Annotated in this window: 86 protein-coding genes and 1 tRNA gene (2 of these 87 cut by a window edge); 45 read left to right on the top strand and 42 right to left on the bottom strand. The window is 49.6% G+C overall.

The features are described from left to right. The 3 genes from glgB to GmarT_RS11380 all read left to right on the top strand — a co-directional run. Positions 1 to 185, top strand: the 3' portion of a protein-coding gene (glgB, locus tag GmarT_RS11390; RefSeq protein WP_081459563.1) for a 1,4-alpha-glucan branching protein GlgB. Its footprint begins 1,816 nt before the window's first position; only the last 185 of its 2,001 coding nucleotides appear in the window; the start codon falls outside the window, past its left edge; it ends in the stop codon at positions 183 to 185. Between the two features lie 581 nt (positions 186 to 766). Next, positions 767 to 2,062: a DUF1444 family protein gene (locus tag GmarT_RS11385; protein WP_157158974.1), complete on the top strand. Its 1,296-nt coding sequence runs from the start codon at positions 767 to 769 to the stop codon at positions 2,060 to 2,062. Between the two features lie 127 nt (positions 2,063 to 2,189). Continuing rightward, positions 2,190 to 3,017 (top strand): MBL fold metallo-hydrolase, encoded by an 828-nt coding sequence (locus tag GmarT_RS11380; protein ID WP_002647920.1) that lies wholly within the window; start codon positions 2,190 to 2,192, stop codon positions 3,015 to 3,017. Positions 3,018 to 3,044: 27 nt separating this feature from the next. Here the strand turns inward: GmarT_RS11380 and GmarT_RS11375 are convergent, their stop codons facing one another. Together GmarT_RS11375 and GmarT_RS11370 are read right to left on the bottom strand one after the other, a co-directional pair. Continuing rightward, positions 3,045 to 4,394: a LysM peptidoglycan-binding domain-containing protein gene (locus GmarT_RS11375; RefSeq protein ID WP_002647921.1), complete on the bottom strand. Its 1,350-nt coding sequence runs from the start codon at positions 4,392 to 4,394 to the stop codon at positions 3,045 to 3,047. A gap of 273 nt (positions 4,395 to 4,667) precedes the next feature. Further along, the gene (locus GmarT_RS11370) at positions 4,668 to 6,611 is read right to left on the bottom strand and encodes an ExeA family protein (protein ID WP_002647922.1); all 1,944 of its coding nucleotides are present in this window, start codon (positions 6,609 to 6,611) and stop codon (positions 4,668 to 4,670) included. A 625-nt stretch (positions 6,612 to 7,236) separates the two neighbouring features. On the opposite strand from GmarT_RS11370, the gene GmarT_RS11365 reads away from it, so the two are divergent. The 4 genes from GmarT_RS11365 to GmarT_RS11350 all read left to right on the top strand — a co-directional run bounded on the left by GmarT_RS11365 (position 7,237) and on the right by GmarT_RS11350 (position 12,661). Continuing rightward, on the top strand, positions 7,237 to 8,202 hold the full coding sequence (locus GmarT_RS11365; protein ID WP_002647925.1) for a PhoH family protein: 966 nt from the start codon (positions 7,237 to 7,239) through the stop codon (positions 8,200 to 8,202). Positions 8,203 to 8,345: 143 nt separating this feature from the next. Continuing rightward, complete coding sequence (locus GmarT_RS11360) at positions 8,346 to 10,721, top strand: HD family phosphohydrolase (RefSeq protein WP_002647926.1); 2,376 nt, start codon at positions 8,346 to 8,348, stop codon at positions 10,719 to 10,721. Between the two features lie 18 nt (positions 10,722 to 10,739). After that, positions 10,740 to 11,237, top strand: coding sequence for an rRNA maturation RNase YbeY (gene ybeY, locus GmarT_RS11355; RefSeq protein WP_002647927.1), 498 nt, complete (start codon positions 10,740 to 10,742; stop codon positions 11,235 to 11,237). Positions 11,238 to 11,350: 113 nt separating this feature from the next. Further along, on the top strand, positions 11,351 to 12,661 hold the full coding sequence (locus tag GmarT_RS11350; protein WP_002647929.1) for a transporter associated domain-containing protein: 1,311 nt from the start codon (positions 11,351 to 11,353) through the stop codon (positions 12,659 to 12,661). Positions 12,662 to 12,679: 18 nt separating this feature from the next. On the opposite strand, the gene dusB is transcribed toward GmarT_RS11350, so the two are convergent. After that, positions 12,680 to 13,765, bottom strand: a complete 1,086-nt coding sequence (gene dusB, locus GmarT_RS11345; protein ID WP_187782358.1) for a tRNA dihydrouridine synthase DusB — start codon at positions 13,763 to 13,765, stop codon at positions 12,680 to 12,682. A 339-nt stretch (positions 13,766 to 14,104) separates the two neighbouring features. Here dusB and GmarT_RS11340 point away from each other — a divergent pair, with 339 nt between their 5' ends. From GmarT_RS11340 to xerC, 3 genes are all read left to right on the top strand, one after another. Next, entirely contained in the window at positions 14,105 to 15,298 is a 1,194-nt protein-coding gene (locus GmarT_RS11340) for a hypothetical protein (protein ID WP_149302708.1), read from the top strand. Between the two features lie 105 nt (positions 15,299 to 15,403). Continuing rightward, positions 15,404 to 15,634, top strand: coding sequence for a hypothetical protein (locus GmarT_RS11335; RefSeq protein WP_149302705.1), 231 nt, complete (start codon positions 15,404 to 15,406; stop codon positions 15,632 to 15,634). A gap of 69 nt (positions 15,635 to 15,703) precedes the next feature. Continuing rightward, positions 15,704 to 16,645, top strand: coding sequence for a tyrosine recombinase XerC (xerC, locus tag GmarT_RS11330; RefSeq protein WP_002647933.1), 942 nt, complete (start codon positions 15,704 to 15,706; stop codon positions 16,643 to 16,645). Positions 16,646 to 16,667: 22 nt separating this feature from the next. Here xerC and GmarT_RS11325 read toward each other — a convergent pair whose 3' ends face one another. Together GmarT_RS11325 and GmarT_RS11320 are read right to left on the bottom strand one after the other, a co-directional pair. Next, positions 16,668 to 17,591, bottom strand: coding sequence for a Gfo/Idh/MocA family oxidoreductase (locus GmarT_RS11325; RefSeq protein ID WP_002647934.1), 924 nt, complete (start codon positions 17,589 to 17,591; stop codon positions 16,668 to 16,670). Positions 17,592 to 18,026: 435 nt separating this feature from the next. Beyond that, a complete protein-coding gene (locus GmarT_RS11320) occupies positions 18,027 to 19,133 on the bottom strand; it encodes a calcium/sodium antiporter (protein ID WP_002647935.1) in 1,107 nt (368 codons plus the stop codon). A 232-nt stretch (positions 19,134 to 19,365) separates the two neighbouring features. Here GmarT_RS11320 and GmarT_RS11315 point away from each other — a divergent pair, with 232 nt between their 5' ends. Beyond that, a complete protein-coding gene (locus tag GmarT_RS11315; protein WP_002647936.1) occupies positions 19,366 to 20,640 on the top strand; it encodes an ornithine cyclodeaminase, nickel-pincer nucleotide-dependent in 1,275 nt (424 codons plus the stop codon). A gap of 101 nt (positions 20,641 to 20,741) precedes the next feature. Then, the gene (locus GmarT_RS11310) at positions 20,742 to 21,104 is read left to right on the top strand and encodes a cupin domain-containing protein (RefSeq protein ID WP_044239212.1); all 363 of its coding nucleotides are present in this window, start codon (positions 20,742 to 20,744) and stop codon (positions 21,102 to 21,104) included. A gap of 14 nt (positions 21,105 to 21,118) precedes the next feature. Here the strand turns inward: GmarT_RS11310 and GmarT_RS11305 are convergent, their stop codons facing one another. The 3 genes from GmarT_RS11305 to GmarT_RS11295 all read right to left on the bottom strand — a co-directional run bounded on the left by GmarT_RS11305 (position 21,119) and on the right by GmarT_RS11295 (position 26,494). Beyond that, positions 21,119 to 21,859 (bottom strand): Swt1 family HEPN domain-containing protein, encoded by a 741-nt coding sequence (locus GmarT_RS11305; protein ID WP_002647938.1) that lies wholly within the window; start codon positions 21,857 to 21,859, stop codon positions 21,119 to 21,121. Between the two features lie 213 nt (positions 21,860 to 22,072). After that, complete coding sequence (locus GmarT_RS11300; protein ID WP_002647939.1) at positions 22,073 to 23,536, bottom strand: DUF1501 domain-containing protein; 1,464 nt, start codon at positions 23,534 to 23,536, stop codon at positions 22,073 to 22,075. 42 nt (positions 23,537 to 23,578) lie between these two features. Beyond that, entirely contained in the window at positions 23,579 to 26,494 is a 2,916-nt protein-coding gene (locus tag GmarT_RS11295) for a PSD1 and planctomycete cytochrome C domain-containing protein (RefSeq protein ID WP_002647940.1), read from the bottom strand. Positions 26,495 to 26,919: 425 nt separating this feature from the next. On the opposite strand from GmarT_RS11295, the gene GmarT_RS11290 reads away from it, so the two are divergent. From GmarT_RS11290 to GmarT_RS11270, 5 genes are all read left to right on the top strand, one after another. Continuing rightward, positions 26,920 to 27,264, top strand: a complete 345-nt coding sequence (locus GmarT_RS11290; RefSeq protein WP_002647941.1) for a 4a-hydroxytetrahydrobiopterin dehydratase — start codon at positions 26,920 to 26,922, stop codon at positions 27,262 to 27,264. Between the two features lie 68 nt (positions 27,265 to 27,332). Further along, positions 27,333 to 28,745, top strand: coding sequence for a DUF6513 domain-containing protein (locus tag GmarT_RS11285; RefSeq protein WP_002647942.1), 1,413 nt, complete (start codon positions 27,333 to 27,335; stop codon positions 28,743 to 28,745). A gap of 96 nt (positions 28,746 to 28,841) precedes the next feature. Then, positions 28,842 to 30,326 (top strand): aminodeoxychorismate synthase component I, encoded by a 1,485-nt coding sequence (pabB, locus tag GmarT_RS11280; RefSeq protein WP_002647943.1) that lies wholly within the window; start codon positions 28,842 to 28,844, stop codon positions 30,324 to 30,326. Between the two features lie 23 nt (positions 30,327 to 30,349). After that, entirely contained in the window at positions 30,350 to 30,952 is a 603-nt protein-coding gene (locus tag GmarT_RS11275) for an anthranilate synthase component II (protein WP_002647944.1), read from the top strand. A 336-nt stretch (positions 30,953 to 31,288) separates the two neighbouring features. After that, on the top strand, positions 31,289 to 32,242 hold the full coding sequence (locus tag GmarT_RS11270; protein ID WP_002647945.1) for a thioredoxin family protein: 954 nt from the start codon (positions 31,289 to 31,291) through the stop codon (positions 32,240 to 32,242). A gap of 9 nt (positions 32,243 to 32,251) precedes the next feature. On the opposite strand, the gene GmarT_RS11265 is transcribed toward GmarT_RS11270, so the two are convergent. Continuing rightward, entirely contained in the window at positions 32,252 to 36,700 is a 4,449-nt protein-coding gene (locus GmarT_RS11265) for an amidohydrolase family protein (RefSeq protein ID WP_002647946.1), read from the bottom strand. 157 nt (positions 36,701 to 36,857) lie between these two features. Further along, positions 36,858 to 38,351: a sulfatase gene (locus GmarT_RS11260; RefSeq protein WP_002647947.1), complete on the bottom strand. Its 1,494-nt coding sequence runs from the start codon at positions 38,349 to 38,351 to the stop codon at positions 36,858 to 36,860. A 280-nt stretch (positions 38,352 to 38,631) separates the two neighbouring features. On the opposite strand from GmarT_RS11260, the gene GmarT_RS11255 reads away from it, so the two are divergent. The 10 genes from GmarT_RS11255 (at position 38,632) to GmarT_RS11210 (ending at position 58,366) form a co-directional block, all read left to right on the top strand. Then, the gene (locus GmarT_RS11255) at positions 38,632 to 45,237 is read left to right on the top strand and encodes a ThuA domain-containing protein (protein WP_002647948.1); all 6,606 of its coding nucleotides are present in this window, start codon (positions 38,632 to 38,634) and stop codon (positions 45,235 to 45,237) included. Between the two features lie 41 nt (positions 45,238 to 45,278). Beyond that, entirely contained in the window at positions 45,279 to 46,127 is an 849-nt protein-coding gene (locus GmarT_RS11250; protein ID WP_002647949.1) for a M48 family metalloprotease, read from the top strand. Between the two features lie 1,146 nt (positions 46,128 to 47,273). After that, positions 47,274 to 48,905, top strand: a complete 1,632-nt coding sequence (gene rho, locus GmarT_RS11245) for a transcription termination factor Rho (protein WP_002647950.1) — start codon at positions 47,274 to 47,276, stop codon at positions 48,903 to 48,905. Positions 48,906 to 49,068: 163 nt separating this feature from the next. Further along, entirely contained in the window at positions 49,069 to 49,854 is a 786-nt protein-coding gene (locus GmarT_RS11240) for a TVP38/TMEM64 family protein (protein ID WP_002647951.1), read from the top strand. Positions 49,855 to 49,886: 32 nt separating this feature from the next. Further along, on the top strand, positions 49,887 to 51,410 hold the full coding sequence (locus GmarT_RS11235) for a mercuric reductase (RefSeq protein WP_002647952.1): 1,524 nt from the start codon (positions 49,887 to 49,889) through the stop codon (positions 51,408 to 51,410). Positions 51,411 to 51,590: 180 nt separating this feature from the next. Beyond that, positions 51,591 to 53,087: a DUF3604 domain-containing protein gene (locus GmarT_RS11230; protein WP_002647953.1), complete on the top strand. Its 1,497-nt coding sequence runs from the start codon at positions 51,591 to 51,593 to the stop codon at positions 53,085 to 53,087. A gap of 177 nt (positions 53,088 to 53,264) precedes the next feature. Next, positions 53,265 to 54,773: an FAD-binding oxidoreductase gene (locus tag GmarT_RS11225; protein WP_002647954.1), complete on the top strand. Its 1,509-nt coding sequence runs from the start codon at positions 53,265 to 53,267 to the stop codon at positions 54,771 to 54,773. Between the two features lie 71 nt (positions 54,774 to 54,844). Beyond that, positions 54,845 to 56,095, top strand: a complete 1,251-nt coding sequence (locus GmarT_RS11220) for an FAD-binding oxidoreductase (protein WP_002647955.1) — start codon at positions 54,845 to 54,847, stop codon at positions 56,093 to 56,095. A 56-nt stretch (positions 56,096 to 56,151) separates the two neighbouring features. Next, positions 56,152 to 57,513, top strand: a complete 1,362-nt coding sequence (locus GmarT_RS11215) for a (Fe-S)-binding protein (protein WP_002647956.1) — start codon at positions 56,152 to 56,154, stop codon at positions 57,511 to 57,513. A gap of 181 nt (positions 57,514 to 57,694) precedes the next feature. Continuing rightward, positions 57,695 to 58,366, top strand: coding sequence for an HAD family hydrolase (locus tag GmarT_RS11210; RefSeq protein WP_002647957.1), 672 nt, complete (start codon positions 57,695 to 57,697; stop codon positions 58,364 to 58,366). Between the two features lie 53 nt (positions 58,367 to 58,419). On the opposite strand, the gene sixA is transcribed toward GmarT_RS11210, so the two are convergent. Continuing rightward, on the bottom strand, positions 58,420 to 58,911 hold the full coding sequence (gene sixA / locus GmarT_RS11205) for a phosphohistidine phosphatase SixA (RefSeq protein ID WP_002647958.1): 492 nt from the start codon (positions 58,909 to 58,911) through the stop codon (positions 58,420 to 58,422). A gap of 23 nt (positions 58,912 to 58,934) precedes the next feature. Next, positions 58,935 to 60,074, bottom strand: coding sequence for a dienelactone hydrolase family protein (locus GmarT_RS11200; protein ID WP_044239193.1), 1,140 nt, complete (start codon positions 60,072 to 60,074; stop codon positions 58,935 to 58,937). 130 nt (positions 60,075 to 60,204) lie between these two features. Between GmarT_RS11200 and GmarT_RS11195 the strand changes: the two genes are divergently transcribed. Continuing rightward, positions 60,205 to 61,863: a transglutaminase-like domain-containing protein gene (locus GmarT_RS11195; protein WP_002647960.1), complete on the top strand. Its 1,659-nt coding sequence runs from the start codon at positions 60,205 to 60,207 to the stop codon at positions 61,861 to 61,863. A gap of 18 nt (positions 61,864 to 61,881) precedes the next feature. Here the strand turns inward: GmarT_RS11195 and GmarT_RS11190 are convergent, their stop codons facing one another. Beyond that, positions 61,882 to 62,796 carry a cytochrome c gene (locus tag GmarT_RS11190; protein WP_002647961.1) on the bottom strand — a complete coding sequence of 305 codons (915 nt, stop codon included), beginning with the start codon at positions 62,794 to 62,796 and terminating at the stop codon, positions 61,882 to 61,884. Between the two features lie 139 nt (positions 62,797 to 62,935). Between GmarT_RS11190 and GmarT_RS11185 the strand changes: the two genes are divergently transcribed. Further along, on the top strand, positions 62,936 to 63,268 hold the full coding sequence (locus GmarT_RS11185) for a TfoX/Sxy family protein (RefSeq protein WP_044239195.1): 333 nt from the start codon (positions 62,936 to 62,938) through the stop codon (positions 63,266 to 63,268). Positions 63,269 to 63,286: 18 nt separating this feature from the next. Here the strand turns inward: GmarT_RS11185 and GmarT_RS11180 are convergent, their stop codons facing one another. The 6 genes from GmarT_RS11180 to GmarT_RS11155 form a co-directional block, all read right to left on the bottom strand. Beyond that, positions 63,287 to 63,688: a hypothetical protein gene (locus GmarT_RS11180; protein ID WP_002647963.1), complete on the bottom strand. Its 402-nt coding sequence runs from the start codon at positions 63,686 to 63,688 to the stop codon at positions 63,287 to 63,289. Between the two features lie 189 nt (positions 63,689 to 63,877). Continuing rightward, a complete protein-coding gene (locus GmarT_RS11175) occupies positions 63,878 to 64,957 on the bottom strand; it encodes a lactonase family protein (RefSeq protein ID WP_002647964.1) in 1,080 nt (359 codons plus the stop codon). A gap of 79 nt (positions 64,958 to 65,036) precedes the next feature. Then, positions 65,037 to 65,789: a hypothetical protein gene (locus GmarT_RS11170; protein WP_002647965.1), complete on the bottom strand. Its 753-nt coding sequence runs from the start codon at positions 65,787 to 65,789 to the stop codon at positions 65,037 to 65,039. 27 nt (positions 65,790 to 65,816) lie between these two features. Continuing rightward, positions 65,817 to 66,338 carry an RNA polymerase sigma factor gene (locus GmarT_RS11165; protein WP_002647966.1) on the bottom strand — a complete coding sequence of 174 codons (522 nt, stop codon included), beginning with the start codon at positions 66,336 to 66,338 and terminating at the stop codon, positions 65,817 to 65,819. Between the two features lie 156 nt (positions 66,339 to 66,494). Then, positions 66,495 to 67,607: an o-succinylbenzoate synthase gene (gene menC, locus GmarT_RS11160; protein ID WP_002647967.1), complete on the bottom strand. Its 1,113-nt coding sequence runs from the start codon at positions 67,605 to 67,607 to the stop codon at positions 66,495 to 66,497. Between the two features lie 67 nt (positions 67,608 to 67,674). Next, a complete protein-coding gene (locus tag GmarT_RS11155; protein WP_002647968.1) occupies positions 67,675 to 69,690 on the bottom strand; it encodes an Hsp70 family protein in 2,016 nt (671 codons plus the stop codon). A gap of 172 nt (positions 69,691 to 69,862) precedes the next feature. Here GmarT_RS11155 and GmarT_RS11150 point away from each other — a divergent pair, with 172 nt between their 5' ends. The 9 genes from GmarT_RS11150 (at position 69,863) to GmarT_RS11115 (ending at position 80,230) form a co-directional block, all read left to right on the top strand. Further along, on the top strand, positions 69,863 to 71,080 hold the full coding sequence (locus GmarT_RS11150; protein WP_002647970.1) for a hypothetical protein: 1,218 nt from the start codon (positions 69,863 to 69,865) through the stop codon (positions 71,078 to 71,080). Between the two features lie 444 nt (positions 71,081 to 71,524). Beyond that, the gene (locus GmarT_RS11145) at positions 71,525 to 72,811 is read left to right on the top strand and encodes a diphosphate--fructose-6-phosphate 1-phosphotransferase (protein WP_230682337.1); all 1,287 of its coding nucleotides are present in this window, start codon (positions 71,525 to 71,527) and stop codon (positions 72,809 to 72,811) included. A 98-nt stretch (positions 72,812 to 72,909) separates the two neighbouring features. Then, a complete protein-coding gene (locus GmarT_RS11140) occupies positions 72,910 to 73,794 on the top strand; it encodes an HAD family hydrolase (protein WP_002649594.1) in 885 nt (294 codons plus the stop codon). Between the two features lie 86 nt (positions 73,795 to 73,880). Beyond that, positions 73,881 to 75,317 (top strand): decarboxylating NADP(+)-dependent phosphogluconate dehydrogenase, encoded by a 1,437-nt coding sequence (gnd, locus tag GmarT_RS11135; protein ID WP_002649595.1) that lies wholly within the window; start codon positions 73,881 to 73,883, stop codon positions 75,315 to 75,317. A 207-nt stretch (positions 75,318 to 75,524) separates the two neighbouring features. Beyond that, positions 75,525 to 76,259 (top strand): MBL fold metallo-hydrolase, encoded by a 735-nt coding sequence (locus GmarT_RS11130; protein ID WP_002649596.1) that lies wholly within the window; start codon positions 75,525 to 75,527, stop codon positions 76,257 to 76,259. 54 nt (positions 76,260 to 76,313) lie between these two features. Continuing rightward, positions 76,314 to 77,300: a methyltransferase domain-containing protein gene (locus GmarT_RS11125; RefSeq protein ID WP_002649597.1), complete on the top strand. Its 987-nt coding sequence runs from the start codon at positions 76,314 to 76,316 to the stop codon at positions 77,298 to 77,300. Positions 77,301 to 77,561: 261 nt separating this feature from the next. Then, the gene (locus GmarT_RS30220; protein WP_002649598.1) at positions 77,562 to 77,693 is read left to right on the top strand and encodes a hypothetical protein; all 132 of its coding nucleotides are present in this window, start codon (positions 77,562 to 77,564) and stop codon (positions 77,691 to 77,693) included. Continuing rightward, complete coding sequence (locus tag GmarT_RS11120) at positions 77,690 to 78,649, top strand: ferredoxin--NADP reductase (RefSeq protein ID WP_002649599.1); 960 nt, start codon at positions 77,690 to 77,692, stop codon at positions 78,647 to 78,649. The genes GmarT_RS30220 and GmarT_RS11120 overlap by 4 nt, the downstream gene beginning before the upstream one ends. 579 nt (positions 78,650 to 79,228) lie before the next feature. Then, complete coding sequence (locus GmarT_RS11115; protein WP_002649600.1) at positions 79,229 to 80,230, top strand: aldo/keto reductase; 1,002 nt, start codon at positions 79,229 to 79,231, stop codon at positions 80,228 to 80,230. Between the two features lie 5 nt (positions 80,231 to 80,235). Here the strand turns inward: GmarT_RS11115 and GmarT_RS11110 are convergent, their stop codons facing one another. Beyond that, positions 80,236 to 80,712, bottom strand: a complete 477-nt coding sequence (locus GmarT_RS11110) for a tRNA (cytidine(34)-2'-O)-methyltransferase (protein ID WP_002649601.1) — start codon at positions 80,710 to 80,712, stop codon at positions 80,236 to 80,238. A gap of 257 nt (positions 80,713 to 80,969) precedes the next feature. Here GmarT_RS11110 and GmarT_RS11105 point away from each other — a divergent pair, with 257 nt between their 5' ends. Further along, entirely contained in the window at positions 80,970 to 84,518 is a 3,549-nt protein-coding gene (locus GmarT_RS11105) for an isoleucine--tRNA ligase (protein ID WP_002649602.1), read from the top strand. A gap of 58 nt (positions 84,519 to 84,576) precedes the next feature. Here the strand turns inward: GmarT_RS11105 and GmarT_RS11100 are convergent, their stop codons facing one another. From GmarT_RS11100 to GmarT_RS11090, 3 genes are all read right to left on the bottom strand, one after another. After that, positions 84,577 to 86,490, bottom strand: coding sequence for a sulfatase-like hydrolase/transferase (locus GmarT_RS11100; RefSeq protein ID WP_002649603.1), 1,914 nt, complete (start codon positions 86,488 to 86,490; stop codon positions 84,577 to 84,579). Between the two features lie 114 nt (positions 86,491 to 86,604). Continuing rightward, a complete protein-coding gene (locus GmarT_RS11095; RefSeq protein ID WP_157159009.1) occupies positions 86,605 to 88,167 on the bottom strand; it encodes a PQQ-binding-like beta-propeller repeat protein in 1,563 nt (520 codons plus the stop codon). Between the two features lie 186 nt (positions 88,168 to 88,353). Next, positions 88,354 to 89,388, bottom strand: coding sequence for an endonuclease/exonuclease/phosphatase family protein (locus GmarT_RS11090; protein WP_002649605.1), 1,035 nt, complete (start codon positions 89,386 to 89,388; stop codon positions 88,354 to 88,356). A gap of 167 nt (positions 89,389 to 89,555) precedes the next feature. On the opposite strand from GmarT_RS11090, the gene GmarT_RS11085 reads away from it, so the two are divergent. After that, a complete protein-coding gene (locus tag GmarT_RS11085) occupies positions 89,556 to 90,020 on the top strand; it encodes a RidA family protein (protein ID WP_002649606.1) in 465 nt (154 codons plus the stop codon). A 65-nt stretch (positions 90,021 to 90,085) separates the two neighbouring features. After that, positions 90,086 to 91,477: a PQQ-binding-like beta-propeller repeat protein gene (locus tag GmarT_RS11080; RefSeq protein WP_157159010.1), complete on the top strand. Its 1,392-nt coding sequence runs from the start codon at positions 90,086 to 90,088 to the stop codon at positions 91,475 to 91,477. A 54-nt stretch (positions 91,478 to 91,531) separates the two neighbouring features. On the opposite strand, the gene GmarT_RS11075 is transcribed toward GmarT_RS11080, so the two are convergent. From GmarT_RS11075 to GmarT_RS11055, 5 genes are all read right to left on the bottom strand, one after another. Next, positions 91,532 to 92,131, bottom strand: a complete 600-nt coding sequence (locus GmarT_RS11075; protein WP_149302703.1) for a hypothetical protein — start codon at positions 92,129 to 92,131, stop codon at positions 91,532 to 91,534. Positions 92,132 to 92,339: 208 nt separating this feature from the next. Next, on the bottom strand, positions 92,340 to 92,528 hold the full coding sequence (locus GmarT_RS11070; RefSeq protein ID WP_149302701.1) for a Flp family type IVb pilin: 189 nt from the start codon (positions 92,526 to 92,528) through the stop codon (positions 92,340 to 92,342). A 307-nt stretch (positions 92,529 to 92,835) separates the two neighbouring features. Beyond that, complete coding sequence (locus GmarT_RS11065; RefSeq protein ID WP_149302699.1) at positions 92,836 to 93,201, bottom strand: STAS domain-containing protein; 366 nt, start codon at positions 93,199 to 93,201, stop codon at positions 92,836 to 92,838. Between the two features lie 240 nt (positions 93,202 to 93,441). Further along, on the bottom strand, positions 93,442 to 94,587 hold the full coding sequence (locus tag GmarT_RS11060) for a S1C family serine protease (protein ID WP_002649813.1): 1,146 nt from the start codon (positions 94,585 to 94,587) through the stop codon (positions 93,442 to 93,444). Between the two features lie 148 nt (positions 94,588 to 94,735). Continuing rightward, positions 94,736 to 95,551, bottom strand: a complete 816-nt coding sequence (locus GmarT_RS11055; protein ID WP_002649814.1) for a hypothetical protein — start codon at positions 95,549 to 95,551, stop codon at positions 94,736 to 94,738. Positions 95,552 to 96,021: 470 nt separating this feature from the next. Here GmarT_RS11055 and GmarT_RS11050 point away from each other — a divergent pair. After that, positions 96,022 to 96,095: transfer RNA gene (locus tag GmarT_RS11050), tRNA-Cys, on the top strand. Positions 96,096 to 96,162: 67 nt separating this feature from the next. Here the strand turns inward: GmarT_RS11050 and GmarT_RS11045 are convergent. Next, positions 96,163 to 97,521: a hypothetical protein gene (locus tag GmarT_RS11045; protein WP_149302696.1), complete on the bottom strand. Its 1,359-nt coding sequence runs from the start codon at positions 97,519 to 97,521 to the stop codon at positions 96,163 to 96,165. 641 nt (positions 97,522 to 98,162) lie between these two features. Between GmarT_RS11045 and GmarT_RS11040 the strand changes: the two genes are divergently transcribed. After that, positions 98,163 to 99,596: a sigma 54-interacting transcriptional regulator gene (locus GmarT_RS11040; protein WP_081459606.1), complete on the top strand. Its 1,434-nt coding sequence runs from the start codon at positions 98,163 to 98,165 to the stop codon at positions 99,594 to 99,596. Positions 99,597 to 99,674: 78 nt separating this feature from the next. Here GmarT_RS11040 and GmarT_RS11035 read toward each other — a convergent pair whose 3' ends face one another. The 10 genes from GmarT_RS11035 to GmarT_RS10990 form a co-directional block, all read right to left on the bottom strand. Next, a complete protein-coding gene (locus tag GmarT_RS11035) occupies positions 99,675 to 100,679 on the bottom strand; it encodes a type II secretion system F family protein (RefSeq protein WP_002648835.1) in 1,005 nt (334 codons plus the stop codon). Between the two features lie 70 nt (positions 100,680 to 100,749). Further along, positions 100,750 to 101,682, bottom strand: a complete 933-nt coding sequence (locus GmarT_RS11030) for a type II secretion system F family protein (RefSeq protein ID WP_002648836.1) — start codon at positions 101,680 to 101,682, stop codon at positions 100,750 to 100,752. A gap of 73 nt (positions 101,683 to 101,755) precedes the next feature. Beyond that, positions 101,756 to 103,090 (bottom strand): TadA family conjugal transfer-associated ATPase, encoded by a 1,335-nt coding sequence (locus GmarT_RS11025; RefSeq protein WP_002648837.1) that lies wholly within the window; start codon positions 103,088 to 103,090, stop codon positions 101,756 to 101,758. A gap of 206 nt (positions 103,091 to 103,296) precedes the next feature. Continuing rightward, positions 103,297 to 104,295: a Flp pilus assembly protein CpaB gene (cpaB, locus tag GmarT_RS11020; protein WP_149302693.1), complete on the bottom strand. Its 999-nt coding sequence runs from the start codon at positions 104,293 to 104,295 to the stop codon at positions 103,297 to 103,299. 126 nt (positions 104,296 to 104,421) lie between these two features. Next, positions 104,422 to 104,715: a hypothetical protein gene (locus GmarT_RS11015; RefSeq protein ID WP_063825453.1), complete on the bottom strand. Its 294-nt coding sequence runs from the start codon at positions 104,713 to 104,715 to the stop codon at positions 104,422 to 104,424. A 157-nt stretch (positions 104,716 to 104,872) separates the two neighbouring features. Continuing rightward, a complete protein-coding gene (locus GmarT_RS11010; protein ID WP_044239939.1) occupies positions 104,873 to 105,199 on the bottom strand; it encodes a hypothetical protein in 327 nt (108 codons plus the stop codon). Between the two features lie 160 nt (positions 105,200 to 105,359). Next, positions 105,360 to 105,683 carry a Flp family type IVb pilin gene (locus GmarT_RS11005; protein WP_002648841.1) on the bottom strand — a complete coding sequence of 108 codons (324 nt, stop codon included), beginning with the start codon at positions 105,681 to 105,683 and terminating at the stop codon, positions 105,360 to 105,362. A gap of 430 nt (positions 105,684 to 106,113) precedes the next feature. Next, on the bottom strand, positions 106,114 to 107,316 hold the full coding sequence (locus GmarT_RS11000; RefSeq protein ID WP_002648842.1) for a hypothetical protein: 1,203 nt from the start codon (positions 107,314 to 107,316) through the stop codon (positions 106,114 to 106,116). Then, the gene (locus GmarT_RS10995) at positions 107,313 to 109,049 is read right to left on the bottom strand and encodes a hypothetical protein (protein ID WP_002648843.1); all 1,737 of its coding nucleotides are present in this window, start codon (positions 109,047 to 109,049) and stop codon (positions 107,313 to 107,315) included. The genes GmarT_RS11000 and GmarT_RS10995 overlap by 4 nt, the downstream gene beginning before the upstream one ends. A gap of 240 nt (positions 109,050 to 109,289) precedes the next feature. Next, a complete protein-coding gene (locus GmarT_RS10990; protein ID WP_149302690.1) occupies positions 109,290 to 109,895 on the bottom strand; it encodes an HAD family hydrolase in 606 nt (201 codons plus the stop codon). Positions 109,896 to 110,205: 310 nt separating this feature from the next. Here GmarT_RS10990 and GmarT_RS10985 point away from each other — a divergent pair, with 310 nt between their 5' ends. Further along, on the top strand, positions 110,206 to 110,703 hold the full coding sequence (locus GmarT_RS10985; protein ID WP_002648846.1) for an ACT domain-containing protein: 498 nt from the start codon (positions 110,206 to 110,208) through the stop codon (positions 110,701 to 110,703). Between the two features lie 13 nt (positions 110,704 to 110,716). Here the strand turns inward: GmarT_RS10985 and GmarT_RS10980 are convergent, their stop codons facing one another. Continuing rightward, positions 110,717 to 111,751 (bottom strand): Gfo/Idh/MocA family protein, encoded by a 1,035-nt coding sequence (locus tag GmarT_RS10980; protein ID WP_002648847.1) that lies wholly within the window; start codon positions 111,749 to 111,751, stop codon positions 110,717 to 110,719. 173 nt (positions 111,752 to 111,924) lie between these two features. Here GmarT_RS10980 and GmarT_RS10975 point away from each other — a divergent pair, with 173 nt between their 5' ends. Then, positions 111,925 to 112,911, top strand: coding sequence for a zinc-dependent alcohol dehydrogenase (locus GmarT_RS10975; protein WP_044239942.1), 987 nt, complete (start codon positions 111,925 to 111,927; stop codon positions 112,909 to 112,911). A 107-nt stretch (positions 112,912 to 113,018) separates the two neighbouring features. On the opposite strand, the gene GmarT_RS10970 is transcribed toward GmarT_RS10975, so the two are convergent. Continuing rightward, positions 113,019 to 114,506, bottom strand: a complete 1,488-nt coding sequence (locus tag GmarT_RS10970) for a DUF1501 domain-containing protein (protein ID WP_002648849.1) — start codon at positions 114,504 to 114,506, stop codon at positions 113,019 to 113,021. Positions 114,507 to 114,565: 59 nt separating this feature from the next. Continuing rightward, a protein-coding gene (locus tag GmarT_RS10965; RefSeq protein WP_052301282.1) for a PSD1 and planctomycete cytochrome C domain-containing protein crosses the window boundary here: on the bottom strand, positions 114,566 to 115,343 show its 3' portion. The gene runs 1,646 nt beyond the window's last position; the window shows 778 of its 2,424 coding nt (coding positions 1,647–2,424); its start codon lies off the right edge, out of view — the gene reads right to left on this strand; it ends in the stop codon at positions 114,566 to 114,568.

The following is a 115,343-nucleotide window of genomic DNA, read 5'->3' as shown; positions in this document are numbered from 1 at the left end:
ATCACGAAATCATCAACAGTGATGCCAAAATTTACGGTGGATCCAATATGGGGAATGCCGGGGGAGTTTATAGTGAGAAAATCAGCAGCCATGGCATGGACCACAGCATCACGCTCAATCTGCCACCACTGGGCTTATTGATCATGAAGCCGGTAGCTACTGCAAAAAAACCAGCTGAAAAGTAGCGTGATCATTGGAGATCAAAGGGGATAATTCTTACCAGAAAAGACTGGTAAACGGAGAGGAACCTCTATATGATGGTTTTTTCAGTCGTATCTTGACACGACTGAAAAAAAAGGACGCCGCTGAGTGTATAGGCGCTCGCCCAAACAGTCCCGACAAGGGAAAGTTCGGCTATACTCCCCAGCAGCGTATCCTTTGGTGAAGTTCAAGTCAGACAGTAGAAGTTGCTCTTTTCTCTGTCTGTAATTATCTCTTAAGCAAACGTCGTACCAGCTGACACATCATCTCAGACAGATTTCCATAAGCCTTTCATTAAATACAACTTATGGCATCAAATTAATATCTGAATAATCCAGCGACGTTTCATTTTCTCCGAAAATGCCCTCCAGAAGGGCATTTCGCTGCTTAGATTAACAGCAGCATGGCCCAAAGAATCAGCCCCATTTTCCGATAGTCATCATTTCAAAAATCGTCTACCATAAAAGACACAGTGAGACACCGTTGAAATAACCCCAGGCCGCAATATTCTTTGTCGCCGGTTATTCTGGAATCAGAAACATTTCTTGTGCTGATGGTGATTTTTTTGTCGGACTTTCATCTCGAACAATGGGCGCAATACACCGGTCCCGCCAACTGGTATTCTCTCGCATTTCCTTCCGATTGGATTAAGGATGATCAGGATGGAGTACTTCAACTCAGCCCACCCGGTGGGAACGCCACGTTAACAATCAGTTGCCACTGGAAATCGGTCCTCCCTCACACACAGTCCGGAGCAGGCCTTGATGTCGATTTCGATCAGCTTTTTGTCAGACATCGGAATATTAGCAAACGACCGCCGCTGGCGATTGAACATGAATCAGTGGCCTATTCCGGTGAAGCCATCATTAAGAAGAATTCATCCTGGTGGAAGTCGTTGCTGACACAGTCTGCCTTTTTTCAGAAAAACTGGCATCACTGGAATCTCTGGCTGATCCGCGAACGCTCCATTCAAATGGTCGTCACGTTTTTTTACGAACCCCAGGATCATGAAGAACTGTTTGATACCGTGCAGAGAATTCTGCATTCGGTTGAATTGAATTTAAATCCGGCAAATCCTCCCGAACTGTTTGCCCACGATGTCCTGCAACTGGCCCGGAAAAAATTTCCCTTGATTTCTTCGCAGATTATTCCCGGCTTTCGCATCAAATTTGGTGAATCGGAACTGAATCTGAACAATTTTTACCGGTCATACCTGAGCGCTCCAGAAGACTACGAACAGAATATTGTCTCCGCACTGGCAACCGTACTGCAAATCAATGAATGGGGGGATGAACAGACAGAACCGGAACTGATCGACATTCAGGACCGCATCATGCCGATCCTGATCTCGCAGGAATCATGGAAAACTCATTTCCCGAACTTTGTCGGCGAGAACTGGATCGCAAACCTGGCCATTCTCTACGTGGTGGATGAATCCCGGGCTTACTGGTATATTCATGAAAAGCTGCTGCATAAGTGGCAGATCAGCCAGGAAGTCTTGCACGAAATCGCGCTGGCCAATCTGGATCATTATTTTCTACAGAACGAAATTGAGCTGATCTGCATGTCGCGGGAAGAGGGCCCTAATATGATTATTCAGAACAAGGCAGACGCGTATAATGCAAGCCAGGTCCTGAGTCCCTCATTTTACCGGCAGGCTCGTAAGTTTCTGGGAAGCGAATTTCTGGCAGGTGTCCCTAATCGTGATTTTTTACTGGCACTGAGTCTGAGTGAATCGCAGGTCATCGAAAAAATTCAGCATAATATCGCCAACGATTATCTGAATATGGACCATCCACTCACCGATCAGTTACTGGTAGTCACAGCAGACGGGGTCAGCGAATATTGTGGCGTGAGCTGAACTCGATTCCACAGCAAAACGTATCCCCATACCCATGCATCGGTACCATTCCAGCCACCAATAATTTAAACTGGGTCCCAGCTTGACCAGATCAGAGTGAACCCCGCGCAAGAGCGATTTAAGTATAATGCAACAGGAATCGAATTTATTTTCTCAGAAACCAGGTGAGTTCATCACGCTGGGCACTGGGACCAGCGTGGGGATCCCCATTGTTGGCTGTGATTGTGAAGTCTGTCAGTCACCTGACCCCAAAAATCAGCGAGGGCGCACTTCTGTTTATATCGGTGCCCCGGAAGGGGGCTTTCTGATCGACACTCCACCGGAGCTCAGGTTGCAACTGCTGCGAGAACATATTCCCTGGGTGCACGCCGTATTATATACCCACAGCCACGCCGATCATATTTTCGGTCTCGATGATGTGCGCATCAGCGGATACCGGCTGGAAAAGTCCATCGAGCTCTATTGCGAAGAAGCCGTGGAAGAACAGATCCGGGGTTCCTTCAACTATGCATTCGAGGAACCGACACACAATCGACATCATATGTCGCGCCCTCATCTTGATTTCAAAACGATCTCACTGGAACCGTTTGATCTGTTGGGACTCAGAATCCAGCCGATTCGACTGATGCATGGTACTCTGCCGATCCTTGGATACCGGATCAACAACATTGCATTCTGTACTGATGTCAGTGAAATACCCGAGGAGAGCTGGCAGTACCTGGAAGGACTGGATTACCTGATTCTTGATGCGCTGCGGATTAAACCACACCCCACGCATTTTTGCCTGGAACAGAGCCTGGAAGTGGTCGAACGGGTCAAACCCAAACGGACTTACTTTACACACATCTCGCACTCGCTGGAACACGAAGAAACAAATGCGAATCTGCCCGATCATGTCGAACTCGCATACGACGGCCTGTCATTACCACTCCACGGACTGGCTGCAGAACATTAGACCTGGTGCCATACCTAACACCACCGCTTACGGCAGCTGCAGCTTCATTCCCGGACGGATATAATTGGCGTTCTTCAGAAGATCCCGGTTCTGCTGATAAATTTTGAAGGCAACAGAACGTTTACCGTAGATTTCCAGTGCAATGGATTCGAGGGTGTCGCCAGGCTGAATCGTATAGGTTTTCGGCTGTGCCGTCTGACTGGCTGGCTCAGTCTGCTCACCGAACAGATCATCAACGATCTGATCCACGTTCTCTGGTTGAACCTGGGACAGGGAACGGCCCGAACCCGAAGTCGCTCCATTATTATGAGTAAAGGGAGAGCGGGGTACGGGAATAAATTTTCGATAGTTATCCGGGACCTTTTTTATTCCTGCTGGAAGTTTCTCAGTTTGAACGGACTCTTCCAACTCCTGAATCATCTCTTGCTGATCCAGTTGACCCATTGTTTTTTTCGAGGGAGCGGTGGAAAGCGACTCTATCAATCCTTCGAACTGAACTGTTGAAGAAGCAGCATCTGATTTCAGAGTCGGCTGAGACACCATTTGCCCCATCGTCCGCTTGCCGGTCATCACCGGAGATTCCACATTCGTCTGTCGATTAGCAGACTGAGGTGCTGTTTCCGGAGCGCGGTAGACAGGAATCCTCAGCTTCATTCCCTCACGGATGTCGTTAGGACTACGAAGCTGGTCACGGTTCAGATTGAATATCTCACGGTATTTGCGACTGGTCCCCAGGTAGCGAATCGAAATTTCAGAGAGTGTTTCTCCTGCCTTGACCGTATGAATCCGGATTTGAGGAGCCGGCGTTGGTGCAGGGCGGGCAGGTTCCGGTCTCTGTTGTGACGGATTCACTTCCCACGCGTTATTATGTTCCGGCTTGATATTCTCGATACCGGTAATCGGCTTTGGTGTTGAATTTTGTGATATGGGCTTTGCCTCGGGTTGAGGCGGATTCGGTTCAAATACCGAATCGGAAGGCTCCGGGCTCGAAAACTGCTCTTGAGGCAGATCGACATCCTTCAGAAATTCAGGAATCGGCCCCCAGCGCTCCGCTTTGGAAGCAGTACCGTTCTGTCCGGCAGGAGTCGTATGCGAAATGGTCGGGACGGCAACCTGGGAGTTTCCGGAGGGCTCGCTATTGTCTGTCAGCGATGTAAAAGCCTGATCATTTCCCAGTTGGGTTTCAATAGTTTTTTTTGACTGTGTATCCAGATAGGGAGTGCGATCCTTATCGGCAATCTGCTCGTTGAGGTAATGCGGGTCGTTCAGCTCGGGGATTTGAACCGTTGTATTGCGATCCTGCCTCAAACAGAATGCCGCTACAAAACCAATCACCAGCAATGCCAGTGCTAAACCTACTTTTTTATCTTGATGCATTTGAACCTCGCCTCGAATGTTACGCTGTGTATTAAGCGTATCGGGCGAAATTCTTTAAAAGAAAAACCGATTTTTTCAAGATCGGCTCAGCGCAGCAAGATCAACTTAACAGGATCACACTTGAGTCGATCATGCAGAAAATATGGCGAACGGTCGAAACAGACTCACCAGTTGATAGGCTTGTAACGGTTATATCAACTGGCGAACACGCAACTGTTATCACATTCCGGGAGCCGCATCCTGCAGGCTGCAGACCGTCTCGAATCAAGCATATCAGCTCGTCTTCTGTTTACTTCGCAGACGGCTGAACAGATTCTTATATCGTCCCAGTGCCGGACCTTTCAGGTGGGCAGTTGCTGAAGACCGGTTGTGTGTAGCGGTCTGAGAATCGATGCGGACTGAGTTGCCTGATGGCAGATCGAACTGTTCACTGGAGAAAGCAGGGCTTTCCGGCTCGGAGTATCCAGGTTCTTCATATTCAGGCTGAACGGCATCATAAATCTCAAGTTCTTCTTCAGACACTTCGATAGACGTCGTTTCGGAATAGTTTCGAATATCATTCAGAGCGTTGAACAACCCTTTCCGGCTCTCCGCACAGACTTCATAGACTTGAGCGGCCAGCAGGTCTTCAAACGAACCGTCTCCTCCTGAGATTTCCCGCGAGAGTTCTTCCAGTACATCGGAACTCAGATGGTTCAGCTCTGCATTATCAAAATCAAACGCCGGCACATCTGGAATTTCCGCTGCATCCATATCAAATATTTCTGCAAATTCGGTTAAGGCAGCAGCAGTGGACTCTTCTGTCGATATGAATTCTTCCTGGTCGACCTGCTGCGGTTTCGACACAGATTGAAACTGAGGAGGTCGCAGTTGCAGAGTCTGATTGTTTTTTCTGCGTGGTTCTGGCGGTAGAGTCGCAGGGTCAATGCCGGCATCAATGGCGGCATAGCGATCAATGATCTCAGTGAAACCGGCATTCAGTTCTGGAGATGTAACTGTTTCCCTGATTTCCCGCGGAGGAACAGCCGCCTGAATCTGTTCAGGTTCTACAGGCTCACTCTCTACCGGGGCAGGTGTTTCACGCTGGTTCTGTAATTCCGGTACTGCTTCCCGGATCTCTTCTCTTTCTGATTCGCTGCCGATTTCGATCGCCTCAATCCCTTCTCCAAAGGAGAATAAATCAGCGGAATCCCAGCTGGAGTCTTCTGAAACGGACACTGAATCCTCTTCTAAATTTTCCACCAGTTGATTCAGCTGATCTTCCAGATCAGAATCAATCTCGTACCCTGCTTCATATGCCTCCAGGGTCGAGTCTGCCTGTGCTGGTTTTGAGCCGGAACCGGTCTGGCTTTTACGTAACTCATCCAGTGGAGAGGCGGCAGGCAGTGGATCATTCCAGTGTAACGGCAGTTGTTGCAGATCGGTAAAGGCTTCCCGGGCAATCGGCTCATTGACAACAGCAGAGTCCTGTAAATAGGCCAGCATCAGGCTGTGATCGCAGATCTGGTTCAGACAGCGCGGCAGACCATCACTGACATGCGTAATAAATTTGATGGCTTCGTCTGTAAAACAGGACCGTTTGTCTGTGGAAACACGCTGAATTCGATAGGCGATGTAAGCCTCTGACTCCTGGCGTGTCATCCGGTCCAGATAAACCTGGCAGCCGATCCGCTGATTCAGAGAGGACAGGGCAGGTTGAATCAATGTTTCTTCCAGAGAAGTCTGCCCGCATAGCAGTAACTGCAGCGCCGGTTTGCCATCGAAGGCAATATCAGACAGGACACGTAATTCTTCCAGAAACGAAACACTGAGAAGATGTGCTTCGTCGACGAGTACCAGTAGAGGCTGACCATGGTTTAAAAAGGAGGAACGGACTTCCGCCGTCAAAGCCAGTCTCAATTCCTGTTCGCTGACTTTCTCATAACAGTCGGTCAGGTTGTACAGCAGGGTCTGCAATAGTGCCCTGACTGTCGGAAAATTGCAGTGTTCTACAAACTGAATCTGAAACTGATCTTCCAGCCGTGCAACCAACTGCCGACAGACAGCCGTCTTTCCCGTGCCGGCATCACCGGTCAATATTGTGATCCCATTCAGACTTGAAATCGTTACCAGTAATTCTTCCAGAACGTGCTGGTGTTCTGCTGCCTCAAAATAACAGGCAGGTGAAGGTGAAACGGTGAAGGGTCGATCCGTGAACCCAAAATTTGTTTCGTACATTTCCAAAAACCTTTTCACGTATTATTGCATCAGTTCCCGCGGGAGACTGGATGTTTTGATTCTGAACGGAGGAACAGAACAGACAGCGCATCTCTCATCGTGATTGATCTCGCTCTGTATGAACAATTCATCGAACAGGTTATGGTCTCTTCTTGAGTATTACCAATACAATCGACAGTATCTGATCAGGGTCTCTCAAGCGCATTACCCAAACCATAGATCTTGACATTCAAGTGCCGCTCAGAATACGAAACATTGCCGGTTGTCCAAACTGGGTAACCTGCAAAAAAACCAAAAGAACGGGAAGCCTGAGATTCACTGAATTGAAGCGTTCCGGGTAAAATCCGGGGCATTTTGAAGAATTTCCGCATCACACAACTCTTTTCTTTTTCTTTATTTACGAAAATCCCGCAGTTTAGAAGCAACTCTCTCCTTTCTCTTACCGGATTGCTGGAGTAGACTTTATGTCTTAGCAACAACAGACCAAATCTGTCGGCTGATTTCAGTCTCGGTTTTATTGTATTTTTCATAGATTTCAGTGTAGCGAAATACAAATTGACCTGTCATTATTTTCAAGCTCTGAAATGTATTCCTTAGGCCCCAGGAGGCGCACGTAGAAATTCTGATGTCAGAAGCCACTCTTTCCTTTTCTGATCCTGATCAGATTCCCATATTACTGGGCACACATGACTGTCATATACGACTCATTCAGGATGCACTGGGTGTAGACGTGGTTCATCGAGGCGATGAACTGCGAATTATCGGCGATGATGCCCAGATTCAGAAGTCACTCCGTATTTTCTCTGAATTGAGAGCAATCGTTGAAAGCACGAAACAACTGAAGAGTGAGCAGGTGCAAACCGCGCTCTCCAACGGTAATTCCTCTGGAAAACAGTCCAAGCAGGCTCCCGTCGCCACGCCATCCTCGATTGACCTCTTCGAGAAAACCAAAAAAGTACATCCCAGAACACCAGGTCAGTCAGACTACATCAAGAACATTGCCGAGCACGATCTTGTATTTTGTACAGGCCCTGCAGGCTGTGGGAAAACGTTTCTGGCGGTCGCCATGGCCATCAATGCACTGCGGACGGAACAGGTCCGTAAGATTGTACTCGTGCGTCCTGCCGTTGAAGCGGGTGAAAAGCTCGGCTTTCTGCCGGGAGACATGCTGGCAAAGGTGAACCCGTTTTTGCGTCCACTGCTCGATGCACTCGGCAGCCTGCTCGATTACGATCAGGTCACTCGATACATGGAAAATGATATCGTCGAGGTCGTCCCTCTGGCATTCATGCGTGGGCGAACTCTGGACAACACATTCATTATTATGGATGAAGCACAGAACTCGACGGTCACCCAGATGAAAATGTTCCTGACCCGGATGGGCATGGGTTCAAAAATTGTGGTCACTGGAGATATTTCGCAAATCGACTTACCACCTGACGTTTCCTGCGGCATGACAGATGCCATCAATCGTCTGCGAAACATTAAAGGCGTGGGAGTCACTCAATTAAAAAACGAAGATATTGTAAGACACAGACTGGTCGGAGAAATCGTGAAGGCCTACCAGAACGAAGACACTCTCGTACACTAGACCGTATCACATTTAACCATAGCGTCTCTCAAGCGATTCGACTCGGTCCAAACGTTCCTGGAGACGCTAAAAGAAAACTGGACACAGTCTGATTCTCATCCGCTTACCCTCGTTATTCATCCAGATCATCTCAGGTTAATTTCATGGCTTTTTTTGGCTCAAAGAAATCCCGAACTGCACTTGCTGCCAGTTTGCGCGATTCTTCCAAATTGAGTTCGAGATTGCGCGAATTACTGAGTAACCGGGGGACGCTCTCACGCTTGAGTGTCTGCCTGTTGACGATTCTGATTCTGATGGTGGCAGTAGAAAGCTGGAAAGCCCCGTTCCCCTATCGACTGGGCATGTTTTCCGAGCATGGGATTGTGGCCAATTCCACGTTCAAAGTCTCCAATCCGATTGAAACAGACCGGCAACGGACCCAGAAAGAGACAGAAGTTCCCTATTACTTCAAAAATCAGCCGGACCTGATCGACAAGTTGCCAGGATTGCTGAAGGAAGATCTGGTTAGGATTGCCAATGCCAAATCGCTGGATGAGCTGAATGCTGACACCCGGGCGGAACTGGGGCTCACTCCGTCCCGCCGACTGGAACAGTTTGTAGGCCAGTTTCCAGAAGAACCAGAACAGACCTTTGCCGAACTGAAATCGCTGGTCAGCAGCCCCGATTCCAATGATACTAAAAAAATTGAAGACCTGATCAATGACTTTACTAAACTGATTACAGATCTGGCTACTTATGGAATTGTGAACGAAAATGATCTGATCCAAAACCAGATCAGAGTTGGTGATGAGATTGCCATTATCAACGAAAGCTCTGATAAAGATGATAAAAAAGATGGTAAAAAAAGTGACCATAGCAAAGTTACCACAGTCACCAAAGTCGCCACTTTTGATATTCGTCTGCCTGATCAACTCTCAGCAAGCGGGGGCGTCGGCCGACTGTTCGATAACAAGGCCTTCCAACGCCTGGCCCCGCTGAAGGCAGTGCTTACGCACTGGATTTATTTCCAGGCGCCCACCACTCTGACTTACGATGCCCAGCGAACGCTCAAGGAACGGACCCAGGCAAGAAATCAGGTGGAAGAAATTTTTGACACCTTCCAGCGTGGCACGATTCTGGTGGAGCCGGGTCAGTTAATCGACGACAATCAACTTGCTTTACTGCGTGCGGAATACGAAGCCAGGGAAAAAGCCGTACCGACATATGAGCGGGTCATTCGCGTGACCATCATCTTTCTCATGCTGGTCGTCCTGGCGGTCCTGAATGGATATCATCTGCTGCGGAATAAAAAAGCGGTCGCCCGAACAGTCAGTCGGTTAAGTATCTATCTCAGCGTGATCATTCTGACCATTTTCCTGGCTCGTCTGCTTTCCTATGACCCCTGGCGCGCGGAAGTGCTGCCGCTGGTTGTGACGGTCATGGTGTTTGCGATTGTCTACGACCAGATGATGGCCATCCTGACCGCCTTGTCTTTGTCACTGGTGATTTGCCTGTCGACAGGTGCCGCACTGGGACATTTCGTCGTGCTGATGAGTGTCTCTGCCGTCGCGGTGACATCCCTGGGCAACGTCTCTTCCCGATCCACGCTGATCAAACTCGGCTTCGGGATGGGACTGACTTACTTCCTGGTCTACTGGGGGATCAACCTGATCAACAGTCAGGAACTCTCAAACGGTTTCTTTGATCAGCAGATCGTCTGGGAAAGTCTTCAAGGGGCAGGGTGGTGCCTGGCTGCTGGATATCTGGTCGCGGGCAGTCTGCCTTTTATTGAATCTCTATTCGGAGTGGTTACCGACATCAGTCTTCTGGAAATGAGCAATGTCTCACATCCGCTGCTGCAGGAACTGGTGCGTCGTGCTCCGGGGACCTATAACCATTCCATTTCTGTGGCCACAATCGGAGAAGCCGCTGCCGACAAAATTGGCGCCAACGGACTGCTGGTACGCGTTGCCGCCTATTATCATGATATCGGAAAAATGCTGAAGCCTCAGTACTTCATTGAAAATATGGCACAAGGCAGTGGGAGTCTGCACGACAACCTCGCTCCGGCGATGAGTACCCTGATTATCATCGGCCATGTCAAAGATGGCGTGGATCTGGCCCGTCAGCACAACCTGCCTCAGCCGATTATCGATTTTATTGAACAGCATCACGGGACTACGCTGGTGGAATATTTCTTCCGCGAAGCAGAAAAGCAGGCGGATCTCAGCCCGGATCACAAAACCGATGCCGAAGAGTCTTCTTTCCGGTATCCCGGTCCCAAACCGCAGACCCGGGAAGCGGGAGTGATGATGCTTTCCGACGCGGTCGAAAGTGCCAGCCGCACACTGAGTGATCCGACGCCCAAACGTATCAAATCTCTGGTACACTCTCTTGTGATGAAACGACTGCTTGACGGGCAGTTTAATGAATGCTCACTCACTTTGAGTGAAATCAATGTTGTGGAAGAATCGCTGGTAAAATCCCTGATCGGTATTTACCACGGACGTATTAAATACCCGGAAGAGCGCTCCGCTTAATCCCCGATTGAAAACGGAATGAATACAATAGACCAGTTTCAGATCGAGATTCAAAACTCACAAACGCACCTTGCCATCGACGAAACACAGCTGAAAACAGCGATCAGTTTTCTGCTGCAGTCCGAACAGGTAAACCAGGCGGAAATCAGCCTGGCAATCGTCGACAATCCCACCATTCGCCAGTTGAATCAGCAATACCTGGAACATGATTACGATACTGATGTTCTGAGTTTTCTGCTGGACTGCGATACCGCAATGGATACGAACCAGGTGGAATTTCGTGGGGCAGGCAGGCAGATTGAAGGTGAAGTCATTGTCTCCGCGGAAATGGCGGTTGCGATGTCTGCAGAATACCAATGGCCCGCGGAACAGGAACTTCTGCTGTATGTGATCCACGGGTTGCTGCATTTATGCGGTTATGATGACCTTACGGAAGAAGAACTGCATATCATGCGGCAACGTGAGCAACAGATCTTCGATCACTGGCAGATCTCAATCCCCAGACGCGAAGAGTAAAAACAGATGATTGAGAATGACACCTGGAATAATTACCAGTATAACTATAACGCGATTCTGTCTGTGAATCAGAATCAGTTTCGAAACATCTTATCTGAACGTTTACAAGACATATGATCCCGCTGACTCTTTCTGTTCTGTTACTCCTGACTCTGACAGCCGCCCTGTCAGGATTTTCATTGCGCGATTTCTCTCGAAGTCGCCTGGAAACACTGTGTAACGAAGCTGAGGTCCCCGATCGATTCAGCGAAATATTACGCTCTCACCCCACCATGTTGCTGGCCGCCGACCTGTTCTGGCTGACGGGCGTGATTCTGATCTCGATTATTTTCACTCATAAATATCTGGAAGTCCCGCGAAACTTCAGTACTCCCGCAGTTACCATACAGTTTTCCATTCAGATCCTGTTGATCCTGCTCACGGGGATTCTGCTGTTGATGGTCATTCCCTGGACAATCTCGCGGATTGCCGGAGAACGCTTCCTGCAGCTGTTCTGGCCTGTCATTAAACTGCTGCCGGTCTTCCTGAGCCCCGTGATCTGGCTCTGTTGGAAAATTGATGAGTTCTCCCATCGACTGGCTGGCAAAGAAGACAACAAAAACGGTCGGGAAGCCAATATCAGTGAAGAGATTCTGTCTGTCGTGGAAGAAGGGGCCCGCGGAGGGATCCTCGAATCGGAAGCCGGTAAAATGATCCAGCGCGTGATGGAACTTCAGGATGAAGATGTCGGCGCCATCATGACCCAGCGTATGGATATGGAATACATCTCTGTGAATGCAACGCTGGATGAAGCCCTGCTGAAGTTCATCGATGTCGGTCACTCCCGTATTCCCGTCATTGGTGAATCCACAGATGACATCGTGGGAATCCTCTATGCGCGGGAACTGCTCAAGCATTTCTCGAAAGAGAATCAGAATTCCGAATCTCCCGAAGAGTTAACCATCCAGAAACTGATGTTTTCTCCTTTTTATATTCCCGAAACCACGGGGATCGACTCACTGCTGGAGACCATGCAGAAAGAGCATGTCCACATGGCGATTGTGATTGATGAATACGGAGGGGTCGCCGGACTGGTCACAATGGAAGACGTGCTGGAAGAAATTGTCGGCGACATTGTCGATGAATTCGACGAAGAAGAAGAACAGATGATTTTTGAAACCGGCCAAAATACACTTGAAGTCGATGCCCGGGTACACATTGATGACCTGAATGAGCAATACAATTACAATCTGCCGGAAGGTAAAGATTTCGACACGATAGGCGGTTTTGTAATTACCCAGATCGGGAAAGTCCCTCAACCTGGTGAAACACTGACTTGGCAGCAGTTAAGAATCGAAGTGCTTGAGTCCGACGAACGCAGAATCAATAAGCTCCGCATTGAACTGGACACTTCACTGGTGGAAGAGTACGACACGGACAACTGATAAGGGTCCGATTGCTGCTTACCAGCGTTCCACCGGTCCGCCGGGCACGGGAATATGCATCTCCGGCAGAACACCGCTGCGAGAACCGACTGCAGGCCCCTCTGCGGCGATTTTTCGCACCGCCTGACCAAACTCATCCAGATTTGATGCCAGTTGAAATTCATGTCGCATCGCGGGTTTCACGCGCATCGACTTCAAATACCAGTGTCCCATTTTCCGGAACATGGAAATAGCCCGTTTCTCAGTGGTCATCTCCAGCAGGTAACGAAACTGTCGCAGCAGCAGTTCCAGGCGATCATCAAAATTCCCGGGTGGATCATATGTCCCGGTCTGCTCCCACTGTACCAGTTGTCGAAAAATCCACGGATTCGCCAGCGCACCACGGCCGATCGAAACCCCCGCGCATCCAGTTGTTTTCAACATGAAGTCGGCTTCAGCAACATTCGTGACATCGCCATTCCCGATCACCGGTATCGAATCGACGGCTTCCACCACACGGCGAATCCCATCGTGATTCACAACACCCCGAAATCCCTGTTCCCGGGTCCGGCCATGAATGGCGACCGCGACCACACCCACTTTTTCAAATTCGCGAGAGAAAAACGGGGCAGACAGCTCACTGTCATCCCAGCCCAGTCGCATCTTCACCGACACCGGGATCTTGACTGCTTCGACCACCGTTTGCACCAGTGAAACTGTATCGCTCGGCCGACACATCATGCTGGCCCCGGCGCCCCCTTTCACAATCCGATTCACCGGACAGCCCATGTTGATATCAATCGAATGGACGCCGCGCGACTCAAGTAACTGCGCCGCATCCTTCATCTGCTGAGGTTCGCTTCCGAAAATCTGGACAGCAAACGGGGAATCTTCAGGGCAGGTCTGGGTGAGCTGGAGTGTTTTCTCACTCCCTTCCAGCAGTCCCCGCGCATTCACCAGATCAGTCGTCGCCAGCCCGACGCCTCCCAGTTCGCGCACAATTCGCCGAAATGGTAAATTCGTATACCCCGCCAGCGGAGACAGCAGATAGCGTGATTCCAGCTGCAGTGCACCGTAACAAACAGGCGGACGGTGATCGGGCTTCGGCGGACAAGCTGGTTTCATCGATTCATTCATCAAATTATGAAGAGGGCTGCAAATCATTAACTCAACGCATTTTATCAGTCAAGCCAGAGTCTGCAAATGCCCCCTTTGAGATTCTCTCAGGTTCTAGCACGCATCACAGTTAACCATGGCATCAGTCGATCTCTTTGACTCGCTCCAAATGGTTTTGGAAACGCTACAGCAAAACGGGACACAGCCTAACCAGCTGAAAACAGGGAATTTACTGTAAAAGTAAATATAGGGGATCTACTTAAACATTTCTTATTGAAGTTACTCTACCGGTTATGCCGATAACGTTGATATCGATTATTTCTATCTTCATCCCACGGGAACTTTCTGGTGCTGACACGCATATTATTAATGCTGATCTGCTTTGGCAGCCTGTCTGGGTGTGTAATTATGCACACTTCGGTCACCAATCCCAATCCCAGACTTAAAACTGTGGCCCTGGTCCCATTTTTTAATCTGAGTCAGGAACCGGATGTCGACGGCCGCCGCTTTGCGCTCGCCTATTACTCAGAACTCCAGAAAGTACCAGGATTTCAGGTATTACCTCTGGGAGTCGCTGAAGTCGCGATGGTGGAAAATCAACTGCAGATGAACAATCCGGATGATGTGCTGAAACTGGCCAAAATTCTGAACGTGGATGCGGTTGTCATCGGTGCAATTACAGATTACTCACCCTATTATCCGCCCCGCATTGGGATGCAGGTCTCCTGGTATTCTCCCCATTCTCAGGAGTTCATCCCGGGAATGCCTCTCATGGTAGAAGAGCGGCACGCAGAAACATCAATGTGGAACAAGATGTTCAAAATGGATCGCGTCGCAGCCCGGGAAATGAGACAGGAAGAGCATCAACTGAATAAAGAACTCAGGCATGCTGGTCATATTGAGAAAAAAGAAATCCGAAAAGCAGAAAAAGAGCTCCATAAAACGGGTATGATGGACTGCCCTGAAGGCTGTCCAGTTGATCTCTCTGAACCACCTGCCGGTGTGAATACGGTGATCCGAGGCCAGTCAACGGATTCGCTTGACTCCTGGCCTTACACACAGAATCAAACCGGAATCATTCAAGCTGCTGCACAAGCCAATCAGGGTTCACAGTCCCTCAACGCCCCACTGCACGCTCCTTTGCCTGCTGATTCACAAACAAAAGTCGGGGCAGGGCAGGAAACTCTCGCTGCTCCGAAACCGAAACTCTCCGTTTCTCCCCTCCCGCCTCAAAATAATACTTCGGTTGTGAAGCAGTTAGAAGACTACTGTCCTCCCACTCAGGTCGGAACGTATGATCCCCGCCAGCCTTTCATGTCGTATACACGTCTCTTCGATGGTGCGGACGCGGCTCTGGTAGCACACTTACGTGATTATCTCGAAGTCAGTGGAGACCGCCGCAGTGGTGGCTGGGAAGCCTATCTGCACCGGAGTGAGGACTTTATACGGTTTACATCACATTTAATGATTCTAGAGATGTTAACACTGCACGGCGGACAAGCTGAGCGTCAGATCATCTTCAAAGTAAGAAAATATCGATAATCCCACCGCTCAGAAGCCGATATTTACTATTGCGGTTTTATGAGCACTCCCAACCTATCCAGTCTTAGATTCCAGTGCTCTGACGATAAACAAAGGACTGCTACAGTGAAACAACAAATGAATGTCGTTGCGTTAGTTAAAGATTCCGAACGTTATGTGTTTCTCTACGATGATGCAAGTTCTTCACAGATGCTGCAGACACTCGGGCAATATGCGGCTGACACAGACTTGAGTTTTACCTGGTATGACGCGGCTGTCATGAGCCAGAAAGTTCGTAAACTTCGGCGGGAAGCAGAACTCGAGGAACAATCAGGTCGCCTGCGTAAAACGGCCTGATGCGAACACGGTAAAATCTCCTTACGTGAATTCGCTCCACTATGACCACCAGACGATTTTGAATGTAACATGATCTCTTCGCAAGCAGTCAGGTCGATCGACCTTCATGATGCGATTGACCACTTTCTGCGATATCTGCAAATCGAAAGAAATTCTTCAGACCTGACTTTGAAGTCTTACGCGGAAGATCTGGAAAGCCTGGTGGAATATCTCACTGAATACGAAGGAGCGTTACTCCCTCCCGATCAGATCGGAATCAGTGAACTCAGACGGTACGTTGCGTATCTGCATGAATGCCAGTACGAAAAAACGACAATTGCCAGGCGTCTGGCCTGCCTCCGCAGTTTTTTCCGCTACTGCTGCCGGGAAGGGTACTCGAAAACCAATCCCGCCAAACCGCTTCGCACGCCGCGGACGGGTAGAAAATTACCTCATTTTTTAACCACCGATCAGATTGGAACGTTACTCGAAGCACCGCCGGCCAATCAGAAAATGGGTCTGCGCGACCGGGCGATTCTGGAAACGCTCTATTCTGCCGGACTGCGTGTTTCTGAACTGGTGGCATTAAACGTGAGTGACTGGGACCAGGATGCCAACATCATTCGCGTCCTGGGTAAAGGGCGGAAAGAACGCATCGCACCCATTGGTAGTTTCGCCGCCAAAGCTTTAACACACTGGCTGGAAGAGCGCGAAGCCAAACCGGGCGCTCATCCCGATTCCGATGCCCTGTTTCTCAATCGTCTGAAAACCAGGCTAACTTCGCGAAGTGTCGGACGGATGCTGGAAAAGTATCTCCTGCAGACCGGACTGGACAAAAAAACCAGCCCTCACACCTTGAGACACACTTTTGCCACACATCTGCTGGATGGCGGAGCAGATTTACGCAGCGTGCAGGAACTTCTGGGGCATAAGAGCCTGACGACCACTCAGATTTATACGCATGTCAGTACCAAGCGTCTGCTTGAAACCTATGAAAAAGCACACCCACACGCGCAACGCTCGAAAAAATAAGTCGGATTGATCAGTCTGAACATTATTTCGCTGCGGTAAAATCAAGCGGTTTTCCCGCCTCCAGACTGGCACGCGAAAGTCGTACCAGTTGAATCGCCTGGCAGACGTCTCTAATGTTCGCGACAGGGATAATTCCGCCTACGGCTCGGCGGCAGAAATGATCTAACATCACTTCCAGTTCCCGTCGATCACTTTTTAACGACTCTGTAATAGACTGTGAAGCATTCTCCCAGTGGATTTCATCCGGGGAATGAAATTCAGCCTGCCCATTGCGACACTGGATCAGATGCCGGGGAAAAAGCGGTTCCATCTCGCGTTGATGGGTTTTAATTTTGATCAAGGCAACCCGCTCCACTGCGGTCACCGGATCTGGTAGAAATTCAATTTTTATCTGCCGATAATCTTCAGAGCGATCGCTCGAATCGGACTGTAGAGTTGTCTCCACGCGAACCGGCCTGGTGCGCATCACATAACAGCACCAGTCCATTAATCCGACTAGAAAATCGGTCTCATTTTTCTGACCGGGAACTTCCACCTGCTGATCATCGGCAGGGCAGCAGGTTTCCAGCTGAATCGAAACTGGATTTCCCAGCTGTGTGACGACCAGTTCAAACAGACGGCTGGTTGCCTGGCAGTAACGTCGGCTGAACTCGGGCATCAGAGTTACCAGCTGTTCGGTGGCCCGGGCGTGAATCATTTCCAGCAGTTCCAGGTCTTCCCCCAGGCTGCCGGCAATGTAGACCGGGCGGTGCTGCTGGCTGAGAATGGTCAACGGGTAATGATTCATCCAGTCGGAATGTAACAGTAAAAATGCATCCAGCGGATATCGAGTCGCCAGGCAGCCGATTCCTGAAACGACTGCCGCATCCCATTGTGCAGCGACCTGTTCTGCACGACTGCGAACCGGATCGTAGACTGCCTTGATCTGGATACGCTGATCCATCATTCGCAAAGCAGGTTCATAGCGCTGTTCCCAATATGGGCCTAGCCCTATAATTCCAATTCTGACCATATCGGGAACATTACTGATTCTGGGAAAAACTGATAAACGAGAACATCCAGTGAGCTCAAGAGGATGACCTGATCGGTCTATAGTGAACTCTCCAAAAGAAACAAAGCTAAGCAAGACATCATATTCTTATTTTGGTTTGTGAATCAAGCCTATACTCAATAGAAGCCAAAAGACCAGTGGTCCGTCAATCCGGAATTGACAGCGGATCAAGATCTGGCAGCCCAACGAGTATGCGGTCAATTTCAGCAAACATGCATTTCCACGCCGGAAAAGCCGCGAGAGTGCATCATATTTGAGCATCACGTCTGCCGATCGATTCTATTCGGCACCGATGATTTTGCAGACGCTACAGTTAAAATGGGACACAGTCTAGCTGCTGGCGAAGCAGAATGTTGCCAGCAGTAGATACCCGACATAAATCGCAAGCAGTACAGCCCCACTGGCAGTAGAGATCCGCTTTTTCCTCCACGCCAGCCCCAGCATTGCCACAATCAGCAGAATCACAACAGGACCATCCAGGATGACGGTCTGCCGCTGAATGGGTAAGGGGTGAATCAGGGCACAAATCGCGATAACCATATTGATATTCAGTACGTTGGCCCCGATGATATTCCCGGTTCCCAGGGCACCGTGACCTTTGATAATCGACAGAACGGAAATTGTATATTCAGGCAGCGAAGTACCAATGGCCAGAATTGTCAGACCAATCAATAACTCAGAAACCTCAAAATACCGGGCTACCACTACGGCGTTCGTGACCAGCAGTCGGCTTCCCAGCACTACCAGACAGGCACCACAAAAAAACATCAATGCGAGCTTGAAAAAATAAGCGATCTGGTTTTCAATCAGGGGCGGTAATTCCTGTTCTTCACCGAAATCATGACGTGAAGCCATCGCTACTCTCAGCGAAAACAGGATATAAGCAGCCAGAACACATAACAAAATCACTGCCTGCCAGCGCGCAATCGCAAATTCAGCTGGTGCACCCGTCTGTGTGACCGCACCACCTGTTGAGAACAGGCTGAAGACCCAGACGAGAACTCCGGAAAACAGCATAAAAAAGCCAGGCCCTACAATGGTGAGCCGTGAAACCGGGATTCCGCTCTCGGTTTTTCTTTTTCGGGAGAGATAACCTTTCAATAAGGCACAGGAACCAATGATCAGACCGATGTTACACAAACAGGATCCCAACGCGTTCCCCACTGCCAGATCACCTTTGCCTGCCAGAGTACCCGTGACCGACACCATCAGCTCCGGAAACGTGGTCGACATACTGACGATCGTTGCCCCGATAATCACTGGGGGAATTCGTGTCAGCCTGGCGATCTCAACAGAGCTGTCCGTAAACAGATCCCCTCCTTTGGTAATACTGAGCATTCCCAGCAGAATTAATAAACTGCAATAGAGAATTGACGCAGGCGCATCCAGTCCAATAAAGATTCGCAAAAATTCGAGCGGCTCCGCAGCCAGATACATAAAGGGCAAACTCCTGCTCCTGTACGGTTTTCGGGATTTATGATTCGATCTGTCTGCAAAATAGTAAAAAGTCAGCTGGGAATATGATAGTCATGACTCAAAACAATATTTTGTCTGTATGTTTTTAATCCGGAAAACGTAAAATAGAAGAAAACAATCAAAGACTACTGGCAGAAATGCGTCGCTTCGCATTAAATTTTTTATCGAAAACACCTGGCAGGGATGAGCACTCATGGACAATCGATCTACCCATTCTCCTCAAGAACAACCCGGGGAATCCGCCCGATTCAGTGAAGAGATTGAACTACAGGGTCACATTATCGACAGCCTGCTGCTGCCAAAGATTCTGGATGAGATTACCGTACTGGGCGGAGACTTTGCCATTGATGATATTTCCATCGGTCAACTGCGGACAGACAGCAGTCGGGCGCAGATTAAAGTCTCGGCACCGGATGATGCCACTCTGCAGAAAATCCTGACACAAATCGCCCAGCACGGCGCCGTTCCCATCGAGCAGCATGACTGTATTCTGGAACCAGCTGACATGAATGGTGCCTTTCCGGAAGGGTTTTACTGCAGTACCAATCAGAAGACGGAAATCCGTATCGCGGAAGAGTGGATTCCCGTTGAGTTACAGGAAATGGATTGCGGCGTCGTCGTCAGTCCGGACAGAAAGTCGGCCCACTGCCTGCCGATGGCGGATGTCAAACAGGGAGAACTCGTGGTGATTGGAAATCGAGGTACACGGGTTCTGCCCACAGAGAGAAGTACACCGGAGGTTTCCGGATTCTCATTCATGAACAGCACAGTCTCCAGCGAAAAACCCAAAGGGGTAACCGTGAGAGAAATTGCCTCTGAAATGCGGAGGGCACGAAAGGGAAATGGTAAAATTCTGGTAGTCGCCGGCCCCGCTGTCGTGCATACCGGAAGCAGAGATCACTTCAGCCAGCTGATTCGGGAAGGCTATGTGAATCTGCTGTTCGCCGGTAACGCGCTCGCCACTCACGATATAGAGGAATCCTTTTATGGCACAAGCCTGGGCATTTCCATGGAACACGGCGGTTCCAGTGAAGAAGGACACGAGCATCACCTGCGTTCCATCAACCGCATTCGCCGCCTGGGCAGCATCCAGAATGCCGTCGATCAGAAAGTACTGAATTCCGGTATTATGTATGAGTGCATTAAGAATCAGGTTCCCTTCCTGCTGGCCGGCAGTATCCGCGATGATGGACCGCTGCCGGATGTCATCACGGATACCATTGAGGCACAGCACCAGATGCGTGAACTGGTACAGGACGTCTCGTTCTGCCTGATGATCGCTACCACACTGCATTCCATTGCGGTAGGGAATCTGCTGCCGGCCAGCGTGAAAGTCGTCTGTGTTGACATTAACCCGGCCACCGTCACCAAACTGGCCGATCGTGGCACATTTCAGACCGTCGGACTCGTCACTGATGTCGAGCCGTTCCTGCGTGTTCTGCTGCACGAAATCAATAAAACAGAATGAACGTTTTGCTTTCCCTGACAACCCGTTATAATCAGGGAAAGTTACTGAAGCGACGAAAGAGTTCAGACAGCAAATCAAAGATCTCGACTGGAATATTCGAAATGACAGAATCGACCCAGAAAAAATATCATCTTGCCGATTTCGCAGAGATCCCGGGCACAGCCTGTCCCTGTGGTACTGCGCGGCGGGCTTTTGCTGACGTCGCTGAATTTCCCGGCACTTTGCACGTCACCGAAATCTCAGAAGATGCAGAACTGCATTATCACAAAAAACTGACGGAAACTTATTACTTTCTCGAATGTGGCAGTGATGCGCAGATGCAGTTGGACGATGAAATTATTCCCGTCCATGCGGGGATGGCCATTGTGATTCCCCCCGGAGTACGGCACCGTGCTCTCGGATCAATGAAAATCATCAATATCGTCTTCCCCAAATTCGATCCGGCAGACGAGTGGGTTGACTGAAGCAGCTTTCAATCTCACACTGCCTGATTCGGCGGGAGATTTTCACTGCAGTACGGACAGTTTTCGCCGTAAATAATCTTCCCGCAATTGGTACATTCGTGGGCACCATACGCGGGACGATCTGGGGTCACCCACCGCTGGTAAGCCAGGAACGCAAAGACCGCTGCGACGAAGACTGCAAACAGGATGGCCAGGCCGCCGGTCCCATAAGAAAAGAAAATTCCCAGATCGATGGCAATACCACAGACCAGAAAGATGAAGGCATCACGTTTCCGTTCACGACGATGGTCTTCAGAATCAACGACGATCTGCTCCTGATATTGCATGATTTGATGCAGCAGCTGATCCCGTTCCCGCTGTAGTTGCCGGGCCTCCTGAGTCGCTCCCGTCGCCTGCAACAGTCGGGCCGCCGTATCCAGGATCCGCAAAGTATCATCGGTGCTGATCTGACTTTGATGTGCCCAGCGGTTCCGATATTCTCGCAACTCCCCAACAAAACTTCGCTCCAGGGGAGACAGACGGTTGCGGAAAACACTATTCCAGTGATCCCACAAAATCAGCAGAGTTGAGTGGGCATCCCACCTGATGGCATCGCCCTCAGGTTGAGAGGTCAGTGGAGAATTACGAAAGCTTTCTTTAGCCCGGTCAATCCAGTCGTCCTTGTAGACGGCTTTCATTTCCTCTTCAATAATGGGATAGAGCCCGACCCCTAGTAAATCCAGAGTTCGTTTGATGCGTTCATTATCTCCAGCCACTCATTTCCCCCACAAGATGCTACTGGCTCAGAATGACGAGATAAAGGATGCGCCCCCAATCCCCCCCCATTCTGGATTGCATGAACAATCATTCCCTGATTTCAGGAGAAGGTCAAGGACCGATATACCATAAACCATGCAAAGCAGGGGATTTATTTGTTCATGAACAAATAGCAGCGATTGTATTGACCATGATTCCGTTCACTTTTTGCATCAGGCAATCAGATCTTCAACGACTTTGCCGTGAACATCAGTTAAACGGAAGTCGCGGCCTGAGAAACGATAAGTCAACTGCTCATGGTCGAAGCCCAGTAATTTGAGCACGGTCGCGTGCAGATCATGGACGTGAACCTTATTTTCCACCGCGGCAAATCCAAATTCATCGGTGGCACCATAAGCCTGTCCGCCTTTGACCCCACCACCAGCCAGCCAGACTGTAAAACCATGATTATTATGATCGCGGCCATTCATTTTGCCGGCATTCGCACCGGGAGTCGGTAATTCCACGACAGGCGTGCGTCCAAATTCACCACCGCACATCACAATCGTGTCCTGCAGCAGACCTCGTTGCTTGAGATCCTTCAGCAGAGCAGCAATGCCCTGCGAACAATCCCTCGCTAATCGGCGATGGTTCTTTTCGATTTCATCATGATTATCCCAGGGTTGCCCAGCGCCGTGCCAGAGTTGTACATAGCGAACTCCCCGCTCAACCAGTCTGCGGGCAATCATCATCTGTCGTGCATGCACACCCTGGCCATACATTTCGTGAATGTGTTTCGGTTCATTATTTACATCAAATACATCCGACGCCTGCATCTGCATCCGGTACGCCAGTTCAAATGACTGAATCCGCGATTCCAGCGCAGATTCCTGAGACCGCACCGACTGATGACGGCGGTTCAATGCCTGCAGAAGATCCAGCTGACGACGCTGTTCGGGTAAAGCCTGCTGTTTGTTTTTGATATTTGAAATCAGCTTTTCGATATCCGTGTGTTTCGTGTCTATATGAGTTCCCTGATAGGCTCCAGGCAGAAAGGCAGAACGCCAGTTGGCCGATTCCGTAATCGGATATCCACCCGGACACATCACTACGAACCCGGGAAGATTCTGATTCTCCGTTCCCAGACCATAGGTCACCCACGCTCCCATACTCGGACGTGGCTGAATCAGGTCACCACAGTTCATCATCATCAACGAAGGTTCGTGATTTGGCACGTTGGTATACATGGAGCGGACAAACGCAATGTCATCCACGCATTCTCCCAGTTCAGAAAACAGTTCGCTGACTTCCAGACCACTTTCGCCATACTTCTTAAACTTGAAGGGTGAGGGCAGGGAGGCACCTGTTTTACGTTCTGTCCGCAGGTTTTCCATCGGTAATTTTTTGCCGGCATATTTTGCCAGAGCAGGCTTGGGATCAAAAGTATCAACCTGTGAGGCTCCCCCATTCAGAAAGATATGGATCACATGCTTGGCTTTACCTGGAAAGTGTGCCATCTTCGGCGCCATCGGCGAGGTCGGACTGCCTGCTGAGGCACCCGCCGCCTGATTCAACATCCCTTCAGAAGCCATCAGGGAAGCCAGTCCGAGAGACCCCAGACCGGTCCCGCAACGCTGCAGCATCTGCCGCCGGGTAACGATGGGATCACAATTAAAATGTGGAATTTGATCAGCCATAATAACAGGCTCCTGCGATATTAAAATATTGGTCTTTTATAATCAGTCAACAAACATGAATTCGTTGGAAGTGCACAGCACCTGAGCGTACTTCTCCCAACCGGTCATGCGGATTGGCGTTTCAATCTGGTCATGGTGATGCGCGAGGAACTGCTTACCCAGCTCCAGTTCTTCCGCAGCAGGATTTCTTAACAAGACCCGCTGATACAACTTCGTGACGGCTGCCTCCACGCCCTGGTCTTTCGCTACTTTTTCCAGATCCAGATCTTTTACCAGGAAGCGTGACTGTTCAATTAACAGGGGGCTGTTCATGGCAAACAGTGCCTGCTGAGGCACGGTGGTGTAAGGCCGCTGTGCCGTACTGGATTCGACATTCGCAAAGTCGAATGTCCGGAAAACGTTGGGCAGATTATTACGATCCACAAAACTGTAAACGGTCCGTTTTGGTTCGGTCGGCATCTGATCAATCAGGAAGCCTCTGCCTTCGGTTTCATCGCTCAGTTGTCCCGAAACTGCCAACAGGGAATCACGCATTGCCTCAAAGTCGAGTCGCGTGGGAGATCGTTTCCAGAGCAGGCGGTTATCGGAATCAATCAGGCGTGCCTGTTGACTTTCCTGCGTTCCCTGCTGATACGTCGCAGACAACATGATAATTTTATGCAGCGATTTTACCGACCAGCCTTCTTCCATAAAGCGGGAAGCCAGATAGTCCAGCAACTCCGGGTGGGAAGGCGGATCGCTGCGGACACCAAAATCACTGGGAGTTTTTACGAGCCCATCGCCAAAATGATGCAGCCAGACTCGATTGACGAATACCCGTGCGGTCAGGGGATTCTCTTTCGATGCGATGGCCTCTGCCAGTTCCAGGCGACCACTTCCTTTTTCAAACGGTTTGCGGTCTTCGCCGGCCAGAATCCGGAAGAACTGTCGCGGTGCCTGATCTCCCCGACGGCCCGGATTTCCTCTCAAATGTACATGAGAAGTAACCGGTTTATCTTTATCCAGCATCACCATCGCCCGCGGCGGTGCGCCCGGTGATGTTACATCCAGCGTTTCCAGTTGCTTCTCCAACTGGCGAATTTTATTCCGCTGCGCCCGATTAAACATTGACGCTGCCACTTCATCCTTACTGGCAGCAGGACAATCCGTATCATACAGAATCTGCCGCAATTCTTCTGCCGCTGGATCTTCCAGTTTTTCAGGATGAGGTTTTTTCGCTTTCTCTGCTTCTGCCAGTTCTTTCAACCACGCCTGCTCGACTTCTTTGAACGCAGTTCCATAAGCTCGGCAGACATCATAAATGTTTTCCGGTGGATTGTTCTTCAATGCGTGCACAACCAGACGGTTCACTCGTTTGTCGGCCTGTGTTTCTGCCTCCAGCAGTGACAGTTTCTGAACGATCTCCGCTGCACGCGCAGGAAATTCGTCGGGCTTCACTTTCAAAGCGGCAAACTGGTTCCACGGGGCGAGCACTGCCCGCTGTGATTTGGCATTCCGCGCCAGATAAGAACGCCAGAGATCGACGTACCGTCGATGAGGCGCTTCCTTGCCTGCATACTCAGGCTTCAGGTCGCCTGCTGCCAGTTTCTGTTTTTCAGCCACTGCCTGCAGCACATCACCTACGCTCAATCGAGCGGTCGCCCTGAACTTCTCTGCTTCGACATGAATATAATCATCGACGTTCTTTTGTCGTTTGGCCCGCTCGGTCTGATATTCTTTGTAGGCCTTTTCTGATTTCGGTTTCCCGATCAGAGGCAGATCTTTCTCTTCCGGTTCATAACTGCTGATGAACACGCTATACAGCCCGTAATAATCTTTGGTGGGAACAGGATCAAACTTATGGTCGTGGCAGCGGGCACATGATGCCGTCAATCCCAAGAGGCCGCGGGAAACGAGGTCAATCCGGTCGTCGGTAATATCATGAATATTTCCCCGATAACGACGTCCCACGGTCAGGAAGCCCAGCGCTGCCAGCGAACGGTCATCGCCTTTGCGGTCGAGCTGATCAGCCGCCAGCTGTTCTCGAATGAACTGGTCATAGGGGAGATCTTCATTAAACGCACGAATTACATAATCGCGATACGTGTAGGAATAAGGGTAGCGACGTTCCGAGGTAAACACATAACCTTTGGTATCCGCATAGCGGGCTACATCCAGCCAGTGCCGACCCCAGCGTTCTCCATAATGGGGAGAAGCCAGCAGACGATCAATCAGCTTTTCGTAAGCATCCGGTGATTGATCATTCACGAATGCTTCCACTTCCTGATAAGTGGGAGGCAGGCCGATCAGATCGACGGTCGCGCGACGAATCAGTTTGCGGCGATCAACGGCAGGTGACAGACTCAGGCCTTTCTCTTCAAGACGTTTGATGACGAACGGATCAACCGGCGATGAGACCCGCTGCGAATCTTTTACTTCAGGCAGTTGTGGTTTCGTCACAGGCTGAAATGACCAGTGGCTTTCTGCCAGCGTTTCATAATCATAAGCGCCATTGGTGGGAGCCAGCTTGGCATCCTTCTCAGAAAACGGCCAGGGCGTGCCCATTTTCACCCAACGCGTCAATGCCGCGATTTCATTGTCCGGCATTTTTTTCTCAGGAGGCATCTGACTGTCATCGTCATGGTACTGGATGACCTGAATAATACGACTCTTGAGAGGATCTCCCGGTACAACCGCTGCGCCGGAATCACTGCCTTTCATCATCCAGGCGTGAGTGTCGAGACGCAGGCTCGCTTCCTGTTTTTTAGCACCATGACAGGCATGACAGCGTTTCACCAGAACCGGACGAATTTCTTTTTCGAAAAACTCAATCTGCTCGGCAGGAATTTTTTTATTATTGGCAGCAACGCTCAAACCGGGTGCTGACAACGCAGAAAAAACAAAAACGGTTAACCAGCAGATGCCTGATGCCAAGCCAGATTTTGATGATGGATGAAACAGAATCCAAGGCCGCTTCATTTTCAACTCTTTCTCAGTGAAACCGTGGTGGGAAAATAAGGGAGGGAGGGAGATTACCTGATGGCGAGCCAGTCAACTCCTCTGTCTGTTATTCTACTCTGCCAGAGACGCAAAGTGTAGCCTGCTTTTTGCACTTAAACCTTTTGAAGCATAGGTTTAGTTCGATTCATTTTCATCTGTATTCTTAACATTGTTGTGAAAATCCCGCCCGGTGCCCCATTTAAAACAGAGCCAAAATGCAGTACAGTAGCAATCAAGCTGTCCTGTTTACCGGGATAACTGCCTGTACTGACTGAGCTTGCCATAAAAAAGGAAGCTCGGCTACTGCATCAGTCTCTGGAAACAGGTTAATAATAATATCGGCTGAATCTCAAACTGGTTTGACCGAATCATCATCCGACAGGATTAGAAAAACAGGGGGAATCATGAGTGAAGATCAAGCTCTCACTGAGGCCGAAATCCAGGAATTCCTGAACACTTACTCCAACTGGGAACTCCGCGATGGCTGGATTCGCAGAAAATATGGCACTCCCGGCTGGGCGCATACTTTGATGCTGGTCAACACAATCGGATATCTGGCAGAAGCAGGAAATCATCATCCAGACCTGAGTGTTGGCTATGCAGCGGTCACAGTGAAACTGCAGACACACAAAGTGCACGCCATCACAGGGAAAGACATCAGCCTCGCGAAAAAAATTGAAGAAACGGTACTCTGGCAACCGGAAGCAGATTCCGCGCTGGACGGATATCCTAAAAAATGGGTCCACTGATTGAAATCAAATCCATCGATTTTGATTGACCAGAGATAACAGGATGCAGCTTTGAAGAAAGATCAACGATGAAACAGGAACGCATCCTGTTCGTAACCGGCAGGCTGGCTGAATTTTCATTACGTGGCGTCTTAGACAAACTGGCCCCTCGGGTCGGCTTTGAGTTTGAGGTCGTCGTTTTGAATGTCCAGGTCGCCGCCCTGATGCATGTCCCACTGATCCAGCGCAGGCTTACCATTCCTGCAGGGATCGACTGGGTCATGTTGCCCGGACTCTGCAAAGGAGATCTGCAGACGCTCACCGATCATTTCGGCGTTCCCTTCAAACGAGGTCCCAAAGATCATTTTGACCTGCCCGAATATTTCGGACAGGCAGATCGTCCCCCTAAAGATCTCTCCCGGTTTGACATCGAAATTCTGGCAGAAATCAATCATGCTCCTTTTCTGACCGACGAAGAAATACTGCGCCAGGCAGACCATTATCGCGATAATGGTGCAGACCTGATCGACGTCGGCTGTGTTCCCGGAGAAAGCTGGGCTCGCACGGGAGAAATTGTCAAGAAACTGGTCGCGGCAGGCCATCGGATTTCGATCGACAGTTTTGAACGCACCGAAGTAGAAGCAGCGGTCGCAAACGGAGCAGAACTCATTCTGAGCTGTAACCACACCAACCTGGACTGGGTTTCCAGACTGGGCGTCGAAGTCGTCGCCATCCCCGATGTCCCCAGCGATTTTGAGTCGCTGCACACGATCGTGGATCAACTCACAAAACAGAACACGCCCTTTCGCATCGACCCGATCCTCGAACCGATCGGTTATGGCTTTGCAGCATCTCTGGAACGCTTCTATCGAGCCCGCAAAGAATTTCCGGATGTGAAAATCATGATGGGTATCGGCAATCTGACCGAACTGACAGAAGTGGATACTGCCGGCATGAACGTGCTGCTGGCTGCGTTTTGCCAGGAATTGAAAATTCATAGCGTTCTCGCAACCGAAGTCATTAACTGGGCCCGCAGTGCGATCGCCGAATTCGATCACGCCCGGCGTCTGGTCAAGTATGCCATCGATAATCAGACACTCCCGAAGCACGTCGATTACCAACTGGTCATGCTGCGCGATCCGAAGCTCAAAGAACTCGGCTCAGAAGCATTGGAGAACCTGGCAGCTCAGATCCGGGACCCGAACTATCGGATTTTTGCAGAAGAAAATGCTTTACACATCATGAACCGGGATGGCTACTGGAAAGGCACCGATCCGTTTGAACTCTTTGATCAGTTCCAGGCAGCCCATCCGAAAGATCTGGATGCATCGCATGCCTTTTATCTGGGCTACGAAATGTGTAAAGCAATGACGGCATTAACCTTGGGAAAACAATATCAGCAGGATCAGCCCTTAAACTGGGGCTTCTTAACGCAGGCGGAACTCAGCGCACTGGACCGCCGCCGCGAGCAGGGTGAAGACACGCAATGTGGACCTCGCTGATGATTCCTTCTCGATTCGGGTCCTGTTATACTGTGGGCCTGGTGGCCCTTGTTTGTCGGTTGCTCACAGCGTGTTTTTATTCAATATAGATGCATCATGTCTGGAAAATTATCTCAGGATCTGTCTCAAGAGCAGGGGAGCCCCATCGCGGACCAGCTCCCGCTTGTGGAAGAACTGATCCCCTGTCCGGACCTGGAACAACTGCTGCTCGAGTTCGCCGGCGAGGACAACCTGCTGGTTCTGGACAGTGCCCGCCAGTCCTCCTCGCAGGGCCACTTTTCGTACTTAATGTGCAATCCTCTCACGCGGACTCAAATTCAGACCGCTGAACTGGGAACAGATCCCTTTGCGCTGATGCGCGAAGTACAGGCACGTCATCACGTCGAATCGGTTCCGGGACTGCCCCCTTTTCAGGGTGGGTTCGCCGGGTTACTCTCCTACGAACTGGGGCGCTGCTGGGAGGATTTTCCCCGCGCACCACAAGATGAATTTCAGCTCCCCGATTTCGCCGTCGGCTTTTACGACTGGGTCGTCGCCTGGGATCATCACCAGCATCGCGCCTGGCTGATCGTCCAGGGATTTGACGAGAGTCTGAATTCACAGAGCTACGAACGAGCGACCCAACGCTGTCAGTCTGTCAAAGCACGCATTGATTCAGTCCTCTTTGATCGTAGCAGCAGGATCGATCCGCTGCCGCAGTGGAATACGGAGCCTCCACTGCCTCGGGAAGCGATTTCTTCTGCATTTCCGCTGGAAGGTTATCCTCATATCTTCAGCAATTTCAGTAAACAGCAGTTTCAGGATCATGTCGCACGTATAATCGAATACATTAACGCAGGTGATATTTTTCAGGCCAACTTTTCGCATCGACTTCTCAGTCAAACTACCACTCATCCTGCAGAACTGTATTTGAATTTACGTTCGAAGAATCCCGCTCCTTTTGCCGGTTATTTTGGCTGGGAGGACTGGGCAGTCCTCAGCGCTTCCCCTGAACGTTTTCTGAATGTCTCTGGGAACGAAGTGGAAACGCGCCCCATCAAGGGGACCCGACGCCGAAAGTATGTTCCCGAAGCCGACCTGCTCACGCGTGATGAACTGCGGGAAAGCGAAAAGGACCAGGCCGAAAATGTGATGATCGTCGATCTGCTCCGCAATGACCTGTCGCGCGTCTGCCTGCCCGGGAGCATCCGAGTGCCCCACCTCTGCTCAGTGGAAACATACGAAACAGTACAACACCTGGTATCAGAAGTTCGTGGACAACTCAAACCCGATCAAACAGTCTGGGATCTGCTCGCTGCCTCTTTTCCCGGTGGTTCCATTACGGGGGCTCCCAAGGTGCGTTCAATGGAAATCATCGCCGAACTCGAGCCCACGGTCCGAGGCCCATATTGTGGCTGTCTGTTTTATGCTGGCCTCAATGGAGAATTCGACAGCAACATTCTGATTCGGACCTTCACCGTGCGGAAGGGCTGGATTCAGTTCCCGGTGGGAGGCGGTATTATCGCTCAAAGTCAGCCTCGACTGGAATACGAAGAAACCCTGCATAAGGCGGCGGGGATGATTGCCGCACTTCACAATTAAATGACTGCTACAGAATTAATTTGATGATCCTGATTATTGATAACTATGACAGCTTCGTGTTTAACCTGGCACGCTATTTTGAAGAGCTCGGTCAGGAAACACAGGTCATCCGCAATGATCAGATCACCCTCGCACAGGCAACGGAACTGAAACCGTCTGCCCTGGTTCTCTCACCGGGCCCCTGTACTCCAGAAGAAGCAGGCCTCAGCCAGGAACTGGTCCGTCACTTTACCGGACAGATCCCGATCCTTGGCGTCTGCCTCGGGCATCAATCGATCGCCGCCAGTCTGGGGGGAAAAATTATCAGAGCACCACAACCCGTACACGGCCAGACGTCTCTGATCTATCATCATAATTCACGCCTGTTATCCAGTCTGCCTGACCCGTTCCCGGCCACGCGCTATCACTCGCTGATCATCGATGAAGCAACCCTGCCAGCCGAACTGCAGATTACGGCACGCACAGCAGAAGGCATACCGATGGCCATCGAACACCAGAGTGCTCCGTTATTCGGTGTACAGTTCCACCCGGAATCAATTCTCACCAAATGCGGACTGGAGTTGCTGGAAAAGTTTCTCACCTATATTCCGGACACGACACCTCAAACCCAGGACACAATCCACTGAGCTTTCCCGTGACGGTTAGTTAAGCTGGTTTAAGTTTGCTTTTTGACACTCCACGAAATCCGTTACGACCCTGCCTTTTTTTCGATTCCTCACAGCACGTCCTGAATCGAGTGTAATACTTCACAACAACCTCCCCTCAGCCAACCGATAAAAACGAAGATATCAGAGTATTGATGACTCTGCTGTCGTTTTTACTGAACGTGAGTTCGTTCATGCATCGAGAGCGAATCACATTTAACCATCGCGTCTCTCAACCTGTTAAACTCGGCCCAAACGGCCCTGGAGACGCTACAGTAAAACTGGACACAGTCTGGAAGATTTGCGGGGACATTATTCATGCGATTCACCAACGAAAACGTGAAACACCAATTTGTATCAATCGTAACAGTTGCGTTCACTCTGTTTACGATATCGATCAGCTCTTCGTTCGCCGGTGAATGGCTGCATGACTTTCAGGCTGCGCAAAAACTCGCACAAGATAAAGATGTTCCGCTGCTCGTACATTTCCATGCATCCTGGTGTGCCCCCTGTAAACAGATGGAACAGACGGTTCTAAGTACGCAGACCCTTAAGAACATTCTCGGTAAACGCATTATCGGTGTCAAAATCGACAGTGATCAGTATCCGCAACTGGTCGATCGTTTCAACGTAAAATCGCTTCCCAGTGATATCCTGCTGACTCCCACTGGAACCATCATCACACGTGCAGGCGGAATGCAGCAGAAACACACCTACTTAAGTTTCCTCGGGCGCGGTGCTTCCCGGTATGAAAACGACCGCAGAGTCTACCTGGCTCGAAAAAGTAAACAGGAACTGATGGCGCGAAAGCAGCAGGAAAGTGAATCGGTTGAAGAAGAATCGATTGAGATAGAAGTGCAGGAGGAAGTCGAAGAAAAAACTTACGTCGCAACAGATCCTGCCAGAATCGGCCTGGAAGGCTACAGTCCCATCGCTTTGACCCGGGACCGCAAATGGACGAAAGGCAAAGAAGAATTCAGCTGGCCGTACCAGGGCATTACCTATCTGCTCTCCAGCCGTACCGAACTTGAAATCTTCAAGATTGACCCAGGACGTTATGCCCCGCAATTACTGGGCTGCGACCCTGTGATTCTGAATAAGCAGGACCGCGCCATTCCCGGCGATACAAAATACGGGGCCTACTACGATCACAACCTGTATCTGTTTGTGGACGTGGAATCCCGTGAAGAATTCAAAAAGAATCCAGACCGCTTCAGTCGTACAATGCATGTCTTGAAAATCGAAGAGGTCGAAGGCAGCGTCGTCCGCTAAACGGAGCTGCTATTTAGTATTTGCAGGTTTCTTAGCCGGTTCCACTTTCTGAGTTTCCAGGGGAATCGGTACAGGCTGTTTATCGCCCTGCGATTCTCTCAACTTCTGCAGACGACCACGGTACCGTTCATACAGTCGCGTCTGTTTACTTTCCGGTGGCAGCAACTTACCACCGACACAGACCGCTTTGATATGTGAAGTATGTTGCAGTGGCGAACCGTCGGCAATGATCAGATTCGCCAGTTTACCCGCGGTCAGAGACCCGACCTGATTGTCAATCCCCAGAATTTCTGCTGCAGAGAGTGTTACAGATCGCAAAGCAGCCTGCTCAGGCAGTCCGTAAGCCACTGCCATCGCGGCTTCAAACGGTGTGTTCCGTGAATTCCAGGCACTGTGAGAACGAATACAAAATGGAACTCCTGCATCATACAGGTGCCCCGGATTCGCATAGGGTGCGTCGAAAGGATCGTAGTCGTCCTGTGGCTTCTGCATCACAGGACCGACGATTACCGAAACCTTCCGCTGCTTCAATTCCTCTGCCAGTTTCCAGGCATCCGCACCACCAGTAATCACAATCCGCAGCTTTTCTTCTGCCGCAAACAGCAGGGCGCCGGCAATCGCTTCGCGCGAATTTGCCTCAATAAAGACCGGCTTCTGTTGTTGCAGATAAGGAATCAACGCTTCATACCGGGGATCAGTGACCGGCTCCCGTGTCCCTTTTTCTTTTGTCTGCTGCTTCAGCTTCTGATACAGGCGTGCCTGCCGGATAAAGTCCTTCAGTTCCGACTGACGTTCCTCTTTCGTACTCCAGTCAATCTGCAGGCCGGCTTCCAGTTCCATCACCATTTCAGGAGCAGTCCAGCCCGCTGTCTGCACCAGGGATGCCTGACCGGAGATCAGACCGGACTGTGGACTGACCAGGACCGTCGTGATCCCCCCCGCACGAGCCACGGGAAACAGCTCGGAATCGGGATTAATCGCAACGCCCGTCCGCAAATCGGGCTGCAGATCACCACTTTCCGCATAGTCTCGTGTTTCGCGGACCTTGTCGATTTCTGTTAATCCTAATGTGGAACCGGAATCAATCATCCCCGGATAAATATGGAGTCCTGCAGCATCAATCACCGTCATCCCTGCGGGCAGTGATTTTGCAGGCCCTGCATAAGTAATCTTCTTATCTTTGACGATGACAGTCCCCTGGGCAATATCACCCCGATCAATCGGGTGCAGCGTCGCGCCGGTAATCGCATACTCAGTCAATTCCTCCGCCGGCAAATCCAGTTTTGCATCGGTCTGTGCAGCAATCGATACTTGAGGTGCCTTGGAACGCCGCTCTGCCGACTCGGTCATTGCTGTCGGCTGCTGACGGCGATCAAAATAGACTTCTCCCTCGATGATGGTCATCTCACACCGCGAATAGGCATTCAGAGGATGACCACTGAAAACGGCGAAGTCACCATCTTTACCGATTTCGATCGAACCGATCTGCTGATCGAGTCCCAATTCCCTGGCAGGATTGATCGTGATGGTGCGCAGTGCTTCGTTGAATGACATGTTTCCGTAGCGGACTGTCTTGGCGGCTTCCAGATAGAGGTGACGGATCAGTTCCCAGTCATCACTTTTGATGACTGTATTAATACCTGCTTCATTCAACAGAGCCGCGTTATAGGGAACGGCATCGAAGGCCTCAATTTTATAAGCCCACCAGTCCGAAAATGTACTGCAGCTGGCACCGTGGGCCAGAATCTCGGGAGCGATCTTATAGCCTTCCAGAACATGTTGCAGCGACCAGACACGAATGCCCATATTGGACGCCACCCGCAACAGCATCAGAATTTCATCCGCGCGATAGCAGTGCGAATGGATAAACTTTTCATGGTTTACAATGTCTGCCAGTGCTTCCAGCCTCAGGTCCCGTCGAGGAGGCAGCCGTTTGATGTCCGGTTCATTTTTCTGTAACTTTTCATACTCCTGCCACTGTCGGCGGTAATCGATGGCTTCCAGAAACGCACGTTGCAGCGTCGCTTCAACCCCCATGCGGGTATTGGGAAAACGCGAGGTGCGATATTTGACATTTTCCCCCAACGCAAATTTCACCCCTTGAGGAGCATCGTGCAGAATATGCTCCCGGGCTGACTTGCCGTGTTTGAGCTTCACAACCGCATCCTGACCGCCAATCACATTTGCCGAACCATGAAACAACCGCGCGGCAGTCACGCCCCCCGCTAAAGCGCGATACTCAGACGGGTCTGCGGTATTCACGACATCACGAACGCGGACTTCAGGGACAATCGACTGCGAATACTCATTGATCCCATCTGTGATCATGATATGACTGTGGGTGTCAATGATGCCCGGCATCACATACTGTCCGGTGACATCAATGACGGTTGTCTGCTCAGGTACTTTCAGATCGCTTCCAATGGCAACAATCTTACCTTTTTTGACCAGCACCGAGGTCTGCGGCATTGTTTCTCCGGTGACAGTGATCACCGTTCCATTTTCCAGCAGTAGATTCCCCCCCGTATTTACCGCCTGGCTGATACGATCGGCCTTGAGTTCCGTATTAAACTGATGCAGGTTGGGGCGGTCTACGTTTTTGAAAACCGGTTTTTCTGCCACCAGGACTTCGCTGTCAGAATCGGCCAGCAGATCTTCACCGTCGTCCATTCCCTCCAGCGAGAGCTGGATCGGATTCTCAACGACCGGTTCCATCGTCTTCACTTTTCGAACCGCCGACCACTGCGTTTCTGTCCCAAAGGCCGACTTCAGTTTTCCGGAAAGCGATTCCGGCTTCAACTCTTTCCCCAGTTCGCCTTTAAACTGCAATTCAATCGAATGTTCGCCGGCACCAATGGCCACGGTGAATTCAAACTGTGACTTTTCAATCTTACCAGAAGTGACTTTGCCGTCCCCCTTTTCACTGGAAAACGTACCTCGCAAGACCGTCTTATCCTGCGCGAGCTGCAGTTGACCAATCACTTTACCTTGAGCTGACTGGATTTCGACACCCCACTGGCCGGCTAAATCGACGATAGCAGGTTCAGGCTTCTCTTTAGCCCCGGATTCAGGTTTGTCTTCTTTGTCTTCTTTCTTTTTCTCTTCGAAATCCAGCTTGAGGCCATCTACAAACAGGTAGCGTACTTTCGTTTCACTCTTTTCCCAGGAACCGGACATCACCGTCAGATGCGCCAGCTTGCCTGCGTCAATCGTCCCCAGACGTGATTCCATGCCGAGCAGAGTCGCTGCATCCTGCGTCAGAAAACGTAAAGCCTGATCTGCTGACAGGCCCTCTTTCACTGCGACTCGCAATTGTGGCAGAACGTCTTCGACATGTTTTTTCATCGATTCCGAAGAGACAGCAACCGGTAAACCGCTTTCTGCCAACTGACTGAGTCCCTGAATCTGCTCTTTCCAGAGACGGAGTTTTTCCTGCTGGACACGAACGGGATCAGAAAATTTAGTCGTCAGTTTTTTCTCATCCTCTGGTTCTTTTACTTTCGGTTTCTCGGGAATGTTCAGCCGGATAATCAAGCCGCTCGATTCATTTTTCAGGCGATCCAGACACAGGTAGGCTTCTTCGCCACCATAGATCACCGGTTTCAGATGGAACTCCGCACAGAAATCGAGTGTCCGTAAAATCTCATCCCGCGAGTCAGCCGTAAACACGGGAGTTTTTTTGCCATGCAGAACATCCTTCAACTCTGCATAAGCAGGATCACTCGGCGGGCGTTTAATGAACGCACTCTGCTCCTGATACAGATCCCAGTGTTGCTCGTAGTGCTGTGTGTCTAATAAGGTCTGCCGTAAATGGGCAAGGGCGCCCATCAGAGTGGTGGGATAAACATCGCCACGGGGTGCATACAGACGAAAGGTACTCATGGTCGATTTAACCAGAGTCGCTTCCCGTACAGGCAACTCACTGGTGGAGAGCAGTGTCCCCTGGCCACTGGCGATCTTTCCCTGGGGAAGCAGATGCACGGCTGTGAACCCGGCCTTCTGGTATTTTTCGAAACTGTTCTTTTTGCGAACGACGGCTTCATTCGCCAGAAATTCCGGACTGAGATAATTTCGATTATCGGGGCGCGTCGCCGCCAGGGCATAGCGCCCAAAATCGACTTTGCGCTCACTCGGCTGGGGGGCCTTGATATCCTTATTGAGCAGTTCGCTGGAAGCGGCATCAATGAAACCCGGGTAAATCACTAATCCCGTGCAGTCGATCACGTCTGCATCCGCAGGAATTTTCAGATCCATTCCCACATTTTCTATCAGCCCCTCGCGGATCAAAATCGTCGCATTCTCCAAAGTTTTATCCGGCTGGGTGACCACCCGGGCGCCCGTCAAAGCGAAGACGGTTGGCTCAAAGCCCACATTGCGTACAGCTTGCGCCTCAGCAAGCCGGGGCAGAGTCTGCAGCGAGAAAACAGACAACAGACAGAAAATACGTAGATAAGACATGGCTGTACCAGATCAGTTTCATGAAAACAGGTAGGACAAAATGACTGCGGGGTTTCACTTTAACAGTCGCGCCGACGGTTGAGAATAGGGATTTAGCCAGGAAATCGATTTCCCGCTAATTGCCCCGGACTGTAAATGAACCTGAAAAGGAGCCTGTTCATTTCGACGTTTTTTTGATCATTGTTTTTTTCCGGCTCTGATCGTATTCGCTGGTATCCCAGACAGGACCTTCCTTCTGAACAGCCGCGTACTTCTGCACCAGCTTTTTCTTCAATGTGTCCAGTCGTTTCTGTTCCTGCCAGGCCAGATTATGTTGCTCGCTGATGTCGTCTTTCAAGTTATATAGTTCGAACTTTGTCAGCTTCGCGTTCTTGATAATCTCCTGTGAAACGGAATTGACGTTTCCTCCCAGAGGGATGATGCCTTCCGGGCCACTCCAGTGCGCGACAACTTTCCAGTCCCCCTCGCGCATCGCTACACGTGGCGTACTGTATGCACGATAGTAATTCCAGAACAGAGGCGTTGTTCTCTCAATCTTATTCCCGGCAAAGAGGGGTAGCAGACTGGCACCATCCAGGGGGCGCTGATCAGGCACTGCGACGCCTGCGATTTCACAGAAGGTCGGCAGCAGGTCTACACTGCAGACGGGTGTCGCAATCTCCTGGCCCGCCTTGATTTTTCCCGGCCAGCGGACAATGCCCGGCACACGAATTCCCCCTTCGTAGATATGCAGTTTCATGCCACGCAGCACACCCGGAGATCCCCAGGAGCGTCTTGAGCCTTTCCCATAGCGATTCAATGTTTCGGGCCCATTGTCAGATGTGAAGAACACCAGTGTATTGTCGGCGACCTTCAGTTCATCCAGTTTTATCAACAGTTTTCCGACGGCACGGTCCATATTTGCGACATTCGCGAAGTACTGTGCCTGATCTTCATACAGACTCTTGTCGAGATATGTTTCCACCAGTGCAGGGGGAGAAGCCACCCGCTCGTGCGGTTCGTGAAAACAGACATGCAGAAAAAAGGGTTTCTCTTTCTCGCGCCAGTCACTCAACCAGCGAATTCCTTCATCGGCGACGATCTGGCAGGAAAACCCTTCGATCTCACCCAGTGGCTTTCCGTTCCGCACAAAATTATTGGGATTCTCATGCGTGGGCAGGGCGTTGTTCTGGGTGCTGAACCAGTGACGAAAACCATGATCGCCCGGTTGCGGCTGTTCTTTGGAATTGAACATGCCATTGCAATGCCACTTCCCCACATGCGCGGTGTCATAGCCCGCCTGCTGCAGCAGTTGCGCTACGGTGACTTCATCCCGCTTGAGATGCATCGGATGACCTTCGGGAATCCAGTCATACACGCCCAGACGATTCGGAGTCCGTCCCGTCAGCAAACCAGCCCGCGACGGAGAACAGACAGGAGCACTGGCATAACAGTCCGTCAGCCGCATCCCCTCGGAGGCCAGTTGGTCCAGATGAGGTGTTTTGATCACGGGGTGACCATAACAGGCCAGATCACCATAACCCAGATCGTCACAGAGAATTATCACGATATTCGGTTTGGCAGCCTGTTGTTTTTCGACAGCCTGCAATTCAGGCAAACCAAGTAACAGGACTGTTGCCAACAGCAGGGCAAGCGCACTTTTGAGATACATGTCAACTTCCAGATGAATGGTGAGGATTTATAAGATGGCAGTCGGTCGGTACAATTTCTCCATCATGAACGATGCAGAGACACGTCGCAATTGTTAATCCACCGATTGTAGCAGCCAGTCGGGAAATGAATCCAACCTGAACGAATTGGATTTTTTCTAATCTGCTGGAAGTAATTTCCCATCCGCATCGGTAAAATAAAAGCTTGAGTCATCGATTCATCCAAACAGGCTCAAAATTGAAGATCCTCATCCCCCTGAATGATTAAGTTCCAGAGGTACCATGATTCTACGATATTTAATTGGACTCCTGTTCTTACTCTGCCTACCGGCGCTGTCGATTCTGTCTGCAGAGCTTCCCCAAAAGAAAAGCAGTGACCGACATAAGATTGTTCTGATCGCAGGCCCCAAAAGCCATGGGCCCGTGGGAAACGGAATTCATGATTATCCCTGGTCGGTCAAACTGCTCAAGGTCATGCTCGACAATTCCAATATTCGAGACAAAGTTCAGGTCGAATATCATCTGGAAGGCTGGCCGGAAAATCCGGAGACGCTGAATGACGCCGACACGATTATGGTTATCTCGGATGGCCGAGACGGCGAGAAATTTACAGAAGCGCCTCACTTTGCCAGTGCAGCACATCTGAAACAGATCCAGCAGCAGATTGACCGGGGCTGTGGTTTCCTGACATTTCATTTCTCCACATTCGCCCCCGATCAGTATGCGAAACAGATTCAGAACTGGTCTGGCGGTTATTTTGACTGGGAAGAGAACGGAAAACGGAAATGGTATTCGGCGATTAAAACACTCAATGCGCCCGTGATGCTTCCCCATCCCGAGCATCCGATCTGCCGGGGCGTCGAACCGTTTGAGCTTCGCGAGGAGTTTTATTACAACATTCGCTTCCAGCCTGCAGATCAACGGCTGACTACATTATTGGAAGTCTCTGAACTCAAAGGACGCCCTGAAAACGGAAACATTGTCGCCTGGGCCAAAGAACGCAGCCAGGGGGGGCGCGGCTTTGGGACAACCTGCGGACATTATTATGACAACTGGCAAAATGCGGCCTTTCGAAAATTCATTCTCAATGCCATTGCCTGGACTGCAGGCATTCACGTTCCCCAATCCGGCGTAGAAGCCCGCTATTACACGCATCAGGAAATCACTACTGCTCTGGCCGGCATGCAGGGAACTGAACCCGCGTTAGTCGACACACAGCCCATTCGCGTTCTCATGTTCGCCGGCAATGAAGCACACGCCTGGCATAACTGGAAAAAAACCACCCCAGTCATTAAGCAACAGCTGGAACGAGATCCGCGCATCAAAGTGGATATCACGAATGACATCGAAGATCTGTCGAAAAAGAATTTGCAGAACTATCAGGTCATCGTGCAGAACTATACCAACTGGCATGATAAAACCCCATTAAGTAAAACCTCGCGCAACGCATTTATGAATTATCTGCAACAGGGCGGGGGGCTGATCTTAATCCATTTCGCCAATGGTGCCTTTCATTTCTCCCTACCCCAGGCAGGAGCGTCCGACTGGCCCGAGTATCGTAAGATTGTCCGGCGAGTCTGGAATCACCATGGCAAGGGGGAGCAGAAAAGCGGACACGACGCCTTCGGAAACTTCACCGTAAAGATTACCGACGACACGCATCCCCTTACACGGAACCTGGATGATTTTCCGGTGACCGATGAACTCTACTTTCGTCAGGATGGCACAGAACCGGTTGAGCCTCTGATTACTGCCAGATCCAGAGTAACAAAAAACAATGAACCGCTGGCCTGGACCTACCACTACGGGAAAGGACGCATTTTTCAGACGCTGCTCGGGCACAGCGAAAAAACCTACGACTCCTTTCCCCCCACTGAAATCCTGCGCCGCGCCACCGCCTGGGCCGCCCAGCGCCCCATTCACGAAATGGAAGCTCCACCAGCGCCAAAGAGAAAGCCCGCGCAACAAAACACACTCGTTCCGGGAAAATGGGGAAAGGCCCTCAATGCAAATGCAGGATCTGTTCTAACCAAAACACCTGCCGGGTTTTTAGACCACCGCCCATTGACAGCAGAAGGCTGGGTTAAACTACACAGTCAATCAGCTTTCAACATCCTGCTCGCCTGTGACCCCAAGAGCGCGGCTGCACATTGGGAGATGTACTCTTATGCCGGCAGCGGTTTTTTCAGCGTGTATCTGCCCGGACAGGGGGGAGAATTCAAGACGGGCATCAATATCTGTGACGACGAATGGCATTATGTCGCCATGATTCTGGAAGACTCGCGTTTGCGTCTGTATGTCGACGGCAAACAGGCGCTCGATTCGAAACTCCCGAAACGAAAATCGACTGAACCAGCACAGCGAAACATCGCTTTCGGACGGCTCGTCGAAAACAGGCTTGGTTGTGATGGCCTGCTGGATGATTTTCGTATTTCAAAAGGGACACGCGATTTTACAATCGTTCCCACAGCGCCCTTGAAACAGGATGACAATACTCTGTTCCTGCTCTCATTTGACTTGCCTGATAAAATAAAAATCTCGGATCGATCTGAACCAGGGAAATCAGTTCGCGTTGAAACAGCTACTACTGAAAAAGCACGCGATCACTGGGGCAAAGATGCGGTCGGGTTCGATCAGCCGGTTGAAGAAACCAGTGATAATCGCTGGCAGCAAACGGAGATGGGCACCTGGCTGGCCTGTACCGTGCCTTTACCAACTGGTCCCGTTAAAAAAGGGCTCTCGATCCGTGTCGGTAATAACCAGGCAGCCACAATCTGCTATGACACCGCTCACGGCAAAGTGAGGGGCATCTGGTCTAACGGATTTCTCAAACCTTCCCCGGAACGCTTTGGTCTGATCCGCGCACCATCACCGGTCGGACAGATTCATTTTTCGACAGCAGAGGGGCCTGGCTGGGAACAACCCTGTCAGTTCGTTGGTTCTCATGTGAATCGAAATCGGGTCACCCTGGAATACCGTATTGGAGAAACAACAGTATTTGAAACGCCCTGGTATGAGACTTCTCCAGAAAAGTCATATTTTACACGTGCCTTTGAAATCGGCCCTGGACAGGAAGAACTTAATCTAAACGTTGCTGCCGCCAGCGAGGTGCAATCTGTAGAAAATCATCCCCATCGAATGATCATGACGAAGCAGAACCGTCCGGTTATGATCGGCTGCGTCGGCGGAGAAGAAATCCATTCCCACATCAGCCCGAACAAAGAGCAGGGGGTCGCCAGTTTTGTGATCCCTCCCCGCAAAACTACACAGCGATTTCTCATCTATTACCAGATCAGTCCGGACGGCAATCCAGACACGGCCTACAACGCTCCCAATCTCTCAATACCAGACACACTGCAGACCCAACTGATCCCGGGACCACCTCGCTGGACCGAAACAATCACAACCGAAGGAGTCCTCAGCCAGCTGAATGCTCCTTATGTAGTCGACACGCTCACCATTCCGCATAAGAACCCGTACCACGCGCTCTTCTTCATAAGTGGTCATGACTTCCTGGAAAATGGAGACATGGCGGTTTCAACCGTGCACGGCGATGTCTGGCTGGTCAGCGGCGTTGATGCTGATTTAACCGAATTGAAGTGGAAGCGTTTTGCTACCGGACTGTTTCAGCCATTAGGATTGAAAGTGGTGAATAACAAGATTCATGTACTGGGCCGCGATCAGATCACGATCCTGCACGATCAGAATCTGGATGGCGAAGCGGACTTCTATGAATGCTTCAACAACCAGATCCCGACATCAGTCGGTGGCCATGATTATGTGACCTGTCTCGAAACCGATTCTTTCGGGAACTTTTTTTTCATGCATGCGCAGCAGGGTGTCATGCAAATCAGCCGGAATGGCAAACGATTGAATCAAATCGCATCCGGCTTTCGCAACCCCAATGGCATGGGAATGGGCCCTGGCAATATTATCACCGCATCCCCCCAGGAAGGGAACTGGACTCCCGCCTCCAACGTCACAGAAGTAAAACAGGGAGGCTACTACGGCTTTGGTGGTCCACAGATCACGCCGGACAGACCGTTGGGATATGATCCCCCGTTATGCTGGATCCCCCGACTGCAGGATAACTCCAGCGGCGGACAGGTCTGGGTCACCAGTCCGGACTGGGGCCCGCTGGAAGGTCAGCTGCTGCACCTGTCTTACGGTCAAAGTAAATTGCTGCTGACACTGCGGGAAGTCATCGCCGGACAATCGCAGGGGGGCACGCTCACGTTACCCCTGGAGTTTGAATCAGGAATCATGCGGGGGCGGTTCAGACCCGAAGATGGGCAGCTTTACGTCAGTGGTTTAAGAGGCTGGGTCACGAATGCGGTCCGCGACGGTTGCCTGCAACGTGTGCGCTACACTGGAAAACCGGTTCACCTGCCTGTCGCCGTCAAAACCATGCAGAACGGAATTGCTTTGACGTTTACGAACCCATTGGATCGTCAAAGAGCTGAGAACCCCGATAATTACGCCATTGAACAATGGAATTATCTCTGGTCACAAAACTACGGTTCACCAGAATATCGTGTCTCCGCTCCCCAGACCGAAGGTCGTGATGAAGTTGAAGTCATCTCTGCCACGTTGCTGCCTGATCAGCGCACGGTCTTCCTCGAATTGCCGCGTGTGATTCCTGTGATGCAGATGGGAATCACCTGGCAGTTGAACAGTCAGTCTGGCGAATTATTAAAACAGACCTACTATCATACGATCAATTCGGTTTCTTCGCGCAAAATGGAGGACTCGATTCTGGCACGTCGTCAGAAAAATGAGCTGCTCTCGCCAACTCAGGTGCAACAGCTGAAACCGGGAATTCTCTGGCGTTTCAAACAGAATCTGTCAGCCGGTTCCCTCGTGACTGATGCGCGCAGCAGTCGTCTGCTGGCATTATCTGTCGGTCCTGCAGAACCAGTTACCCCCTTTCTGAAGCCAGGTCGTTTTTCCGCTTCTGCAGAAGGCTATCTGCGCGTCCCCATTGCAGGTGATTACGAGCTGAGCCTGGAAGGTTCGGGAACTGCCCGCTTAAAAGTGAATCAAAAACAGATCATTCAGGTCACAGACTCTGACTTCAAACAGTCTGAGCCTGTGACCGTTCATTTGAAAAAAGGGTACAACCAGTTACAGTTAGACTACCAGAGCCAGCCTGATGGACGGGCCCGATTACGGTTGCTCTGGAAAGGCGAGGATTTTGCGGCCGAACCGATTCCACCTCAACTCTTGAGCCACACAGGGAATGACAGTCAACTGCTGGAACGACAGCAGGTCCGCTACGGACGTGAACTGCTCGCAGAGTTTAAATGCATCGCCTGCCATACACTGCCAGGCGAAGACACCTCATTTACACTCGCCCGACTGCAGGCCGACCAGTTCCTTTCAGAGAGTGCCGCGATGCCCGAATTATCACGAACTGCACCAGATTTGAAGAATATCGGAACGCGCGTGACGAAACGCTGGTTATTTCACTGGTTGTTGAATCCACAAAATTTACGGTCACATTCCAGGATGCCCGCGTTACTGGGAGACCCTGCTGAGAAGCAGACCATCCAGAAAGCAGCCGATTTAACTGCCTGGTTTGTGTCTCAGGCCCGGAAACCTGATTCAGATAACAGCAAAACACCAGACTTCAGTTCGGAAGACAACTCCGGAAAGTTTCTAACCGCTGGGACGAAGTCCTACGAAGTACTGGGCTGTATCAACTGCCATCACTTTTCAGTTGCCGAGGAACCAGATGAATATCAACGGCACTCACTCGCATTCATCAAACGTAAATTCACCGCTTCTCAACTGATACGCTTCCTGAAATCACCACACGAACACCACCGTTGGAGTCGCATGCCTGATTTCAAATTATCAACTGAGGAAGCAGTCGGACTCGCAGTGTATCTGATCGAGAATTCCAAAGGGAAAATCCAGAATGCCATGATCCCACCTGCCGGTTCCGCCAACCGGGGTAAGACGTTGTATGAAACGCTGGGATGTGTTCAATGTCATAGTTCACTTCAGGAATCACAACTGTCTGCAACGGGACTCCAGCCAGTTCCCATCAAAGCACAATCACTTTCCGCAGGATGCCTTGCCGAAACAGAAAAGAGGCCTGCTTCTGTTCCCGACTTCACATTTCATCCGGAACAATACGCTGCTATCCAGGCGGTCTTAAAAACGGGATCAGACTCCCTGTTCCGGCGGAGCGATTCGGAAACTGCTGAGCGATGGTTCCACCAGTTGAGTTGTTCCGCCTGTCACACCCGAGATTCCACATCCAGTCCTCGTGCAATTATCGTTGTCGAAGAAGGAGAGTCGGGATTACCTCCGGAACCTTTGCCAAGCCTGACATGGGCGGGTGAAAAACTGAAACCTCACTGGTCAGAAACTTTTATAGGTGGACAGCTTTCCTGGCGTCCCCGGCCCTGGTTGAAATCCCGGATGCCCGCCTTTCCCGCACATGCGGCGCTGCTGGCACGAGGAATGGCGGCCGAGCATGGAAAGTCCATCCACTCAACAAATGAGTCTTCAAAAACCGAACTTTCTCAGTCAGAAACACAAATTCAACTGGGCCATCAACTGACTTCGAAAACCGCTCTCGACTGTCGGCAGTGTCATGGTGTTGGAGACAACTTGCCAACCGGTGATGATAAAACAAAAATCGCACCTGGGATAAATTTCGTACACATCCGGGAACGGCTCGATGATGACTACTATCGGCGGTTTGTCCTCAATCCACCACGATTTGATATATCCACCAAAATGCCTCGTCTTTCCGCGAACGGAAAAACAACTAAAATTACCAACATACTGGATGGGAATGCGGATCTACAGTTCCAGGCCATCTGGCGTTACATTCAGAGTCTGGATGAACAACCTCGCTCCTTCAGAAACAACTGAGACGGCTGTTCTGATCGAAAAATTTCAGGATAATTAAAAAGATGACACGGTATATCAGAACCTCTCATGGTTCACGGAATTCCTCGTTTAAGATGCGGCTCATCATCGCTGTTGGCATCGCACTGTTCAGTTACGTTTCGTACCTGATGAAGTCCGATGTCAATGAAGTCACCGGGGAGAATCAGCGGGTTGCTTTAACAGAACAGCAGGAAATCGCGCTGGGGCTGCAGGCGTTGCCCGCCATTCTGCAACAGCATCAGGGAGAACCCCCCGATCAACAGGCCCAGGCGTATGTTGATCGTGTCGGACGACGGCTGCTTGACAGTTTCAATGCCGCGCTGGCAAAAGAGGGGCGACACAACCCTTATCGGTTCAATTTCCACCTGCTGAAAGACAATCAGGTCGTTAACGCGTTTGCCTTGCCCGGCGGGCAGATCTTCATCACGGCTGCCTTGTACAATCAACTCGAGACAGAAGGACAACTCGCTGGCGTACTGGGACATGAAATTGGACACGTCCTGTCTCGGCATGGTGCTCAACAGATGGCAAAACAGGAACTCACACAAGGTCTGGCCGGCGCGGCCGGTGTGGCCGGCGGAGATGTCAGCAGCGCCCGCCTGGCGGCGATGATTGGCTCAATGGTGAATATGAAATATGGTAGAAAGGATGAACTCGAGTCGGATCGCTGGGGTATCAAACTGATGGTCATGGCAGGCTACGATCCTCACGCCATGATCGCAGTCATGGATATTCTGAAACGCTCTGCCGGTCCCGGCAGGCAGCCTGAAATCTTCAGCACGCACCCCGATCCCGGAAACCGTATCGAACGCATCCAGTATTTCATACAGCAAGCGTATCCATCAGGGCTCCCGCCTGATCTCGAACCCTGAAAATTGAATGAATTGAATACGGGAAACTGATGAAATTCCGGAAATTTCATGTTTATTGACAAGTCATTAAAGTGCTCCTGAACAAAACATCCGATAGAAACAAGATAGTGAATTGACTTTGCTCAGGGATAAGTTAAGATATCGGTAGAACGAGCTGGCGATACGATTAGTATTGACGCTATGAGATAGTTTTGATAAACACTACTGATAAAGACATCTCAGGAAAGCCGTTTTTCAATGAGGATCTCCCCCGCTTTTTGAGATCAATAACCCACCAATCAGAATAAAAAATTACTGATTACCCATTTGGCTTTTTATGTATGTGAGTCGTTTCCGGCGGGGCCTTGGTCTTCATCGGCGCCACCCTCGATTAAATTGGGGCGGTCGCCTGTTTCTTGAAAGTAATTGCTCTTTCATGTTCGCGCTGAGAGATATTGACGTATCTGAACCAGTTGCAAAACTACCAGACCAGTTCACTGGCTAAATAACATTATCCTCTGAAGGTTATCTGTCTTCTGTTTTGATGAAATGACATCAGAAGGCCCCCGAAATCTTTTCGTCGTTTTGTCGCCTTTATTCGATGACAACGGAGTGAATCCTGATTCCGGGTCGAGTTAGTAAAACATTTAAAAGTTCCTTATTAGCAACCATTTATCGGTTGACGGAACCTGATTGAAACGATTGAATTCTAGTAACAGTTTTTGACCACAATATTTTTTGCCTGAAAGGATATCGGCAAGACGATCACCCTGTAAGAGGCATTCGTCAACAAGTTTGTCAAAGCATTCTGTTCTCAATGCCTGGGCCAAATCCTTTTTACTGTTTAAAAAAGCGATTGTCCTAAGAGTTGGAATATTCAGGCCAAGATGGTCGAGTCCGCAGACGGGCGAGTTATTCCACTGTGTGAGTCTTTCTTCAAGAGATCAGGATTTCGCCAGTATCATTAGCTGGCTTTGATCTGATTTCCGCTGGATGAAGAGTCGACACGTTCAGAAGTATGCCAGCTGCATTCAAGTATCATTGCAGGCTCTCTGCTGATAATGATTCTGTCTTGAAGCATTTGTCTGTCACTTCATGAGCCGTTCATGCTGTAGTTGTGTCTCTAATTATTTCGTAACTATTTTTATAATCATTTGGTGTTTCTGTATGGCCGCTAAAAGTTCTGAAACTTCAGACAAACCCAAACCTGCACGTCGAAAAACGACAAAACCGCGAAAAAAAGTTGAACGCGCGACGGAAGACACTTTAGAAAAAAGTGAGACCGACGCCCTGCAGGATGAGTACCGCCGCAAGGCCGAAGAAAACCTTGAAATGTTCGAAAACACTCAATCCCACCAGAGCGATGCAGAACCTGAAAGAGAACCCGCAAGCATGTCAGATACCTCTTCTGAATCCACAGGCGATAACAACTCAAACCGCTCAGACGGTGATCAGTCATCCGACAAATCCGGAGGCAACCGTCGTCGGAGGAGACGCAGAAGAAAATCAGACGGTACTACCAGCCAGGGACCTGGACGACAGGGTGGCCAAAATCAGAATGCAGGCAACCGGGGACGTGCCAACTCCAACAACCGTGGCGGAAATCGATCGCGATCCGGCGGCAATGCGGGAGGCAACAGAACACAAAACCGCAGACCTCGCTCCAATACTCCTGTCGACGAAAATATTTCAGGAACCATTGAAGGGGTACTCGAGCTACATCCCAAAGCTTACGGCTTTATCAGAGACCCTAAATCCAACTACAAGGCCCAGGATTCCGACGCTTTCGTTTCCAGTTCTCTGATCGAAAAACACAATCTTCGTGAAGGAATTCTGATTCGCGGCGAAGTAGGGCCTGGTACTCGTGGCCAGGGTCCTCGACTCAAATCGATCGAAACGATTGATGGCCGTACTGTCGAAGAATACATGCAAATCAAATCGTTCGATGAGCTGACTCCTATCAACCCGTTTGAACAGATCAAACTGGAAACAGGCCCCATGCCGATCACAATGCGCATCATGGATATGCTCACTCCGATCGGCAAAGGACAACGTGCACTGGTAGTGGCTCCTCCTCGAACCGGTAAAACAATGCTGCTGCAGGATATCGCAGAAGCAGTCAGTACCAATCACCCCGAAATCCGCCTGATGGTGCTGCTGATCGACGAGCGTCCCGAAGAAGTAACGGAAATGCAACGTTCTATCAAAGGCGAAGTCATTTCTTCTTCAATGGACCGGGATGTCGAAAGTCACGTCCGCACCAGTCAGTTGATTTTTGAACGTGGTAAGCGACTGGCGGAAGCAGGCGAAGACGCCTTCATTCTGCTGGACAGTATCACCCGTACCGCACGTGCCTTTAACAAATGGGTCGGAAACACCGGACGTACCATGAGTGGTGGTCTGGATGTGAAAGCCATGGATATTCCCAAAAAGATGTTCGGAACCGCCCGTCGATTTGATGAAGGTGGATCCCTGACGGTACTGGGAACCGCTTTGATCGATACGGGCAGCCGCATGGATGAAGTGATCTTTCAGGAATTCAAAGGAACCGGCAACATGGAAATGGTTCTCAGTCGGGAACTGTCCGACCGCCGTATCTTTCCTGCCATTGATATCACGCTCTCCGGAACACGTCGTGAGGAAAAAATCCTGGCCCCCGAAGTACTGGAAGGTGTCACGATGCTCCGTCGCAGTCTGATTTCCCTGAACCCGGTCGAAGCCATGGAACAACTCAGCAGTACCCTCAAGAAATTCCCGAGCAATAAAGAATTTCTGGAAAAGATCCGCGCCATCCTCTAGGTCGAATCATTTAACCATTGCGTCTCCCCAAATATTATACGCGGCTCAAATAGCCTTGGAGACGTTACAGTAACACTGGACATAGCCTAAGTCCGCTGGAGTCTGGACACAGCAAGACAGCAATTCGCTCAACTGCAGGATCCCTTAGAACAGGATATCACTGGTGGACCGTGCCGATTCTGATTCGCAGTCACACGATAATGAATCCAGTGAATCGCAGACTCTTCAGCCTGCGGCCAAACCCGGTCAGAAACGAACTGCGATATACCTGCGTGTCATACTATTGATTGCCCTGGCAGGGATTGCTGGCATGGTTTATTTCCAGTACCGTGATCTCCTGACACTGAAATATCTGGCCACGCAGGAAGATCGCTGGCAGGATTTTGCCGCAAAATACCCGGTCTCAATTTACCTGGTTGCCTTTTTGATCTATACCGGAATCACCGGCCTCTCCCTGCCTGGTGCAGTCCCATTAACCTTATCTTATGGCTGGTTTTTCGGATTCTGGAAAGGCCTGCTGCTCGTCAGCTTTGCATCCACGGCCGGCGCAACCCTGGCATTCTTAACCAGTCGCTATCTGTTTCGCGCGGCAATTCAAAATCGCTACAGCGATCGCTTTACCAGTTTTAATCAACAGTTTGAAAAAGAAGGGGCCTTCTATCTCTTTACGCTCAGACTGGTTGTCGCGGTTCCGTTTTTTCTCATCAACCTGTTAATGGGCCTCACGACGATTCGTGTCTGGACATTCTGGTGGGTCAGTCAACTGGGGATGCTTGCCGGGACCGCCGTTTATGTCTACGCTGGCACGAGTGTTCCCACCTTGCAGGAACTGTCCAGCCAGGGAGCCCGCGGGATTTTGTCCCCCCAGCTGATTATTGCCTTTATTCTACTGGGAACGTTTCCTCTACTTGTGAAGAAATCAGTGAATCGACTGCGGAAACAGACTTGAACCGAGTTCTACAAGAATCGTAAGAGATCAGCATGACCGAATCGCTTCAGATTGATCCCCCCGATGAATTTAATCAACAGCTGGTGAAACAGGTCCACCCCCCGGACTGGATCAACCCTGAACCGGATGGCAGATACAATCTGGTTGTGATCGGCGCGGGAACAGCTGGCCTGGTTACTGCAGCAGGTGCAGCAGGGCTCGGGGCAAAAGTGGCATTGATCGAGCGGCACCTGATGGGGGGCGATTGCCTGAATACAGGCTGTGTGCCTTCAAAGGCCATCATACGATCTTCCCGGGCAATGCATGCGGTCATGCAGGCAAACGAACTGGGAGTTCTTAGCGATCGCAAATCAGTGGCAATCAACTTTCCACAGGTTATGGAACGCATGCGTAAACTGCGGGCCGACATCAGCAAACACGATTCTGCACAACGGTTCAAAGACCTGGGAGTGGATGTTTTTATCGGCGAGGCCAGCTTTCTCAACCAGTCAATCATTCAAGTTGATCAACGTCAGCTTGATTTCAAAAAAGCAGTAATCGCCACAGGTGCCCGGGCGGCTGTCCCCGAGATCGAAGGACTTAAAGAAACCGGCTTCCTTACCAATGAAACCATCTTTTCATTAACAGCACTGCCTCCCAGGCTGGCCGTATTGGGAGCAGGCCCCATCGGTTGCGAATTAGCACAAACATTCGCCCGCTTCGGTTCGGAAGTCACTCTGATTCAATCTAAACCCCAGATTCTGCCCCGGGAAGACCGTGACGCGGCGCAAATCATTCAGAGGCAACTGGAACAGGATGGCGTCAAGATCCTTCTCAATGCAACCACCACTCAAGTGTCTCGAACCGAAACCGGTAAGAAGATTCAAATCGACACTCAAGGAAAAGTGACGGACTTCATCGCCGATGAAATACTGATCTCTACCGGACGTGCCCCCAACGTCCAGGGTTTAAACCTGGAACAGGCAGGCGTGAAATACGATGAACGAAATGGCATAGTCGTCAATGATTTTCTGCAGACTACCAATCACGACATTTATGCTGCCGGTGATATCTGTTCTCGTTATCAGTTTACACATACTGCAGATTTTCAGGCTCGTATTGTCATTGGAAACGCGCTGTTCAAAGGGAGAAGTAAATCCAGCCAGTTGCAGATCCCCTGGTGTACGTACACAGATCCAGAAATTGCACACGTCGGATTGTATCCACATGAGGCGGCTGCAAAGAACATTCGTATCCAGACTTTCATCCAGGAATTGAAAGACGTCGATCGCGCCATTCTGGATGCCGAAACAAATGGCTTTGTAAAAGTTCATGTCAAACAGGGAACCGATAAAATTCTGGGGGCCACCATTGTCGCCAGCCATGCAGGTGACCTGATTTCTGAAATTTCGGTCGCCATGAAATCAGGTATGGGGTTAAAACAACTGGCCAGTGTCATTCATCCCTACCCTACGCAGGCAGATGCCATCCGAAAAATCGGCGATCAATACAATCGCACCAGGCTCAGTCCATTGATCAAAAGTATTTTCAATAAATGGCTCACCTGGAGCCGCTGACATGAATTGATGAACTGAATGTAACACGAACTTCCGTTTTTCACTTTGGAATGAGTAGAATTTCTTGCATTCCTGCCGCACAATGCTGCAGAGGAATTTGAAGTCCGCTCAGATAGAGCGAACAGGAGCAAGCCAGCATATTCGCACAGAAAACATCTATTTCAGAACTGGCAGAGTCCAATGACAACCGACTATCAGAATTTCTTCGGCGATTTACATAATCACAATCAAGTAGGTTATGCACTCGGGTCACTCGACCGCTCTTTTGAAATCGCGCGAAATCATCTTGATTTCTATGCTTTTACCCCTCATTCCTACTGGCCTGATGTCGTCGATTACGATGGTAAAATCACGCACAAATGGAAAAATGGATTTCATATCGCCCGCGCCCGCTGGCCGGAAGTCGTACAACTGGCGAAAGACTTCGATTCACCGGGAGAGTTTGTCACGATCCTGGGTTACGAACGACATGGTACCGAAGAAGGGGACTACCACATTCTCTTTCCGGACCTTCAGGGAGACTACGAACTCATCGACGACCTTGCAGAACTTCAGGCATTCGCGAGACAGCGGGGCTGCCTGATGATTCCCCATCATCCTGCCAATCGCCTGGGCCATCGTGGATTTGATGCCACCAAATTGGCATCCGATGTTTCACCTGTCCTGGAAATCCATTCCGAATGGGGGTGTGCCGAACATGACCGGGCTCCTTTTCCCTATAAAAGACACACGGAAGGGGGACGCTGGACGAAACACACGCTTCAATATTATCTGAACCAGGGCTATCGTCTCGGAGTGGTTGCGAGCACGGACGATCATCTGGGATACCCGGGCGGTTACCGCGAAGGCCTGGCTGCCATCAAAGCATCCGAACTGACCCGCGATGCCTTATTCGACGGATTGCGTAATCGCCGTACTTACGCGGTCTCCGGTGATCGCATCGAACTGGACTTCTATCTCAATAATCAGATGATGGGGCAGGAACTCCCTTTTACTGATGAACGTGAACTGAAGGTAAAGGTGCAGGGCTGGGATGAAATTGATCGTGTGGAAGTTTTGAAAAATGGACGTGTGATTCATCGTGACTTTCCTGTTGATAAATCTAATGGAGCCCATCCCTGGGACAAACCGGTGGTTCTGCGTTTCGAATATGGCTGGGGTCCCTGGCCGGCTTTAGGCTGGGGAGGCACGGCTGACTGGAATTTCAATGTCGATATCGACGGTGGCGAGATCCAGCAGATTCAGACCTGTTTTACCACCGGACCACTGGATGAATTCCGCCGTGATCGCATTTTGGAACAGACACCTCAGCAGTTGAAAGTCCAGTCGTTCACCGCTCTCAAACAGCAGGTTGATGACTGGTCCCAGAAAGCCATCGTCATGCGGATTCAGGGAGATGCCGACACCCGGATATCGGTTTCCTGTCAGCAGCCCAGTGAATGTCAGCTGACACAAAAGTTTTCAGACCTGGCGGTCAGCAATGAAATGTTATTTACCCGACCGTTTCCCTGGGAATCGGCTATGCTGCATCGGCTTGTATTTCATAATCAGTGGAATACAGAATTTACATTCATCGATCAGAGTGATGGCAACCAGGATGACTGGTACTATGTCCGCGTCATTCAGTCCAATGGCGAGATGGCCTGGTCCAGCCCCATCTGGGTCAATCAGAAATGACTTTTTCTGCATAATCGGCGAATTTCGTTTTTTCTGACTCGAATACAGCATTTAAACCTCTCGAATTGAATGAAGCAGCAGGCAGAGAATTGATTCCTGAGCTGACTTTGATTTAAAATAGATCTATTAAATATCTTAACTATTCCCTTTCAACCTTTTTGAAAGCTACCCCCGACAATGGTTGACGACACCAGCCAGACCATCAACCTGTCAGCTCCTGTTTTAGAAAAGCTGGAGGCAGGAAGCCGACCGTTCTCCATTCTGATTCAAAAATTAGCCGGAATCGTAGGAAAAACCGGCATCCTGTATAATGCGGATGAACTGCTCGTTTACGAATGTGACGGATACATCGTCGATAAATCCGCGCCGGATATTGTCGTCTTCCCCACCACGACCGAACAGGTTTCAGCAACAGTCAAACTCTGCAACGAATTCAATGTTCCCTTCCTGGCCCGCGGTGCCGGAACCAGTCTCTCGGGCGGTTGTCTGCCCATAGGGGGCGGCGTCATGATCGTATTGACCCGCATGAAACAAATTCTGGAACTGAACCTCAGAGATCGATACGCGATTGTAGAACCAGGCATGGTCAACCTGCACCTGACGAATGCCCTGAAAGGGACCGGTTATCATTACGCTCCCGATCCTTCCAGTCAGGGTTCTTGTACGATTGGCGGAAATATTGCCACCAACTCCGGTGGCCCGCATACGCTGAAGTACGGAGTGACAACCAACCATGTGCTGGGACTGGAAGCGGTCCTGCCTGATGGCACCATTGTGGAACTGGGTGGCCCCACCGCGGAGGTTCCCGGTTATGACCTGCATGGCGTCTATGTCGGCAACGAAGGTACCTTCGGCATCTGTACCAAGGCCATCGTCCGCCTGACACGTGATCCGGAAGCCCATCGCACGATGCTGGCTGTCTTTCAGACGATCGGTGACGCCACCCGTGCGATCTCCGAAATTATTGCAGAAGGGATTATTCCCTCCGCCCTGGAAATGATGGATCACGGGATTATCCAGGCAGTGGAAGAAGCATTTCACTTTGGTTTTCCACTGGATGCAGGCGCAGTGTTACTGATAGAAGTCGATGGGCTGGAAGTCGCTTTGGATGCGGAAGTTTCAAAAATCCTGGAAATCTGCAACAAGAATAATGTTCGGGAGATTCAGCGTGCTGACACTCCTGAAGAACGCATGCTGATCTGGAAAAGTCGCAAACAGGCCTTTGGAGCCATCGGTCGACTCAGCCCGAGCTACTGTACCCAGGATGGAGTTGTTCCCCGAACAAGGCTCCCGGAAATTCTCGAATTTATAGAACAGACCAGCGAAAAATATGGTTTAAGAATCGTCAACGTCTTTCACGCCGGAGATGGTAACGTGCATCCGATCCTGCTGTTTGATGAACGCGATCAGGGACAGATTCAACTGGTGCTCGAAGCCAGCGAGGAGATTCTGGAAAAGTGTCTTGAACTGGGTGGCAGCGTCACCGGAGAACATGGAATTGGTGTGGAAAAAATCAATTTCATGAGCCGCATTTTCAATGAAACCGATCTGGCCACAATGGAAAAGGTCCGAAATATTTTTAACCCGCGGCAGATCTGCAGTCGAGACAAGGTGCTGCCTCAACATACTTCAGAGAATTCACCCAAGGTGGTCCAGGCACATCCGGCCCGTCGCGCACCACACTGAACCAGACACATTCTGCCCGCACGATTCATTCACAATTCATTTATTGCAACAAGGCTTCTGAAAGTAGAACTATGTCCCCGCTCCAATCTGGTTCGCAGGAAGAATTTGTTCCCGCTTCCCAAACGGAATTAAGCCGCTTCATGACAGAAAATGCTGCTGCAAATCACAGGCAGTTGTTTCCTGTCGGTGGACGAACATCGCTGGCTGTCTGCTGTCCCGCCAGCCAGACTGGTATACAACTCTGTACCTCACAACTCAATCGGGTGGTAGATTATCCTGTCAAAGACTTAACGATCACTGTCGAAGCAGGGATGCGCATCGACGAATTGAATAAGATGGTTTCGGCGGAAGGACAGCGACTTCCCCTCGATATCCCGCAATCCAACCGGGCGACAATAGGTGGAGTGATTGCCACAAATACCAGTGGTCCGAAACGGTTTTCCTTTGGAACGATTCGCGATTATGTTATCGGAATGTCTGCGATTGACGGTCAGGGAAACCTGTTCAAGTCGGGTGGTCGTGTAGTGAAAAACGTCGCTGGATACGATCTGGGAAAAATGCTGGTCGGATCACTGGGTACCCTGGCCGTGATCAGCCAGGTATCGCTCAACCTGAGACCAAAACCACAGACGATGTCCATGGTCTGGTTTCAGTTCGATTCCTGTCAGACAGTTGATCAGGCACTGGAAGCAGTTGTGACCTCGGGGACACGTCCGATCGCTGTGGAATATTGTAATGCCAAAGCAGCCAGACAAATTGCAGCAGAAGCCCGCCTGGAACTGCCAGCGGATCATCATACTTTGTGTGTCTGTTTCGAAGGGCCTGAAAATGAAGTTCGCTGGCAGACCAATCAAATTGCCTCTGAATGGAAGCAGTACTCTCCACTGAGCGTCCAATCTGTGGAGACCGAGGAAGCCACACGGCTTTACAATGCATTTACCGAATATCAGACATCTTCAGATGACCCGGTGACACTCAAAGCGATCCTGCTCCCTTCACAGATGATGAAATTTGTGGAAATGGCTTCTCAGCTGAATATTGCAGTACAGGCACACGCCGCTGATGGAATTGTATTCGGACATTTACCCGACTCTGCCAGTTCCCTGGATGATGTTCAACAGATATTTAATCAGTTGAAAACAACCATTGACTCGAAAACAGGTTATTTGAACATCTATCAGTGTGAGTCTGACTGGTCTGACTCACTGCCTCTTTTCTGTTCGCCTCCCGCAGGCTGGGATCTGATGAAACAGTTTAAAAATGCGTTAGACCCTGAACACCTGCTGAATTCACAACGGTTTAATGAGCTGGTCCAAAATTAGAATCGTGCCCTACGCAATCTCCTTTGACTAATAGAATCTCGCATACGAGTTAACATATGAAACCTGGCAGTTCTTTCTCTCAATCCGTTGATGTCTCAAAAGATTCCACAGAAATCCCCGGTTCTGAAATCCCTTACGAGAAATTTCTGGACTGTATTCACTGTGGTCTGTGTACCGCAGCCTGTCCCACTTATCTGGAAACGGGGAATGAAAACGACAGCCCGCGTGGACGCATTTACCTGATGCGAGCCGTGGTAGACCAGCGGGTTGAACTATCTGACGCCGTGCGCGGACATCTGGATCTGTGCCTGGACTGTCGTAGTTGTGAAACCGCATGTCCTTCCGGAGTCCAATATGGCCGCCTGATTGAACCCTTCCGCGTCGATATTCAGAAAATGGATGCCCGCCAGGGCAAAGGGGCACAACAGGACTGGTTCCACCGCTGGATCCTTTACCGCCTGTTTCCTTACCCCGGTCGAATTCGGATGACATTAGTGCCGGCACGGATCATGCAGGCTCTGCGAATCGACAAACTGATGAATGCCTTGAAACTGACCAGCCTGCTGCCGGACAAACTGAAGCGCATGAATGATCTGCTGCCACGCCTCAAGCCGGCGGAACCCGATCTGCCGGAAGTTCTGCCAGCCCAGGGTACGCAACGCGCCCGGGTTGCATTTTTTACTGGCTGTGTCTCAGAAGCGATGTACAGCCATGTGAATCGGGCCACCGTTCGAGTCCTGCAGGCCAATGGTTGCGAAGTCGTGATTCCCCAGACCCAGGCTTGCTGCGGCGCCATCCATTATCATAGCGGTGCCGACCAGGCTGCAATGGAATTTGCGTTACAGAACCTCTCCGCATTCGACCTGGACGATATCGATGCCATCATCGTCAATGTCGCCGGCTGTGGTGCCATGCTGAAAGATTATGGCCATATCGCAGAGGAAATCGAGGGAGTTTCTGAAGAACACAGAGAGCAGTTGAAACGGCTGGCATCAAAGTTCAAGGATGTCTCCGAGTTTCTGTTTGAACTGGGTCCGATTGCCCCCCAGGGAGAAATTCCCTTTCGCGCGACTTACCATGATGCCTGCCATCTGGTCCACGCTCAGAAAGTTCAAAATCAGCCCCGCAAGCTGCTGGAATTGATTCCCGCACTTGACCTGATTCCCCTCAACGAATCGACAATCTGCTGCGGGGCCGCAGGCAGCTATAACCTGACACAGCCGGAAATGGCGGACCAGTTGGGCAAACGCAAACTGAACAATATTCTGAAAACCGGAGCAGAAATCGTCATCAGCGGTAATGTAGGCTGCACACTGCAGATCGATTCCAAACTCCGCCAGTCTCAGCAACCACTCTGGGTGGCGCATCCCATGGAACTGCTCGATCTCAGCTATCGCGGGCAGAAACCATCATTTTAGATCGCATCAGAGTTCATCATAGCGCCTCTTTAGCGTTGATCCCCGGCACCAATCGTCCTGGAGCCGCTCCAGGAAAACGGAATACAGTCTGTACCGTTCGATTGAACCCGCTGGGCAGAACGACTAATCTACACCACAGAGTCGCTTAACCAGTTACTGTTTTACGATAAAGAGTTTACTCATGTCAGATCATCTCCCCATCCAGGCCGTCGCCTTTGATCTGGATGGTTTAATGTTTAATACCGAACACGTGTTTTTTCTTTCTGGTGATGCACTCCTGCAGCGTCGTGGCAAAACGATGACCCCCGATATCCTGCGGGGCATGATGGGACGTCGGGCTCTGGAAGGATTTGAACATCTCTCCAGCCATCTGGAGAAGCCGGAAGATCCTCACGAACTCTGGCTCGAAAGCCAGGAAATTTTTCGTTCGCTATTGCAGGAACACCTGAAACCCATGAAAGGGTTGTTTGAGCTGCTGGACTACCTGGAAGAGTTGGATATCCCCAAGTGTGTCGCAACTTCATCTCCACGGCCTTACCTCGAGACTCTGCTCGTCCAGTTTGACCTGACACATCGTTTTCCCATCAGTTTGACTGCGGAAGACGTCACCCACGGCAAGCCTCATCCGGAAATCTATCTGACTGCTGCTGAAAAAATGAGTGTCACCCCCGAACGGATGCTGGTCCTGGAAGACAGTGAGACAGGTACGAAATCGGGAGTCGGAGCAGGGGCATATGTGGTTTCGATTCCACACGAATACAGTAATTATGGCGACTTCAGTTCGGCTCGGTTCATTGCTGACAGCCTGACCGATGCGCGTGTGCTCGACCTGTTCTCGCCTCAACATTCATAATCTGCTTTGCTCAAAAAGCAGCGTTCTCTATGCCGCGATCAGAGGATAGCGATTCAAAACGAGTGAAGATTAAATAGAGGTGCACTCAGATGCCATTTCAAACTTCCCTGGCCTGGTGTGATCACTGAATCAAACTGAATACACGCGGCGTTGCCAGGTTTGAATGTGATGTAGCCACCACCGATCAGTTCCGAAGTACAACGTGCCACATCAGGCATGTGTGCGACGACTGCGACACGTTCATAAGCAGTCTTACTGACGAACGAGAGCAGTTCCTCCAGATTCAAACCGAAACCAAGCCAGTTCTGAGGATGACAGAAGTCGTCATCCAACTCCGCTACTTCCTGCAGGATCCGTGCGGTTTGAGTGGTTCTTACCAGCGGGCTGTGCAGAATCAAGTCAGGGCAACTCTGATGCTCGACCATCCATTGCGCCACCTTGCGAAACTGATAACTGCCATGTTCGGTCAAAGGTCTGGCAGAATCTCCTCCAGGTACAACGCCGGCATGCTCCGCTTTTCCATGCCTGATAATAATCAGCTCCATCTAATTCCGCTTTCCATCTTATTTCAGGGTGTTACCAGTTTTGTTTTTGTTGCCGCGGATGGCTTCAGATGCGAATCCATCCAGCCATACATCAACTCGCGTGATTCATGCGCGACAGAATGACCTTTTCCGTGTACAAAAAATGCGAAGTTCTGCGGTGCCTTTTCCAGTTCGTACACATCCATGACTTTGAGTAACATCAGCACTCGCTGGCGTTGAGTCAGGGGATCTCCATCATTCAGTCCGGACAGGTCCAGAAAAGCCCGCGGCGCGATCAGAGCCATGATTTCATGAAAGTCAATCGGAGGCAGTTCCCCTTTCAACAGGTCAGGGCGGATGTGTTTAAAGTAGATATACCAGTGATCGCGGGACCAGGCTTCCACTTTTGAGTTCTGGCGGAAAAAAGAGGCACTGCAGTTACCAGCGGCGGCCTGGACACGATCATCATAGGCTGCGAGAAACATCGATCCATGCCCGCCCAGAGAATGTCCCAGCACCCCAATTTTATCGGGCACTACTTCTTTCATTGTCTGCAGCACATCGATGGCAATCGAGTGCTCGTAGGTAAATTTGCCCACAGCAGTCCACTCGGGATGTTTTTTGTAAAATGCCTCGGTATCGTAAGGACCTGCTTTGGGAATGCGGTGACCGGCAACAAAATGGTCGGGAGCAATCACCACGTATCCTCGCCGACATAAATGATCCAGGTAGGCTTTATCGGGATTCTCAATCAGACCGGCTGCCCGCGATTTTCCCTGTTTATAAGTTCCATGCAAAGCAACGACCGCAGGAGCCGGTCCCCGCAAGAACAAAGGGACTCCCAGGTAAGCATGCGCCCGTTCATCATCTTCGACCTGATAACTGATCAATTGTCGGCGATAGACACCATCCACGATCACCGTATCATGAAACTGAATTTGCAGGTCTGGTTTATCAGGTTTGAACTGGTCTCGGATCAGGTTTAGATAGCGTTTTTTGAGCACCTTTTTATGCTCAATCCAATCTTCCGGAGTATCAATGCCGTCAAGCAGATCATCCCAGGATGAGTTGATGCTCGCTGGCTCTGACCGTTTTCGGGTGACACCGTCTTCTGCCTGAGCCGTGCCGACAGGACCTGCCACCATGATAAGACAGAGCCATAATAACGTGGATTTAATTCGCATAGACCTACCTGATATTAAATAATAATGAGGGTGCATTATCACCCAGCCCTGCTATGATTCTCAACAACTTAATCGCTTTTTCTACTGATTTTCTTGTCTTAATTTTCCAAACCTCTGAACTGGTATCGTTATGAAGATATTAAAACTGACGGCGAGTTTGAATTATCGATTGCTCTTTTATGTCGCAGTTTTCCTGCCTGTACAACTGCAAGCCGAGCAGGGCATCATCCAGCCCCAGACTCAATCAGGACACAAGTCAGAAGTGATCACAGAACTGATCCAGCCAGCCAACATCACGCATGAACAGGGTGCCGCCTACAGTGCGCGCCTGAAAATCCAGAGACCTGCTGACAAAGATGCAAAATCCCGATGTGAACTTCTGGAAAATGGAAAACCACTTCCATTCCCCCACGCCCTTCACAGACGAATCAGAGAGCAGGGCCGAGGCCACTATAGCCATTGGACTCCCGGGACTCTCTATTTCTCCACCAGTGACTCCACTGACCCCAGAACGAATGGAAGAAAATATGAACTGGTCAGTACCGAATCCTATCTGCAAAAAACAGCCTCATTCGTTTTGACGGAATCAAATTCGGAAATTACTGTTCCCGTGGATCTCGATAGAGAATCTCATCCCCTCAAAATGATCTGGCAGAACCTCGACTCAAAAACCACGATTACACCGGCCTGGAAATGCAAAGGAGCGCCTGATCTTTCCAGTCAGTCAGCAATGCTGGCCAGCATTCTCAAACCCGGTATGAACGCGGAAGAGAAATCGATCGCCATCTGGAGGTTCCTCGTCGACTGGCGCTACCACTACGATCCGGCAGAGCAGGGGGACGAACTCCATGATCCCGTCAAATTCCTGAATGTGTATGGTTATGGTTTTTGTGATGACTGTGCGACCAACTTCATGGTCCTCGCCAGAAAAGCAGGTTTGCAGAGTCGCGTCTGGGGCCTCTCAGGACACGTCGTCGCGGAAACCTTCTACGATGGTCAATGGCATATGTTCGACCCGGATCACCAGGTCTTTTATCGGAATCGGCAGGGAAAGATCGCGGGGGTCGAAGAACTGGCAGAACAGCCTCAGATCATCACCCAAACCCCCAGGGACCCGCTGGGAAGCCCATCTGAACTGATTGCGAAACTGTATACTTCCACTGCAGACAACCGGGTGAATGAGAGGCAACCACAAATCAGAGACACCAGCGTTTTACCGGTACTCGAACCTTTAGACTACGTCGAGTTCCGCTACTCCAACCCGGAACGGGTCCATCAAAAAAACAAATCCCACTCTCCAGAACCTCCCTTAGCAGGAGAGGGCATTCTCAAACGAACGGTTCGGGACCTGCATGATCTCAAACAGACTGCAGGCAATCAGCGACAATGGCAGTTAAGCTGGCCTTACGTCTTACTGTCAGGGCACATCGATCTCGCATTAAATTCTTCAGAGATTCATCCACGCATTTCCATTTCGAATGACCAGAAGTCCTGGAGACCACTGCAGGGAGAGATCAAAAAGAACCGCTTGCGTCTCTCGCTCAATGAATGGATTCGGAAACAATCCACGGCCGTCTATCACTGCTTTATCAGGCTGGAAAGTCCGCACCAGACAGACCCGGCAGCACTGATCGACCAGGCAGCAGCGGAATTACGTTTCCAGTTTGCCCCCCGCGCTCTGGCACATGTCCAGAATGGCAATAATGATTTTGAAATGAAGCTGGCGACGGAACCTGCAGGACCAACAAAAGGTCTGCGAGTAGAGCTCATCTGGAAAGAAACCGATTGAACGAACTTAAAAGAAATTTCAGTCCCGATAGGCTTTATGACAACGTTTGCACTGCGACTTCAGGTTTTTCATACCGGTTGAAAACGCCTGCTGATTTCCCTGTTGAACAGCCGCCTCCAGTTCTTTTACCTGCGCTTCTGATTCTGCCAGCCACTGTTTGAACATCTCATCATAATCATCAGAGTATTTGCGTGCAGTTTCGTGTAACTCTTCGCGCAGCAGCACTAAAACCCGCAGCCTTTCCTTTTGATCCCCGGGTTTACTCTGCTGTAACTTGCCCGCCAATTCAAAATTGTGGCTGATCAGCGTCATTGCAGTCACCATGGGAGGAACTTTGGCTGTTTCAACCAGTTCAGGCAGGATCGCATTGGCTTCAGGGACCTTGAAAGTTTTCACATCATTCCAGAGCCCGGAGTAATCCTTACTTGTCCCCGCCTGTGTCAGAAACTGCAGAGCACTATTCTGATCCAGGCTGCCTCGGCACAGCCCGACTACTGCTGCTGCCGTCGGACCACGATGTTTGCCATGATGACAGTGAATATAAACCGGTCCATTCAAATCCCGCGCCACTCGCGCAAAAGCCAGGCCAGCGTCCTCGGAAACACCATCATACCCGATCGGGATATGAATATATTTCATCCCTGCTTTTCTCGCGTGTACCAGATCGGGCGTCGTACCATCCACACTGACGATCGTTTTAATGCCCAGTTTTTTGAGTTCCTGAAAACTCTGTTCCCCATGTGGTCCACTACCCGAATAAAACTGCCTGTCGATCTGAAAGACATTATCCAGTCCGGGAATACTCAGAGAATGAAACTGGGCCGCGTGCGTTACCGTTTTGGAATTCGTTTGCTCATTCTGAGCAGCCAACGTTTCAATCAAAATCCCGGTTCCCACCAGACAGACCAGGACCAGTAATCGAATCAATACCATTTCGATCCTCTCACTTTTATACTTTCAGCAGAAACTGATACACTTTCAACCCTATTTTAGAGTAGCAACTACTCTCAGTTTGTTCAGTTTTCTGGTAAAAAGAAAGTCGCTGAGAAAAAAATCCAGTTTGGAGAATCAAATGGCGTACGATGAAGATCTGGCACAAAGAGTTCGCCTGCTGCTGAAACGCCGCAAAGGCTTTTCAGAACGAAAAATGTTTGGCGGAATCTGCTTTATGTTACACGGCAATATGTGTTGTGGTGTAATACGCGAAAGACTGATGCTGAGACTGGGAGAGAAAAATGCCCGTAAAGCGCTGGAAGAACCTGACACGCACGAAATGGATTTCACAGGCAAGCCGCTCAAAAGCATGATCTATGTAGAGCAGGCGGGGTATGAAAGTGCAGAAGATCTCAAATACTGGATCCATCAGGCGGTCAAGTTTGCACAGTCACTTCCCGCCAAAGATTGAATTAAGGTCGAGCAGATCTCAATATTCGGGTCCGTACCAGTAGCCATTGAATTGATACGGATTGTAGTTATACCACGCTGACTGCTGCATGATTTGAGAATAGGTTGGCAGCGGAGTGACATTCACATAAATAGTCGGTCTGCCCGGTGATATCCCCATCGCTTTGCGGGCACTGATTCGCTGCATTCGCTGTTGTGCCTGTAGAAACGCTCTTTGCTGAATCAGTTTCTGACTGACAGACATTCGCTGATACGCCGGTCCGGTAGCAGCATTCCACGGAATTTTTGTGATATTGATGTTACTCTGCGGGGAGCCGGTTGAGCTGTGATCAGAGCTGATCTGAAGCGGTGGCTGTTCCTGACCATAGGCGGCGGCAAAGAAGAGTTGAGACAGAATCAAAGAGAATATAGAAAAGCGCATGATGAGCCTCTCTCTTCACGGGAACAGAAAAAGTCGATGTAAACTAAACGCAGTGACAAAAAACCTGCGCAGAGACGAACCCCACAAATGAGCCCATCCACTGGAATTCATCGACTCACCCTGTATTTGCACTGAACGATTTCCCTTAAAACCTGAGTACAGTCTGTGCTTTAGAGGCAATTTTGCGGATCAGGGAAACTTTACAATCTCTACCCACGAAGGAGATTTACCCACTTCATATGTCGCAAATCGTTCCAGAGTTCCGTCTTCAGGCGAGATTTTGTACGCAGCCAGTTTGCCATTTTTCTGTCCCGCCGCATACAGGAATCGCCCCGTCGGATCGATATTAAAAGAGCGCGGAGTATCTTCCGTAGCAGCCTGACCGATGGACTTCAACCGACCTGTCTGCTGATCGACGGCGAAACAGGCGATACTGTTATGCCCTCGATTCGAGGCATATAAATAATCGCCCGACGGAGAGAGTTCGATATCGGCACAGGTATTATTACCCTTAAACTCATCGGGTAACGTCGAAACCGTCTGAAAGGCTGACAGAATCCCCGTCTCTGGATTCAGTTTATATGCAGTGACTGAACTTCCTTTTTCATTATCAAAGTAGAGGAAGCGATTGTCTTGAGATACTGCCAGATGGCGTGGCTCCAGACCCGCTGCCGCTGAGAGCCTGGGGGGAGTGTTCGCTTTCAAGACTCCCTGTTTTTCGTCCCAGAGAAACTGATAAATCACATTCGGACCGGTATGAGGAACAAACACAAACTGATTATTCTGATCGGGTAATATCGCATGTGCATTTTTCGCAGTCGGAATGGTCTGCAGAATCTCTTCCAGTATCTCTCCCTGTTTCCCCAGGCGATGGACGGCCACTTTCCCTTCACCGTAATACGCCGAAAACAGATATCCGCCTGATTTATCAGTCGCGATGTAGGCGGCGTTGCCTCCTGCCGGGATACTGGAAATGAGTTTCAGTTTTCCGGTTTGTGGGTCTATCGAGAAACTCATGAACTTCGATGCGCTCCGGACGGAGGCAAACAGATATTTCTTTTGTGGGTCAACTTCCAGACAACCGGGTGCCCCCTCCAGGGAAACGTCTTCCAGATGAGTCAGAGCCCCCGTCTCTTCATTCAACTGATAGATGGCAATTTTTTTCTCTCCCCCCAGAGAGATATAGGCATAACTTCCCGCTTCACAGGGAACATCAGAAAACATACAGACCCCCATCATCATCAGACAGCACTGAAGTAAAACGCGCATGACAGCCCCTTGTAGAAAATGTTTGCATCAGATCAGTATCGACAACTCTCTATCAGTAGAGCCGGTCAGGGGTCTGATTTCAAGCAGAAGCGGATTGCAGGGCGCGACCTAAGGCTTCCAGTTCCCGCGCACCGCCAAAGACAATACACACATAAACCTGATCATTTTCAATCCATCTCACAGTTGCGTAATTCCCTTTGTCTAACTGGGAATATTCAACCTGCCCCGGATCGAAAGAGGTTTGTGCTGGCAGGGGAGAGACCTGAGAGGCGGGAATCTGCAGTAAGGCACCAAAAACAGACCGGTTATTTCCAGTGCGGAGCCGAAAAAATCGAGCAGCAGCATCTTGTATGCCTGCAGTTCCTGCGACAACACCATAGGTTTTATTATAGATTGTCAAATGCCCCCGGGAATTCCAGCCTCCCTGTTCTGGCAGGCGCGCGGGGAAATGCTGATCGAATTCTGGTAACAGACGACTGTCCAGATTCAGTTCCGGTCCAAACCGGGCTAACTCAATAACCGGTCCCCGGGCAGCCCAGAAGTACGTCAGAATCGCCGCGAAAACCAGGCAGGCAGAGAGCCCTGCCAGAATATTCGGATTATGTCGAAACCGTTTACGGGGAGCGTCCATCGGCGAATTACTGACAGGATCAACAGACTCATGGTCAGAAAGCGACTTCAGTAATGTCTCGCGCAGCCCATCCGGGACATTGACATCAAATAGAGTCCGGTTCAGTTGTGCGTCAAAAACCGGATCAGCAGCGTAATGACCTGAATCAGTATTTTCTGATTCAGGAAAACCTGATGACCTGGATGGTTCTGACGTGTTCATAATGAAACCAAGTTTCCGATGAAATAATTATGAGTGAATCGCAGTGACATCTCGTAGTGGTTCTGAAAAACGTTCCTGTAAAAATGACTTTGCTCTCGACAAACGGCTCATCACGGTCCCCACCGGAATTGATAATACTGAAGAGATTTCTTTGTAAGACCGCTCTTCAAAATAATACATCAATAAAGGAACTCGAAATTCCTCGGTCAGTTCATCCAGGGCTTTCTGTAACTCTTGCGATGTCAGTTCCGGCGTTATCGTTTCTTCAGAAGCCAGATCAAATGTCAGACTCAACGAAACGGCGCCTTTTTTGTGTGTTACTTTTTTCAGGAACAGATTTCTCAAAATCGTGCAAAGCCAGGAGCGGGCCAGCTTCGGATCACGTAACTGCGACAATTTTTTCTGGGCGATCAAATAGGTCTGTTGTGTGAGATCTTCAGCATCAGCGTTATCACCAGACAATCGGTACGCATAACGAAACAGCAGTTGATAATGTTCATCAACCAGTCTTGTCAGTTCATCTGAATTGTTATGATTCGATAATGACATAACCTGACTCTCTAAGTAGAAAGATACTGAAACACCACAGGTTATTCCCCAATAAGGTCCTTTTATTGAAAGTTTTCCTGATTTTCGGCTGCATTTTATCTCAAGACCAAACCCACACAATGAACATTTGACAATAAACCAGCCGCCATATTCACCTCAGGAACTGATGATTTTTTTCTGTATTGTCAGTGCCTGTAATCTCCCACTGTCCGGATCAGGTAATTCTGAAAACGCTTTGACTCCCGGTACTCCCGCATTCGTCACTGACAACGAGAGAGGAACCTCAGCCAGATCTTCACGGTAATACTTTTCACTGGGGAAAATATCAGCGGGATAGGTGAAGTTGTCCAGCATGGCCAGGGCGGCACAATGAGAGGCACCAGTGGCACTTTCCAGCATCCCCCCCACCCAGCAGGGAATGCCTGCCTGCTGACAAAGATCATGAATTTTGACGGCGTTCGTTAATCCACCGACGCGTCCCGGCTTGACATTCACATACTGACAACTTTTTAGATCGACCGCCTGCTGTGCGCGATACGGATGTGTAATACTTTCATCCAGACAGACCGGTGTCTGAATCATCTTTTGCAGTTCACGGTGATCTGTGAGATCGTCATGCTGCAGTGGCTGCTCAATCATCGCCAGCTGAAATTCATCAATGGCCTGGAACAGGGCAACATCACTCAGTCGATAGCCGCTGTTACAGTCAATGTGAAATATGTCGTCCGGAAACGCAGATCGCACCGCCTGTAGCATCGGAACATCCCAACCCGGTCGAAATTTGAGTTTGATGCGAGGAAATTTTTCTGCCACCGCGGTCCCAACGGCTTCTATCAAATCATCCAGATGATCCATGACCCCGAAATCAGCACCGACGGGAACTTCGTCACGTGTCGCGCCCAGAGCCGTATGCAGAGGAATTCCTGAAATCCGGCTGTGCAGACTCCACCAGGCATTATCCAGGGCCGCTTTGGCAAAGGGATTGCCTTTATAGAGTGAGAGTGTTTGCTGCAGGGCGTCTCCACTTTCATAATCCTGACCAATCACAGCTGGTGCCAGCCATTCCGATACGGTATGAAATACGCCGCCGGCCCATTCCGGACTATAGCAGGGAGCTGCCAGCGGGGTACTTTCTCCCCAGCCTTCCACAGATCCACTGATCATGCGGCACAGAACAGAATGGATGGCCGCATCTTCGCCATAAGCGGTTCGCCAGGGATAAATCAGGGGCATTGCCACATGATACAATTCAATCCGTTCAATTTTCATCTGAGCTCTTACATCCTAAGTTGTTGATTGAGTTCTGGAATCATTGCCGAGGGAAACAAGACCGGTATCAGGCATCTTCCAGCAGATCCCAGAATTCATCCTCTGCAGCATCAATTTGACTGGCTGACTTTGACTGCGTTTGATTCTTTCCCGCTGGTGGATTTGCAGCAGATCGTCGCGTTCCCGCTTTCTGTTTACGGGTAGACTGTGAATTCTGCGCACCGCGCTGAGGCGGCTGCTGCTTTCTCTGTTTTTTCTGAGGACGCGGCTGTCGTGATGACAGTGCCCCTTTGGCATGCTTATCCGGTGTGGGACAATCGGCTGCAGGGGGACCCAATTGTGGTTCACCACACTGATTGCAGAGTGCAACCGGACGCTCAGAGCTGTCCAGACCTCTGGTAGCCGGCTTCGGACGGGGAGAAACAGGCTGTGACTCTGGAACTGGCCTCTTCTGCTGCGGTTGACTGACGGACTCGGCCTGATCCAGAATATCGTCCAGTAACAAAGGCTCCGAATCCACCGCTGAAGGTGGAGATGCCGGTGATTCCTGTTTCGCTCCCTCGGGAGCCTGCTGCACCAGGTTCTGTTCGCGGGTAATTTCTATTTCCGCTTCTTTTCCACTCGTACAGTCTCTGGCGGAAACATGCACCCGCGCTTCGGCGTCGTATTCAATTAAGACTTCAATTTTTGAGTCCACGGGTAAATCGGCGGGGAGCCCCTCGACCACACAGTTCCCCAGAATCACAAAGGGTTCATCCTGAGAGGCACCACTTTCAATTAACTTCAGATGCACACGCCTCTGATTGGGGGAAACGGTTCCGTAGGTATGCTTGACCGATGCGGGTAGCTTGGTATTCGCAGGAAGAATATAGTGAGGAATGCGTTGCTGCCCGGACTGATCTCGTACCAGAAACCCCAGCGAACGAGCATTCACACTATGTTGCTTCATTTTTGCCAGACGACTGGCTGCTTCGGATGTCAGAATGGATTCGGCATATTCACGATTGCTCAAGAGCATACCGGAATAATAGGCGGCCCCATGCGCAATAGACTGATCAGGAGGCAGCGACAGATTCCTCGTCGTTCCACTTGCCTGCTTCAAAGCATCACGAATCATAGGCATCCGGGAGGAGCCACCGGTTGTCAGTACGACATCTACATGAGCCCAGCCCATGCCGTTGTCTTTGAGTAATGCTCTGGTAATGCTGGTGGTCTGTTCAACAAGTCCTTTAGTGAGCTGCTCGAATTGTGATTGCGTGATCTGATACGTTTTGCGTTGCGACCCCACCTGACAGGCCATGGTTGTTTTAGGACGGACAGTCAGACTGCGTTTGGCCTGTTCCACTTCATTTGCCAGATACTGCAGGCTTTCCGGATCATTCGCAGGATTGACACCAAACTCGCCGAAAAACTGTTCTGCGATCGTGGCCTGCAATTTACTGTTCCAGTCAATCCCCCCCAGCTTTAAATCCCCGCCACTGGCAAGGACATTCACTTCATCTTTCTGATATTTGACCAGCGAAAGATCAAAGGTACCGCCCCCCAGATCGTAAACGAGAATGCGCTGCTCTTCAGCCAGTTCGGCAAACCACATCCCTTCTGCTCCCAGCACATAGCATAACGCAGCCGCCACTGGTTCATTAATCAGATCAACCTGTTTCAGCCCTGCCTGTTTTCCAGCAGCAATCGTTTCCTGGCGCTGCAGATCACTGAATTGCGCGGGCACCGTAATAACGGCTGACTCGATAGGCCCGATGCGTTCTTCAGCAGCAGATAGCAGTTTTTTTAATATAAAAGCAGAGATATCACGTGGTGTGAAATAGCGGCCATCGATTTCCCAGCGGAAATTCGGTTTACCCAGAAAACGTTTGGCATGTTGAACCACATTTCGAGGGTTCACGATCGCATGCCGTAATGCTTCCGTGCCGACAATGACCTCCGCGCCATCAAACATGGCAACAGAGGGTGTGGACAGTTCTCCTTCCTGGTTGGGAATCGTTACCGGCTCCCCATGCTCATTCAGATGCGCAATACAGGAATAAGTAGTTCCTAAATCGATTCCAACTGCCTGTATTTTCTGCATAAAGTACTGACTCTCTTTACATTAGACTATCACATCTCGGATAGATAAAATATGACAGGAAAGGCCCGTACTGATATGGTATCATGGAACCCGGTCACACTCCAGCACATGATTCCGGTTTTTCACCCGGCCTTTACTGTAAAAATTCCGACCAGCGGAAAAGAATCGATCTGTGAGCAAGCTGATACTCCCTAAAATCTGGCTGATTATCTTCCTGATGCTGTTTTTGTTCAGAAACACAGAGAATCAGAGGGGATACGCCAATCAGGGATCAGGGGAACCCCCCGTTTTACTCAATCGGGAAATCCCCCGTTATCTCACTGAACGAAATTTCCGACAGGCTCTGACACAACCATTCTCCGCATCCTGGTCCAACGTGGGAATCCGGGCCATCCTCCAGAGAATCAGAGAGACACAGAATATCTCGATCATCCTGGATCGACGAATTGACCCTTCCCGTAAATTGAAAATTGATCTTCAGAATCAGACACTGGAACAGGGGCTGGCTCAAATCGCAGATCTGATACAAGCCAGGTGCATTATTGTTGGCAGTAATATTTTTATTGGCCCGGATGCGGAAGTATCAAAGCTCAAAACACTATTGCAGCTGAAATCTGATGCCCTTCACGAGTTGGCTGACTCACAGAACACACTCAAATCACGGGTCATTCAGCTTTCAAGAAATCATACATTTCACTTTCAGGATCTGGACAAGCCTGCTGAAATCCTGCAGAACATCACCAATTCCTACCAGATCAAGATCGACAATGAACAACTGGTTCCCCACGATCTGTGGTCGAACTTTTCTCTGGTCTCTGTGAACGCTACTGAATCGCTTTCCCTGATCCTGATTCAGTTCGATCTGACTTATGAGTGGGCAGGGGAGGCAACTGGTATTCGGCTCGCAGCGGTTCCGGACAAAGTTCTGATCAAACGAACGTATCCCTTGCCAGGAAAATCAATCGATTCGGTCACCGCACAGATAAAGGAACAGTTTCCGGATTTAGTATTAACCAGTTCCGGCAAACTTCTTTCCGTTCAGGCTGCAATGGACGTCCATGAACAGATCGAGCAACTTTTGAATCCCAAAAAGACTGTGCATCCAGTTCGAGCTGGCGGGGGGAAGACAGTCCCGCTTAACAGAAGGAAGTTCACACTAAGGGTGAAGAAGGTTCCGGTTCTGGCAATCATGCAGAAACTGGAACAGTCGGGTATTGAGTTTGAATATGACAAACAGGAACTGGTGGAAGCAGACATCAACCTCCTGCAACTCATCGACGTCGCGGTTGTCGATGCGGAAGCCGATGAGTTTTTTGACGCATTATTCAGCTCTTTTAAGCTGGACTATAAAATGCAGGGGGTCAAAATCACATTGACTCCCCAGAAATAGGCGTTCCCCGGTATTTATTTAACTTTCATGGCCAAACTTTCCCGGAACTTTCTGTATTGGCAGCACGGCGATACTTTGAATTAGAGCACAAAATCGGGTAATATCCCGACTAAGTGAGTTGATACAAGTCTTTGTGAGTCTGTAAAACATAATTGCCCACACTGAACATAGGCTATTTCCTGCCGACTCAGGCAATGATAACATTAACGATAAACTGTTAATTAAAAGCACTTTAATCAACAATAGCCTTCTAATAATCGCCCTGGACCTTGTGGGAAGCATTCGTACTCGCCCGAATTGATTCATACATACCGGTCTCGGTTCTGGGATCAGATCTGGTTCATTACAGAGAGACAAGGGCCCCAAAGTAACAGAGGGATATGTTCTGTACCCAGGTGGGTCACAAAGCATCTCAAATAGACAACAACAGAGTGAGGAGAAAACGTGGCAAGTCCTAAGAATATGATTGTGGCACAGTCTGGTGGACCTTCACCAGTCATTAACAACAGCCTGAGAGGGTTGGTCGAAACAGCCCGGGATCTCCCGGAAATCGGCACAATCTATGCTGGCTGGCATGGAATTGAAGGGGTTCTCAAAGAAGAACTGCTCAATTTAAGTGGTCAGTCTCCAGAAGAAATTGCCCTTTTAAGAGTGACACCTGCCGCTGGTTCTGTAGGAACCTGTCGCTACAAGCTGAAAGAACATCAGAATGAAGACTTTGACCGGATCGTCGAAGTCTTCAAGGCGCATAACATCGGCTATTTCTGCTACATTGGCGGAAATGACTCGATGGATACCGCGAATAAAGTCGCGCAGATGGCAACCGAACGCGGCGTCGACATCGTCGGAATCGGCGTCCCCAAAACCATCGACAACGATGTAGGAGACAGCGAGTTCAAACTGATCGACCACACTCCCGGTTATGGCAGTACAGCCCGTTACTGGATGAGTATGGTCCAGATGGCCAACGAAGAAAACCGGGGAAGTTGCCCCGCTGATCCGGTTCTGGTTCTACAGGCCATGGGACGCAAAATCGGCTTCATTCCCGCCGCGGCCCGTCTGGCTGATCCGCAACGGAAAATCCCCATGCAGATTTATCTTGCAGAGAACCCGGTCAGCATTGAGCAGATTCATGCCCAGGTCAATGACCAGCTCAAAAAAGATGGTCGTCTGATCGTGGTTGTCAGCGAAGGTCTCTCACTGGGAGACATCGGCGAAACCAAAGATTCCTTTGGGCATACCCAGTTCAGCTCCAGCCAGCTGACCGTCGCGCAATTACTCGTAAATGAATTAAATCAACGTGGACTGGCCGTCAAAGGCGCCGCCCGGGCCAATATTCCAGGCACAGACCAGCGTCACAATATCGCCTACGCATCCACCGTCGACCTGGACGAAGCCTATGGAGCAGGGCAGAAAGCCGCTTTACTGGCTGCCGCCGGCGAGTCAGGCTATATGTCCACAATCCTGCGGGCAGAAGGCCCCGGCTACAACGTCCGTTATGACAAAGTCCCCTTACCGGAAGTGGCAAACAGCGAACGCACCTTCCCCAAAAACTGGATTACCGCCGACGGAATGGACGTGACCGATGATTTCGTCAAGTACTGTAAACCACTGGTTGGCAACGACTGGCCCAGTATTCCAATGATTAATGGGCGGATGCGGCTGGCTCAGTTACAGCCTCTGTTCTCGGATCAGAAATTGCCGAAATATGTACCTCAGGCTGACAGATAAATCGAATATCCGTCTGCTTGAACTTTGACCGTCTGCCCGGCGGTCAACTGTATTGAATCACTGTATCAGACTTTAAAATAAACATTGGGGAGAAGATTGTGTCGGATAATCCGTTGGACTCCAACTTTGAGAAAAAAAATGAGTTTTTGATTGGCATTGACTCAGATGGTTGCGCTTTTGATTCGATGGAAATTAAACACAAAGAGTGTTTCATTCCCAACTTCATCAACTACTTTGGTTTGCAGCCCATTTCAAAATATGCCCGTGAAGCAGCTGAGTTCACGAACCTGTATTCCAAATGGCGCGGTGCCAACCGGTTTATCTCTTACACATTAGCACTGGACCTGCTGGAAGAGCGACCGGAAGTCATCTCTCGTAATGTAAAGATTCCGAAGTTGCAGGGAGTTCGTGACTGGATTGACCGGGAAACCAAGCTGGGCAATCCGACGTTGGCTGCCGAAGTGGAAAAAACGAATGACCCGGATCTGGCACTGGCACTGAAGTGGTCGCTGGCTGTCAATGAAATGATTGCCGATATGGTTCATGATGTGCCTCCCTATCCCAACGTCAGAGAGAGCCTGATCAAACTGGATCCGGTAGCCGACATGATCGTCTGCTCGGCAACTCCCAATGAAGCACTCAACAAAGAATGGGAAGAGCACGATATCGCTCAGTACGTGGATGCGATCTGTGGCCAGGAAGCCGGCAGTAAAAAAGAAACGCTGGGACAGGCCAAAGCCTGCGGATACGACTCAGACAAAGTTCTGATGATCGGAGACGCTCCCGGAGACATGAAAGCAGCAGAAGCGGTCGGCGCTTTATTCTATCCGATTAACCCCGGCGCAGAAGAAGCCAGCTGGGAACGATTCATCGGCGAAGCCTGTGACAAGTTCCTTAATGGCGAATTTGCCGGGGAATACCAGCAGAAAATCATCTCGGAATTCGACAGTTATCTTCCCGAGCTGCCTCCCTGGAAACGATAACAGGTCTCTGGTCGTTTTCTTTGGAAACAGCGGAAACGGATCTCATTTATTAACCACAACACATCAGAAGTAAACGAGAATTTAAAATGTCAAAACACGATATCGGCCTGGTAGGTCTGGCAGTGATGGGACAGAACCTGGTTCTGAATATGGCAAATCATGGCTATTCAGTGGGTGTTTTTAACCGGACAACCAGTGTCACCGACGAATTTGTCAGCAGTAAAACCGACGAACAGAATATCACTGGCTACCATACTCTGAAAGAACTCGTCGATAATCTGGCATCCCCCCGTAAGATTATGCTGATGGTCAAAGCAGGACCTGCCGTCGACTCCATCATTGACGATCTGAAAGGCATGCTGAGCCCCGGCGACATCATTATTGACGGCGGAAACACCCACTTCGACGACACCAATCGACGCACCAAAGAAGTCGAAGACGCTGGCCTGCTGTTTATTGGAACCGGTGTTTCCGGCGGTGAAGAGGGTGCTCTCAAAGGCCCCAGCATCATGCCTGGTGGATCTCCCGCCGGCTGGCCACACGTGAAATCGATCCTGCAGGACATCTCAGCCAAAGTAGGCGAAAATAATGATATTCCCTGCTGCGAATGGGTAGGGGAAGCCGGTGCAGGCCACTACGTCAAAATGGTCCACAACGGGATCGAGTATGGCGACATGCAGTTGATCTGTGAATCGTATTACATTCTCAAACACGCTTTGGGCCTGACCAACCAGGAATTGTACAAAGTGTTCGATGAATGGAATCAGGGCGAACTGGAAAGTTACCTGATTGAAATCACCCGTGACATTTTCACCGTGATTGATGAAGAAACCGGCGAGTACCTGGTCGATGAAATCCTGGATACCGCCAAGCAGAAGGGAACCGGAAAGTGGATGAGCCAGCATGCTCTCGACCTGGGTGTTCCCACCACGCTGATTACCGAAGCCGTGTATGCCCGGTGTCTGTCCGCGCAGAAAGACGCCCGTGTGCGAGCTTCCAAAATTCTCAGTGGACCAGACAAAAAGTTTGAAGGGGATCGGGACCAGTTCATCGAAGACGTACGCCAGGCGTTGTATGCATCGAAATTATGCAGCTATGCCCAGGGTTATGTTCAACTGAATTCCGCCGCCGAACACTTCGGCTGGAACCTGAATAATGGCGACATCGCCCTGCTGTGGCGTGGCGGCTGTATCATTCGCTCCACCTTCCTGCAGGATATCAAAGCAGCCTTTGACAAAAACCCGCAACTGGAGAACCTGCTGCTGGACGACTTCTTCCGCAATGCCGTCGAAAAAGCGCAACCCAGTTGGAGACGCGCGGTCGCTACTGCCGTGGAACTCGGTCTTCCTGTTCCCAGCTTTACAGCCGCTCTGAGCTACTTTGATGGATATCGTCAGGCTCGTCTGCCTGCCAATCTGCTGCAGGCACAACGGGATTACTTTGGTGCCCATACCTACCAGAGAACGGATAAAGAAGGCACGTTCCACACCGACTGGATTCGTGAACGCCGTCTGGACTCGTAAATCTCTGACCTGTAGCGATCACACTTTATTGTAGTCAACTTGCTTTTCTGCCCGTTAATCAGGTATCACAACTTGATTAACGGGCATGTTTTACAGAGACTATGATCTGATGCTGCATTGCTGTTTGTCCGACGGGCTGAACTCAATTCAGGCAAGTAGACAACGAAATCGGATAATGGGGAAACCCAATCGCGGGGGAGTGGAACAATGCGAATTGTCTTGCTGGGGACCGGTGGTTATCACCCGAATGAACGCCGCCATACTGCCTGCCTGATGCTCCCGGAACTGGGATTGATCTTTGATGCCGGCACCAGTTTTTTTCGCGTTCAACAGTTTCTCCAGACGCGGGATCTGCAGATTTTTCTCACACATGCCCACCTCGATCATATTGTCGGACTCTCATTTTTCCTGGTTCCCATGCTTACTGATCAGGTCGATTCTGTAAAACTATACGGGGAAGCATCCAAGCTGGCTGCAATCCAGACACATCTGTTTTCTGAAGAAATCTTCCCCTTACTACCCGATTATGAATTCACGCCGCTTCCGGAAACAGTCTCCGTCAGAGAGCAGGGAATCCTGCAGCACATTCCCATGGAGCACCCCGGCGGCTCAGTGGGATATCGCATCGACTGGCCCGGACATTCGCTGGCCTACATCACAGATACAGCCAATCCCAGGCAGCATCTCGAATTTGTAAAGGGTGTCGATCTCTTGATCCATGAATGTTATTTTCCGGATGACATGGCGGAATGGGCCGACAAAACCGGGCACAGTCATACGACACCTGTCGCGGAACTCGCGCGGGATGCCCAAGTAGGAAAACTGGTCCTCACACACATTGACCCACAGCAGACAGGCGACGATCCCATCGGAATTAAAGTCGCCCAGCAGATCTTTCCCAATACGATTCTGGGCGAAGACCTGATGGAACTGGAATTTTAAGCACAGAAACTCTCATCACTTCTCAGATCATTTTCAGGTAAGCAGTCAGCCATCATGACGAAAGAAACATCAACCAGCACATTTCTTTCTCAGGATCTTCTGGAAGCATTGCGAACACCAGAAACGTGCCATCCCCTGGAATGGAGTGAGTCACAGCAAGAGCTGGTTGACCCTCAGACCAGCCAGACTTACCCGGTTATCAAAGGAATTCCCCGTTTTGTTGAACAGGAACACCTCTCCAGTTTTGGTCTGCAGTGGAATAAATACGAAGTCGCACACGATGACGAAGACCAGGCCACATTCACCGCGAAAACGGGGATGGCGCTGCACGAACTGAAAGGCCTGAAAATACTGGATGCCGGCTGTGGCGGCGGGCGCTACTGCAAAGTCGCAGCCGAAGCAGGGGGCATCGTCTTCGGAGCAGACCACACCACTGCCGTCGAAAAAGCACAACAACTCAATGCGCATCTTGATCAGGTGAACCTGGTTCAGGCTGATTTAAAATATCTGCCATTTGAACCGAAAACATTTGATTTTGTATTTTCCATCGGGGTCATGCATCACGATAAGGACACGCGCGCTGTTTTTGATGCTGTTGCACGTATGGTTAAACCAGGTGGAAAATACTCCGTCTGGCTCTATCGCAGGAATCAGTGGTGGCAGGAATGGATCAACAGCGGGTTACGAAAAATCACAACACGCATGTCGCCGGAAAAGCTGGAACCCTGGTGTCGCCTGGGGGCCTGGCTGGGCGGTCTGCCGGTCATCAACAAGGTCCTCAACAAAATCGTCAATTTCAGTAATCATCCCAATTGGGAAAACCGCGTCTGTGATACCTTTGACTGGTTCGCCCCCACTTATCAGTACCACCATACAACAGAAGAACTCAAGTCCTGGTTCGAGCAGGCAGGGTTCGAAAACCTCAAAGTGCTGCCACCCGAGAAGACAGGACGATTCTATCTCTGGTGCTATGACCACAATCTCCTGATTGGCAGTGGTGTGAATATTCAGGGAACCAGACCCATTATTGACAAGAGTTGAGAACTGACAGTCGCGTTGAAACCGGATTTAATGCCCTGTTTTCCCCAAATCTGTTATTCATCATTTCCGGATTCAGTAAGGTTTTTTTAATTACAACAAGCTGCCCCTGATGAATCTGAAATAGGTCTGTCTGTCATTAAACTCGGGATCTCACTTGACTTTCTGAGCAGAAAAAGTGATAGAAGATAGACACAATTAGAGAGAACATCATGTTATTATCTCTATTTGATTTATAGAGTTCCTCCAGGAATCAAGTAGAGAATGACCTGGAATCAAGTAGAGAATGACCTGGAAAATGAGTGGTTCTGCTACGGACAAGTTGACGGACCCTCAATTCAAAATCAAGAGACCATCGACATCGGTGGTAACCCAGCGCGACAGGGAGAGTCATGAATCCATCGAATCCTCCGACCGGGCAATCGACTCCAGAAATTGAAGAGCTACGCAATAAATACTATAACGCGTCCGTGATGGATCTGCGTATGCCACACGATCATCTGATGATTGTGCGCATCAAACCTGACGAAGACGTCCCCCGCTTCTCGGGTGGACAGTACACGACACTGGGACTGGGCTCCTGGGAACACCGCGTTGATGGCGGTCCTCTGGCAGAATTAGAAAAGCCGAAACTGATTCGACGCGCATATTCGATTTCCTGTCCGATGCTGGATCTGCAGGGTGACCTGCTGGCCAATGACGAGATTGATTATCTGGAGTTTTACATCACACTGGTCTTACGCCCTGATACGGATGATCCCCCACTCACGCCGCGGTTGTTTCGTCTCAAAGAGGGAGATCGCCTGCATCTGGGGAAAAAACCCGTGGGAACTTACACCCTGAAGCCGGTCCAACCCGGTGATAACGTAATTTTTGCCGGCACGGGAACAGGCGAGGCGCCTCATAATTCGATGAGCATCGAATTGTTAAAACGTGGGCATACAGGACGCATTGTTTCCATGACCTGTGTCCGCTACAAAGGGGATCTGGGATATCTTGCTCAGCAGGAACAACTGCAAAAACAGTTTTCCAACTACCGCTACGGTGCTTTCACCACACGCGAGCCGGAAAACATGGATGAAAATCATCCGTCCTATGTGGGAAAACAGTACCTTCAGGATATCATTCAACCCGAACGTTTTCAGGAAACATTTGGCTGGTCACCCGCCCCCGATAAAACACACGTGTTTCTCTGTGGTAACCCTTCCATGATCGGACTTCCCGAAAAAAATGATCGCGGGGAACTGGTTTTCCCGGATTCCAAGGGGATGGTAGAACTGCTCGCAGAGCAGGGATACACGCTTTCCACCCCCAAAAACCCGGGGAATATCCACTTCGAGAAATACTGGTAAGTGATCTCGATCCAGGCAAAGTGGTTGCATCCGTCAACGAAAGAAGGGGCTTTAATAAGCCCCTTTTTGTCTCTGATATTCGGCGATCCCGCAGTTTTATTCCGGCGCTGCTTCACTGATTGCGTAAAGAATCAGAACCTTAAAGTGAACACTTTAAGGAGCCAGCCAGGACCTGCGTCGCCAGGCGAGAATGGGAATTAACCCTTACGATGCCTGATCTTAGCTCGTGCACGTCGTTTCTTACGACCAATTTTTCGACGACCTTTACCTGTCTTCTTGGTTCCCATTCGAAGAAATGCCTTTCGTATTTGCTTCTAGATTAAGTAAGTTCAGTTGAATTCATTTTATCATAAACCATTGGTATCATTCATCTTAATAACCAACAGTCATTGCAGAATCAGTCGGGGCACATATTAACCCCAAGATGCAAAGAGTTACTTTAACAGGCTGAGCGAGAATCTTCAACCACGTCTGTTCAAGGAATTTAAGGTCCCTTGAGAAATGTGTCATAAAAACCGAAGATAGAACTCTTGAAAATCTCGACCGACTTCCACCCCCTTACTCTTCAGGATGTTACTTATGGATTACCGCAACTTAGGTAAAGCTGGCGTACGTGTTTCTCCCGTCTGCCTGGGCACAATGATGTTTGGTGGCCCGACCGGTGAAGCAGACTCGATCGCCATTATGCATAAAGCCATTGATCAGGGTATCAATTTTTTCGACACCGCCAACATGTACAGCACCGGTGGATCTGAACTGGTTGTGGGCAAGGCATTGAAAGACAGACGCGATAAAGTCGTCCTGGCCACCAAGGGACGTGCGCCGATGGGTGACGGCCCCAATGACGCCGGCGCCAGCCGTGTCCACCTGATGCGGGAACTGGATCGCAGTCTACAGCGTCTGGATACCGACTACGTCGACATCTACTATGTCCACACTCCTGATTACCAGACCCCGATTGAAGAAACACTTCGAACCCTGGACGATATGGTCCGGTCTGGAAAGGTACGCTATATCGCCTGTTCCAACTTCCGTGCGTGGCGGTTGGCAGAAGCGCTCTGGACGAGTGATGTCCGCAACCTGTATTCATTCAGCTGTGTACAGCCTCTGTATAATATCATGAATCGTGATATTGAAGTGGAACTGATGCCTCTCTGCCAGGAAAAAGGGATTGGCGTCGTCAGTTACAGCCCACTGGCTCGTGGAATTCTGACCGGAAAATACCGTCCCGATCAGCCTTTCCCGGAAGGCAGCCGAGCCTCGCGCGATGATAAACGCATGAAAGAAGCCGAACTGCGTGATGTGAGTATTCAACTCTCCCAGGAAATCGCAGCTTACTGTGACAAGAAGGGAGTCTCTATGACGAACTTTGCGCTCGCCTGGTGCATGGCCAACCCCATTCTCACATCGATCATCATCGGCCCGCGCACCATGGAACAGTTCGACGACAACCTGGGCTGCCTGGACGTCGAGATCACAGCCGAAGACGAAGCCTTCATCGATTCTCTCGTACCTCCCGGAGAACATAGTGGAAAAGGTTTTCAGGATCCGCAATACCCCGTCACCGGGCGGGGGAAATAATCTGCTCAGGCCAGTCCCCCGAACTGTCGTACTGCTTCATACATGACGGCGGTCGCGGTACTGGCCAGATTCAGACTGCGCACTTCCTGGTGCATCGGCAGCTTCAGATTCGAATCAGGATCTTCTTCGAGAATTCGGGGAGGCAATCCGTTACTTTCACTGCCGAACAGGAACACCTGACCGGGTTCCAGCTCCGCATCCCAGACATAGCGGGTTGCGAACTTGGTCAGCTTCCACCATGTCCTGTCCTGTAGCTGTGACTGCACTTCCGCCAGGCTGTCCACGGCTTCCCAGTTCAGGTGCTGCCAGTAATCCATGCCGGCACGCCGTAAATGCTTGGCGTCGAGCTGGAATCCCAGCGGACGTACCAGCCACAGTTTGGCGCCGACGGCAACACAGGTTCGACCGATATTCCCTGTATTTTGAGGGATATCCGGCTGATACAGGACAACGTGTATTAATGGTTCTTTCGACTCGGACATTCTGACTCTCAAACTGGAAAAATTATGATAAAACAGCTACAAATACGGATTTACATGCCTCGTAAGAAAGTGCTGTCTATGTAATACTTAACGCATTCCCGCTATTATACTTCTGTCTCAGGACAGGACCTGCAGAACATGACACAGAGCGGATCGATGAATTCCCTATCTTAGTCAGTCTGTCGCCATAGTGAAATTGGACTCGTTTAATTTCTCAAAACTCATTTTCAAACAAAACCACTCAATAAGATTTTCCGATGTTTCAAAAAGTCACTGACGCCAGCTTCATCAAAGGTGAACACGAAATCCTCAAATTCTGGGAAGTGAACCAGACGTTTGACCAGCTCCGTAAGAAAAATCAGGGCAAACCCAAATGGAGTTTTATCGACGGTCCGATGACTGCCAATAACCCAATGGGGGTTCATCATGCGTGGGGCAGAGCCTACAAGGATGCTTACCAGCGTTATTACGCCATGACCGGGCACGAGCTTCGTTTTCAAAACGGTTTTGACTGCCAGGGACTCTGGGTCGAAGTCGAAGTCGAAAAAGAACTGGGGTATGGCACGAAACAGGAAGTCGTTTCCCATGGGATCGACAAATTCGTCAACGAGTGTAAAAAACGCGTGCTGCGTTTCGCTGCCCGTCAGACGGAACAATCGGTGCGTCTGGGCTACTGGATGGACTGGGACAATCCCGATGAACTGCGAAAACTGGCAGAGTATGTCGGAAAAGACACAGAAGTCACACTGACGGCCCCCAGCGGCAAACAGATTACCGATAAAGCGGATATGCTGGTTTCGCGTCTGGGGAACGCAGAATGGGGAGGCAGTTACTTCACCTTCTCTACCGAGAACAACGAAACCATCTGGACGTTTCTCAAGAAATGTTTTGAACGGGGTAAAGTCTATCGTGGTCACGACGTCATGCCCTGGTCCGGTCGCGGAGGCAGTGCCTACAGCCAGATGGAAGTCGCTGACGGACGAAAACTTTCTGTCCACAAGTCCGTCTTCGTGCGATTCCCCCTCAAAGATCGGGAAAATGAATACCTGCTGATCTGGACGACCACTCCCTGGACACTGACCAGTAACGTGGCCGCTGCCATCAACCCCGAGCTGGATTATGTCAAACTCCGTGCGAAAAAAGATGATGCCATCTATTACTTCGCCAAAGAAAACCTGGAATACCAGCGGTTGAGCCGCGAATTTAAAGAAGGATTCGGACGCCCGGAATGGTCCTGGCCGAAAGACGTCCCCAAACTGAAAACCCTGGCCCAGATCTTTAAAGAGCAGGGGGGCTATGAAATCCTTGAAACCATCAAGGGTGCGCAGATGGTCGGCTGGGAATATACGGGGCCCTTTGATGATCTGCCCGCACAACAGTCTCCCGGCGGTCATCCCAGTGATGAATCGCTGCTGGATCAGACTGGCATCTCCTGCCACAAAGTGGTGGATGGCGGTAGAGACTTTAAAGGCAATCCGCATGTCGTCGCCGGCGAAGGAACGGGTATCGTTCACACCGCGCCCGGCTGCGGTGACGTCGACCATCAGCTGGGAATCCAGCTGGGGCTGGTTGCAATCGCGCCGCTTGGTGAAGATGGACGCTTCGAGGAAGGCTTTGGAGAATTTACAGGCAGAGAAGCCATTGATCCTGCCACACCTGAGCTGGTATTCGAACGCCTGAAAGAAAAGGAACTGCTGGTCTCTGTGGAGTCCTACCCGCATATCTACCCACACTGCTGGCGAACCGGCGATGAACTGATCTTCCGTCTGGTCGATGAATGGTTCATCAATATGGACTGGCGCGAAGAGATCAAAGATGTCACGCGTCAGATTGACTGGGTTCCTTCCAGTATTGATGGTGAGCAACACGAACTGGAATGGCTCACCAACATGCGGGACTGGATGGTCTCTAAAAAACGCTTCTGGGGACTGGCACTGCCGATCTGGGTCGATGAAGAAACCGGAGACTTCGAAGTGATTGGCTCCCTGGCTGAGTTGAAAGAACGCGCAGTCGAAGGCTGGGAAGCACTGGAAGGGCACACTCCTCATCGCCCCTGGATTGACGCAGTCAAACTCAAAAATCCGAAAACGGGAAATCTGATGTCGCGGATCCCGGATGTCGGTAATCCCTGGCTGGATGCGGGCATCGTGCCTTTCTCAACCATGCAGTACAATACAAACCAGGCTGAGTGGGAAAAATGGTATCCTGCGGACCTGGTTACCGAATGTTTCCCTGGACAGTTCCGTAACTGGTTCTACGCGTTGCTCTCGATGGCAACCATGATGGATGGCACGCCTCCGTTCAAAACGCTGCTCGGTTATCGACTGGTGCTGAATGAAGAAGGCAAGCCGATGCATAAATCAGATGGAACCGCCATCTGGTTCGAAGAAGCGGCAGAGCAACTGGGTGTCGACACCATGCGCTGGATGTATCTGGCTCACAACCCTGCGTCGGACCTGAGATTCGGCATGAGGAATCCTGATCAGCAGGTGACCCTGGAAACTCCGGAAGGCCCGATCAGTGAAACCAAAGAAGGTGCTCCCACCTGCCTGGTGGAAAGTAAACCTGCCGATGAAATCCGCCGCCAGGTGTTGATCCCGCTCTGGAACTCCTATGCCTTCTTTGTCAACTACGCGCGTCTGGATGAGTTTAATCCTGCCCAGGATCGGATCCCCGTTACAGAGCGTCCGGAAATTGACCGCTGGATTTTATCAAACCTGCAGGCGTTGCTGTCTTCCGCGAAAACGGAAATCGAAGCGTATAACTTCGCCGGTTTTCTGAAAAACGCCACAGCATTTATTGATGATCTGTCGAACTGGTATATCAGACGCAACCGACGTCGTTTCTGGCGTTCTCAGGATGCCAACGATACCGATAAACTGGCCGCCTATCAGACTCTGTTTGAGGTATTGGTCACGCTTTCCAAAGCGTTGGCTCCCAGTATTCCGTTCCTCAGCGAGCGCATGTATCAGAACCTCGTCACCAGTTGGGACAATTCTGCCCCGAACAGCGTTCACCTCTGTGATTTTCCTCAATGCGATGCTTCACTGCTTGATGAAGAACTCAACTTCCGGGCGGCACAGGCACAAATCGTTGTGAAACTGGGTCATAAGCTGCGTGATGAATCCAATCAGCGGGTCCGTCAGCCACTGGCTGAATTACGATTTGCCTGCCAGACGCCTCAGCAGGCGGATGCAATCGAAAACCTGGCTAATACGATTGAAGAGGAATTGAACATCAAACAGGTGACGCGTTGTGAAAACCTGGATGACCTGGTCAGCTACACCTACAAGCCGAACCTGAAAACGCTGGGACCGAAATACGGCAAGCTGTTGGGCATGCTGCGTCAGCAGTTGCCTGAAGTTGGCGACGAAGTACTGGGACCGCTCAGACGGGGTCAATCGGTTTCCATTGAGCTCTCAGGCAATCAGATTGATCTTGAACCAGATGACGTTCTGGTCGGGACGGAGCAGGCCGCCGACTGGGTATGTGCGGACGAGCAGGGGATTCAAATCGCCGTTTCCACGAAGCTCTCTCCTGAACTCGAGCAGGAAGGCATGGCCCGCGACTTTGTGCGGCAGATTCAGCAATTGCGCAAGGAAGCAGATCTGGAGATTGAAGACCGGATCAAAATCTTCTTCAATCCTGCAGATGCAACCGAAGTTAAAGCAGCGGTTACCAACTGGTCCGACTACATCCTGGGTGAAACACTCGGAGACAAACTGGAACAGTCAGAGCAGACAGATGACAGTAAAGAAGTTTCGATCGGGAACAGCAAGGTGACTCTCCGAATCGAAAAGGCATAATCCGAATACAAAGAGGAGCGTAAATACGACAACCGGATTTACGCTCCCTTGCATGTTATTACTCTGCAGCTTGAGCCTGCTGTTCCTGCAGGCGTTCTACCAGTCGGCCTACGTATGACTGCAACCGTCGGTCCAGTTGAGTATTCTTCAGTGGCAGCTTTGCGATCTGGTCCTGCACCCGGGCCACTTTTTCACTACCCAGTTTATCCAGGCCATTTAATGCCAGCATGGCCACATAGACGCCTACTTTTTTCTGATCTGATAATGAAATCAGAGTATCGACAGCATTGTCAACATCCTGCTGAGTCCCATATTTCCCGAGTGCCTCTGCAGCAATACAACGCACCGATTTTGAATTATCTTCCAGAGCTTTTTGAAGTGACTCATGCGCCTGCGCAACTGCTGGTTCGCCACGCATTAACAGCCCCATTGCTGCCCAGTAACGTATCGCTGCGTTCTGGCTGCTGAGCCCTTTGATCAGCTGGCCCACGCCTGACGGCTTTCCCGATGATGCAAGGTCAGCCATCTTCAAAATCTGTTTGAGTGGATACAGCTCTTTGTTCTGACCAACCAGATAGGGAGCCCCGCCATCAGCCAGGCTGTGAAACTCTGCTTCAGGCAGAAAACCCAGATCTCTGATGGCCAGTATCTTTTTGTGCTGTGCCTGCTTCAGTTCTGTTAGAACCGCTTGATGTTCTGCTGAGTCAGCCAGATTGTTGACTTCGTCCCGATCTGCCTGCAGGTCGTACAGTTCTTCAGCGGGTTTCGTCTCCCAGAAATAAGTTTGGGGCGGCTTGAGTTCACCGGCATCATACATTTTTTTCCAGACTTGAGTCGTCGGTGTCTGGAACATGTAATTCAGGTACTGACCATATTTTTTGTGAGGCATATAGTTCTTGATATACAGGTAACGCTGATTACGGACTGATCGCACCAGGTCATAGCGTTCATCCATTCTGCCTCGAAAGCCAAACAGATACTCTTGTGGCTTCGTATCATACTGCCCCATGAAGGCATCGCCCTGCATATGCTGAGGTGGTTTAATACCGGCCAGACTCAAGACAGTCGGTGCAAAATCAACAAAGCCTACCAGTCGATCTGTTTTCCCCTGGGACTGATAATCCGCGGGGGCCAGCTTGCGAAATTTCGGGGGAACATACACCACCAGGGGAACCTGTAAACCTGAATTGTAAGGCCAGCGTTTACTCCGTGGCATCCCGGAACCATGGTCACCATAGTAGAAAATAATCGTTTCTTCAGTGAGCCCGGCTTCGGCCAGTTCCTTGAGATTCTTGCCGACCTTTGCATCCATTTCGGTGATGCGATCATAATACTGCGCCCAGTCATGGCGGACTTCGGGGGTATCAGGATGGTAAGCAGGGATCCGAACTTTGGCGGGATCATGAATCAACGTATGCGGGCGATTGCGAATTTTACTTTCATGACTGATGGTGTGATTGAAAATAGCAAAAAAGGGCTGTCCCTGCTTTCGATTCTTCCAGTGCGCCTTTCCATTCGACTGGTCCCAGACCTCACCCGATTTTTCTACATTGTAATCTTCCTTGCTGTTATTCGTGCAGTAATAGCCAGCCTGCTTCAGGTACTGTGGGTACAGTTTGATACTCTCAGGCAACTTGACCATACTTCGCATGTGTTCGGCTCCCAGGCAGGTCGGATACATGCCGGTAATCAGCGTCGTTCTTGCAGGAGCACAAACCGGCGCGGTCGACCAGCAGTTCAGATAAATCATGCCTTTCTTAGCCAGACCGTCAATGTGGGGAGTATCCGCATACTCATCTCCGTAACAGCCCAGATGGGGACCATTGTCTTCACTTGTGATCCATAAAATATTTGGACGATCCGGTTCTGATTCTGCGGCAGAAAGGCTGATCGAAGTCACACCACTGCAAACAATAAACAGACAGAACCATATCCATGTAAACTGATTCAACAGAGCACTTCGAAACCGCATATCTATTTCTTTCAAATCAAAAGTTGTAAAGAACCTCGCTGCCCGAGCTCCCAGAGAGTGTCGCATGGGAAGTGACTCGTAAACGGAGTGTTACTGATCAATCGAAAAACCGCATTATCTGTTACGGACGTCATAGCATAACAGAATATCCTGATCGCGCAAAAACAGTTTGCCATCAACGACGACCGGGTGAGGCCAGGCCATATTTCCACTGCGATCCGGCTGGTTAAAGCGGCCCTTTTCTACGTAGCCTTTCGGATTGACTTCCACCAGCGCCACTGGGCCTTTTTCGCTTCGCAAGTAGAGATGCCCGTCTGCACAGGTCAGCGCGCCTTTTCCCACAGAACGATTCTGCCAGGCAGCCTGTCCATTAGCAAGATTGATACAAGTCAGCACACCCGGATCACTTGAGCCATACAGAAAGCCATCCACTTCCACCATGCCGCCATGATGATTCTTCATCTCGGGAATGAAATACGCCAACTGCGCATTCACACCATTCTGAGCCGCCGACAACTGGAGCAGGGCTCCACCGGTTCCGTATCCGGAAGCGTAAAAGATCGAATTCTTCTCTGCATAGAACACCGGGGCAGAGCAGTTTGCTGTTTTATTCGCCGCCCTGTCATTGCCCCACAAAGGTCTGCCAGTGGTCGATTCAATTCCCATCACACCGGCATGTGTGAAATTCACATACTGCCTGATTCCACCTGTATTAATAGTAATGGCAGAGGCATATCCCGCCTGTGGATTTCCGGGCACATCCGATTTCCAGATAAGACTGCCATCCTGTTTCTTCAAGGCAACCATGGTTGCCCCTTGTCCCCCCGGGGTACAGATCAGCTGATCTCCGTCAATCAATGGTGATTCGCTGATCCCCCAGACAATATTGCGTGCGTTGAACTCCTGGAGGATGTTTTTGCTCCATTCCAGATTGCCATCTTTGGTGGATAAGCAAACCAGGTTTCCATTAGCCCCCAACGCATACAGTCGATCGCCTTCGATGGTCGGAGTTGAGCGGGGTCCGTTGCCTTGATTGTTATTAAATACGGGTCCATTTGCTTGTGACCAGACGATTTCACCAGTGTTGACGTCAATGGCCATCACCGTTTCTTCGTTCGCCTTTGTTCCCATCGTAAACACCAGGTTTCCACTCAGAGAAACCGAGGAATAACCTTCGCCTAAACCTCGTGCGGTCCATAACAGTTTGGGAGGATTCTGATTCCAATCCTTACTCAAGCCGGTTTCATAGGAAATATTTCGTCGATCAGGACCGCGGAACTGCGTCCATCCCTGTGCGGCAGGAGTCGCATCCGAAATTGAAGTGCTCTTGCGTTCCTTCATATTTTTTTTCGAACGGCCGACAGGCTCACTCTTTTTTTTTATCACAGCGTCCCGAACCGAAAAACGGGTAATCTCCCCCTTCGAAGAAGTGAAGATTGTAGCGCGCTGACCGATTTCAAACTGACCAAATTCTGCGGGTTTTCCATTGAACGTGACAGGCACGTCTGCGGGAATCTGAAAACTCTTTTCTTTTCCCCCCGTTGTTTTAACGACGACCTGTTTCTGTTCTGCAGAAACAGATTTGATTTCTCCGCTGAAGATTGCCGCCTCGACTCTGCTGCCGAAGCTGATCGTCAACAGACATAACAACACGCTCAATCGACTGATAGATCGCATGAGAATTCCTTCTGATTCGGTGTCACCAGATGACAGGTTCTGAAGTTTGGTAATCAGCAAACAGGCTTCGATTATACTGCGATTCACCCACAGTATGAAGCTGGAAACCGGAATTGTCGAAGATTGAAAACCTTTCCCGACCATTCACGACTGGGAGAATTACAGTATCCGGCATCGATGAATGTCTCATTTCTCAGCTGGCAGCTTGAAAGACATTTCAATGCACACCGGGCGATGATCAGAAACCCACGTCCAGCGATTCTCCGCGTGATACAGTTCAATGAATTCATTCGTCCAGATCCCATCCAGATCCAGGACCGGTACAGGCAATGGCCAGGTCGCCAGGTATCCGTCGCCGGCGATTTCCAGGCTGTTCTTGAAATTCTTTCTCAGCGGGTCAAAGTGCACTGAATCCCCGGGGGTATTAAAGTCCCCCAAAACCAGAACTGGTTGCTGATTCAGTTGTGATGCCTGATCTGCCAGTTCTTCAAGAGCCGCTTTTCTTGATTTCAGGACTTTACTGTAGATATCCACAAGGAAAACAGCGGGAGCTCTGACGTCTGGATGATCAGACTGCAGACTGAATTTCAGATACTGCCCCATATCCGCCAGTCTGCCAGCTGAAGTATCTTCTATCGGAAGACGTGACAGGAAAACGAATCCATTCTGTACAACCTGATAGGGATGATCCGGACATGTCTGTTTCCAGAATTGCTTCATTTCAGCAGAATCAGCGCCCGCTTCGACCAGGCCGATCAGATCCGGATCCAGGTGACGCATTTCATTGATGGCATGTTCCAGTCCCCAGAGCCGATCACCAATATTCCAGAACAGAACCCGTTTCGTCGACTGATCCTGTTTTGATACTCTGTTCGCATTTGTACCGTTTTGAAATTGTGTCTTCCAGCACCAGGTTCCGGTCAGGATCGAGAGTAGTAACCAGATCACAGCAATCCGCCGCCATTGAACTTTCCAGGCCAGCACAAATACGACGAACGCCCCCAGGCTCAACAGAATTAAAGGCGACATGTAAAAGATCAACGTCGAAATGACACTGCTCGAATCTCGGACTGTAAATCGAATGGAGATGGCCAGGCACCAGAAGATGGAAATCAGCAGGACCAATACTTTCATCAGCCAGACCTGAATCGATTTTCGCCACCTGCGTCTGGGAGATACTCCACTTTGATGCTCCTGACGATCCGGATTTTCTGAATTCATGTCTTCGATTTCTGTTGAACCAGTTCACAATATCGACGGGAATATCGGTCGATTCCCCATAACTTCTGCTGGTCGGGATGGCTTAGGATATGTTATGATTCCACTGCAGGGATGACTGCGAAAGCAGTTGATAACATCACATTCACCTTCAGAGGACTTTACTCACAATGAGCCAGACCCCCGAATCGCGCATCATGGAACTGGGGCACACACTGCCTTCTCCTCCTCAGGCGGTAGGATCATACATTCCCGCCACCCAGTTTGGAAATGTCATTGTTACCAGCGGCCAGTTGCCATTCATCGGCAGCGAATTGATGTTCAAGGGAAAAGTGGGCGATCACCTGCATGAAGACGATGGCTCCAATGCCGCCAGCATCTGTCTGCTCAATGCATTGGCACAAATCAAAACGGTCATCGGTGAACTTTCAAAGATCAAACGGGTGATCCGTCTGGAAGGATACGTGCATTCTGCACCTGGATTTGATCGGCAACCTTATGTGCTGAATGCCGCATCGCAAATGTTAACTGATATTTTCGGTGATCAAGGCAAACATACGCGTGTGGCGCTGGGGATTTCAGAAATGCCATTGAACGCAGCCGTTCAGCTGGCACTCTGGGTAGAGGTTGAATAATCGGCCAGCTGAAGAAAATGGATTTCAACTCAGCGGAATTGCTTCATTTTAACGGATTGATCAAGATGGTTTGGCCTGAAACAAAGAGAGACATAAAGACGTTCTACCGCCAGATGGTTCTGACTCATACCTTTGTCTTACTGCTGGTACTCATCCTGTCTTCCAGCCTCGTACAGGGGCAGCTACCTGTGATCACCCCTGGGATCGCTAAAACTGCAGACAAAACCTCTGATCCCGATGAACCATCCGATTTAAAGACAGAGGCGAACCGCTGGACTTCCTTTCTGGGAAATCACCGAAATGGAATTTCCGACGAAACAGGTCTGAATCTGAACTGGAATGTACATAAACCAGCCGTTTTATGGCGGGTCCCACTGGGAGGGGGCTATTCATCAATGGTCATCGCCGAGGGTCGGCTCTGGACCATGGCGACGCATCTGACAAAGGATTTTGTGGTCTGCTTCGATGCCCGGTCCGGTAAAAAACTCTGGACCACAGAGGCAGCTCCGACCTATATCGATCATCAGAAACAGGCAAGTGGCCCGCGGTCGACCCCCACATACCATGCGGGCAAACTATACTGCCTGCTACCTGCGGGCGATTTACTTTGTCTGAATGCCAAATCAGGCAAGGTTCTCTGGAAAGTCAATATTTTTCAGATCAGCGGAGCGCCACGACAGGAAGAACAGACTTTATATTACTGGGGTATGTCTGCCTCCCCTTTAATCGAAGGAGACCTGGTTATCCTCCAGCCTGGTGGAAACAACAATAATTCCGTAATAGCAATCAATAAAGATACCGGAAAGCTGGTCTGGGGCGCAGGCAATGATCCACCCGGATATGGTTCTCCCATCGTAATTGATACGCTTGATCAGAGACAGATTATCGTACCGACCGGATCATCAATCCTCTCACTGAACCCGGCAGAGGGAAGTCTGCTCTGGCGCATTGTCTGGGGAAATAAATACAACTGCAACTGCGCAACTCCCGTCTGGAATGATGAATCACTTTTTATCTCTTCTGCGTATGGTACAGGCTGCATGCGGTTCGCCTTATTTCGACAGAATGAAGAAATCCGTCCCATCTCGCAATGGAAAAGCCTTTCACTGCAGAACCAGTTTGCAACCAGTATGATCAATGACGGCTATATTTACGGACCACATGGAGATCTGGCGGCCGTCACCTATCGCTGTCTGGATATGCAGCGGGGAAAGATTCAATGGCAGACACGACGTGTCGGAAAATGTACGCAGATCGCCGCAGAGGGCCATCTGATCTGCCTCACAGAGCAGGGGACACTGATTCTCGTGGAAGCCAATCCCACAGAATACCGTGAGAAAGGGAAACTGACCGGGTTGCTCAGTTTCAAAGCCTGGGCTCACCCTGCGCTGGCTAATCGCCGACTCTATCTGCGTGATGAGAAAAGGCTGATCTGCCTCGATCTCCAAAAAAAATAGCCGTGCAGAAGCAAAACTTCTGTCACGGCTTAAGAGTCTGGTCTTTCAAACAGGTTAATTTGTCTCAGGACTGTTTACCAGTTGCTGTTTCAATGCCTGGAGTTTTCGCTGTTGCTGCTGAACCTGCTTTTCCTGAACTTCAATTTTCTGTTTTAAAGTTAATTCTTTCACCTTGGGAGCCGGAGCGTGTCCAGGGAGAATTCGACGAGGTGGATGCCGAAGCTTTTGTAAGGCCACTTTGTTTTCGGCTTTGATTCGTGCCAGAATGCGATCAGCCTGGTAGATCGTCCGACGTGCTTCTTCGAACGCGGTATGCTCTTTCCCATCAGGTCCGATATATTTCTGCCGTTGGATCAAACCTCTGTTTTCGAAAGCATTATTATTTCTTTCATTTGTGCCTAATCCATTGTTCTCAATGTCACCATTCTCTTTGTGCTGATTTTCAACAGCCCCCAGTGCGTCGTAGAAAGCTCTGACCAGACCTGTCTTTAAATCATCACGATCATAATCCCGGTAATCCGAATCCTGGGGATATGTATCTCTGACCTGTCTCTGAGCTACCGGAACTTCGGGCTTCTGATCCGCAGAACTGAATCCGGTCATGGTTATATAAAACCCGCCCATCACAATGGCTAATATCAGTAATCGTTTCATGATGCTGCCTCATTCGATCCATTTAATAGAGAACAACCACTGGTTGTATATTCATCGTACTTATTATATTCGATTCATTCCATTTGTTTCAATCTTTTTACACTAAAAAGGGAAAACACAGGAATATAAACAGAATACACAAATAAAAAAGGCCCGGACTGTTAGCCCGGGCCATTTCATTACTTAATAAACATTACCGCATTCAGTTCTATGAATTAATAGCATTGATTGCGTTGGCAAGATCCATAAGTTCATTGATTAAAGCACTACGCAACGTAGTAAGACCTGCGATGGCCCCAATTCCAATAATGGTGAGTAGCAGCAGATATTCAACAAACACAGCACCACGAACCTTTTTCTTCCATCGTCTGGTTTGTGTTTTAATTTTTTGAAACACAGGTCTCCCTTTCATATGTCCAGATAGAAAATCCTCTGGCAATGATCTATGCACAACCTGTACCAATCATTCGAAATCTCGCGATTCTACAAGCAGAGCACGCTGAGCTGACCGAAACCGCTGAAAACAGCCTGTAACCGGTCAACATACGGCTCACGTCGAAATCAGTACGCGTCCGAATCTGATAAGAAAGAGAGGCAATGGAATGCAATAGTGTTAACAATCAGAAACACTTGCGTTAACCAGGCTTCCAGAAGATTACATCAGCGAAGCATTCGAGAGACTGATGACAGCGAACAACTGGGGTTCAAGGATTAAGCGCTTTGATTGCTGCGTCTCTGGTATCGAAAGTTTCCCAAAGCTGATCAAGGTGAGTTACTTCCAGTACCTCGGTACAGTATTCACTCAAACCACAAATCGTAAACTTTCCACCTTCTCTGTGATTCAGACGATTCCACATCCGGAAAATCACTTCGATAAAAGCAGACCCAAAAAATGAGGTGTGTGAGAGATCCAGAACAACGATGGGGGGAGAGGCAGTCTCAGCAACCTGCAACAGCACATCCGTCAAGGCGTCCAGCCTGGGTTCGTCCAGGTTTTCATATTCAGGCCCCAAAGCCACAACAGTGACCTGACCTTCTTTGACTATTTCCGGTGGATAATCAGCAGGCATAATTGAACTGTCAACTAGAGCGTCGTTTGTAAAAGCCCTCACTGCATTCAGATGAGAACATCAAAGGAACCTACACATAGTAATCCAAATCACTAAAGTGTCAACCAAGAAATCCGATTCGAAGTCCAAGATCTATTGACGCAAGTCTATTAAAACCGAATATTTATCAACACGTTATCCTTAACGTACTCCCCCCAGAGTCATGTTGAGTTTCTGAGGAAAAGTGATGCAGCAGGAATACTACTCGTTTTTCCAGTCCTGCAGCTTGGCTTTGAGTTTCAATTTTCGATTATTTCGGAATATCGTGAGCGTCACAACATCGCCCACCTTATGATCTTCTAACGCATCCAGAAGTGAATTCGATCCCATAATTGGTGTTTCATCCATTTGCATGATCAGGTCTCCCAAAACGATCTTCCCACTCTCGTCCCGCCTGATTTCCAGTAATCCAGCCTGATCCGCTGCGCCACCTTCGACCAGATCCTGAACCATGACCCCATGGATGGAAGGGGGTAAAACGCCATTCTTTTTGAGTTTGCCAGTCACAAAATCATCGACTCCCGTGAAATTCAGGCTCGGGCTCTGAATCTTTCCATACTCGATCAATTGAGGAACAAATCGGCTGATCAGGTCAACGGGTACTGCATACCCAATGCCAGCGTAAACGTGTGATGAACTGTAGATTGCCGTATTCATTCCAATTAGTCGCCCGGAGCTGTCGAGCAGCGGCCCTCCTGAGTTACCGGGGTTGATGGCAGCATCGGTTTGAATCACATTTCGGATTGATCTACCAGTTACCGAAATGATTTCCCGGCCTAATCCACTGATAATGCCAGTCGTCAGAGTCTGGTCCAGGCCGAAGGGGTTTCCAATCGCCAATACCGTCTGGCCTACCTGCAGGTTGGAAGAGGCGCCGATTTCAATGGGTTTCAGCAGGTTTTCAGGTGCATCAATTTTTAATACAGCCAGATCTTTCGAAGGTGCGACTCTGACACGGTAGGCATTCCATGTCGAGTTATCCGCCAGGGTCACAGTCATTTCATCGGCATTTTGGATCACATGATAGTTAGTGACAATATGCCCCCTCCGGTTCCAGATGAACCCGCTCCCAGATCCCTGCGGCGTCTTCGACTGATTCAAACTGAATCGCCCCAGTTCGAATGCGATCTCGGCCGTTCGGATATGCACCACCGAAGGTGATGCTTCTCTAAAAAGATCGATTGTCCTGATTTCAGACTGGGTCAGATTTGTTGCCATCGGAAACTGATACGATGTCTGTCGGAACTGACGTCTGATCAATTCGCCTGTCATCAGAACAATCAGGACAATTAAAATGAGAATTAACCAGCGCTGGATCGCTGAAGATTTTCTGGATGGAGAATCCAAGCTGTCTGTCCCTGTTTCAGAATAAATAAACTGATTATTTACAGCAAACGAACGAGGCTGAGTACAGAGTTAAAGGACTCATATTTTAGGTCAGAACACTTCAGAATCGCAACTGCTGCTTTCCCCTTAAGCACTTTCGGTCCGTAGATTACTGAAGCCGGGCTGCAGCAGAATTCAATTCACTGATTGCTTTGATAAAACGTTTTTTCAGTTTGGGAGATAATTCCGGGAATGCCGAAACTACTTCGGGACTTAACATTTTATGACAGCGTTCCACAGCAGAACAGATCCGCTTAATTGCCTGCTCCGGAGTGATTTCAGGCTTCGCTACAACAGCCACTTCGGAACTTGATCCTTGAGGCGCTGGTGCGCCCGCTCCAGAGCGGAAAGGACTATAGTCATTGCCGGTGCCTCCAACATCACGCGCATGAGCCCCAACCGTAGCAGGTGAGTCAGACTGCTCGCGGGAACCTGATTCTCCCCGTTCCAGCTGACCGTATTCAGAGGGATCCTTTACCGAGATCGGTTCATCTGAGACAAATGTCACTTCGGAATCGACTGGGTACTCTTCAAATGGTTCGGAGATAGAAAGATCTTCACCATTTACAGCCCGACGCCATGCTTTTAATTCTGCAACAGTCGCCTGATTCTCTTCCGCCCATTGCAGACATTCTGGAGCATCATCCCAGGTCAATGCGATATAGTAATGCGACCATTTGAGATGCTGGTACTGTTCCCGTACATCTCCGAACGTTTCCCAGACACGTCGACGCTGATAAATCTGATCACCACTCAAACCGACCATCGCACCAAAATCAGCATCAGTTCTGCCCTTGGCATATTTTTTCGTCCATTGGGCAGCACATTCGCCAATCACCCAGCTACTGTCACTTAAGGCTTCACGGGCACGATCAATTAATTGTTCTTCCGTCATTTTTGCTGTTGTGTCTGTATGATCAATCATAATATTTCTACTGGTCTATTCTGGTAACGAAAAAGCTTTTCTCAATCCCTGAAGACTTTGCCTGGAATACTGAGAAGGGAAATTATGAACCATTGCCCAGGAGACGACTTCTGAAAAAATCGCAGGGCAGATCTAGTCTCGATGCTACACGGATCGAGCAAGGATTGCCACCAATGCGGGACTGTTAGTCACTCAGAAGCTATATTCGCTTCCATTTCTGTAAGCAAAGATCCTGCAATCACCGTATGTCATCACTGATCATTCTGTTGTTAACCTGGGAAGCTTACAAAAATCTTGCCGATCACTGGCCGAATGCTTGACCTAACTTCGATCGGTTATTAGGATTCGGTCAAATCCAGACGAAGAAGAGTCGAATAATGACTGTATCGCTTCTGTTGATTAAATAATTTCAACACAATAAACTCTGGACAGATAAGCGTTTATCAGAGTTAAGAAGCAATAAATTTCAGGGCGCCGTAGCCAAGTGGTCTAAGGCGGCGGATTGCAAATCCGTTATTCCCCGGTTCGAATCCGGGCGGCGCCTCTTATAATAAAAAAACAGCTTCCCTCGGGATGCTGTTTTTTTTATGCGCAGATGAGTGCGGTTACGGTTATTTTTTCTGAACGTTTTGCAGTTCCACCAGAAATTCCGAGTTCTTCAGACAATGAACCATGCTGATATCACCAGCCAGTCTCCCTCTGCGATCGGTGATCTGATCTGCGGTATTAACCATCCGGTCTAAGCCCTCAGTTAATGACTGCTTGATATTAGCAGACTGACTGGACTTGAGTTCTGAAAGCGCAGATCCAGAGGCATTCCATAAAATCCAGGATGTCGTGATGTCATGCAGATTTGCAGTTCCCTTGGGATAATACTGATCAATCCTCAATTCCCAGGCAGCTTTCGCCTGTTGTAAGCTGTCAGCAAAGAATTTCCGGCTTTCTGATTCTCGGTTCTGATTCTGGCTGTATCTCCCCTCGACATAATTCAGATGTGCTTTGGACAGATCGACCAGATCTGCTCTACCCAAACCTGCTCCGTTTGAAGAAAACCACTCCACTGCTGTCTCGATTTGACGGAGATCCTCTGCATAGTTCATCAGACTCGTCTCATCTTTCACCTTGCTGAAGCGATTCTGCTCTTGTCTGGCAATATTTACAGCACGAGAAGCACGACGATATTCGTCAATTCCCGCTTCCCCCACTCGAAATTCCACTTCACGGACGGAATGATATTCATTAGCCAGGCGGGTGACCTGCCCCAGGGCAGCCTGTTGACGGTCGCGGTTGTTTGAAACGCCGGCGATTTCATAATCATTTTGTGCCAGAAGCAGCCTGGCATGGACCAGATCCCCGTACCAGCCTTGAGCGGCAGGCTGATTAAATGCCTGCAACTGCTCTACTGCTTTCTGAATCAGGTTTCTCTTCTCATTTAACAGTTGTAATTTTACGTGACTCTGGTTCTGTATCTCGGCTGCCTTGATCTTAGTATCGTAAGCCAGATTCAATGCCAGGTTGTAATCTACCAGCGGAAGCAGTCCCCGAGAAAAAGAATTCTCTGACTGGTAAATTAAACCATTGGCTGTCTCAACTGTCTGCTCGAGTTTCTGACGTACAGCACGGGACGATGACCAATTCTGTTTTGGAACCTGATTCTTCGGCTTGGGTGCAGAAACTGGAGACTGTTGCTCTGTTTTACCAGCCGTGATTTGTGGTACGACATTTAACGGAATGTAGTGCTTGATATCCTGGTTATTATTTTCTGGCAGTACTCCACTGAGACTGACAAGTGCAGTCTGCTCGGATTCCTCATCCAAAAATTGTTGAACAGTCTGTCGCGTTTGAAGACTGGTGTAATTTTGCCGGGGTGGCTCTGGCGATGGCGACTGAGAACTGGATGGTGCCACGACCAGTCCCACCATGAACAGCAGCAGAGAACAACTGATACAGAAATGAATTCGATCGCTCATGAGGATTTTAAATTACCAGAATGGATGAGGTCTAGAAAAAAGAATCTCCGGACTTGTCAGAGCGATCCATGCTGTTTGATTCTCGAGCTTCCTGTTTTACTAAATCGACAAATGCACCAGGACATATCTCAAAAAAATTTAATGGCGTTGTAATACAAATGAGATGTATTTCTGGCAGTCGTCGACGAACTGGTACGAATGGATTAACTGGACCAGCGACATACTTCCCTGCAGTTGAGTTTTCCGAATCCAGTTCAGGACCAATTTTCTTAAGCCTGCTTGAAAATAACACTTACCCATTACCCCCCTTTGAAACACACACCCTGAATATACACAAATTTACACCTCTCAATTTAAATCAATCTGTACTTTTTATATTTTGTACTGGCTTTAGATCGGGGTGAATATTTACTATGAATCCGGTTATTTCGAGTTTCCTATTTACCCCTGATTACATATTTGCTTCTGGTGATAACTTTTGTTATCGTAACGCCATCATCACAACCGCTATATTCTACCTAATCAACTCAGTCCTTCAGGCTTTAAGTCCCAGACTTTCTTAGCACAACAAATTGACTGAACAGATTATTTGGACATACGGTATAAGATTGCAGCCTGCTTGATTGAGTACAAAAGGATCCATGATGCACCTGCCTGGAATTCTCTATACCTCGGACACCCAAATCGGATTGAAGCTCAACTGTCAACTGGAAGAGATCAATCTGAAGTTGAAAACGATTTTCTGCCATGAGGATCTGAAGCGTGCACTTCAGGAATCGAGCCAGACTGTATTATTCATCGATTTACGTGCCGATCAGTCTATTCAGGAAATTGAGGATCGGAAGTCAATCCTGCAATATATGCGCGAGCAATGTACAACCCCCGTTAAGGTGGTTTCCATCATTGACCAGTTTATTCCCCTTGAGCTACTGGAGTCTGCCAACTTTCTGACAGACAGTTATCTGGAATACCCGCCTGTACCTGAAGAAATTCAGTCACTTGCAGATGACCTGGATTCCATTGATCCTGTGGTAAAATCAACCGACTTGCCAGAATCGCGTCGAATTTTTGATCAAAACAGGTACGTTGTCACTTACACCGAAGCAATGATTCCCATTCTTGATCAAATCACAAAAATTGCCCGGCACAATGTCACACTGCTTCTGGTTGGTGAAACAGGTACCGGGAAAACGACTCTGGCTTCCATGATACACGAGCTCTCACCAAGAAGCGCAGAACCTTTTCAGAACATTGCCTGTGGTGCACTCCCTTCCGATTTGATTGAAAGCGAATTGTTCGGTCACCTGAGAGGATCGTTTACCGGCGCTGATCGCTCCAAAATTGGTCGCTTTGAAGCAGCAGGAAAGGGGACTCTGCTTCTGGACGAAATTGATATTCTCTCATCCAAAGACCAGGCAAAATTACTGAAAGTAATTGAGACAGGGCAGTTTGAACCTGTTGGATCCACAGAGTCCCGCATTTCTGAAGCACGGCTTATCGTCGCTGCTAACGTGGAACTGGATGAACTTACCCGCAATAACAAATTTCGTTCTGATTTATATTATCGACTGAATGTTCTCCAGTTTCGGCTACCGGCGCTCCGCGAGCGTCCCCATGATATTATTCCACTCGCTGTCCAGTTTATTACGGAATGTTGTGAGCAACATGGAATTACCATATCAAAAATACATCGCAGTGTGCCTGAAATGCTCAAACAGTACCACTGGCCTGGGAATCTGCGTGAATTAAAAAACCAGATTCAACGAGCGGTGCTGTTTTCCAATCAAGGCGAATTGACGGCCGATGAATTTTCTCCCAATATTATTGTGGAAGTCGACCAGTCTAACCAGGCAAAACTGTACCAGGACATGGAGAGCAAATCTCTGGCAGATCAGGTGGCAATCAGTGAGAAACATCTCCTTCAGAAATCGCTCTCTGAGAATGGATACCGAAAGACTGCTACAGCAAAAGCTTTGGGAATCAGTCGGGTAGGGCTCTATAAGAAAATGCGCAAGTACGGAATGCTGGAACAAAAGAAATCGACTACAAAGAAGAAAATCCAGGCTGAAAATTAAGCCCGATTTCAGAACCATCTGTTTTCGAAAAACACATTTCACTCAGCGATTCCGAGCCCGCAGTAAAGTTTGCTGATTTTACAGACCGCTATTTTCAGCCTGCTGACGGACTGACTCAGATGTCGTACTGATGGAATCTCCATAAGTCGTTGGCTCAAGAATTCCTCCCGGGCGATGTTCACGGATCAGAAAATTACGCAGTTCAAGAACCGCTGGTCCGAAGAACAGAATATAAATGGGGGGAGCCATGCAAAAGATGATCGGGAATAACAGCTTGATGCTGGTTTTGCTGGAGTTCTCTTCAGCCCGTTGTCGGTATTTTCTTCGTACCCCATCAGCAAAATCGATCAATGCCGTCGAAACATTTGTCCCCAGTCGCTCTGTCTGCGAAATCATTAAAGACAGGGCATTCACGTCTGGTGCATCGATCCGTTTAGCAAACTGTTTTAAAGCATCTGCCATGGAGTTTGCATCAGCATGCCTGCGTATAATTTCAAATTCGACGGCAATGTCCGGGTGAGAAAAACGGACTTCATCGGTGACGCGTTCTAATGCCGTGCGTAATGGGACTCCACCGGTCAGGCACATCATCACCAGGTCAAGTGCATCGGGCAGACCTCTCTGGATGCGATGCACACGACGATTTGCTTGATTTTGCAGGACAATTCGAGGCAGCCCATAGCCTGCACCGGCAATGAGTAATCCAGCGATCAGAATAATTTCAGGCAGGTTCGAACCGGGATCTGCCAATACACAACCAACGCCCGTCCCAATTAAAACAAGAACGACAAGCATGTTTCGAGTAGCCAGATATTCGACCAGTGCCGTTGAGCGATAATAACCGGCCCGTTTCAAATCGAGCTCAATTTTACTGATTTCCTGGCTGGATTGTGGAATCACACCAGCAAGCGCACGACTGAAGACACCAACCTTAGATGTTTTGTAATAATTGGCACCTCGTTCATCGTACTTTGAATTCTTATTCCTGCCTGTACGATGGCCTGCTGAAATTGCGTCTCCGATCAGGAAGATAACAAAACAGACTAACAGGAAAGTGGCAACGGTGACGAGTTCGATAAACATGAAAATCTCTTTAATAAAAAACCGGTATCTTTCTGACAGTCAACCAGTTTGTGAAAGGCCGAATCGACGTTTAATAATCTGTTCTTAAAAGGGTCGAAACCCAGAGGATTCCGATTACTTCCAGAACAATTGCAATCAACAATAGAATATTACCAATGGGATCGGTGTAAAGATTGGAAACATGAGCAGGAAACGCAACCAGTAACACAACAAAAGCTACCGGAGCCACTACGGTCATCAGCAGAGCGGAGGCACGTCCTGCTCCTGTAGATGCCTTCATCTGGCGACGATAGTTAATGCGATCTCGAACCACGTCCGCCATACGTTCCAGATTCGCAGGCAGATTTCCACCCGTTTTCCGATACAGCATTAGTGTAGACGTTAATATTTTCAGATCGATCAACTGGATTCGGCTGGAAAGTGACTTCATCACAGCTGGAACTGACAAATTCATATCTAGCTGGCGGGCACAGCGTCTGAATTCAAAACTCAATGGCCCTTTGGTTTCTTCACCAACTATCGCAATCGCCTGTTCGAGACTGGCACCTGCATGCGTAGATCGCGCCAGTAAATCGATCATTTCCGGAAGCTCTTCCTGAATGGTCTGCATGCGTTTTTTACGGCGGTAGTGCAGAATAATCAGAACAGCAATCATTCCCCCAATCATCCCGGCTATCCCCGCCAGCGGTTGATTTGTGTAAATGAAAATACTGCCGCCAATTGCCAGACCGCAGGCAATCAACAGGAGAAATGCGCTGAATGGAGTAAAATCAGAGCCGTTCTCAAGAACCAGTCTATCAAAACTCTGATCGAATTTTCCCAGCACACTGGTCGCAGGCTGTTGATCAAATACATTATGGATCCTGCGCAATCGAGGCCGTTTTGAAAACTTTTCACCTTTGGAACCAGCCACTCCGGTCAAATCACGGACAAACAGATAAGCTGCCAGTACAAAAACTGTCACTGCAGCAAAACAAATCAATGCTATCGATGAACTGTCCACTACAGGAGTTCTCCACTTACTCGTTAAAACACAATACTCAAAACCAGGGACAAAAGGTCTCTGAATTCATTATTTACTTTTTCTCAAAAATCTGCTGGCTCAATTTGATTCCTGATGATTCCATGCGTTTGAGACACGCAGGGCGATACCCCGTAGCATAAAATTTACCCTGGGCATTTCCCTGATCATCAATTCCCGTTTGCTCGAAGCCGAATATATCTTCTACTTTGTAATCTCCCTGGCTGTTCAGTGAGACGATCTCAGAAACTTTCGTAATGCAACGTTGACCGCCTTTCAGACGAGACACGTGCAGGATGATTCCGATTCCGTTTGCGATATATTGTCTGATCACCGGCAGTGGCAGATCAAACCCACTCATGGCCACCATCATCTCCAGTCGGGCCAGTGCATCACGGGTATCATTGGCGTGAACGGTCGTCAGAGAACCTTCATGGCCTGTATTCATCGCCTGGAGCATATCCAACGCTTCTGCCCCCCGCACCTCACCGACAATGATTCGGTCGGGACGCATACGCAAACTGTTTTTCACAAGCTGTCGCTGCGAGATCTCTCCTACACCTTCCGTGTTGTCTACTTTAGTTTCCAGCCGAACGACATGCTTATGCTGTAACAGCAACTCAGCTGAATCCTCAATAGTAATCAGGCGTTCTTCACGTGGAATAAAGTTCGACAGGGCATTCAACATCGTTGTTTTACCACTGCCGGTCCCCCCCGAAATCAACATACTGATCCGGGAATCAACCACCGCAGCCAGGAAATCAACGATCTCTGGTGTGACAGATTTTTTTTCTATCAGATCATCAATCTGCAGGGGCTTCGTCCCAAACCTTCGAATCGATAACGAGGGGCCGTTTAACGCCAGTGGAGGAATAATGGCGTTGATACGGGAGCCATCAGGGAGCCTGGCATCGACCATGGGATTGACTTCGTCGATCCTGCGGCCAACGCGTGATACAATCCGCTGGATAATTCGCATCAGGTGCTGATTGTCAGCGAAAATGACATCAGACTCCTGCAATTGTCCCGCCTTTTCAATATGTATTTCATAGGCATGATTAACCAGGATATCACTCACTTCAGGATCCTGCATGAGTTGATCGAGTGGCCCCAGCCCGAAAACCTCACTTAATAATTCACCCAGAAGTCTTTCCCGGTCAATCCCCTCAAGCACTGATGCGTGATCATCACAGATCTCCATAGCGACTGCACGCACTTCGCCAGAGAGTTCCTTTTCTGAAATCTGGGCCAGCATGGACAGATCAAGGGAATCCACCAGTTCCTGATGAATGATTACTTTTTGTTTCTGAAATCGAAGTTCAGCTTCCCTGTTCTCAGGAATGTAACTGATCGGTTCCACAAAAAGTTTTTTCGTACCAAGTGATTCCATGCTAAACCTAATATTTATGAAGATTTGTTATCCTGGCTTAAAAGAACCAATTGCCTGGATATAATACCCCGTCAATTAATCCTACAGCCGTTGAAGTCGAAGCGCACCCTGACCGCCACATGGAGCTATGCTCATTGTTAACTATCAACGCCGCTACTTACGATCATCCGATATCGAGTCGAGAATCACACACGATCTGACAGCAGTTACAACCCACTGACAGGTGTCGAAATCTCCGAAGTTTTGTTATTGGACGGTTTCATCGTAGTCGTTGTTTTTCCGGGAGGGATTACTTCTGAAGCAATTGGTGTCTCAATTGCGTCAATCCAGTTCTGACTTTTGTAGGCACGATTACCTTTGAAGTGCACTGTATTCAAACTGCCCCCACGATAGATATCCATACTGGAAACGCGCTGATTGGGCATAAAGCCTAGAATATTGGATAGTGTCAGTCGATCACTGGCACGTCCCGCAGACACAACCTCTGTATTTTCATCAGGATGGCGTAATGCCAGACTTAATATGCCATGATCCTCTACCACTTTAAGGACTTTGCCCTGTTCTGGAGAAACCTCAAGGGTAACAGGGTGATCCATGCCACCTCCCTCTCCCACCTTGTGCCCGGGGACAGCCTGGTCTCCTACAGCAAGGACGCGTACTTTTTCCAGCAGCGTAATCGTGGTTTCTGGTATACCATCCGTTTCTTTGGAACGGAACAGAACATCAACAATAGTACCCGGCCGGGAAAAGCCAGCGACATTCCCAATCTTGTGGATTGCGACAGTAACAGCACGGTTTCCAGGTTCCAGGATTTCTGAAATCCCGGGTCCCATTCCATTGGCAAACAGATCAATTGTATGAAAAGGCTGACCTGCTTTAATCGCTGTTTTAAGAGTTCGACCTGCGATATACTGAGTCATCATAATCCGCTGTTTGCCTTCAGAATCAGCATCATAGCGTTTGGAAAGCAGCTCGGGAGAGATTTGCAGTAGTGAGATATCGTCGAGCGAAAGTTTCTGCCCCGGTACCAGATCACGCGAAGCAATTGGAAGCACTATTTTCTTAGGTCCTGCCGGTGGATCTTCAGCCAGAACGAAAGGCTTTGGCTTCTCATGGAGAAACTGCCTTACAGTATATGCTGCACCCAGACCTAATAGGATTGCGAAAATCGCTGCCGTCATCGTTCCTGGACTAATTTTTGCCACGCTAACTTCCCTGAAATCTTCGGATATTGAATTATAGTTTGACTTCAACTGGTGTCAGCCTTAAGCAGACTTCAGATGAAATACACTCTTGTTTGATTACTGTCGGAATTTAAATAGCTCTTTTGATTATTCGCTTGATGCTGAAATTGTAAGATCGAGCCCGGCAGGCGCTTCACCAGCTGCATCACTCACACTAGTGGAGTCAATATATTGGCTGGTGACACCGTTGAACGAATAACTGTAAGACTGATCAAAGGTCTCAATCGCAACGGCCACATCTCCAAACTCCTGAACGATCTGATCTCGCAGAGTGACAACTCCTGGCAAAAGACCCAAAAGCAGAATTGTCATCAACAATACCGTCGCAAAAGGGGAAACACTTCCACCTTCTTCATTCCATAATTGACAAGCAATTCTCATTCCCACTCAAATCCCGTCTGAATAAATTCTAGACTGATATTTTACAAATATTACCTACTCAGGCATCTTATGTGCCAAAGTCGAACGACTTTAGAAATCATCTGTTTCCGGAGGGGCGTCTCCGGAAACAGATAATAAATTTTCAAGCAGGCAAAACTTAGCCACCAGCTACAGCTGGAATCTGCACGTTGATACACTCTGGTTCTGAACCAGATGCATCAGCGGTCGTGTCGCAGAAGTCTGTCAGGTCAGCGAACACTGAACCAGCTGTGCTGGATGTGTGTCCGGTAACACCTGAAAAACTGTAACTTTGATTAATGTTTGAAATAGCTAATGCAAGGTCACCCAATTCCTGAACAACCTGATCACGAACGGTGGCCAAACCAACGACAACACCCAGAACCAGGATTGTGCCGATCAGTACGAGTTCAGACGAGACTACAAAACCGGCCTCATCATTCCAGAACTTAGTAAGCATGTTCATTCTAACTCCTCATTATTTTGTGAACTGTTTTATTCAGTTCGTTTGAACATAGTGAAAAAAATTGAAACATTAGTAGTTGTAGAGCAAATCAAATAACAACATGAGTTAATCCGCTGACTCTGGAGTGAACTTTCACCCCGGCAGAAGATAATCGTATCGATTAACCTTCTGCTTCAGCAGCAATAATGTTGATACAATGATTGTCTTGCCCAGCTGTAATTGTGTCTTGATCACAGAAGTCCAGGTTGTCGTTGAAGATCGACCCCGATGTGCTGGAAGAGTGACCAGTAATCCCTGAGAAGGAATAGCTCTGGTTACTGTTAGAAAATGCAGCGGCAACGTCTGCAAGTTCCGCGATGACCTGATCGCGCAATGTAGTCAGTCCGACAATCATGCCGAGAACCAACACAGTAGCGATCAGCACTAATTCTGTTGAAACGACGAAACCATTTTCATCATTCCAAAACTGCTGAAACATCTTCATTCTTACTCCTCACATAGATCAAATGGTTAATGCCAACTCGATGCACTGCAAGCAAATGCAGCTTTTAACATTCGAGTAAATTAACTCGTCTGCACACGCCCTGCGCAGACGTTTCAAAAATACAGCAGACGATGTGCCATTCTGACCCACAATACATATTTTTCGCATTTCCGCTCCACAATGCATCTTGCGCCTTCTCACAATATCTGAAAATAACATCATCATCGGTAAAATCCTCAACTTTCGATTTATGCACCAATTCCGGCAAATTTTGAATTGACTGGTAGCCATTGAGTGCTACGGCGCAATCATGTTTCCAACTGTTAACACTCTGAAACAAAGTGTTACCCGCAATGCACAGGTTGTAACATACGGATTCTTGACAGAGTCATTCAGATAATGAGGAGCAGGGAACCATGAATGATCGCTCTTAAAGCGATTCAGTGTCCTGACTTGATAAGTCAACCTGAAAGGGAAATTTCCCGCGCCACAGTGCCAGTGCACGACCTGCATGCGACAGGAATGTATAGCTGCCTTGTATCTCAGATTCAGGCATCTGCTGGATAGTCTCCACAAGCCAGTGGCCGGCTTTCTGAAGCGTTTCATCCGGAGGTAAAACTTCTGGAGGTGCCAGAGACCACCATTCCATAGCATGCCCGGTTGCCAGAACACGGCGCGCGACAGGAGTGAATTTCTTCTCGGAAGCCAGATCCAGTGGTCGGCCATCCCAGTTTTTATCCCAGAAGCCTTCCTCGGACTGATTCTTTACCAGCAGGCTGGTAATCCCCTGTAGATATTTCACGATTTTTTCACGACCGGCTTTTGTCAGGATCGAAGTCTGCTCATCCACTCTGAGCAGTATCACCAGTGCATGTAATCGATGATTTCCATAACAGACCCCTTTGACAGGTGGTTGTCGCATGATCCGCTCGGAGATCAGATCGAAATTGATGTATTGCCCCTCGGTCGTCATCCAGTCCCGCGCGGTATTAAAATACAGAGCAAATACAACGGATGACCATTCATATTCTACCTGGTTCAGCGTGAAAGACCGCATCGTTTCCTCGATCATCGCCGACAACTTTGTCTCTCCCTCTGATGTGACAACCGGATAATCAGCGGGCGTTCCAACCTCTGCCAGAGTAGCCAGAGTATGATCTTCATGGCTTGATGTAGCCAACCCTTCCTGTACACGAGGTCTGACTCCATATTGATTATGGACTAACAAGGGATCCGTTTTTTTCCCCCAGACATCTCCAAAACGACGATGGTCCAGAAGAATATCCCGCATTTCGATACCTGAAAGTGACCGAGAATCATCAAATTCCGCTTCAATTCCCCAGAAACGGAGTGCGTGATCCACATGATTAATTCGCGGCGATTTACCTCTGAATTGTGGCCGCAGTCGATTCAGTACCTTCACCAGATCCTCGTCGGATACGATTTCCGGCCGGTTATACTGAGGTGTGACAGAGAGAGGATTCAAACGCAATTCCGGCAACTGCTTCTGTTGCTCCCAGTTCTGGAAACGAAGGGCTCCCCATGAAATTACGACACCAGCCAGGAGCAGATGAAAACACAGAAAACCCGCCAGTTTCAATTTGGATTTGAGAGACATGACCTGAGGACTCATGGCTGCACCTCCTGATTTTCGTTAACCGGCTGTTCTGAATCCTCTATCTCACTCTGACTGGCTGCAGCTATCAATTGTGGTTCTCGTGATACCACCAGACTCAGGTCATCTTCATAAACAACTTTGAACCCTTCCAGTCGACGAACCTGTTTGTCCAGTTGAACCTGCTTCTCCTTATGTACGATAAACGTGGTCACTGCATATTTCTCCGCAACCGTCTGCCAGCCTCGATTGGCTCGGGCGATTCCCAGATAATCCTTCCAGACCCGAGGCGGTGTGAGATGTACCGCATTTGTAGTCATGAATACATTCATTCCCACAGGACCGTCCCAGACCAGCCAGTCTCCCCACCACTGAGGATTCCAGACCTGTCCCTGGGGAGGATGCTCTTTTAAAAACTCCGTTAATTTCCGGGGTGTACCCTGACTGTAAACCTTATCCAGTGGCCTTAATTTTCCACCAAATAACGGTGTCGCGATATTGGAGAATGCAAACCCGAACCAGATGATTAATACACAAACCGCTGTAATAACAGGAGTTTTACGGGACCAGAAGGGCAGTGGCTCTTTCGAATCCTCACTCAGATCAGGAACCAGTAACTCTCGACGCGGGATCACATTTGCCAGATGAGGAACCATGGCATAGACGAAAACAACGGAAAACCAGCCGATCATTCTCACCCCCACAATCACAGCCAGCGAAAGCAGTCCCACCCGCAGGACATCTGCTGTCCGGATGGTTGCCCGACTGTGCCGGTAGAGTCCCAGCATGAGTACCCAGGAACCACAGAACCAGATCCCTTCGGCGTCCCTGAATTCAAGTGGCTCCCACTCCAGAACATCTTTCAGGTTGGGATTCCTTGGGAATGTGAGAGAATTGAGAAACAGATCTATATGATAAGGATTGAGAAGTGCCCCGCAGACAGATAATTCCGTAACAACCAGCCAGCGTCTGACCCAGGGATCAGAACAGACCTGAACCAGGCTTCTGGTTCGCCAGCCCACTTCCAGAACTCTACCCAGAAATTGCAGTCCCAGAATAGCCAGGCCCACTACGAATGATCCATGCAGGTTGGCCCAGGCCAGAAAAATGAGTGGAATTCCCAGATACAGAGCCAGCAATAATGCCAAAGGTGTCTTTTTTCCAGAGTTTTGAGAGCTCTCATCAGATCTGGCTCTTCGGTCCCAGATATCATATTTCTCTGACCAGGCCATGATAACCAGTGTCAGCGCAACACACAGCGTTCCGAAAATTTCCGGTCGAATGATGGCAATGCGGCTGGAAGAAATGAGCACCAGCAGGAACGACGCCAGGGTACTGATACCGACTCGACCGGATTTGAGGTAAAAAGCCAGCCAGAACAGGACATGGGTTGTGAATACTGTTAAGGCAAAGATATGCGATAAACCCCGTACACCAAAAGATTCATACACCTTGGCAAAGAAAACCTGTGAAAGCCAGGCGGCATCGATGCTCTTGACCCCTTCTGCCAGAGAAAGGAAAGGGTCGTAGTCAGGCAGACTCTGATGAGCGACAATCCATTCGCCGTAGGAAACATGTCCCCAGATATCCGAATAAAAAATATGTACGTTACCAAAGTAGAAAAACAGCAGTGCAAACCAGAGACAGGTCACCAATTGAGGCCATCCCATCGAGAACTTTTCACGGTAAGACCGCTGTTCACTGCCAGAAGGTTGTGACTCCAGAGTCTCTGGATAAGAATCGACCGACATAACGCTTTCCACTTTTGAAACGAACGATAAGTTCTAAATTTACGTTGTGAACCGAGGAAACGCGGGGCGCACCTCGAAAGATCGCGGAATCATACCGCAAACAACGTTCCAAAGAATGGAGTCGACTGCGCAGAGCCTGGGACAGAAGAGGAGAAGAAGATAAGAAACCTGAACATTCTGTCAACGACGAAGTAAGGGCTTTTATCACGGAAACCTGTTGTGATTTCGGATCGGTTTCACTCAGATCCGGATTTCGCGTTGTGCCAGTTGTTCAATCAGAGTCTCAGTATCGATAAAGACTTCAGCCTGAATCCCCAGTTGGCGCGCGTGACTGATATATTCAGCAATATCATCTGTATAGAAGGCTTCCTCCGGCGCACACTGGATTTTTTCCAGGGCACATTCGAAGATGGCAGGTTCCGGCTTGATGGCACCAACGGTGTAAGACGTCACATAGTCATCAAATCTCTGCAGTACCTCAAACTCCTTCCAGATGAAGTCAAAATGAGACACGCAGGTATTCGACAGCAGGACCAGTCGATAACCTTGAGATTTTAATGCATCCAGGACGGGAATGATGGTGCTGTTGAGCTCAAAGATATCCGAACCTGCGGTTTGCAGCGCATTATAATCGACTTTTGTTTCCACGACCTCTTCGAACCAGCTGTGAAATTCAGCAGGAGTAAGCTTACCCCGCTCGTATTCCCACTGCATCCCGGATTCAATTAACAGATTCTGAATTTCCGTCCGGGATCTGCCACAGAGGCCCCCCATTTGTTCACACATCTTATCATGCGAAAAAAAAGCGAGTACATTCCCCATATCAAACAGAAAAGTACGTATCAAAGCAGAAACTCCAGGCTTGAGGCGGTTTTTAATGATCGAACTGGAACATGACCCTTTTCTGCTGCGAATCATAAACATCTCACTGCTTCGTACCAGAGGAATTTTGTTCGCAGGGACTTATTTCCCAAGTCAGGGAACAGGAGAATAGACCTCTTATTGACGCTATCGACTAATTTTCTTAAATTGCCGGTAGATAAGAACTTGATGAGAGCCGATTGTTCTGGTTCTGTCATACTGCAAGTTCAGGTTCGAATGATGTTCTGTGCCGTCTTTCAATCCTGATTTGTTCACATCGTGGAGAGAATAATAGATGGAATTCGAAGATCAATCTTCCTACCCTACCGGGGAACCCGGTAAAGAGTGGCCCTGCCTGCGACAATTCTGTGTGTTTATGGAAAACCGGGTCGGGTATCTCCATCAACTCTTAAAACTGCTGGAAAAATTTGATCTCAGAATCATCGCCTTGAGTACGGTTGATTCGGTCGATGTAGCCATGAGTCGCATAGTGCTCGACAATTATGAGCGTGCCAGGGAGATTTTCGAACTCTCAAATTACACTTTCTTTGAAAAAGACCTGATCGGCGTCGAACTTCCTGACGACACACAGCCTTACATGCGCATCTGCCTTTCGCTGCTGCAGGCGGAAGTCAACATTGATTACACCTACCCGTTGCTCTATCGCAGACATGGTAGAGGTGCGATCGCATTATGCGTTGATGATATCGACCTGGGAATCAAAACCTTATCAGAGCAGGGCCATCGCATTATCACCGAAAAAGATCTGAAAGACGACGACGAATATATGTAAGTAGTAACGACTTTCAGATTTGCGGAATGGTCTGTGTCATTCCGGATCGGGCGGCTTCATAAAAGGCATAAATCGTTCGGATAATTCGCAAACTTTCGCGGCTGGTCAGCAGGGGAGGTTGATCATGGGCGACTGCCAAAACCGCTTTCTCAACAGCGGGAGTATATCCGCGTGGCTCTGTCGATTTGTCAAACTTCAATGTTTTACCATTGTGGTTCAACGTCCATTCCAGAGGCCGCTCTTCAAAAGGAAGCATCTCCAGCCAGCCTTTACTGCCCCAGATTTTAATCATCGACTGGTAACCCTGTTTCATATAATAACCCGCTGTCAATGTTCCCAGAAAACCGGCAGCATAACGAAATGAGAGTGCGGCAGAATCTTCAACATCAATTGGTTCTCCGCCCACTAACGCAGTAAACCCTGCGACATCCGTAATGAAAGACTCGGTCAGATACATTGAAAGATCAAGCCAGTGAATCCCCAGCCACGATAAAAAACCCCCTCCCGCCTGATCCTTATGGGCATACCAGCTCTTTTGATAGGCAGGACTTTTGAGACGTGTCTGATCCGCCAGCAGGGTCATTTCCACGCCGTAGATCTTCCCCAGGGAACCTCCCTGAATTAATGACCGGGCAAACTGTATCTCCGGATTCGTTCGATTTGCCAGTGCCAGTGATATATGCAGATGCTTGCTTTCCGCTTTCTGAACCAGCGGTTCAAACTTCTGTACACTCAGACAGGCCGGCTTCTCGGAAAAGACATGACAGCCATTGTCTAACGCCAGATGAATGGCCTGCGGGGCCTGCCGGGCTTGCATCGTCACCAGAACCAGATCTGGTTTTTCCTGCTGAAATAATATTTCAGGTTGATCATATATGGCAGTCAGCTTTGATCCGAGCTGACTTCGTGCCGCTTTCACCTGAGTCTGGCCAGGATCCGACAAAACCACCTCCTTGACAGTTTTAATGTCCTTCAATGCCGCAAAGTAAGCGCTTAAATGTGCTCCCGTCTCATTCGTCAGCACGGCAACGGTGATCTGCTTCTCCATGTTTTGGCTCCCTGTAGCCTGTGATGTTTTGCTGATGCAGCACAGTGGCTCAACATTGCAATTTAAGCTGTATCGTATATTTTATATTACTATACCCATTCTGCATGACTGCTTCCAGAATTGACTTCTTTTTCAGGGACATTCATGGCATCTCATTTTTCAGGATCAGTTCATTGTTAGTAAGCCACCTTGTCGCTCCCGGAAAAATCGAACTCATCGAAGCTCCCGAACCTGTTCTATCACCTGCCTCCAGAGGCGCGACTGGACAGGGAGAAATCATCTTCCAGCCGGAAACAACCTGCCTTTGTGGATCTGATTTGCCTTACTTTATTGGCAGCGATGAATGGGAAATCGAAATCGGCCACTCGCTACATGAAATGATTGGTACGGTCACAGCCACCAATGGTCAACGCTGGAAAGCAGGGGACCGGGTTCTGGCTGTTCCCGTAATGCAGTTGGGATTAATGGAACGGTTCATTCTGGATGAAACCAGAGCCATTCCCATCGCCACCAATATCCCTGAAGAACATGCGTTAATGGCGCAACCTCTGGGAACGGCTTTATTTGCTCTGAAAAAACTTCCTAACCTGCTGGATAAGACGGTCGCCGTTGTCGGGCAGGGCCCAATGGGACAATTGATGAATGCAGCCCTCAGCAATATGGGAGCCCGCGAGATCATCGGCATAGATCTGCTCGAATCACGACTACAGATCAGCCCCTCCATGGGCGCGACCGCCACGATCTGCAATCTACACACCAACCCCGTCGAAGCGGCCAGAGAAATCCTGAAAGGGGAACTACCCGACATCGTCATCGAGGCTGTCGGTCATGCCGACCAGCAGTTGAACCTCTGCATCGAACTCTGTCGGCAGGCGGGCAGTATACTCGTGTTTGGAGTCCCTCCGGAAACAATCGATCAGGTGCGTCTCCGCGATCTGGTCTTCAAAAATATCACCATTCATTCCAGTATCAACCCCGATTTCAGCCGCGATTTCCCACTGGCAATGCAATGGCTCGCGGAAGGTCGTATCGATGTCACACCGATTATCACTCATCGATTCCCGCTGGTTGATATCCAGCAGGCATTTGAACTGTTTCGGGATCGACGGGATGGTGTCATTAAAGTCATCGTCGAATTCCCGGCATTACATCATGCTTGATCACCCGCAATCAGTATAGCCATACTTCTTGCGGTTTGCTGAAAGCAAGAATAACAGCGGCTGACTTTCTAGAATAGTGGGATAGACTTACGAGATGATCCAGACTTTCAGATAATCTCGTGAATCGGCTCTGTATGCTCGACTCCGACCAGCTTCTGATCCAGACCGCCATAAAAGTAGGAGAGCCGGTTGGGATCAAGGCCCATCTGATTCAGAATCGTGGCATGCAGGCGTTTGACATGAAATGGCTTCTCAACTGCTGCGGACCCCAGTTCATCGGTCGCGCCGACAGAGATCCCCCCTTTGATTCCGCCTCCGGCTGTCCACATTGTGAACCCGGCCGAGTTATGATCGCGCCCGGTTCCTTTTGCGTATTCCGCGGTCGGCTGCCTGCCAAATTCACCTCCCCAGACGATGATCGTATCATCAAACAGCCCACGGGCTTTTAAATCCTTGATTAATGCTGCAATGGGCTGATCCGTATTCCCCGCATGAAAACTATGATTCTTTTCAAGGTCGCCGTGTGCATCCCAGTTCGCATCATTATGGTTGCCCCCTGAATAAAGTTGAATGAAACGAACTCCCCGTTCCACCAGCCTGCGTGCCAGTAGACAACGACTGCCGAAATCAGCCGTGCGGGGATTGTTCAGGCCATACATTTCCTGGGTCTGTTGAGTCTCCGCAGCCAGGTCAGCCGCTTCGGGTGCATGTTGCTGCATTTTGAATGCAAGTTCATAGCTGGCTATACGTGCCGCCAGTTCTGAGTTACCGGTCCGGGTCGCCTCATGCTGTTCATTTTCTGCTTTCAAGGCGTCCAGCAATTCCCGCTGCACTGCTCGTGACATGCCTTCCGGTCGACGCAGATCAATCAGAGGCGCGCCTTTCGAACGCATTGTGGTCCCCTGATAAGTCGCCGGCATAAACCCGCTGGACCAGTTTTTGGCTCCACTGATTGGACCTCCTGTCGGATCCAGCATGACCACATAGCCGGGCAAATTCTCGTTCTCAGTTCCCAGGCCATAATTGAGCCACGAACCCAGACTGGGAAAACCGCTCAGAATACGTCCGGAATTCATCATTAACATTGCTGATCCATGGATGGGTGAATCAGCAGTCATTGATTTCAGAAACGCAATGTCGTCCACACAGGTCGCCAGATGCGGAAACAGTTCTGACACCCACTGGCCCGATTCACCATACTGCTTGAACTTCCACTTGGGCCCGACCACGCGGCCTTCATTTTTTTCGCCGCCACGCCCCTTGGTTTTCACAGCGACCGTCTTGCCGTCCAGACCATACAGTTTGGGTTTATGGTCGAACGTATCAACGTGGCTGGGACCACCGTACATAAACAGGAAAATTACACTCTTTGCTTTGGGCTTGAAGTGAGGATCTTTGGGAGCCAGCGGATTCTGAAACTGACTCACCCCGTCGGCAGCCAGCGCCTGTGAGTTCAAAAAGCCATCTGCTGACATCATCCCGGTTAACGCGACTGACGCAAAACCACCGCCGGCTTCCCACAGAAATTCCCGCCTTGTGCGACGACAAAACTGTGCATGTCCGCTCTGCTGATTTACCTGTTGCGATAAGGTCATCGTAGGTCCTCTTCAAGCATAGTGTCTCATAAATCAAGTTTCAGCAACCTGAATCGCTTTTAATCCAGATAGACGAATTCATTCCGATTCAAAATCGTCAGACAGAAATAATCCAGCGCCTGTTTTTCTTTAAGGGAATGCTTTTCCATCAGTCGCTTTATCAGTTGAACGCCGTCATCCACTTCACCGGTATGCGGCGTACGTCCATATGCCAGACGAATTGCCCGTGTGACAAACCGGGGATACTCTGTTCCCGCTTCCTCAATCAGTCGCTCTGCAAACAGTTCCGCCTGTCGGTTGGCAAACTGGCCGTTGATCATTCCCAAAGCCTGGGCCGGCTGCGTAGTGACAAAGCGAACCGCACAACTGCTGTCCGTATCGGCAAAGTCAAAGTTGAAGAGCAGGGGAGTCACCAGTGAGCGTTTTACAAAAATATAAACACTCCGGCGGGCTCTCTCCTCTTCTGATGAATGTCCCCAGCCTTTGCCCGGCTGAGATTGTCCCTGCAAGACTTCCTGAGAGATCAACGGATAAAACCCAGGGCCATACATTTTCAGATTCAGACGGCCATTCACCGCGAGGATGGAATCACGCACCTCTTCTGCACTCAGTCGTCGCATGTTATACCGCCAGAAAAGATCATTGGCCGGATCGACGGCAGCCGCCTGTTCTGAGTACCGGGATGACATCTGATACGTATTCGACATGAGGATCAGCTTATGAAATGCCTTGAATCGCTGTCCTCCTTTGACAAATTCCAGAGCCAGCCAGTCCAGCAGTTCCGGGTGCGTGGGAGGCACGCCCAGTTGTCCGAAGTTATTCGGAGACTGCACGATT

Source organism: Gimesia maris, from assembly GCF_008298035.1.
Lineage (GTDB): Bacteria > Planctomycetota > Planctomycetia > Planctomycetales > Planctomycetaceae > Gimesia > Gimesia maris.
The sequence above is the reverse complement of the archived record's forward strand: the minus strand, read 5'-3'. Positions and strand labels throughout refer to the sequence as shown.

Bases quoted from the DNA above. Each gene is read 5' to 3' on its own strand.
- GmarT_RS11380 (WP_002647920.1), top strand. From the start codon at position 2,190: ATGCAACAGGAATCGAATTTATTTTCTCAGAAACCAGGTGAGTTCATC.
- GmarT_RS11375 (WP_002647921.1), bottom strand. From the start codon at position 4,394: ATGCATCAAGATAAAAAAGTAGGTTTAGCACTGGCATTGCTGGTGATT.
- GmarT_RS11370 (WP_002647922.1), bottom strand. From the start codon at position 6,611: ATGTACGAAACAAATTTTGGGTTCACGGATCGACCCTTCACCGTTTCA.
- GmarT_RS11365 (WP_002647925.1), top strand. From the start codon at position 7,237: ATGTCAGAAGCCACTCTTTCCTTTTCTGATCCTGATCAGATTCCCATA.
- GmarT_RS11360 (WP_002647926.1), top strand. From the start codon at position 8,346: ATGGCTTTTTTTGGCTCAAAGAAATCCCGAACTGCACTTGCTGCCAGT.
- ybeY (WP_002647927.1), top strand. From the start codon at position 10,740: ATGAATACAATAGACCAGTTTCAGATCGAGATTCAAAACTCACAAACG.
- GmarT_RS11350 (WP_002647929.1), top strand. From the start codon at position 11,351: ATGATCCCGCTGACTCTTTCTGTTCTGTTACTCCTGACTCTGACAGCC.
- dusB (WP_187782358.1), bottom strand. From the start codon at position 13,765: ATGAAACCAGCTTGTCCGCCGAAGCCCGATCACCGTCCGCCTGTTTGT.
- xerC (WP_002647933.1), top strand. From the start codon at position 15,704: ATGATCTCTTCGCAAGCAGTCAGGTCGATCGACCTTCATGATGCGATT.
- GmarT_RS11325 (WP_002647934.1), bottom strand. From the start codon at position 17,591: ATGATGGATCAGCGTATCCAGATCAAGGCAGTCTACGATCCGGTTCGC.
- GmarT_RS11320 (WP_002647935.1), bottom strand. From the start codon at position 19,133: ATGTATCTGGCTGCGGAGCCGCTCGAATTTTTGCGAATCTTTATTGGA.
- GmarT_RS11315 (WP_002647936.1), top strand. From the start codon at position 19,366: ATGGACAATCGATCTACCCATTCTCCTCAAGAACAACCCGGGGAATCC.
- GmarT_RS11310 (WP_044239212.1), top strand. From the start codon at position 20,742: ATGACAGAATCGACCCAGAAAAAATATCATCTTGCCGATTTCGCAGAG.
- GmarT_RS11300 (WP_002647939.1), bottom strand. From the start codon at position 23,536: ATGGCTGATCAAATTCCACATTTTAATTGTGATCCCATCGTTACCCGG.
- GmarT_RS11295 (WP_002647940.1), bottom strand. From the start codon at position 26,494: ATGAAGCGGCCTTGGATTCTGTTTCATCCATCATCAAAATCTGGCTTG.
- GmarT_RS11290 (WP_002647941.1), top strand. From the start codon at position 26,920: ATGAGTGAAGATCAAGCTCTCACTGAGGCCGAAATCCAGGAATTCCTG.
- GmarT_RS11285 (WP_002647942.1), top strand. From the start codon at position 27,333: ATGAAACAGGAACGCATCCTGTTCGTAACCGGCAGGCTGGCTGAATTT.
- pabB (WP_002647943.1), top strand. From the start codon at position 28,842: ATGTCTGGAAAATTATCTCAGGATCTGTCTCAAGAGCAGGGGAGCCCC.
- GmarT_RS11275 (WP_002647944.1), top strand. From the start codon at position 30,350: ATGATCCTGATTATTGATAACTATGACAGCTTCGTGTTTAACCTGGCA.
- GmarT_RS11270 (WP_002647945.1), top strand. From the start codon at position 31,289: ATGCGATTCACCAACGAAAACGTGAAACACCAATTTGTATCAATCGTA.
- GmarT_RS11265 (WP_002647946.1), bottom strand. From the start codon at position 36,700: ATGTCTTATCTACGTATTTTCTGTCTGTTGTCTGTTTTCTCGCTGCAG.
- GmarT_RS11260 (WP_002647947.1), bottom strand. From the start codon at position 38,351: ATGTATCTCAAAAGTGCGCTTGCCCTGCTGTTGGCAACAGTCCTGTTA.
- GmarT_RS11255 (WP_002647948.1), top strand. From the start codon at position 38,632: ATGATTCTACGATATTTAATTGGACTCCTGTTCTTACTCTGCCTACCG.
- GmarT_RS11250 (WP_002647949.1), top strand. From the start codon at position 45,279: ATGACACGGTATATCAGAACCTCTCATGGTTCACGGAATTCCTCGTTT.
- rho (WP_002647950.1), top strand. From the start codon at position 47,274: ATGGCCGCTAAAAGTTCTGAAACTTCAGACAAACCCAAACCTGCACGT.
- GmarT_RS11235 (WP_002647952.1), top strand. From the start codon at position 49,887: ATGACCGAATCGCTTCAGATTGATCCCCCCGATGAATTTAATCAACAG.
- GmarT_RS11230 (WP_002647953.1), top strand. From the start codon at position 51,591: ATGACAACCGACTATCAGAATTTCTTCGGCGATTTACATAATCACAAT.
- GmarT_RS11225 (WP_002647954.1), top strand. From the start codon at position 53,265: ATGGTTGACGACACCAGCCAGACCATCAACCTGTCAGCTCCTGTTTTA.
- GmarT_RS11220 (WP_002647955.1), top strand. From the start codon at position 54,845: ATGTCCCCGCTCCAATCTGGTTCGCAGGAAGAATTTGTTCCCGCTTCC.
- GmarT_RS11215 (WP_002647956.1), top strand. From the start codon at position 56,152: ATGAAACCTGGCAGTTCTTTCTCTCAATCCGTTGATGTCTCAAAAGAT.
- GmarT_RS11210 (WP_002647957.1), top strand. From the start codon at position 57,695: ATGTCAGATCATCTCCCCATCCAGGCCGTCGCCTTTGATCTGGATGGT.
- sixA (WP_002647958.1), bottom strand. From the start codon at position 58,911: ATGGAGCTGATTATTATCAGGCATGGAAAAGCGGAGCATGCCGGCGTT.
- GmarT_RS11200 (WP_044239193.1), bottom strand. From the start codon at position 60,074: ATGCGAATTAAATCCACGTTATTATGGCTCTGTCTTATCATGGTGGCA.
- GmarT_RS11195 (WP_002647960.1), top strand. From the start codon at position 60,205: ATGAAGATATTAAAACTGACGGCGAGTTTGAATTATCGATTGCTCTTT.
- GmarT_RS11190 (WP_002647961.1), bottom strand. From the start codon at position 62,796: ATGGTATTGATTCGATTACTGGTCCTGGTCTGTCTGGTGGGAACCGGG.
- GmarT_RS11185 (WP_044239195.1), top strand. From the start codon at position 62,936: ATGGCGTACGATGAAGATCTGGCACAAAGAGTTCGCCTGCTGCTGAAA.
- GmarT_RS11180 (WP_002647963.1), bottom strand. From the start codon at position 63,688: ATGCGCTTTTCTATATTCTCTTTGATTCTGTCTCAACTCTTCTTTGCC.
- GmarT_RS11175 (WP_002647964.1), bottom strand. From the start codon at position 64,957: ATGCGCGTTTTACTTCAGTGCTGTCTGATGATGATGGGGGTCTGTATG.
- GmarT_RS11170 (WP_002647965.1), bottom strand. From the start codon at position 65,789: ATGAACACGTCAGAACCATCCAGGTCATCAGGTTTTCCTGAATCAGAA.
- GmarT_RS11165 (WP_002647966.1), bottom strand. From the start codon at position 66,338: ATGTCATTATCGAATCATAACAATTCAGATGAACTGACAAGACTGGTT.
- menC (WP_002647967.1), bottom strand. From the start codon at position 67,607: ATGAAAATTGAACGGATTGAATTGTATCATGTGGCAATGCCCCTGATT.
- GmarT_RS11155 (WP_002647968.1), bottom strand. From the start codon at position 69,690: ATGCAGAAAATACAGGCAGTTGGAATCGATTTAGGAACTACTTATTCC.
- gnd (WP_002649595.1), top strand. From the start codon at position 73,881: ATGTCAAAACACGATATCGGCCTGGTAGGTCTGGCAGTGATGGGACAG.
- GmarT_RS11130 (WP_002649596.1), top strand. From the start codon at position 75,525: ATGCGAATTGTCTTGCTGGGGACCGGTGGTTATCACCCGAATGAACGC.
- GmarT_RS11125 (WP_002649597.1), top strand. From the start codon at position 76,314: ATGACGAAAGAAACATCAACCAGCACATTTCTTTCTCAGGATCTTCTG.
- GmarT_RS30220 (WP_002649598.1), top strand. From the start codon at position 77,562: ATGACCTGGAATCAAGTAGAGAATGACCTGGAAAATGAGTGGTTCTGC.
- GmarT_RS11120 (WP_002649599.1), top strand. From the start codon at position 77,690: ATGAATCCATCGAATCCTCCGACCGGGCAATCGACTCCAGAAATTGAA.
- GmarT_RS11115 (WP_002649600.1), top strand. From the start codon at position 79,229: ATGGATTACCGCAACTTAGGTAAAGCTGGCGTACGTGTTTCTCCCGTC.
- GmarT_RS11110 (WP_002649601.1), bottom strand. From the start codon at position 80,712: ATGTCCGAGTCGAAAGAACCATTAATACACGTTGTCCTGTATCAGCCG.
- GmarT_RS11105 (WP_002649602.1), top strand. From the start codon at position 80,970: ATGTTTCAAAAAGTCACTGACGCCAGCTTCATCAAAGGTGAACACGAA.
- GmarT_RS11100 (WP_002649603.1), bottom strand. From the start codon at position 86,490: ATGCGGTTTCGAAGTGCTCTGTTGAATCAGTTTACATGGATATGGTTC.
- GmarT_RS11095 (WP_157159009.1), bottom strand. From the start codon at position 88,167: ATGCGATCTATCAGTCGATTGAGCGTGTTGTTATGTCTGTTGACGATC.
- GmarT_RS11090 (WP_002649605.1), bottom strand. From the start codon at position 89,388: ATGAATTCAGAAAATCCGGATCGTCAGGAGCATCAAAGTGGAGTATCT.
- GmarT_RS11085 (WP_002649606.1), top strand. From the start codon at position 89,556: ATGAGCCAGACCCCCGAATCGCGCATCATGGAACTGGGGCACACACTG.
- GmarT_RS11080 (WP_157159010.1), top strand. From the start codon at position 90,086: ATGGTTTGGCCTGAAACAAAGAGAGACATAAAGACGTTCTACCGCCAG.
- GmarT_RS11075 (WP_149302703.1), bottom strand. From the start codon at position 92,131: ATGAAACGATTACTGATATTAGCCATTGTGATGGGCGGGTTTTATATA.
- GmarT_RS11065 (WP_149302699.1), bottom strand. From the start codon at position 93,201: ATGCCTGCTGATTATCCACCGGAAATAGTCAAAGAAGGTCAGGTCACT.
- GmarT_RS11055 (WP_002649814.1), bottom strand. From the start codon at position 95,551: ATGATTGATCATACAGACACAACAGCAAAAATGACGGAAGAACAATTA.
- GmarT_RS11045 (WP_149302696.1), bottom strand. From the start codon at position 97,521: ATGAGCGATCGAATTCATTTCTGTATCAGTTGTTCTCTGCTGCTGTTC.
- GmarT_RS11040 (WP_081459606.1), top strand. From the start codon at position 98,163: ATGATGCACCTGCCTGGAATTCTCTATACCTCGGACACCCAAATCGGA.
- GmarT_RS11035 (WP_002648835.1), bottom strand. From the start codon at position 100,679: ATGTTTATCGAACTCGTCACCGTTGCCACTTTCCTGTTAGTCTGTTTT.
- GmarT_RS11025 (WP_002648837.1), bottom strand. From the start codon at position 103,090: ATGGAATCACTTGGTACGAAAAAACTTTTTGTGGAACCGATCAGTTAC.
- GmarT_RS11015 (WP_063825453.1), bottom strand. From the start codon at position 104,715: ATGAGAATTGCTTGTCAATTATGGAATGAAGAAGGTGGAAGTGTTTCC.
- GmarT_RS11010 (WP_044239939.1), bottom strand. From the start codon at position 105,199: ATGAACATGCTTACTAAGTTCTGGAATGATGAGGCCGGTTTTGTAGTC.
- GmarT_RS11005 (WP_002648841.1), bottom strand. From the start codon at position 105,683: ATGAAGATGTTTCAGCAGTTTTGGAATGATGAAAATGGTTTCGTCGTT.
- GmarT_RS11000 (WP_002648842.1), bottom strand. From the start codon at position 107,316: ATGAGTCCTCAGGTCATGTCTCTCAAATCCAAATTGAAACTGGCGGGT.
- GmarT_RS10995 (WP_002648843.1), bottom strand. From the start codon at position 109,049: ATGTCGGTCGATTCTTATCCAGAGACTCTGGAGTCACAACCTTCTGGC.
- GmarT_RS10985 (WP_002648846.1), top strand. From the start codon at position 110,206: ATGGAATTCGAAGATCAATCTTCCTACCCTACCGGGGAACCCGGTAAA.
- GmarT_RS10980 (WP_002648847.1), bottom strand. From the start codon at position 111,751: ATGGAGAAGCAGATCACCGTTGCCGTGCTGACGAATGAGACGGGAGCA.
- GmarT_RS10970 (WP_002648849.1), bottom strand. From the start codon at position 114,506: ATGACCTTATCGCAACAGGTAAATCAGCAGAGCGGACATGCACAGTTT.